Origin of the sequence: Rhizobium sp. AAP43, from assembly GCF_001296045.1 — a bacterium.
Taxonomy (GTDB): domain Bacteria; phylum Pseudomonadota; class Alphaproteobacteria; order Rhizobiales; family Rhizobiaceae; genus Allorhizobium.
This window is the reverse complement of record NZ_LJHS01000002.1, coordinates 115344-228033: the sequence shown is the minus strand read 5'-3', so window position 1 is coordinate 228033 and position 112690 is coordinate 115344. Positions and strand designations below refer to the sequence as shown.

112 protein-coding genes and 1 riboswitch (2 of these 113 only partly in view) are annotated in these 112690 nt (G+C 60.3%); of the genes, 58 read left to right on the top strand and 54 right to left on the bottom strand.

Annotation, left to right across the window (positions count from 1 at the left end; all coding sequences use genetic code 11):
- Positions 1 to 42, top strand: partial view of a DUF3365 domain-containing protein gene (locus IP76_RS01185; RefSeq protein ID WP_054156334.1) — the final stretch only. It extends 855 nt beyond the left edge of the window; only the last 42 of its 897 coding nucleotides appear in the window; its start codon lies beyond the left edge, outside the window; the stop codon is at positions 40 to 42.
- On the top strand, positions 39 to 1553 hold the full coding sequence (locus IP76_RS01180) for a mechanosensitive ion channel family protein (protein ID WP_054156333.1): 1515 nt from the start codon (positions 39 to 41) through the stop codon (positions 1551 to 1553). The genes IP76_RS01185 and IP76_RS01180 overlap by 4 nt, the downstream gene beginning before the upstream one ends.
- A 67-nt stretch (positions 1554 to 1620) precedes the next feature.
- Here the strand turns inward: IP76_RS01180 and guaA are convergent, their stop codons facing one another.
- From guaA to IP76_RS01115, 13 genes are all read right to left on the bottom strand, one after another.
- On the bottom strand, positions 1621 to 3183 hold the full coding sequence (guaA, locus tag IP76_RS01175) for a glutamine-hydrolyzing GMP synthase (RefSeq protein ID WP_054156332.1): 1563 nt from the start codon (positions 3181 to 3183) through the stop codon (positions 1621 to 1623).
- A 76-nt stretch (positions 3184 to 3259) separates the two neighbouring features.
- Positions 3260 to 3898, bottom strand: a complete 639-nt coding sequence (locus tag IP76_RS01170; RefSeq protein WP_054156331.1) for a 5'-methylthioadenosine/S-adenosylhomocysteine nucleosidase — start codon at positions 3896 to 3898, stop codon at positions 3260 to 3262.
- The gene (locus IP76_RS01165) at positions 3895 to 4344 is read right to left on the bottom strand and encodes a PaaI family thioesterase (protein WP_054156330.1); all 450 of its coding nucleotides are present in this window, start codon (positions 4342 to 4344) and stop codon (positions 3895 to 3897) included. The genes IP76_RS01170 and IP76_RS01165 overlap by 4 nt, the downstream gene beginning before the upstream one ends.
- Positions 4345 to 4413: 69 nt before the next feature.
- Positions 4414 to 4866: a TspO/MBR family protein gene (locus tag IP76_RS01160; protein WP_054156329.1), complete on the bottom strand. Its 453-nt coding sequence runs from the start codon at positions 4864 to 4866 to the stop codon at positions 4414 to 4416.
- 64 nt (positions 4867 to 4930) lie between these two features.
- On the bottom strand, positions 4931 to 6007 hold the full coding sequence (locus IP76_RS01155; RefSeq protein ID WP_054156328.1) for a DUF1513 domain-containing protein: 1077 nt from the start codon (positions 6005 to 6007) through the stop codon (positions 4931 to 4933).
- A gap of 1 nt (position 6008) precedes the next feature.
- Complete coding sequence (locus tag IP76_RS01150) at positions 6009 to 7118, bottom strand: imelysin family protein (protein WP_054156327.1); 1110 nt, start codon at positions 7116 to 7118, stop codon at positions 6009 to 6011.
- Entirely contained in the window at positions 7118 to 8602 is a 1485-nt protein-coding gene (locus IP76_RS01145) for a di-heme oxidoredictase family protein (protein WP_245281356.1), read from the bottom strand. Before IP76_RS01145 ends, IP76_RS01150 begins: the two co-directional genes overlap by 1 nt.
- A gap of 90 nt (positions 8603 to 8692) precedes the next feature.
- Entirely contained in the window at positions 8693 to 9973 is a 1281-nt protein-coding gene (locus tag IP76_RS01140; RefSeq protein WP_054156325.1) for an imelysin family protein, read from the bottom strand.
- 115 nt (positions 9974 to 10088) lie between these two features.
- Complete coding sequence (locus IP76_RS01135; RefSeq protein WP_054156324.1) at positions 10089 to 11375, bottom strand: RsmB/NOP family class I SAM-dependent RNA methyltransferase; 1287 nt, start codon at positions 11373 to 11375, stop codon at positions 10089 to 10091.
- A gap of 101 nt (positions 11376 to 11476) precedes the next feature.
- The gene (locus IP76_RS01130) at positions 11477 to 11839 is read right to left on the bottom strand and encodes a septal ring lytic transglycosylase RlpA family protein (protein WP_054156323.1); all 363 of its coding nucleotides are present in this window, start codon (positions 11837 to 11839) and stop codon (positions 11477 to 11479) included.
- Positions 11840 to 12200: 361 nt separating this feature from the next.
- The gene (locus IP76_RS01125; protein WP_054156322.1) at positions 12201 to 13085 is read right to left on the bottom strand and encodes an SDR family oxidoreductase; all 885 of its coding nucleotides are present in this window, start codon (positions 13083 to 13085) and stop codon (positions 12201 to 12203) included.
- On the bottom strand, positions 13076 to 14242 hold the full coding sequence (gene queG, locus IP76_RS01120) for a tRNA epoxyqueuosine(34) reductase QueG (protein WP_054156321.1): 1167 nt from the start codon (positions 14240 to 14242) through the stop codon (positions 13076 to 13078). Before queG ends, IP76_RS01125 begins: the two co-directional genes overlap by 10 nt.
- A gap of 10 nt (positions 14243 to 14252) precedes the next feature.
- On the bottom strand, positions 14253 to 14945 hold the full coding sequence (locus IP76_RS01115) for a glutathione S-transferase family protein (RefSeq protein WP_054156320.1): 693 nt from the start codon (positions 14943 to 14945) through the stop codon (positions 14253 to 14255).
- A 145-nt stretch (positions 14946 to 15090) separates the two neighbouring features.
- Here IP76_RS01115 and IP76_RS01110 point away from each other — a divergent pair, with 145 nt between their 5' ends.
- Positions 15091 to 15897 carry an undecaprenyl-diphosphate phosphatase gene (locus IP76_RS01110; protein ID WP_054156319.1) on the top strand — a complete coding sequence of 269 codons (807 nt, stop codon included), beginning with the start codon at positions 15091 to 15093 and terminating at the stop codon, positions 15895 to 15897.
- A 74-nt stretch (positions 15898 to 15971) separates the two neighbouring features.
- Here IP76_RS01110 and IP76_RS23225 read toward each other — a convergent pair whose 3' ends face one another.
- From IP76_RS23225 to dnaN, 6 genes are all read right to left on the bottom strand, one after another.
- Positions 15972 to 16130: a hypothetical protein gene (locus IP76_RS23225; RefSeq protein ID WP_197278290.1), complete on the bottom strand. Its 159-nt coding sequence runs from the start codon at positions 16128 to 16130 to the stop codon at positions 15972 to 15974.
- A gap of 211 nt (positions 16131 to 16341) precedes the next feature.
- Entirely contained in the window at positions 16342 to 17322 is a 981-nt protein-coding gene (locus tag IP76_RS01105) for a complex I NDUFA9 subunit family protein (RefSeq protein WP_054156318.1), read from the bottom strand.
- A gap of 131 nt (positions 17323 to 17453) precedes the next feature.
- A complete protein-coding gene (locus tag IP76_RS01100; RefSeq protein ID WP_054156317.1) occupies positions 17454 to 17741 on the bottom strand; it encodes a DUF1330 domain-containing protein in 288 nt (95 codons plus the stop codon).
- A 25-nt stretch (positions 17742 to 17766) separates the two neighbouring features.
- On the bottom strand, positions 17767 to 18471 hold the full coding sequence (gene pyrF, locus IP76_RS01095; protein ID WP_054156436.1) for an orotidine-5'-phosphate decarboxylase: 705 nt from the start codon (positions 18469 to 18471) through the stop codon (positions 17767 to 17769).
- A 153-nt stretch (positions 18472 to 18624) separates the two neighbouring features.
- Positions 18625 to 19212, bottom strand: coding sequence for a phospholipid N-methyltransferase PmtA (gene pmtA / locus IP76_RS01090; protein WP_054156316.1), 588 nt, complete (start codon positions 19210 to 19212; stop codon positions 18625 to 18627).
- Positions 19213 to 19330: 118 nt separating this feature from the next.
- A complete protein-coding gene (gene dnaN / locus IP76_RS01085) occupies positions 19331 to 20449 on the bottom strand; it encodes a DNA polymerase III subunit beta (protein WP_054156315.1) in 1119 nt (372 codons plus the stop codon).
- A gap of 218 nt (positions 20450 to 20667) precedes the next feature.
- On the opposite strand from dnaN, the gene rsmI reads away from it, so the two are divergent.
- From rsmI to IP76_RS01040, 9 genes are all read left to right on the top strand, one after another.
- Positions 20668 to 21585, top strand: a complete 918-nt coding sequence (rsmI, locus tag IP76_RS01080; RefSeq protein WP_054156435.1) for a 16S rRNA (cytidine(1402)-2'-O)-methyltransferase — start codon at positions 20668 to 20670, stop codon at positions 21583 to 21585.
- Positions 21582 to 21950, top strand: a complete 369-nt coding sequence (locus IP76_RS01075; protein ID WP_054156314.1) for a YraN family protein — start codon at positions 21582 to 21584, stop codon at positions 21948 to 21950. The genes rsmI and IP76_RS01075 overlap by 4 nt, the downstream gene beginning before the upstream one ends.
- Positions 21951 to 22085: 135 nt before the next feature.
- Positions 22086 to 23384 (top strand): extracellular solute-binding protein, encoded by a 1299-nt coding sequence (locus tag IP76_RS01070; RefSeq protein ID WP_054156313.1) that lies wholly within the window; start codon positions 22086 to 22088, stop codon positions 23382 to 23384.
- Between the two features lie 71 nt (positions 23385 to 23455).
- On the top strand, positions 23456 to 24337 hold the full coding sequence (locus IP76_RS01065; RefSeq protein WP_054156312.1) for an ABC transporter permease subunit: 882 nt from the start codon (positions 23456 to 23458) through the stop codon (positions 24335 to 24337).
- A 10-nt stretch (positions 24338 to 24347) separates the two neighbouring features.
- The gene (ugpE, locus tag IP76_RS01060; RefSeq protein ID WP_054156311.1) at positions 24348 to 25190 is read left to right on the top strand and encodes a sn-glycerol-3-phosphate ABC transporter permease UgpE; all 843 of its coding nucleotides are present in this window, start codon (positions 24348 to 24350) and stop codon (positions 25188 to 25190) included.
- Between the two features lie 14 nt (positions 25191 to 25204).
- Positions 25205 to 26323: a sn-glycerol-3-phosphate import ATP-binding protein UgpC gene (locus tag IP76_RS01055; protein ID WP_054156310.1), complete on the top strand. Its 1119-nt coding sequence runs from the start codon at positions 25205 to 25207 to the stop codon at positions 26321 to 26323.
- Between the two features lie 181 nt (positions 26324 to 26504).
- The gene (locus IP76_RS01050; RefSeq protein ID WP_245281355.1) at positions 26505 to 26915 is read left to right on the top strand and encodes a cupin domain-containing protein; all 411 of its coding nucleotides are present in this window, start codon (positions 26505 to 26507) and stop codon (positions 26913 to 26915) included.
- Positions 26916 to 27010: 95 nt separating this feature from the next.
- On the top strand, positions 27011 to 27970 hold the full coding sequence (gshB, locus tag IP76_RS01045; RefSeq protein ID WP_054156308.1) for a glutathione synthase: 960 nt from the start codon (positions 27011 to 27013) through the stop codon (positions 27968 to 27970).
- A 188-nt stretch (positions 27971 to 28158) separates the two neighbouring features.
- Positions 28159 to 29688, top strand: a complete 1530-nt coding sequence (locus IP76_RS01040) for a YifB family Mg chelatase-like AAA ATPase (protein WP_054156434.1) — start codon at positions 28159 to 28161, stop codon at positions 29686 to 29688.
- Between the two features lie 94 nt (positions 29689 to 29782).
- Here the strand turns inward: IP76_RS01040 and IP76_RS01035 are convergent, their stop codons facing one another.
- From IP76_RS01035 to IP76_RS01025, 3 genes are all read right to left on the bottom strand, one after another.
- Complete coding sequence (locus IP76_RS01035; RefSeq protein ID WP_054156307.1) at positions 29783 to 30838, bottom strand: HWE histidine kinase domain-containing protein; 1056 nt, start codon at positions 30836 to 30838, stop codon at positions 29783 to 29785.
- 125 nt (positions 30839 to 30963) lie between these two features.
- Positions 30964 to 31929 carry a cysteine synthase A gene (cysK, locus tag IP76_RS01030; RefSeq protein WP_054156306.1) on the bottom strand — a complete coding sequence of 322 codons (966 nt, stop codon included), beginning with the start codon at positions 31927 to 31929 and terminating at the stop codon, positions 30964 to 30966.
- A 161-nt stretch (positions 31930 to 32090) separates the two neighbouring features.
- Positions 32091 to 32708 (bottom strand): LysE family translocator, encoded by a 618-nt coding sequence (locus IP76_RS01025; protein ID WP_054156305.1) that lies wholly within the window; start codon positions 32706 to 32708, stop codon positions 32091 to 32093.
- A 174-nt stretch (positions 32709 to 32882) separates the two neighbouring features.
- Here IP76_RS01025 and IP76_RS01020 point away from each other — a divergent pair, with 174 nt between their 5' ends.
- Positions 32883 to 33467 carry a LysE family translocator gene (locus tag IP76_RS01020; protein ID WP_054156433.1) on the top strand — a complete coding sequence of 195 codons (585 nt, stop codon included), beginning with the start codon at positions 32883 to 32885 and terminating at the stop codon, positions 33465 to 33467.
- Between the two features lie 42 nt (positions 33468 to 33509).
- On the opposite strand, the gene dut is transcribed toward IP76_RS01020, so the two are convergent.
- Entirely contained in the window at positions 33510 to 33986 is a 477-nt protein-coding gene (gene dut / locus IP76_RS01015) for a dUTP diphosphatase (protein WP_054156304.1), read from the bottom strand.
- An 85-nt stretch (positions 33987 to 34071) separates the two neighbouring features.
- Here dut and IP76_RS01010 point away from each other — a divergent pair, with 85 nt between their 5' ends.
- The gene (locus IP76_RS01010; RefSeq protein WP_054156303.1) at positions 34072 to 35655 is read left to right on the top strand and encodes a peptide chain release factor 3; all 1584 of its coding nucleotides are present in this window, start codon (positions 34072 to 34074) and stop codon (positions 35653 to 35655) included.
- Between the two features lie 78 nt (positions 35656 to 35733).
- On the opposite strand, the gene IP76_RS01005 is transcribed toward IP76_RS01010, so the two are convergent.
- Positions 35734 to 36408 carry an HAD-IA family hydrolase gene (locus IP76_RS01005; protein WP_054156302.1) on the bottom strand — a complete coding sequence of 225 codons (675 nt, stop codon included), beginning with the start codon at positions 36406 to 36408 and terminating at the stop codon, positions 35734 to 35736.
- Positions 36409 to 36554: 146 nt separating this feature from the next.
- Positions 36555 to 36651: riboswitch (TPP riboswitch) on the top strand.
- Between the two features lie 55 nt (positions 36652 to 36706).
- Between IP76_RS01005 and thiD the strand changes: the two genes are divergently transcribed.
- Positions 36707 to 37537: a bifunctional hydroxymethylpyrimidine kinase/phosphomethylpyrimidine kinase gene (gene thiD, locus IP76_RS01000; RefSeq protein WP_054156432.1), complete on the top strand. Its 831-nt coding sequence runs from the start codon at positions 36707 to 36709 to the stop codon at positions 37535 to 37537.
- Positions 37538 to 37543: 6 nt separating this feature from the next.
- On the opposite strand, the gene IP76_RS00995 is transcribed toward thiD, so the two are convergent.
- A complete protein-coding gene (locus IP76_RS00995) occupies positions 37544 to 37939 on the bottom strand; it encodes a GFA family protein (protein ID WP_054156301.1) in 396 nt (131 codons plus the stop codon).
- Between the two features lie 71 nt (positions 37940 to 38010).
- Complete coding sequence (locus tag IP76_RS00990) at positions 38011 to 38922, bottom strand: pirin family protein (RefSeq protein WP_054156300.1); 912 nt, start codon at positions 38920 to 38922, stop codon at positions 38011 to 38013.
- A 244-nt stretch (positions 38923 to 39166) separates the two neighbouring features.
- Here IP76_RS00990 and IP76_RS00985 point away from each other — a divergent pair, with 244 nt between their 5' ends.
- Positions 39167 to 39991, top strand: a complete 825-nt coding sequence (locus IP76_RS00985) for a class II glutamine amidotransferase (protein ID WP_054156299.1) — start codon at positions 39167 to 39169, stop codon at positions 39989 to 39991.
- Positions 39992 to 40009: 18 nt separating this feature from the next.
- On the opposite strand, the gene IP76_RS00980 is transcribed toward IP76_RS00985, so the two are convergent.
- The 7 genes from IP76_RS00980 to ubiE all read right to left on the bottom strand — a co-directional run bounded on the left by IP76_RS00980 (position 40010) and on the right by ubiE (position 47144).
- Positions 40010 to 40360, bottom strand: a complete 351-nt coding sequence (locus tag IP76_RS00980) for an MmcQ/YjbR family DNA-binding protein (protein ID WP_054156298.1) — start codon at positions 40358 to 40360, stop codon at positions 40010 to 40012.
- Entirely contained in the window at positions 40357 to 41571 is a 1215-nt protein-coding gene (gene coaBC / locus IP76_RS00975) for a bifunctional phosphopantothenoylcysteine decarboxylase/phosphopantothenate--cysteine ligase CoaBC (protein WP_054156297.1), read from the bottom strand. The genes IP76_RS00980 and coaBC overlap by 4 nt, the downstream gene beginning before the upstream one ends.
- 132 nt (positions 41572 to 41703) lie before the next feature.
- Positions 41704 to 42747: a histidine kinase dimerization/phosphoacceptor domain -containing protein gene (locus IP76_RS00970; protein WP_054156296.1), complete on the bottom strand. Its 1044-nt coding sequence runs from the start codon at positions 42745 to 42747 to the stop codon at positions 41704 to 41706.
- Between the two features lie 13 nt (positions 42748 to 42760).
- Complete coding sequence (locus tag IP76_RS00965; RefSeq protein WP_054156295.1) at positions 42761 to 43198, bottom strand: response regulator; 438 nt, start codon at positions 43196 to 43198, stop codon at positions 42761 to 42763.
- Between the two features lie 2 nt (positions 43199 to 43200).
- Complete coding sequence (locus tag IP76_RS00960) at positions 43201 to 44688, bottom strand: CHASE3 domain-containing protein (protein WP_054156294.1); 1488 nt, start codon at positions 44686 to 44688, stop codon at positions 43201 to 43203.
- Between the two features lie 99 nt (positions 44689 to 44787).
- The gene (gene ubiB, locus IP76_RS00955) at positions 44788 to 46362 is read right to left on the bottom strand and encodes a 2-polyprenylphenol 6-hydroxylase (protein WP_054156293.1); all 1575 of its coding nucleotides are present in this window, start codon (positions 46360 to 46362) and stop codon (positions 44788 to 44790) included.
- 5 nt (positions 46363 to 46367) lie between these two features.
- The gene (gene ubiE, locus IP76_RS00950) at positions 46368 to 47144 is read right to left on the bottom strand and encodes a bifunctional demethylmenaquinone methyltransferase/2-methoxy-6-polyprenyl-1,4-benzoquinol methylase UbiE (RefSeq protein WP_054156292.1); all 777 of its coding nucleotides are present in this window, start codon (positions 47142 to 47144) and stop codon (positions 46368 to 46370) included.
- A gap of 140 nt (positions 47145 to 47284) precedes the next feature.
- On the opposite strand from ubiE, the gene mutM reads away from it, so the two are divergent.
- The 4 genes from mutM to dnaA all read left to right on the top strand — a co-directional run bounded on the left by mutM (position 47285) and on the right by dnaA (position 51785).
- A complete protein-coding gene (mutM, locus tag IP76_RS00945) occupies positions 47285 to 48175 on the top strand; it encodes a bifunctional DNA-formamidopyrimidine glycosylase/DNA-(apurinic or apyrimidinic site) lyase (RefSeq protein WP_054156291.1) in 891 nt (296 codons plus the stop codon).
- A gap of 29 nt (positions 48176 to 48204) precedes the next feature.
- Entirely contained in the window at positions 48205 to 48978 is a 774-nt protein-coding gene (locus IP76_RS00940; protein ID WP_054156290.1) for an enoyl-CoA hydratase, read from the top strand.
- A gap of 191 nt (positions 48979 to 49169) precedes the next feature.
- Positions 49170 to 49436, top strand: a complete 267-nt coding sequence (rpsT, locus tag IP76_RS00935; RefSeq protein WP_054156289.1) for a 30S ribosomal protein S20 — start codon at positions 49170 to 49172, stop codon at positions 49434 to 49436.
- Positions 49437 to 50234: 798 nt separating this feature from the next.
- Positions 50235 to 51785: a chromosomal replication initiator protein DnaA gene (gene dnaA / locus IP76_RS00930; RefSeq protein ID WP_054156288.1), complete on the top strand. Its 1551-nt coding sequence runs from the start codon at positions 50235 to 50237 to the stop codon at positions 51783 to 51785.
- A gap of 110 nt (positions 51786 to 51895) precedes the next feature.
- On the opposite strand, the gene hemW is transcribed toward dnaA, so the two are convergent.
- The 3 genes from hemW to rph form a co-directional block, all read right to left on the bottom strand.
- A complete protein-coding gene (hemW, locus tag IP76_RS00925; protein ID WP_054156287.1) occupies positions 51896 to 53068 on the bottom strand; it encodes a radical SAM family heme chaperone HemW in 1173 nt (390 codons plus the stop codon).
- Between the two features lie 12 nt (positions 53069 to 53080).
- Positions 53081 to 53725, bottom strand: coding sequence for an RdgB/HAM1 family non-canonical purine NTP pyrophosphatase (rdgB, locus tag IP76_RS00920; protein ID WP_054156286.1), 645 nt, complete (start codon positions 53723 to 53725; stop codon positions 53081 to 53083).
- Between the two features lie 88 nt (positions 53726 to 53813).
- Positions 53814 to 54530, bottom strand: a complete 717-nt coding sequence (gene rph, locus IP76_RS00915) for a ribonuclease PH (protein ID WP_054156431.1) — start codon at positions 54528 to 54530, stop codon at positions 53814 to 53816.
- Positions 54531 to 54713: 183 nt separating this feature from the next.
- Here rph and hrcA point away from each other — a divergent pair, with 183 nt between their 5' ends.
- Both hrcA and grpE read left to right on the top strand, forming a co-directional pair.
- Entirely contained in the window at positions 54714 to 55787 is a 1074-nt protein-coding gene (gene hrcA, locus IP76_RS00910) for a heat-inducible transcriptional repressor HrcA (RefSeq protein ID WP_054156285.1), read from the top strand.
- 104 nt (positions 55788 to 55891) lie between these two features.
- The gene (gene grpE, locus IP76_RS00905; protein ID WP_054156284.1) at positions 55892 to 56518 is read left to right on the top strand and encodes a nucleotide exchange factor GrpE; all 627 of its coding nucleotides are present in this window, start codon (positions 55892 to 55894) and stop codon (positions 56516 to 56518) included.
- Positions 56519 to 56586: 68 nt separating this feature from the next.
- Here the strand turns inward: grpE and ptsN are convergent, their stop codons facing one another.
- The 6 genes from ptsN to lptC form a co-directional block, all read right to left on the bottom strand.
- Entirely contained in the window at positions 56587 to 57051 is a 465-nt protein-coding gene (gene ptsN / locus IP76_RS00900) for a PTS IIA-like nitrogen regulatory protein PtsN (protein WP_054156430.1), read from the bottom strand.
- A 71-nt stretch (positions 57052 to 57122) separates the two neighbouring features.
- Positions 57123 to 57698, bottom strand: coding sequence for a ribosome-associated translation inhibitor RaiA (gene raiA / locus IP76_RS00895; protein WP_054156283.1), 576 nt, complete (start codon positions 57696 to 57698; stop codon positions 57123 to 57125).
- A gap of 222 nt (positions 57699 to 57920) precedes the next feature.
- A complete protein-coding gene (gene rpoN / locus IP76_RS00890; RefSeq protein WP_054156282.1) occupies positions 57921 to 59483 on the bottom strand; it encodes an RNA polymerase factor sigma-54 in 1563 nt (520 codons plus the stop codon).
- A gap of 140 nt (positions 59484 to 59623) precedes the next feature.
- Complete coding sequence (gene lptB, locus IP76_RS00885; protein WP_054156429.1) at positions 59624 to 60421, bottom strand: LPS export ABC transporter ATP-binding protein; 798 nt, start codon at positions 60419 to 60421, stop codon at positions 59624 to 59626.
- Between the two features lie 15 nt (positions 60422 to 60436).
- Positions 60437 to 60991, bottom strand: a complete 555-nt coding sequence (locus IP76_RS00880; protein ID WP_054156281.1) for an LptA/OstA family protein — start codon at positions 60989 to 60991, stop codon at positions 60437 to 60439.
- Positions 60988 to 61671, bottom strand: a complete 684-nt coding sequence (lptC, locus tag IP76_RS00875) for an LPS export ABC transporter periplasmic protein LptC (RefSeq protein ID WP_054156428.1) — start codon at positions 61669 to 61671, stop codon at positions 60988 to 60990. Before lptC ends, IP76_RS00880 begins: the two co-directional genes overlap by 4 nt.
- Positions 61672 to 61987: 316 nt before the next feature.
- Here lptC and IP76_RS00870 point away from each other — a divergent pair, with 316 nt between their 5' ends.
- The 7 genes from IP76_RS00870 to IP76_RS00835 all read left to right on the top strand — a co-directional run bounded on the left by IP76_RS00870 (position 61988) and on the right by IP76_RS00835 (position 67551).
- A complete protein-coding gene (locus tag IP76_RS00870) occupies positions 61988 to 62293 on the top strand; it encodes an integration host factor subunit beta (RefSeq protein ID WP_054156280.1) in 306 nt (101 codons plus the stop codon).
- A 92-nt stretch (positions 62294 to 62385) separates the two neighbouring features.
- A complete protein-coding gene (locus IP76_RS00865) occupies positions 62386 to 62730 on the top strand; it encodes a LapA family protein (protein WP_054156279.1) in 345 nt (114 codons plus the stop codon).
- 82 nt (positions 62731 to 62812) lie between these two features.
- Positions 62813 to 63946 (top strand): class I SAM-dependent methyltransferase, encoded by a 1134-nt coding sequence (locus tag IP76_RS00860; RefSeq protein WP_054156278.1) that lies wholly within the window; start codon positions 62813 to 62815, stop codon positions 63944 to 63946.
- Positions 63943 to 64803: an RNA methyltransferase gene (locus tag IP76_RS00855; RefSeq protein WP_054156277.1), complete on the top strand. Its 861-nt coding sequence runs from the start codon at positions 63943 to 63945 to the stop codon at positions 64801 to 64803. Before IP76_RS00860 ends, IP76_RS00855 begins: the two co-directional genes overlap by 4 nt.
- A gap of 3 nt (positions 64804 to 64806) precedes the next feature.
- Entirely contained in the window at positions 64807 to 65298 is a 492-nt protein-coding gene (lspA, locus tag IP76_RS00850) for a signal peptidase II (RefSeq protein WP_054156276.1), read from the top strand.
- 77 nt (positions 65299 to 65375) lie between these two features.
- Positions 65376 to 66257: a GNAT family N-acetyltransferase gene (locus IP76_RS00845; protein WP_054156275.1), complete on the top strand. Its 882-nt coding sequence runs from the start codon at positions 65376 to 65378 to the stop codon at positions 66255 to 66257.
- A gap of 376 nt (positions 66258 to 66633) precedes the next feature.
- Positions 66634 to 67551: a LysR substrate-binding domain-containing protein gene (locus IP76_RS00835; protein WP_054156273.1), complete on the top strand. Its 918-nt coding sequence runs from the start codon at positions 66634 to 66636 to the stop codon at positions 67549 to 67551.
- A gap of 26 nt (positions 67552 to 67577) precedes the next feature.
- Here the strand turns inward: IP76_RS00835 and IP76_RS00830 are convergent, their stop codons facing one another.
- The gene (locus tag IP76_RS00830; protein WP_054156272.1) at positions 67578 to 69863 is read right to left on the bottom strand and encodes an NADP-dependent malic enzyme; all 2286 of its coding nucleotides are present in this window, start codon (positions 69861 to 69863) and stop codon (positions 67578 to 67580) included.
- Positions 69864 to 70061: 198 nt separating this feature from the next.
- Here IP76_RS00830 and mutS point away from each other — a divergent pair, with 198 nt between their 5' ends.
- The 3 genes from mutS to murJ all read left to right on the top strand — a co-directional run bounded on the left by mutS (position 70062) and on the right by murJ (position 77225).
- The gene (mutS, locus tag IP76_RS00825; RefSeq protein ID WP_245281354.1) at positions 70062 to 72713 is read left to right on the top strand and encodes a DNA mismatch repair protein MutS; all 2652 of its coding nucleotides are present in this window, start codon (positions 70062 to 70064) and stop codon (positions 72711 to 72713) included.
- Positions 72714 to 72804: 91 nt separating this feature from the next.
- A complete protein-coding gene (locus IP76_RS00820) occupies positions 72805 to 75630 on the top strand; it encodes a [protein-PII] uridylyltransferase (protein WP_054156270.1) in 2826 nt (941 codons plus the stop codon).
- Between the two features lie 2 nt (positions 75631 to 75632).
- Positions 75633 to 77225, top strand: a complete 1593-nt coding sequence (gene murJ, locus IP76_RS00815) for a murein biosynthesis integral membrane protein MurJ (RefSeq protein ID WP_054156269.1) — start codon at positions 75633 to 75635, stop codon at positions 77223 to 77225.
- Here the strand turns inward: murJ and IP76_RS00810 are convergent.
- Entirely contained in the window at positions 77216 to 77638 is a 423-nt protein-coding gene (locus tag IP76_RS00810; RefSeq protein WP_054156268.1) for a DUF882 domain-containing protein, read from the bottom strand. The genes murJ and IP76_RS00810 overlap by 10 nt on opposite strands.
- A gap of 393 nt (positions 77639 to 78031) precedes the next feature.
- Between IP76_RS00810 and trpS the strand changes: the two genes are divergently transcribed.
- The 15 genes from trpS to trmB all read left to right on the top strand — a co-directional run bounded on the left by trpS (position 78032) and on the right by trmB (position 91613).
- The gene (gene trpS / locus IP76_RS00805) at positions 78032 to 79096 is read left to right on the top strand and encodes a tryptophan--tRNA ligase (protein ID WP_054156267.1); all 1065 of its coding nucleotides are present in this window, start codon (positions 78032 to 78034) and stop codon (positions 79094 to 79096) included.
- A gap of 72 nt (positions 79097 to 79168) precedes the next feature.
- Positions 79169 to 79660 (top strand): universal stress protein, encoded by a 492-nt coding sequence (locus tag IP76_RS00800; RefSeq protein WP_054156266.1) that lies wholly within the window; start codon positions 79169 to 79171, stop codon positions 79658 to 79660.
- A 98-nt stretch (positions 79661 to 79758) separates the two neighbouring features.
- Complete coding sequence (locus tag IP76_RS00795) at positions 79759 to 80322, top strand: NifU family protein (RefSeq protein ID WP_054156265.1); 564 nt, start codon at positions 79759 to 79761, stop codon at positions 80320 to 80322.
- A gap of 45 nt (positions 80323 to 80367) precedes the next feature.
- Positions 80368 to 81015: a tRNA (adenosine(37)-N6)-threonylcarbamoyltransferase complex dimerization subunit type 1 TsaB gene (tsaB, locus tag IP76_RS00790; protein ID WP_054156264.1), complete on the top strand. Its 648-nt coding sequence runs from the start codon at positions 80368 to 80370 to the stop codon at positions 81013 to 81015.
- A 1-nt stretch (position 81016) separates the two neighbouring features.
- Entirely contained in the window at positions 81017 to 81514 is a 498-nt protein-coding gene (locus tag IP76_RS00785) for a GNAT family N-acetyltransferase (protein WP_054156263.1), read from the top strand.
- Between the two features lie 44 nt (positions 81515 to 81558).
- Positions 81559 to 81987: a Fur family transcriptional regulator gene (locus IP76_RS00780; RefSeq protein WP_054156262.1), complete on the top strand. Its 429-nt coding sequence runs from the start codon at positions 81559 to 81561 to the stop codon at positions 81985 to 81987.
- A gap of 30 nt (positions 81988 to 82017) precedes the next feature.
- A complete protein-coding gene (locus IP76_RS00775; protein WP_054156261.1) occupies positions 82018 to 82818 on the top strand; it encodes a 1-acyl-sn-glycerol-3-phosphate acyltransferase in 801 nt (266 codons plus the stop codon).
- 67 nt (positions 82819 to 82885) lie between these two features.
- Positions 82886 to 84280: a tRNA (N6-isopentenyl adenosine(37)-C2)-methylthiotransferase MiaB gene (miaB, locus tag IP76_RS00770; protein WP_054156260.1), complete on the top strand. Its 1395-nt coding sequence runs from the start codon at positions 82886 to 82888 to the stop codon at positions 84278 to 84280.
- A gap of 39 nt (positions 84281 to 84319) precedes the next feature.
- Positions 84320 to 85375, top strand: coding sequence for a PhoH family protein (locus tag IP76_RS00765; protein WP_054156259.1), 1056 nt, complete (start codon positions 84320 to 84322; stop codon positions 85373 to 85375).
- Between the two features lie 18 nt (positions 85376 to 85393).
- Positions 85394 to 85900, top strand: coding sequence for an rRNA maturation RNase YbeY (ybeY, locus tag IP76_RS00760; protein WP_054156258.1), 507 nt, complete (start codon positions 85394 to 85396; stop codon positions 85898 to 85900).
- A gap of 12 nt (positions 85901 to 85912) precedes the next feature.
- Positions 85913 to 87256 carry a hemolysin family protein gene (locus tag IP76_RS00755; RefSeq protein ID WP_082352358.1) on the top strand — a complete coding sequence of 448 codons (1344 nt, stop codon included), beginning with the start codon at positions 85913 to 85915 and terminating at the stop codon, positions 87254 to 87256.
- 82 nt (positions 87257 to 87338) lie between these two features.
- The gene (gene lnt, locus IP76_RS00750; protein WP_054156257.1) at positions 87339 to 88934 is read left to right on the top strand and encodes an apolipoprotein N-acyltransferase; all 1596 of its coding nucleotides are present in this window, start codon (positions 87339 to 87341) and stop codon (positions 88932 to 88934) included.
- A gap of 146 nt (positions 88935 to 89080) precedes the next feature.
- Positions 89081 to 89500, top strand: coding sequence for a helix-turn-helix domain-containing protein (locus IP76_RS00745; RefSeq protein WP_054156256.1), 420 nt, complete (start codon positions 89081 to 89083; stop codon positions 89498 to 89500).
- Between the two features lie 165 nt (positions 89501 to 89665).
- Positions 89666 to 90904 (top strand): methionine adenosyltransferase, encoded by a 1239-nt coding sequence (gene metK / locus IP76_RS00740; protein ID WP_054156255.1) that lies wholly within the window; start codon positions 89666 to 89668, stop codon positions 90902 to 90904.
- A gap of 7 nt (positions 90905 to 90911) precedes the next feature.
- Positions 90912 to 91613 (top strand): tRNA (guanosine(46)-N7)-methyltransferase TrmB, encoded by a 702-nt coding sequence (gene trmB, locus IP76_RS00735; RefSeq protein WP_054156254.1) that lies wholly within the window; start codon positions 90912 to 90914, stop codon positions 91611 to 91613.
- A gap of 84 nt (positions 91614 to 91697) precedes the next feature.
- Here the strand turns inward: trmB and IP76_RS00730 are convergent, their stop codons facing one another.
- Positions 91698 to 91955, bottom strand: coding sequence for a DUF1150 family protein (locus IP76_RS00730; RefSeq protein ID WP_054156253.1), 258 nt, complete (start codon positions 91953 to 91955; stop codon positions 91698 to 91700).
- 200 nt (positions 91956 to 92155) lie between these two features.
- On the opposite strand from IP76_RS00730, the gene IP76_RS00725 reads away from it, so the two are divergent.
- Positions 92156 to 93100, top strand: coding sequence for a nucleoside hydrolase (locus tag IP76_RS00725; protein WP_054156252.1), 945 nt, complete (start codon positions 92156 to 92158; stop codon positions 93098 to 93100).
- A 62-nt stretch (positions 93101 to 93162) separates the two neighbouring features.
- Here IP76_RS00725 and IP76_RS00720 read toward each other — a convergent pair whose 3' ends face one another.
- The 3 genes from IP76_RS00720 to IP76_RS00710 all read right to left on the bottom strand — a co-directional run bounded on the left by IP76_RS00720 (position 93163) and on the right by IP76_RS00710 (position 97818).
- Entirely contained in the window at positions 93163 to 95538 is a 2376-nt protein-coding gene (locus IP76_RS00720) for a methyl-accepting chemotaxis protein (protein ID WP_245281353.1), read from the bottom strand.
- A 111-nt stretch (positions 95539 to 95649) separates the two neighbouring features.
- Positions 95650 to 96549 carry a ribokinase gene (locus IP76_RS00715; protein ID WP_054156250.1) on the bottom strand — a complete coding sequence of 300 codons (900 nt, stop codon included), beginning with the start codon at positions 96547 to 96549 and terminating at the stop codon, positions 95650 to 95652.
- Positions 96550 to 96594: 45 nt separating this feature from the next.
- The gene (locus IP76_RS00710) at positions 96595 to 97818 is read right to left on the bottom strand and encodes a DNA recombination protein RmuC (protein ID WP_054156249.1); all 1224 of its coding nucleotides are present in this window, start codon (positions 97816 to 97818) and stop codon (positions 96595 to 96597) included.
- A gap of 199 nt (positions 97819 to 98017) precedes the next feature.
- On the opposite strand from IP76_RS00710, the gene IP76_RS00705 reads away from it, so the two are divergent.
- From IP76_RS00705 to truA, 4 genes are all read left to right on the top strand, one after another.
- Positions 98018 to 99526: a globin-coupled sensor protein gene (locus IP76_RS00705; protein WP_054156248.1), complete on the top strand. Its 1509-nt coding sequence runs from the start codon at positions 98018 to 98020 to the stop codon at positions 99524 to 99526.
- A gap of 71 nt (positions 99527 to 99597) precedes the next feature.
- Positions 99598 to 100110 carry a peptide deformylase gene (gene def / locus IP76_RS00700; RefSeq protein WP_054156247.1) on the top strand — a complete coding sequence of 171 codons (513 nt, stop codon included), beginning with the start codon at positions 99598 to 99600 and terminating at the stop codon, positions 100108 to 100110.
- Positions 100111 to 100170: 60 nt separating this feature from the next.
- Positions 100171 to 101115, top strand: coding sequence for a methionyl-tRNA formyltransferase (gene fmt, locus IP76_RS00695; protein WP_054156246.1), 945 nt, complete (start codon positions 100171 to 100173; stop codon positions 101113 to 101115).
- On the top strand, positions 101115 to 101870 hold the full coding sequence (gene truA, locus IP76_RS00690) for a tRNA pseudouridine(38-40) synthase TruA (protein WP_054156245.1): 756 nt from the start codon (positions 101115 to 101117) through the stop codon (positions 101868 to 101870). The genes fmt and truA overlap by 1 nt, the downstream gene beginning before the upstream one ends.
- Positions 101871 to 101880: 10 nt before the next feature.
- Here the strand turns inward: truA and IP76_RS00685 are convergent, their stop codons facing one another.
- The 3 genes from IP76_RS00685 to dapD all read right to left on the bottom strand — a co-directional run bounded on the left by IP76_RS00685 (position 101881) and on the right by dapD (position 104668).
- Positions 101881 to 102477, bottom strand: a complete 597-nt coding sequence (locus tag IP76_RS00685; protein WP_054156244.1) for a hypothetical protein — start codon at positions 102475 to 102477, stop codon at positions 101881 to 101883.
- A complete protein-coding gene (gene dapE, locus IP76_RS00680; RefSeq protein ID WP_054156427.1) occupies positions 102461 to 103657 on the bottom strand; it encodes a succinyl-diaminopimelate desuccinylase in 1197 nt (398 codons plus the stop codon). Before dapE ends, IP76_RS00685 begins: the two co-directional genes overlap by 17 nt.
- A gap of 150 nt (positions 103658 to 103807) precedes the next feature.
- A complete protein-coding gene (gene dapD / locus IP76_RS00675) occupies positions 103808 to 104668 on the bottom strand; it encodes a 2,3,4,5-tetrahydropyridine-2,6-dicarboxylate N-succinyltransferase (RefSeq protein ID WP_054156243.1) in 861 nt (286 codons plus the stop codon).
- 136 nt (positions 104669 to 104804) lie between these two features.
- Between dapD and IP76_RS00670 the strand changes: the two genes are divergently transcribed.
- On the top strand, positions 104805 to 105683 hold the full coding sequence (locus IP76_RS00670; protein WP_054156242.1) for an LOG family protein: 879 nt from the start codon (positions 104805 to 104807) through the stop codon (positions 105681 to 105683).
- Between the two features lie 40 nt (positions 105684 to 105723).
- Here the strand turns inward: IP76_RS00670 and IP76_RS00665 are convergent, their stop codons facing one another.
- Together IP76_RS00665 and IP76_RS00660 are read right to left on the bottom strand one after the other, a co-directional pair.
- A complete protein-coding gene (locus IP76_RS00665; protein WP_054156241.1) occupies positions 105724 to 106404 on the bottom strand; it encodes a calcium-binding protein in 681 nt (226 codons plus the stop codon).
- Positions 106405 to 106515: 111 nt separating this feature from the next.
- A complete protein-coding gene (locus tag IP76_RS00660) occupies positions 106516 to 107235 on the bottom strand; it encodes a pyrimidine 5'-nucleotidase (RefSeq protein WP_054156426.1) in 720 nt (239 codons plus the stop codon).
- 318 nt (positions 107236 to 107553) lie between these two features.
- On the opposite strand from IP76_RS00660, the gene IP76_RS00655 reads away from it, so the two are divergent.
- Both IP76_RS00655 and IP76_RS00650 read left to right on the top strand, forming a co-directional pair.
- A complete protein-coding gene (locus IP76_RS00655) occupies positions 107554 to 108468 on the top strand; it encodes an EamA family transporter (protein ID WP_054156240.1) in 915 nt (304 codons plus the stop codon).
- Between the two features lie 97 nt (positions 108469 to 108565).
- A complete protein-coding gene (locus IP76_RS00650; protein ID WP_082352357.1) occupies positions 108566 to 110089 on the top strand; it encodes an MFS transporter in 1524 nt (507 codons plus the stop codon).
- Positions 110090 to 110116: 27 nt separating this feature from the next.
- On the opposite strand, the gene argB is transcribed toward IP76_RS00650, so the two are convergent.
- Positions 110117 to 111004 (bottom strand): acetylglutamate kinase, encoded by an 888-nt coding sequence (gene argB, locus IP76_RS00645; RefSeq protein ID WP_054156239.1) that lies wholly within the window; start codon positions 111002 to 111004, stop codon positions 110117 to 110119.
- A gap of 159 nt (positions 111005 to 111163) precedes the next feature.
- On the opposite strand from argB, the gene IP76_RS00640 reads away from it, so the two are divergent.
- From IP76_RS00640 to IP76_RS00630, 3 genes are all read left to right on the top strand, one after another.
- Positions 111164 to 111724, top strand: coding sequence for a sigma-70 family RNA polymerase sigma factor (locus tag IP76_RS00640; RefSeq protein WP_054156238.1), 561 nt, complete (start codon positions 111164 to 111166; stop codon positions 111722 to 111724).
- A complete protein-coding gene (locus IP76_RS00635) occupies positions 111696 to 112412 on the top strand; it encodes an anti-sigma factor (protein ID WP_054156237.1) in 717 nt (238 codons plus the stop codon). Before IP76_RS00640 ends, IP76_RS00635 begins: the two co-directional genes overlap by 29 nt.
- Before the next feature lie 187 nt (positions 112413 to 112599).
- Positions 112600 to 112690: the start of a fasciclin domain-containing protein gene (locus IP76_RS00630; RefSeq protein WP_054156236.1), read on the top strand. It continues 467 nt past the right edge of the window; the window shows 91 of its 558 coding nt (coding positions 1–91); it begins with the start codon at positions 112600 to 112602; the stop codon falls past the right edge of the window.

The following is a 112690-nucleotide window of genomic DNA, read 5'->3' as shown; positions in this document are numbered from 1 at the left end:
CGTCTGTTCCCAGACCTGGGCGGTAGAAAGAGGGAGCCATGAGTTATCTGCTTTCGGCCCTCTTGGTGGCATCGACCGCGCTCACCTGGTTGCTCTTTGTTACGCTGGCGCCTGACAGTGCCGCCTGGGGCCCCGTTCTGCGTGATAGCGCCTGCTTTCTCACGGCGCTCAGCGTGGCGCGCCTCGTCGAACTCTTGATCGCAGGTCTTGTCGACGACAGCGACGGAAACAGTCGTACAACGGATCTCGTCAAGGTCATAAGCTCGATCGTGATCTATGCCTCGGCCATGCTGTTCTGGCTGCATTACGGCATGCACTTTGATATCACCAATCTCCTTGCAACCTCGGCCATTGTTTCGCTCGTTCTCGGCTTTGCGTTGCAGAACACGCTGGGCAATCTGTTCTCGGGTCTATCCCTGGAGCTGGAGCGGCCCTTGCGGGTCGGTGATTTTATCCGCAAGGGGCCTGTGGAGGGCGAGGTCGTGGCGCTGAAATGGCGTTCGATTTTCCTGCGCACACCCGATGGAAGCTCGGTGGTCTTGCCCAACAGCACGCTGGCGACCGACGCCGTTGAAGTGGTGCGGCGCGGGGACCCTGTACGCACGACCCTGACTTTCCTCGTGCCCGATCATGTTCCACCCATGCGCGTCTTCAAGGTCGCAGAAGCCATTTTCGATCGCGGAATTCCGGGCCTCCTTGCCGACCCTTTGCCTTCCATCGTCCTGCTCGGCCCGCTCGCGGAAACCGGTGTGATGCGCTACGCCTTGCGCGCGCATACTACGAAGCCGATTGATGCGACATCGCTCGGTTCGAGGCTCCTTACCACCTTGTGGTATGCATTCGACCGGGAAGGCATCGCCATGACCGGCGATGGGCACGACACAAGGGCGCCGGTCCGCCTTGCCGTCCCGTCATTCCCCGAGGAGATTGTCCGATCCGGACGCCTGCTCAGGTTTGGTCCGGGAGAGACCGTTGCACCAGATCTGGCCGGCTTTGTCGTCGATGGTGGGCTGCATGAAGAGGTGCTGCCGCACGAGATTGACCTCGACGCGGAACTCGCGCCGATCCTTGGTGCGCTCCTGGATTCCTCCCGCTCACCCCAGATGCCGGTCGCGATTATCCGTGATGTTGCCCGTCAGGCGGCGCTCTTTCTGGGGCCGGTCGCCTTCACCCTCGCGGACCACTATGGAAGCCTCACGACAGATCCTTATCTGCTGTACCCTGCGCTCGCCTCCCGCATTCCTGATCCAGCTGACAGGGAGCGTTTCCTGTCGAGATCCCCGGACCGTCCGCTCCGGCATCTGGCGGAAGGTGACGCCTTCGGTTGGGCGGGTCGGCTGCAGCTGGAACCGGTCGCGACGCGCAAGCGCACCGTCGTTCACTCGGCTGATCTTCTCGTTTTTGACGCCGAAACCCAATCCATATTGGCGGAGCATCTGGCAGGGGCTGCTTTGCGGGGTCGGATATTGGCGTCAATGCCGAGCCTGAAGGCGAATATTCAGGGTGTCATGCTGGCCGACCTCCTCGCCGGAACCAAGCGTCAACGGGCATGATCGACGGTAGGCGAAATGAAAAGGGGCCACCTTTCGGCAGCCCCTTTCACACTGTCTCGTCAGAACCTTATTCCCACTCGATCGTGCCCGGTGGCTTCGACGTCACGTCGTAGACGACGCGGTTGATGCCGCGGACTTCGTTGATGATGCGGGTGGCAGCCCGTCCGAGGAATTCCATGTCGTAGTGGTAGAAGTCGGCGGTCATGCCGTCGACCGAGGTTACGGCACGCAGCGCGCAGACGAATTCATAGGTGCGGCCATCGCCCATGACGCCGACGGTCTGGACGGGCAGGAGCACGGCAAAGGCCTGCCAGATCGCGTCATAGAGGCCGGCCTTGCGGATCTCGTCGAGATAGATTGCATCGGCTTCGCGCAGGATATCCAGCTTCTCGCGGGTGATGCCGCCCGGGCAGCGGATGGCAAGGCCCGGACCGGGGAAGGGGTGGCGGCCAATGAATGAGTCCGGCAGGCCAAGTTCGCGGCCGAGCACGCGGACTTCATCCTTGAAAAGTTCGCGCAAGGGTTCGACGAGCTGCATCTTCATGCGCTCGGGCAGGCCGCCGACATTGTGGTGGCTCTTGATTGTCACCGAGGGGCCGCCGGTGAAGGAGACGCTTTCGATGACGTCGGGATACAGCGTGCCCTGACCAAGGAAATCGGCGCCACCGAGCTTCTTGGCTTCTTCCTCGAAGGTCTCGATGAACAGGCGGCCGATGATCTTGCGCTTGGTTTCCGGGTCCGACACGCCCTCCAGTTCGCCGACGAACTTGTCGACGGCGTCTACATGGATGAGGTGCAGGTTGTAGTGTTCCTTGAACATGGCAACGACATCGGCTGCCTCGTTCTTGCGCATCAGACCGTGGTCAACCAGGATGCAGGTCAGCTGATCGCCGACGGCCTCGTGGATCAGGAGCGCTGCGACCGAAGAGTCGACGCCGCCAGACAGCGCGCAGATGACGCGCTTGTCGCCAACCTGAGCACGGATCTGCTCGACCGCCTTCTGGCGATAGGCATGCATGGTCCAGTCGCCCTTCAGGCCTGCGACATTGTGCACGAAGTTCTGGATCAGCTTCGCACCATCAGGCGTGTGAACCACTTCCGGGTGGAACTGAACGGCATAATACTTGCGCGCTTCGTCTGCGATGAAGGCGAAAGGCGCGTTAGACGATGTGGCCAGAACGCGGAAGCCTGGGGGAATTGCTGTGACGCGGTCGCCATGGCTCATCCAGACCTGATGGCGAGAGCCGACAGACCAGAGGCCTTCGAAGAGGGAGCAATCCTGCTCGACCTCAAGGAAGGCGCGACCGAATTCGCGGTGATGGCCACCCTCTACCTTGCCGCCAAGCTGGGCGCACATGGTCTGCTGGCCGTAGCAGATGCCGAAGATCGGCAGGCCGCTGTCAAAAAGCACCTGCGGTGCGCGGGGGCTGCCTTCATCCAGCGTGGAAGCTGGGCTTCCCGACAGGATGATGGCCTTCGGCTTCAGGCTATTGAAGCCGTCTTCAGCTGATTGGAAGGGGACGATTTCGCAATAGACGCCGGATTCACGAACGCGGCGGGCGATCAGCTGCGTTACCTGGCTGCCGAAATCGACGATGAGAACACTGTCGGGATGTGCTGTCTGGGTCATGGCGAGCCTTTAAAGAAAAAGGGGCCATCTTTCAATGGCCGAATGCCGGCAGATCCTGGATTTTTTGTGCAGCCGCTCAGAACCAGAATACGCCATCTTCCAAAGCGGTCTGCAGGCTGTCGACTGCAAGCGCGAGCTTCTTGTCGATCACATGCAGATACTGCGTCCAGTCGTCGATATGGTTGACGTCGTGTCGGCCATCGGAAATGCCGCGCAAGCCGATCAGCGGTATCTCGAAGGTCTGGCACGCACGAAGGATCGCAAAGGTTTCCATGTCGACCATGTCCTCGGCAATGCCCTCGTAGGCGACGCCGGACACGACATTGGCGCCCGTCGAAAGACTGGCTGTCGGAAGTCCGGGGATCCGGAGCGGCAGTTCGACGGCAACCGGCAGATCAAGGAAGGGCGTCTTGCCTTTCTCAAAGCCGAAAGCGGAGGCATCCATGTCGCGATAGGACACGGCCGAGGCCTGGTAGATCTCAGCCTGTTCGAGCTTTGCCGAACCGGCAGATCCCAGCGATACGACGAGATCCGGCAGGTCTCCGTGGTGTGCCAGCCGGGCGAGTTCCCGTGTCAGCACGACGGCTGCCTCGACCGGCCCGACGCCCGTCATCAGCGGCGAGATGCGCGTGCGCAGGAAGACGCCATATTCGGCATCGGCGGCCATGACGAACAGGACGTTCTTGCCGGCGATCGACTTCATCTCGTAGATCATCCGGAAATTCCCTCTCGTCCGCGGATCACCATCATCGTGCTGGTCATGGATGCAATCAGTTTGGCCGGTCCGTCGGTCAGCGCATAACCGCGTCCGTCGGCAACGATGATGTTCGTACCCGGCTTGGTGATTTCGCCGCGAAACAGGAACCTCTCACCGCGTCCGGGCGACATCAGATTGACCTTGAATTCAATCGTCAGAAGCGATGCATCGGGTTCGATCACCGTATGGGCGGCATAGCTACAGGCGGTGTCGAGGGCCGCGGAAATCACGCCGGCATGCAGGAAACCGTGCTGCTGCGTCAGTTTTTCGTCAAAGGAGAGCTCGATCTCGACCACGCCGGGGCTCACGCTGGACAGGGTGGCGCCAAGCGTCTTCATTGCTCCCTGGCGCGCAAAACTCTCGCGAATGCGCGTCTCTGCCGCGTCTTGATCGATATCCACCATTCACCCCGTCCTTTTGGCGGGGAAGGTGGCACGACCTTCGATATCAGGCAAGCTTGCGGTCAGACGAAATCAGTTGAGGAACGCGATGCTGAGGTTCAGCAGGCTCGCGAAACCGACCCAGGCCAGATAGGGCGCGAAAAGGAGGGGCGAAACCCGATCAACTGGCTTCGCCGTGATCATGAAGGCAATGATCGTCGCCAACATGCCGGTGATCACGACAAGGCCCAGTTCCGGGTTCTGCAGGCCGAAGAAGGCGGGTGACCAAAGCAGGTTGAAGGCCATCTGGGCAAACCAGAGCTGCATCGCAGCCGATTTCGGCGCACGCTGCCAGATGCGGGCACCGGCTATGCCGATCAATACATAGAGGATCGTCCAGACAGGACCGAAGAGCCAGGCTGGCGGGTTGAAGAATGGCTTCTCCAGCGCCTGATACCAGTCGCCAGGGCCATTCGAGAGCCCTGAGAGGATCCCGGCAGTGACTACGATAACGATGAAGACAGCATAGGTGATGATGGTGCGCATAAGCACGATCTAGGGCGGTCCGGACTGCTTGGCCAGCCCCCTTCAGTCCAAGACCAGGATCTGCTCAGAGGCGGACAATATGCTGGTCCCAGGCAACGGCCGCCGTTTGGCCGAGGAAGTCGCCGCGATAGGACGAGACGGCAAAGCTGTTTGGCGAGGCGGCGATGCCGGCCGCATCTGGAAGCACGGTCTCGGACAGAAGCCGACCATCGCGCCCGTCCAGGACGGCCCAGAGGCCGTTCTTTGGCGAAGCGATGCCGACAAGGCCCTCTCTCTTGTTGACCGCAATCGCACCAACATAATTGCCGAGCCGATCGGTTGTCGCATCGGGCAGATGGACGAAAGATAGCGCCTGCCCCTTGGCGAAATGGCCGACGAGTGGCGGCCGGTCGGTGCGGGGGCCCTCGTACTGGCAGGCGAACCAGACCTTGCCATCGGCTGCGATATCGAGGTGCCGGGTGGAGAGCCGGCTGAGTTCGGCCGGAAGGATGTGCTTTTCGATCAGTGTCCCGGTTCTGGCATCGGCGAGCACCAGGGACGGTTCCATATGGTCGAGGTTCAGCTTGGTGCGGCCGAAATCGGGATGGGTTTCGATCCCGCCATTGGCAATCACCAGCAAGCCATCCGGGGTGACTGTGATGTCATGGGTGCCGATGCCATGCGCTGGAACTTCGCCCACCCGCTCGAAGCCGGCGATGCAATCATAGAGGCCGATTACGCCGGCATTGGCGTCAAAATCGTTTTCGCTGGCGTAGAAAAGCCGGCCATCCGGCGAAAATGCGCCATGGCCGAAATAGTGTCGCCCCTCGGGCGCGCTGATGATGCGTGGTTGAACACGTTTTTCAGAATCGAAGACCACGGCAAATGTACCCGGGCGTCGGGCAAAGGCGACGGAAAGTCCGTTGACCGGGCTGTGGCAGAGACCATGGATGCGACCGGGAAGGCTGATCTCATCAATCAGAGCGCCGGCTTCGCTGACGAGCCCAATGGCGAAGCTGCCATCCGGCCGCTTCAATCCCGATGCATAGACAGCGTCGGCCTGCGAAAGCGCGAATGCACCGCGGGGTGCAAGGCTCGCAAGGAAGGCAAGTCCGGCCGAGCGGATAAAGGCGCGACGATCGATAAGCGGGCTGCCAATCATCTCAGTCGCCGTCAGAGAAGGAGAAGCCGGCAGCAAGCCCGATCCCGCCGCCGAGATCGTTGTTGAGGCGCAGGATGAGGTCGCGGCTGTTCAGCAGCAGGAAGTCGAGCTTGGCGATCTGGGCCGGGTCCTCGAAGACGTGTGCGACATCAGGCTTGATATCGCCGGAGACCCGCGACAGGGACCGCGCCACGAAATCGGTCGAGGAAACGACCGAGCGATTGCCTTCGGGCAGAAGCTCGGCCATGCCCGAACGGTCGAGAAGGTCGCGCAGGCCTTCGATATTGGCGGTGATCGAACGGAAGGTATTGCCCGAACGCCAATAGATCGCCTGACGCGGCAGCGCCTTCTTTGGCTCCCCCTTGTAGAAGTTTTCAATTCGCTGGTCGCGGATTGTTTCGGCCGCATGCACCAGGACGCCCAGCAGCTCCTTGGCTGCCTCCGCCTCATCGCGGTAGAGCGGATTGCTTGGTCCAGGCATCTTCCAGGCAGCCGCCACACCATCGGGCGCATCCCAGGAGGCGGAAAGCTCTGCACCAAGGCGCTGTAGATTGGCCGCGATCGCCGTACCATACTGGCAGCGATAGCGGCCCTCGGTGGTCGAGAGCGTCTCGGCATCGGTGCCGAACAGCACGAATTCCAGCGCGCCGAGCCCCTGCATGGCGACGCTCTTGTCCTTCAGCGTGTCGACAGAGGTCACGCTCGGATCGGGCTTGGCGAGCGCCGCCTGCACCTGCTTGAGGCCGGTGCCCTTGCGGTCGGGAAAGAAAAGAATGCGTTCGAAGCGGTTGCCTTCAATCACAGGACCGACACGGACGATCTCGATCCGAGACCAGGCCTCGACGAGATCGCCGAAGGTCGATTGCGCATTCATCAGGCTTTCCGCCGATGGCGCATCGCAGAGCAAAGCCATGGATTCCTCCATGGTATCGGCCTCTTCAGTGAAATGGCGGTAGCCAGGGCGGATGAAGTCATCGACGGCGCGCGCCATGACTGCCGGCACCTTTGCCGCATCGAGGACGCCCACACTCGTCTCCGTCTCCTGGGCGGGTGCCGGGAGCGGCAGAAGGGCGATGGAAGCGAGAAGGGCAAATTGTGTAAAGAACCGCATCAAAGTGACTCCAGAAACGTGATCAGGGCCTTGCGGTCCTCAATATTGGCGGCGGCAAAGGCATTGCGGGCGGCTTCTGCTTCGCCGCCATGCCAGAGAATGGCCTCGGTCAGATTGCGCGCCCTGCCGTCATGCAGGAAGAAGGTGTGCCCGCTGACGACCTCAGTGAGACCGATACCCCAGAGCGGAGGGGTGCGCCACTCCCGGCCGGTGGCATCGCCGACCGCCTGGCCATCGGCGAGACCTTCGCCCATGTCATGCAGAAGGAAGTCCGAATACGGCCAGACCAGCTGGAAAGCCTGTGCTTTGTTTTCGGCACGGCGGCTGGTGACGAATTTCGGTCGGTGACAGGCGATGCAGCCGCTCTCGTAAAACAATTGCTTGCCGCGAAGCACAGCGCCGCTGTCGACGTCGCGGCGCTTCGGCGCGGCAAGGTTCTTTGCATAGAAGGTGACGAGGTCAAGCACCGGATCGGGCGCCTCCGTATCGCCAAGGCGTGGCTGAACGCCGGTCGCGGCGGCAAGACAGTTCTGCTGACGTGACGTACAGTCACCGAAATGACGCGGATCATCAGGAGTCGATAGGCCGATATCGCCGGCAAAGGCGCTGGCGCTCTGGTCGCGCACTGAAGCATTCTGCGCCTTCCAGCCGAAGCGCCCGAGTTTGATTTCCCCGGTGCGATGGTCGCGCGCGCGAGCAACTCGGCCGGAAATCCCGTCCTTGTCCCAGTCATCGGGATCGGCCAGTGCGACAATGTCATCATCCGCAATCGCCTCGATCAACCCCAGCCCGATCATGGGATTGGCGATGCGCGGCGAAAGCACGGTGGCCGGATCGAGTGGGCCGTAACTCAGGTCGGCCACGGAATAGGTCGGCCGGCGCAACATCACCGTTTCCCCGCCGGAAAGGATGATGGGTTCTTCCTGATAGCTGATCACCATGCGACCTTCGGCGGCAAGACCAGGCACCGCCTGATCCTGCAACTGGCCGCCATAGACTGGGTCGGGAAGCGAGGCGATCTCAAGCCGCTCAAGCTTTGCCTTCTCTTCGGGCGTTGTCGGAGGGCGTGCAAGCCTGAGGAACATTGAGGTCTGGTCGCGATCCCCTTCCGGTGGATGGCCACGGCCATCCTTGAGGTGACAGCTCTGGCAGGCGCGTGCGTTGAACAGGGGGCCCAGTCCGTCGGACGCCTGGGTGGAGGAGGGGGAAGAGACCCAGAGCTTGCGGAAAAGGGCATTGCCGAGCTTGAAGTCCTGCTCTTCGGCAAAGGTGATGTTGGTGGAGAATTGCGAAAAGGAATCCGCACTGACGCGGTGTGTCGAGGTGCCCGCACCGCCCTGCATCAGCTCGAAGTTTTCAGCCTTGCTGAAATCGCTTGTGGGACGCGTGACCGCTGCCACCCGGGCGCGGTCCTTCGGCGAAAGGTCCGGGCGCAGCGAAGGCTCGCTTGCATGGGCGGGTCCAGACAGGACGCCTGCCGACATGACAAGAAGCAGGCTCGCTGCGCGGAGAATGGGTGACGTCATTGAGAGAGGGATCGGGCCGCACCTTATGGCACGGCCCGCCTTTGCTGCTTACTGGAAAACTGCACCAGGATTATCAAGGCTGTCGGAGCCTTCAAGCTCGATCGTGCCAAGCTCCAGCGACGCAATGACGCGCTGGATGCTCTGGGTCTGGTCGATCAGCCCGTCGATGGCGGCCTGCACCGTTGCATTGCCTTCGGCATTGCCCTCACCGATCATCTGGTCATAGGCTTCCTTGGTCTTCGCACGCTCGGCCATGGCGCTCATGGCGGCCAGCGTCTTGTCGAGCTTGCCCTTCAGTTCGGTATCGAGCGCAGGATCCTTGGCGGCAACCAGTTCGGAGAGCGACGGACCCGAGAGCTTGGTGCCATCGACGCGGGTGTATTCGCCCGTATAGGCCGAAGCGATACCGATCGCGTCGTTCTGGTGCGAGGCATGGGTATTGTCGGAGAAGCAGTCGTGCTCCTCTTCCGGATCGTGCAACAGCACGCCGAGCTTCATGCGTTCGCCAGCCAGTTCGCCGTAGGACAGCGAGCCCATGCCGGTCAGGATGGCCGAAATGCCCTTCTTCTCATCGGCAAGCACGCTCTTCGTGGCTTCCCCTTCGGGTGCCCAGGCAGCGACCATTTCTTCAAGATCGGTGACGAGCAGCGTCGATGCGGCCTTCAGATAGGCCGCGCGGCGGTCGCAATTGCCATTGGTGCAGGCCTTGGTGTCATAGTCGGTAAAGGGGCGGTTGCCGGCGCCCGGACCCGTCCCATTCAGATCCTGGCCCCAGAGCAGGAATTCGATCGCGTGATAGCCGGTGGCGACATTGGCCTCGACTTCACCGGCTTCGTGCAGCGTCTCGGCCAGGAAGGCCGGGGTGATGGTGCTCGCGTCGACATCCTCGCCGTTGATCTTGATCTTCGGGTTAGCAATGACATTGGCAACATAGAGGGCATTGCCGTCGCTCTCGGTGCCATAGCCGGCGTCGACATAGTCGATCAGGCCTTCGTCGAGCGGCCATGCATTGACCTTGCCTTCCCACGCATCGACGATCGGATTGCCGAAGCGGTAGACTTCGGTCTGCTGGTACGGCACGCGGGCCGCAATCCAGGCAGCGCGTGCAGCCTTCAGCGTGTCCTCGCTCGGCGTGGCGATCAGGGCGTCGATGGCAGCATCGAGCGCCTTGGCGGTGGTCAGCGAATCTTCAAATTTGGCGTGCGCGAGCGCCGTGTAGTGCGTCAGCACCTCGGTCGCAGACGGTGCGGCGGCTGCGGGGCCGGCGATCAACGCGGCCGACGAGATCAGCAGCGCCATGGACGCGCTGATGACGGATTTCCGGATCATGGTGTCTCCCTTCGGCGCCTGCGGGCGCCCCTGTGTTTGGACGCCCTGTCTTGGCCGAAAAGAAAACTGGTGTCAAATACTCGACTATGCTGAAATGCGAATGGCTTGACCTTCGTCACATCCGCTTCATGCGACAGAAGAAGAAACCGTCGGTATCCATGCTGGCGGGGCTGAGCGTGACGGTCTTTCCATCGAGCGAGCGCGGTGCCGGGGCATCGGCGCCGAACAGCCGCTTCCAGTCTGAGAGAACGGACACGATTTCGAAACCCGGATTGGCCGCGCAGAAGGCCTGGACCTGGCGATCGTTCTCTTCCGGCAGGACCGAGCACGTCACATAGAAGAGAGAGCCGCCCGGCCGCACGAAGGCGGACGCCTCTGTCAGGGCCTCGTGCTGCTGGCCAACGCGTTCCTGCAGATTGCGGTCCGTCAGGCGCCACTTGGTGTCAGGGCGTCGCCGCCAGGTGCCGGTGCCGGTGCAGGGGGCATCAACGAGCACTCGGTCGAAGCGCTCCTTAAGATTGGTGAGCCCCTTGCTGCCGTCATGGACCTGAACATTATGCGTGCCCGCGCGCTTCAGTCGCTCGATGATCGGAGCCAGCCGCTTGCGATCGGAATCATAGGCATGCACCTGACCCTTATTATTCATGGCAGCCGCCATGGCGAGCGTCTTGCCGCCACCCCCGGCGCAGAAGTCGAGCACCTGTTCGCCTTCATGCGGATCGACGAGATCCGCAACAATCTGGGAGCCTTCGTCCTGGACCTCGAACCAGCCCTTCTGGAAGCTGATTTCGGCCGTGACGTTCGGAAGGCGCGACGGGCCTTCGCCGGCTGGCACGCGCATGCCGAAGCGGGCAATTGGGGAGGCCTGCGCGCCTGCGCGCTCCAAAGCCTTCAAGACCTTGTCACGCCGGGACTTCAGCGTGTTCACGCGCAGATCGAGCGTCGGCCGGGTGGCGAGTGCCTTGGCTTCATTCAGCCAGTCTTCCCCGAAAGCCTCTTCGAAGGACGGCTGAACCCAGTCGGGAATGTCACCCTGAACATGGAGCGGCGCATCGCCGAGATTGCGGGTGCTAAAGGCGGCGATCTGGCTCTCACCGAGCGGTGCCGGGGCAAAACTGTCGCCATCGAATTCGCTGGCCAAAGCCTCGAGGCTCATGCCCCACTGGCGCAGCAGCACCGACCAGCCGAGAGCAGCGGCACTGTCGTCATCCATCAGATAGGCATGCGACAGTTTCATGCGCAGGGCGTCGTAGACGATATTGCCGATCGCCGCACGGTCGCCGGAGCCGGCAAAGCGATGCGACAGGCCCCAGTCCTTGAGGGCATCGGCTACGGGACGGCGACGGGTCTCGATATCGTTCAAGACTTCGATCGCACCGGAGAGGCGTCCGCCCAGGCGCATGGTTCATTCTCCTCATTCAAAGAAGAATGCGTGGTAACGGCGAAAGGAGCCGAGAGCAAGTCTTGGTTCCGACCTGCGCCGTTACGCGCAAAGCTGAGATGTCAGCCGATGATCTCGTAGCAGACCTTTGCATGACCGGAACGGACCATGCCGATGTTCTGGGCCGCAGCCTTGGAAAGATCGAGGACGCGCCCGCGGATGAAGGGGCCGCGGTCATTGATCCGCACGACGACGCTTTTGCCGCTGCGTGCATTTGTGACTTTCACCTTGGTGCCGAAAGGCAGCGTCTTGTGGGCGGCCGTCATCAGGGAAGCGTTCATCCGTTCACCGGATGCAGTCTTGGAGGTGAGTGCATACCAGGATGCGCCACCGCAGGAAGATTTCATAGCAGCATTGGCCGGGGTGAAAGCACAGAGCGCAGCAATAGTTGCCGCAGCAAGCACGGTCAGTCGGTTCTTAGTCAAATTCTTGTCCTAGTCGTTGTTGCTAGTTTTCTTTTGCGTCAAGACGCCTAGAGCCGGTCAAAAATGGCAAAAACGTGCCACAATCCAATCACGTAACGTTACAATCTGTAACATTCGTGAGATGGAAAGGCGAAAATTAATGGTTAATGATATATGAAGGATTAGAGAAAATTCTTTTGATTCAGGAATCAAACGGAAACGAAAATTCCACCACAGTCGCTCAGATCCCGTTCACGTTTCGGGGTCAGAAAAATTCTTCCGATTGCCAAAAAAATGGGCGGAGAGGCCTTCACCTCTCCGCCGAGTGCTGTGGCTATTCTCCTGCGGCTGTTGCTGCAAGGTGATCAAGTATAAAATGATGTCACTGCGCTGTGATCTTGCGCGTCCGCATGTCCCACAGATCTTGCAGTGATGCGCGGTATTCGGGAAAGCGAAAGGCAAAGCCGAGCGCCTTGATCTTCGCATTCGAGACCCGCTTGTTCTCTCCGTAGAAGGAGCGCGCCATGGGTGTCAGTTCTGCCGTTTCGAACGGCTGTTCCGGCGGCGGTTCGACGCCCAGCAGGCGGGCGGCCTCGGTCACCACGTCCTGCGGCGGGCAGGGCTCGTCGTCGGTGACGTTGAAGATGCCGCCGAGGCGCGGCTCTGCGAGGAAGACCGTGGCTGTGGCGATGTCTTCCACACGGATGCGGTTGAACACCTGATCCTTCTTGACGAGCCGCCGCGCCGTGCCCTTGTCGAAGTTGACGAAGGTGTTGCGGCCGGGGCCATAAATGCCTGAAAGCCGGAGGATCGCGAGCGGCAAATCTTCCTGGGCACTTAAGGACTGCCAGGCCGCTTCGGCCTCGACGCGCTCGAGGGAGCGTTGCGAGACGGGGTTGATCGCTGTTTCCTCGTCCACCCAGGCGCCGTCATGGTCGCCATAGACGCCGACTGTGGAGAGATAGGAGACCCACTGGAGTTGCGGCATGACCTTGCGAAGGCCGGCTGGGCCAAGGAGGCGGATGAGTGGGTCGCCGCTTGCGCCGGGCGCAATCGACTGAACCAGATGTGTGACCGTCAAAAGGGTCTCCAGGAGCGCTTCGCTCAGCGTTTCCCCATCGAACAGCGCCGGGCGTATGCCCCGCTTTTCAAGCGCCTGGGCTTTCTCCGCGCTGCGTGTGGTGCCGGTCACCGTTATACCGCGGCTTGCCGCCAAGGCGCCGATTGCCTTACCGGAGTAGCCGGCGCCGAAGATCATCATATGCATCTGTCCGTTTCCCTCATCCATTCCTCCCGTACGCTCTCGTCTGTTTCATGTCCCAGAGCGGCTTGTCGCAAGGTCTCGAAGTGAGAGCCCTCCAGCAGCTGGGACAGCGCCCAGACGGCCATTCCGCGCACCTCCGCCGAGGGATCCCCGAGTAACGCCTCGCAGGCCTTTACCAGTTCGCTTGAGCCGGAATTGCCGGCGGCGATCAGCACGTTGCGGACAAAGCGGTCGCGGCCGATGCGCTTCACGGGCGAGCCACTGAAATGGGTGCGAAAGGCAGCGTCGTCCAGCGTCAGGAAAAAGGCGATATCAGGTGCCTTGAGATCTTCGCGCGCCACAAGTTTCATCTCGCGCGCAGCGGCTGCGAACTTGTTCCAGGGGCAGGCGGAAAGACAGTCGTCGCAGCCGTAGATCCGGTTGCCGAAGGCAGGCCGAAGCGCAACGTCGATCGCTCCCTTGTGCTCAATGGTGAGGTAGGAAATGCAGCGTCGGGCATCGATCTGATAGGGCGCAGGGAAGGCATCCGTCGGACAGGCGTCGAGGCAGGCTCGGCAGGAGCCGCAGTGATCGCGCTCGGCGGCGTCGATCTCCAGATCGGCCGTGGTGAACAGGCTCCCGAGAAACAGCCAGGACCCGAAATCGCGGCTGACCAGATTGGTGTGTTTGCCCTGCCAACCGAGACCGGCCGCCGCCGCCAGCGGCTTTTCCATCACGGGTGCGGTGTCGACGAAGACTTTCACGTCCGCGCCGGCCCGCGCAGCAAAGCGGGTGGCGATTTCCTTGAGTTTACCCTTCATCACGTCGTGATAGTCGCGATTGCGTGCATAGACGGAAATGGCAGCCTTGTCGGGCAGGGCCTGGAGATGCCGGGGATCCTCATCGGGACCATAATTCATCCCGAACATCACGACAGACCGCACATCCGACCACAGCACGCGCGGATCGGCCCGCCTCTCCTTCGTCTCTTCCATCCAGGACATTGTGCCGTGACGGCCAGCGTCCAGGAAGGCCTGAAGCCGATGCGGCGCGTCCGGTATCGCATCCGGCAAGGTCACTCGACAGAGGTCGAAGCCTTGCGCTGCCGCTTCCTGGCGCAGGAAGCGCGTCAGGACTTCCCGCCGCTTCCTGATCTTCGGATCGGTCTGCGGCTCGATCATCGGAAACCCGTCAGAAATCGAGATCGGCGTAGTGCGAGACGGGGGTAATGCCGCGCACCCGCTCCATCAGGAACGGCCGGAAGGAGGGGCGGGATTTCAGGCGCTGATACCACTCCTTGGCGATCGGGAACTCGTTCCAGTCGATCTCACCAAGATAGTCGAGCACCGAGACAGCTGCGACTGCCGACAGATCCGCATAGCTCAGGCGTTCGCCGGCCAGCCACTGCCTGGAGCCTGCAAGCCAGCTCAGATACTTCATATGATGGCGAATATTGGTGCGCGCCGTGCGCAGAACCTTGGAATCCGGCGCGCCGCCGCCGAGCCCATTCGGGATCAGCAGCTTGTGTACCCGTTCGCGCACCAAAGGCCGCGTCACGTCCTGTTCCATCTTTTCCAGAAACCATTCGGTCAGCCGGCGGATTTCCGCCCGCTGGAAGGGATCCTCGGCAAAAAGGCGGCGATCACGCTTCAGCACGCCATGGGTCTCGTCGATGAACTCGGAAATCACCACGGCGCCACAGAGCGCGCGCATGTTGTCGTCAACATAGACGGGCAGTGTGCCGGCCGGATTGAGCGCCAGGAATTCCCGGCGCTTCTCCCAGGTCTGCTCTTCCACCAGATCCACCTGGAAGCCGTATTCGCTGAGCACGAGACGGATGAAACGTGACGCGGTGGACATCGAATGATGATACAGGGTCGGCATGGGACTCGGATTCTCGGGTGTTGGTGTGCCGCAGCTCGATATCGAGGGCTGGTCATGGTTTCGGCTTCCAAGCTATAGGTGCTCACATGCTTCAACACAAGCATGTCACGCGGCCCTCCCAAGCCTTCCTCCAGAAGGAGACCTTATGGAAGATCAATCGATTGTCAGCGCGCTTATCCTCGGCGTGATCGAAGGACTGACGGAATTCATTCCGGTATCCTCGACCGCCCATGTCCTGCTTGCTGGCCATTTCCTCGGCTTCGAATCGCCGGGAAACACATTTGCCGTGCTCATCCAGCTCGGCGCGATCCTCGCGATCCTCAGTGTCTATTTCACCAAGCTCTGGCAGATTGCGATGTCGCTGCCGTCGAGTGAAAAGAGCCGCCGCTTCGTTGGTGTTGTTCTTCTCGGCTTTCTGCCGGCAGCTGTCATCGGTGCGCTCGCGCATGACTTCATCAAGACGGTTCTATTCGAGACGCCTCTGCTTATCTGTATTGTCCTGATCCTCGGCGGTTTTGTGCTGTTGTGGATCGACCGCAAGCCGCTTACTCCCCGCTATCATGATGTCACCGAATATCCCCTGTCGCTCGCGCTAAAGATCGGTTTCTTCCAGTGCCTCGCCATGGTGCCCGGCACATCGCGATCGGGGGCAACGATTGTCGGCGCGCTGCTCCTGGGGGCTGACAAGCGGTCTGCCGCGGAGTTTTCGTTCTTTCTGGCCATGCCGACCATGGTCGGTGCCTTCGCCCTCGATCTCTACAAGAACCGCGACGCGCTGAGCGTTGACGATGGATTGATTATCGGGATCGGTTTTGTTGCAGCCTTCGTCTCGGCGCTGTTCGTCGTGCGCTCGCTGCTCAATTTCGTCTCGAAACGCGGTTACGCACCCTTTGCCTATTGGCGGATTGCCGTTGGAACGGTGGGGCTGTTGGCGCTTATCGTGCTCGGCTGAGATGCCGCTGCAAGGCTTCACGGCAGACAAACAAAAAGGCCGCCCGAAGGCGGCCTTTTTGCATCGGAAGAAAATTACTGACCGCTCGGGATCGACGCCGTGCTGCACGGATCAATGCCGTATGCCGGGGTGCAGTTACCCTTGTTCGCGGCTACCGTGGTGGGAGCCACGAAGGAGCCTGCGATGATCACCAGCGCCGCACACGCAAAAAACAGTGCGATGGGTTTGCCCATGGAATGCCTCTCGAAACTATCGTGAATATGGACTGGCGACCGTCTCGCCCGATCGTCGTGCGGGCTGTGTGTACCCGTGGGCTCGGGGAACGGCAATAGCATATCCATGCTTTACCGAGGGTTAACGGCAGTCTTGGTTAAGCTGCGGCTTTTGTGCAACGGAAGTGTCCGATGTCACAAAAGCACGCAGTCAGACCCAAAATAGACGCTTTCAGGCAGCCTTGCCGGAGCCGCTATACTGGCCATGGGGGCGATACTGGACCAGATAGGTCGGGAGGATTGAGGCCATGGTCACCGGCTCAATGCCGAGGCCTTCAAGCGTCCGGCCCTCTGCCTTGGCCTCGGCCGAGACGACATTATCCTTCTTCAGGAGCTTGACCTGGTCGCTCGTCAGCGGAGGCGTGATCAGTGGGATCGCCGAGGCGATGCTGCCGATCATCGAAGCCACGCCGAAGGGCAGGGCGAGAAGCGGGCGCTTGCGACCGACCACGTCGAGCATCATCTCGAGACACTGCTTGAAGGTGGAGACGTCGCGGCCGCCGAGTTCGTAGATCTTGCCGCGGGCAATCGAGCCATCCACAGCGCGGGCCACCACTTCGGCGACATCGCCGACATAAACAGGCTGGAACTTCGTCTTGCCGCCGCCGACAAGCGGCAGGACGGGAGCAATTCGCGCCATGGCCGCGAACTTGTTGAAGAAGCCGTCTTCCGGGCCGAAAACGATCGACGGGCGGAGAATGGTTGCGTCCGGCAGGATGGCCTTGATGCCAGCTTCCGCGCGACCCTTGCTGGCGGCATAGGCAGAATCCGACTTCGCATCAGCGCCAATGGCGGAGATATGGGTCAGGCTCGCACCAACCTTGCGGGCGGCTTCCGCAACGGCGCGCGCGCCGAACTCCTGCACGGCGTCGAAGCCATTCCGTCCGCTTTCGAACAGAATGCCGACGCAGTTGACGACATGGTCAGCGCCGTTCACAGCCGCATCCACCGAGTCACGGTAGCGCAGATTGGCCTGGACAAAGGAAATCTGCCCGACATTGCCAAGCGGCTGCAGAAAGCCGGCCAGATCCGGGCGGCGAACGGCGATGCGGATACGATAGCCGCGACGGGCGAGCGCCCGGACCACATGCCGACCGACGAAGCCCGAACCTCCGAAGACGGTGACGAGCGGCGGAAGGTTGGACAAGGTCATGGACTGGCTCCCCTGAACTGCATGGGCGCACACGATATGCGCGATCTCGGCTTCTCTTAGCCGAATCGTTGGTCTGGGGAAAGGCCCGTCAAGGCCTTAGACGCGGGACAAAGAGCCTCAGGCGCAAGTGCTCAGATACCCTCGACGACGACCATCTCGGCATCGGCCACTTCCTGACGGATCTTGGCCGCGATTTGGTATTCGGGCGAGTTGTAGCAATCCACAGCTGCCTGGTGCGACGGAAACTCGATGACCACGTTGCGTGCGCGAACCGGGCCTTCCAGCTGCGTATGAGCGCCACCGCGAGCGAGAAAGACCGCACCGTATTTTTCAAAGGCGGGTTTGGCTGCAGCGACATAGTCCTTGTAGCGTTCGGGGTCGCGAACATCCACGCGTGCGATCCAGTATCCCTTGGGCATGCCGTTCTCCCGTTTGCTTGGTGAATTATGCCTGTTTGGCCAGCGCGTCGTCCATTTCCGTCAGGATGGCGAGTGCGGCGGCCCTCGGATCGTCCGCCTTGACGATTGGGCGCGCGACGACGAGGTGGCTTGATCCGGCTGCAATGGCGTCGGCAGGCGTCATCACCCGCTTCTGGTCGCCGTGGTCGGCGCCAGCGGGGCGAATACCCGGCGTCACGATCGCCATCTTCGGCCCGACGATCTTGCGAACGGCTGAAGCCTCTTCCGCCGAGCAGACAACACCGCCCATGCCGGCGATGCGCGCCTGTTCTGCGCGCTTCAGAACCAGCGTATGCGGATCATATTCGTAGCCGGCATCGATCAGATCCTGGCTGTCCATCGAGGTGAGGACTGTCACGCCGAGCAGGCACAGGCCTGATCCTTCGGCGGCCTTGACTGCTGCTGCCATTGTTTTGGGATAGGCGTGCAGCGTCAGCATGGTCATGCCCATGCGGGCAATATTCTCGACTGCAGACGCTACCGTGTTGTCGATGTCGAGCAGCTTCATGTCGAGAAAGACCTGCTTGCCGTCGCGCGCGAGGTCGCAGGCAAATTCCAGCCCGCCGGCAAAGGCGAGCTGATAGCCGATCTTGTAGAAGGAGATGCTGCTGCCGAGCGTGTTGACGACGGCTTCCGCTTCGGCGACGGTCGGGACATCCAGTCCGACGATGAGACGGTGACGTGCACTCAAGACGATGACTCCTGCCTGATCCCCATGGGCGTCCACTCGCATGACATGCGCCAATCTGCAAGGGTTCCCCGGGCGCCTTCTCCCGTCATCCCCTTTGAAATGCGCCAATATGGAGTTCTGAGGGGCAAACGCCGAAGCTGTGCCCCTGTCGGGTCAGCCGCGGCTGTAGATCCACAGTTGGGCGGGCGGGATGTTCCGGACGATGAAATCGAAATGCTGGATATGGTAGCGATCCGGATTGGCAACGATGGGCGAGACGGGGCCATAGGTGATCTGCACGACCGGCCGGCCAGCCGGCAGGCGGTCAAGCAGCTTTTCCAGGAGGCTTATACGCGCCTGCATCGGAAAACTGAGCAATGGTACGGCCGAGATCACGCTGTCGAATGTCTGGCCCGCAAGCGCGCCAAGGGTATTGTCGATGTCGAAGGCGTCGCCATGAATGAAGTGAACGCCTGGATAGTCCTGGGTCAGTCGCTGATAGAAATCTTTGGAATACTCGATCGAAACGATCTTTTCGGCCGGCACGCCGCGCGCCAGGATCTGCTTGGTAATCACGCCCGTCCCAGGGCCGAGTTCAAGAACCGGCAGACCTGATCGTGGCTCAACCACGCTCGCCATCTTGCGGGCCGTCACGGATGACGTCGGAGCGATGGCGCCGACGGTCTTTGGTCCCTGCATCATCCCCTTGAAGAAGCGAATTTCCTCATCGAATTTCTGCTCGAACCTTTGCTTCAACCGCATGCCGTCATTCCTCTCCTGATCGCCGCCGCATCATGCGGAAGTCTTACAACAATCTCAGACCTAATTATCGCGAAAACAAGGTCAAGCGGCGCGAGCAGGAAAGAAAATGGCGTATTTTTTATACGCGCATCGGCATCAGAACATAGAGCGCATCAGCGCCGGCCGTGTCACGAATAAGGGTTGGTGATCCCGCATCAGCGAGAAGGAAGATCGCATCTTCGCCCGAAAGCTGCGCGGTGATGTCGAGGAGATATTTGGCGTTGAAGCCGATCTCCATCGCGTCACTTTCGTAGCCGACCGCCACTTCTTCGGTCGCGCTGCCCGAGTCCGGGTTGTTCACGGTGAGCAGAAGCTGGCCGTCCGAAAGGGCCAGCTTTACCGCGCGACCGCGCTCGGACGAAATGGTCGAAACACGGTCGACGGCGCGGGCAAATGTCTGGCAATCGACGCGCATTTCCTTGTCATTGGCCTGCGGAATGACGCGCTGATAGTCTGGGAAGGTACCGTCGATGAGCTTCGACGTCAGCACGATTGAGCCGATTGAAAGGCGGATTTTCGAATCGGAGATTTCGGCGCTGATGATCAGTTCGGGATTGTCGATCAGCTTCTGCAATTCGCCGACCGTCTTGCGCGGAATAATGATCCCCGGCATGCCTTCGGAGCCCGAGGGGGCGTCCACATCTGCGCGGGCAAGGCGGTGTCCGTCTGTTGCGACGGCCCGGAGCTTCAATGCACCGCCGGCTTCGATGGTGTGCAGGAAGATGCCGTTCAGATAGTAGCGCGTCTCTTCGGTCGAAATCGCGAACTGGGTGCGTTCGATCAGCATCTTGAAGTCGGATGCCTTGATCTTGAAGCTATGCGTGAAGGTTCCAGCCGTCAGGTCCGGGAAGTCCGATTCCGGCAGGCATTGGAGCGAAAACTTCGAGCGGCCTGAGGCAACCGTCATCGAGGCCCCGTCGGGCGTGGTGGCGAGCAGCACTTCCGAACCGTCCGGCAGCTTGCGGACGATTTCGTAGAGCAGATGGGCCGGGACAGTCGTCGATCCAGCCTGCTCGACCATCGCCGGCGTGCTTTCGGTGATTTCCAGATCGAGGTCCGTCGCCTTCATGTCCAGCGCCGCGCCTTCGGCCTTCAGAAGGACGTTGGAGAGGATCGGGATGGTGTTCCGGCGCTCGACCACGCGATGGACATGGTTCAGAGACTTGAGGAGATTGGACCGTTCAAGAGTAATGCGCATGGACGCTACCGCTTTCGATATGTCGTCTTCCGGGTGTCCGGATCTAAGGAGGCTGCCAGCCCTGGGCCGGACAATGTGGACGGGCAAAATGGCAGCAAAAGAACCAGAAATGCAAGAGGCCACATGGTTTTCCACCTTGGTCCACCGAAGAGCTTGCCGGAATGGTTTATACAAGCGCCGCCCTTGCCGAAGAGACGGGGGTGGACGATAAAGACGCCATGATCGAACAGCAGAATTCCCAGGCAAGTCCAGTCCCCGCAAAGCGTTACCGCATCAATGATACATTGGTGGCGGCCCGGCCCATGGAGCCGGCGCTTTATCTCGTTGCGACGCCAATCGGCAATCTTGGCGACATCACGCTGAGGGCGCTCGAAACGCTGGCTGGTGCCGATGTGCTCGCCTGCGAGGACACGCGGGTGACGCGGGTGCTGCTTGACCGCTACGGTATAGAGAACCGCCCTTACGCCTATCACGAGCATAATGCCGATGAGGCAGGGGCCCGGCTGCTCGCCGCCCTCGAAGCCGGGAAGTCCGTGGCACTGGTCTCGGATGCTGGGACGCCACTCGTCTCCGATCCGGGTTACCGGCTCGGCCAGCTTGCGATCGAGGCCGGCCATCGGGTCGTGCCGATCCCCGGGGCCTCGGCACCGCTTGCCGCCCTTGTCGGATCAGGTCTGCCGAACGAGGCCTTTCTCTTTGCCGGCTTCCTGCCCACCAAGGACAAGGCGAAGCGGGACCGCCTGCGCGAACTCGCCAAAGTCCCGGCGACGCTGATCTTCTTTGAATCGCCACATCGGATTGGCGATACGCTGGTCGCCGCCTCTGACGAACTGGGTGCAGAACGCCGCGCATCGGTCTGCCGGGAATTGACAAAGACCTTCGAAGAATTCCGTCGCGGTCCGCTTGGTGATCTGGCCGCGGACTATGCGGACAAGACGGTCAAGGGCGAGGTGGTGCTGGTGATCGGCCCGCCGTCGCCCGAAGCCGCTCCGGATGCCGCTGATGTCGACAGCCTGCTCGCTGAGCTGGCTCTGACCATGCCCACGGCGAAGGCGGCTACCGAGGCAGCGAGGTTGACCGGCCTGCCGCGCAAGGAGCTTTATCAGAGGCTTCTGGCGCTCAAGGGTGCTGCATGAAGCGAGACGGCGCGGATCTCAGACGTATCCGTGCCGAACGACTGGGCCGCTGGTCCGAGTATCGGGCGGCTGCTTCACTGCTGCTCAAGGGATACCGTATCCTTGCCTTCCGCTACCGGACGAAGGCCGGCGAGGTGGATATCATTGCGCGCCGTGGCGATCTCGTCGCCTTCATCGAAGTGAAAGCCCGAAAGAGCGTACTCGCAGGCGTCGATGCCGTCAGCTCTGGTTCGAAACGGCGGATCGCCAACGCCGCCGATCACTGGCTACGCAGGCAATCGGATGCCGCGAAACTGTCACTTCGCCATGATATCGTCGTCGTGCGGCCGTGGCGCTGGCCCGTTCATCTGGAAGATGCATTTTAGCTTCGTTTTACTTTCGATCCTGAAGTTGTGAAACCCTCGTTTTGTGACGGCACTGTCACAAAACAGTAAACGCGCTGTCATGGAGCGCGCCTAATGGAGCCCTCACCGCAACAACCGGTGGAGAGGATCTGTCCCATGATCAAGAAGATTTCCCTGGCCGCTCTGGCCCTGACCATGACCGCATCAACGACGCTTGCCGCGACCAACATCACCTGGTGGCACGGCATGGGCGGCCGCAACGGCGAAGTCATCAACGAGATCGCCCAGAAGTTCAACGCTGCCCAGGCCGAGTGCGTTCTGACCCCTGTTTCCAAGGGTACCTATGAAGAGGCTCTGTCGGCCGGCATCGCCGCATTCCGTTCGGGCGAGCAGCCCAACATCCTGCAGGTCTTTGATGCCGGTGCTGCCACCATCATCAATGCAAAGGGCGCGACCATCGCTGCCGAAGACCTCCTCAAGGATAACGGCTTCGAATTCAATCGCGAAGCCTTCATCGAGGGCGTGCGCTATTTCTACGCGGACTCTGATGGCAAGTTCGTCGGCATGCCGTTCAACTCCTCGGCGCCGATCATGTACATCAATGACGAAGCCCTGAAAAAGGCTGGCGTTGAAGCTCCGAAGACCTGGGAAGAGTTTGAGGCCATCGCGCCGAAGCTGAAGGAAGCAGGTTACCTACCGCTCGCACAGGCGCAGCTCACCTGGCAGTTCACCGAGAACTTCTTCGCGCGCAACAACATCCAGTTCGCCTCCAACAACAACGGTTATGACAGCATTGCCGACACCACGATCAACGTGACCGACGAGCGTCACGTCATGATGTACGACAAGCTGAAGTCTTGGTACGATCAGGGCCTGTTTGGCTACTACGGTGCTGCCTGGAACGACAACCAGAAGGTCTTCGAAGAAGGCAAGGCCGCCCTCTGGATCGGTTCGTCGGGTTCCTTCGGTGGCCTGCAGAAGACGGCGAAAATGCCCTTCTCGGCAACCTTCCTGCCTTACTGGGACTCGATCGAAGGCGCTGGCGTCCACTCCTTCATCGGTGGCGCTGCCCTCTTCGCAATGGCTGGCAAGTCGGCTGAAGAAAACAAGTGCTCGGCCTCCTTCTTCAACTTCCTGACCTCGACCGACGTCCAGAAGTTCTACCACCAGGCCACTGGCTACGTTGCCATCACCAACGCTGCTTACGAACTGTCGAAGTCGGAAGGCTACTACAACGAGAAGCCTGCTGCCGAAGTTGGCATCCAGCAGCTGCAGCTGCCGTCTGCCGAGTGGAACAAGGGCTATCGCCTTGGCTTCTACCCGCAGATCCGCGTGATCATGGAGCGCGAGTATAACCGCCTCTTCGCTGGCGAAACCACGGCCAAGGAAGCCATGGAAACGATCAAGAAGGAAGCCGACGAGCTTCTCGCTCGCTTCGCCAAGACGGCTGGCTGATCGACCACACCCTGACCTGACTGAGAAACCCGGGGGCGAAAAGCCCCCGGGACTTGCATTGAGAGGGCACCATGAAGCGCGTCCAATTTAACTCGCGATACCTGCCATATCTGTTCCTGCTGCCGCAGTTCGCGATCATCTCCATCTTCTTCTACTGGCCCTCGATGCAGGCGATCACATCGTCCTTTTACATCGAAGATGCCTTCGGCTTCGGCTCGACCTTCGTTGGTGTCGAGAACTACACCGATGCGCTGACCTCGTCGGAATACCAGAAGGTCGCTCGTTTCACGATTGGCTACAGCCTGATCGTCACTTTCCTTGCGCTGTCCATCGGCATGCTGCTCGCCGTAAAGGCTGACGCAGTGATCCGTGGGAAATCCGCCTACAAAACCCTTCTGATCATAGTCTACGGCATAGCCCCGCCGGTTGCCGGCCTTGTCGGTATGATGCTGTTCGACCAGCATATCGGGCCCTTCGTCAGATTTGCCGCCTTGTTCGGCTGGGAAATGAAGGTCGGTCTCAACTACTTCGACACCGCCCTTGCCATGGTGATGGTCGCTGTCTGGAACCAGATCCCCTACAATTTCATCTTCTTCCTTTCCGGCCTGCAGGGCATCCCGGCTTCCATCCGCGAGGCCGCCGCCATCGATTGCAAATCGGGCTTCCGCCGATTCTGGACGGTGATCCTGCCGCTGCTGACGCCGACCGCTTTCTTTCTGCTCATTGTCAACATGACCTATTCGCTCTTCGATACTTTTGCGCTGATCGACGTCATCGTGAAGGAGAAGCCGGCCAACAATCCAATGACGCTGGTCTACAAGGTCTATCTCGACGGCTTCCGCGGCAATGACCTCGGCTCGTCCTCGGCCCAGTCGGTCATCCTGATGCTGGTCGTTCTGGTGCTGACCATGATCCAGTTCCGCTTCATCGAACGCCGCGTTCATTACGGCTGAGGAGAGCGCTATGTACCGCACCAAATTCTTCGACCACCTGATCCTGATCGCTGGCGTCATCTTCATGCTGGGGCCATTGGTCGTCGCCTTCACCACCTCGACGCATTCCGCGGCCGAGATCCATTCGAACGGCCTGATGCTGTCGGTCGGCGACGATTTCACCGAGACCTACGAGAAGGTCTTGTTCAAGTCCGGCGGTTTTACCGGCCAGGTGACGGGTCTGACCATGGCGATGAATTCGCTGATCCTCGGCCTCGGCTTTGCCATCGGCAAGATCGTGCTCTCGATGCTGGCCGCCTATGCCATCGTCTATTTCCGCTTCCGCTTTGCAACCCTTGCCTTCTGGCTGATCTTCACCACGCTGCTGCTGCCGCTCGAAGTGCGCATCATGCCCACCTACAAGGTTATGAGTGAGCTGCACCTGCTGAACAGCTATCAGGGCCTGATCCTGCCGCTTCTGGCATCGGCCACCGGCACGTTCTTCTTCCGTCAGTTCTTCAAGTCGGTCCCAGACGAACTCCTTGAGGCGGCCCGCATCGATGGCGCCGGTCCCTTCAAGTTCTTCATCGATATCCTGCTGCCGCTTTCACGCACCATGATCGCGGCCGTCTTCATCATCATGTTCGTCTATGGCTGGAACCAGTATCTCTGGCCCATGCTGATGACCACGGATGAGGGCTTCTACACCCTGATGCGCGGCATCAAGCAGATCCTGCAGGTCTGGGTCGGCTCGCAGATCCCCGATTACAACGAAGCCTTTGCCATGGCCGTGCTCGCACTCCTGCCCCCCGTCATCGTTGTGGTGGTGTTCCAGAGCTGGTTCATCAAGGGCCTGACAGAAACCGACAAGTGAGAGGAGGGGCTGCTATGGCGTCCATCGACATCAACGAGGTCTGCAAGATCTACGACAAGGGCGGCGCCAAGGCCGTCGATACGGTCGATATCCAGATCGCGGACGGCGAGTTTATCGTGCTCGTCGGTCCTTCCGGCTGCGGCAAGTCCACGCTTTTGCGCATGGTGGCAGGGCTGGAGGAGATCTCGCAAGGCACGATCTCGATCGGTGACCGCGTGGTGAACGAGGTTGAGCCTGCCGACCGCGATATCGCCATGGTCTTCCAGAACTATGCGCTTTACCCGCACATGTCGGTCTACGACAATCTCGCTTACGGGCTGAAGAACCGCGGCACGCCGAAGGCGGAGATCGCTGCCCGTGTGGCGGAAGCGGCCAAGATGCTGGAGATCGAGAAATATCTTGACCGCAAACCGCGTGCGCTCTCTGGCGGCCAGCGTCAGCGCGTCGCTATGGGGCGCGCGATCGTGCGCAAGCCGGCCGTGTTCCTCTTCGATGAGCCGCTGTCGAACCTCGACGCCAAGCTGCGTGTCACCATGCGCGGCGAAATCCGCAAGCTGCAAAAGCGACTGAAGACGACGGCGATCTACGTCACCCATGACCAGCTGGAAGCCATGACGCTGGCCGACCGCCTCGTCGTCTTGAACGGTGGCCGGATCGAGCAGATCGGCACACCGTTGGAGGTCTACAACCGTCCGGCCTCGACTTTCGTCGCGAGCTTCATCGGTTCCCCCGCGATGAACTTGATCGATGGCGAGATCGTTGGCGACCGCCTGATCATCGGTGACAGCGAGATACCCCTTGCCGGTATCTGGCCGGAAGGACCCGTCCGCGTCGGGATGCGGGCAGAAGATTTGGTCATGGGCACTGCAGATGAGGGAAGCCTGGAGCTCGTGATCGATTATGTCGAGGAACTGGGCGCTCAGCGGCTGGTTCACGGGCTGGTTGGTGACCAGCCCCTGACTGCCGTCGTCTCCTCTTCTGCCAGCTTGGGTGATCGCCTCATCCTGTCGATCGCGCCGGAGCGGCTGCACTTCTTCTCGACGCGCGATGGGAAACGCCTGGTGCCTCAGACGCTTGCTTTAGCGGCAGAGCCCCAGGCGCAGGGCATGTCTTCTGAGCCTGCTCTTGCCTGAATATCGGAGCGGCGGATTGTTTCAATTTTAACAATCCGCCAAACGCCGTTTTAGGGGGCCGCTGCTAGCTTCCCTCCGTGGTTTGCCGAGGGGATATCTTATGCCGTTCAAACTTCTGATGGCCGGTATGGCCGCTGTGCTGTTGGCTCAGCCGAAACGCCAGGCCCAAGCCGATGCGCCGATGATTGCTGCCAATGGCAACAATCTTGCCTTTCGTGCAGCGCCCATCAATCCGGATTGGATCATCCGCGGTACGCCGCTCGCCCGGGTCGGCGAGCATTCGACCAGCGGTGACGAGGCAAGCTCCACGGCTGTGTGGGACTGTACTGCGGGTGAGTTCCGCTGGTATTTCGGTTGGGACGAGACAGTGGTCATTCAGGACGGCGAGGTAAATGTTACCGACGCAGACGGCAATCAGCGCCTGCTGCGCGCCGGCGATATCGCCTACTTCCGCGCCGGCACCTGGTCCACCTGGCGCATCGAGACCTATGTGCGCAAGGTTGCATTCCTGCGCAAGCCGTTCCCAGGTCCCCTCGCAAGCCTCTATCGCCTGCGCAATGCTATGCGCGGCGGAGGACAAAAGACACTCTAAGGCGCGATCTTCCTTCAGCAAAATTAAAGGGCCGTGCCGTTGCGTTCGGCACAGCCAGCGCCTAAATCTGCCATGCTTTCAACGGGGATGAAGACATGGCTGAGATCAGGAACGTCGCGGTCCAGATGGACCACGTATCGACGATCAATATTGGGGGCGACAGCACCTTTGCCATGAGTCTGGAGGCTGAGGCCCGTGGCTACAAGCTCTTCCACTACACGCCGGATCGGCTCTCGATGCGCGATGGCAGGGTCTTCGCGACAGTCGAGCCGATGCAGTTGCGCGACGTCAAGGGCGATCATTTCACGCTTGGAGAGCCAGAGCGCGTCGATCTCTCGACGATGGATGTCATCCTGTTGCGCCAGGATCCGCCCTTCGACATGGCCTATATCACGGCAACGCATCTTCTCGAGCGCATCCATCCGAAGACGCTGGTCGTCAACGATCCGGCCTGGGTGCGCAACTCGCCGGAAAAGATCTTCGTCACCGAATTCGCCGATTTGATGCCGCCGACACTGATCACGAGAGACGCAGCGGAGATCGCGCGCTTCCGGGAAGAGCAGGGCGATATCATCCTGAAGCCGCTTTACGGCAATGGCGGCGCCGGCGTCTTCCACTCCACCCGTGATGACCGCAACTTCTCCTCGCTGATGGAGATGTTCAACCAGATGTTCCGCGAGCCCTTTATCGCTCAAGGCTACCTTCCGGCCGTGCGCAAGGGTGACAAACGCATCATCCTGGTCGATGGCGAGCCTGTTGGCGCGATCAATCGCGTTCCGGCTGAACACGATGCGCGCTCGAACATGCATGCCGGCGGTCGGCCAGAGCCGACGGAACTGACGGCGCGCGAGCGCGAGATCTGCGCACGGATCGGACCCGCCCTCCGCGAACGCGGCTTCCTGCTCGTCGGCATCGATGTTATCGGTGACTACATGACCGAGATCAACGTCACGTCGCCGACCGGCATTCGCGAGGTCAAGAAGTTCGGTGGCGCTGATATTGCGGCCCTCCTCTGGGATGCCATCGAACGCAAGCGCCAGACAACTGCGTCCTAAGCAGGGCGGATACATAGTTCTCGGGACGTTCCGTCTCTGCAACCGCGCGCAACTCGATGCATCCTCATAGGTGTATGTGTTCCGCAAATGTTCTTGCCAATCGCCTCGCGTCATGCAAGATTGTGTCCGTCGATACACGCAATATGAAGTTGTGCTGGTCGATGGGTATCCAGTCGGTGGGGCGGGCAATGGTGGCGCGTGTCAGTACGGTAGCATTCCAGGGCATTGAGGGCGTGCCCGTAGAAGTTCAGGTTATGGTGGCGCCGGGAAAGACCGGCATGCAGATCGTCGGCCTGCCGGATAAGGCGGTGGCCGAAAGCCGTGAACGGGTGCAGGCAGCGCTTCATGCCTCCGGCCTCGCCCTGCCGCCGAAGAGGGTGACAGTCAACCTGGCGCCTGCCGATCTGCCGAAGGAAGGCTCCCACTTCGATCTGCCGATTGCGCTTGGGTTGATGGCGGCCCTCGGGGCAATTCCCGGCGATGCACTCGCGGGCTACCTGGTCATCGGCGAACTCAATCTGGATGGAACCATTGCGGCTATTACCGGCGCACTTCCGGCCGCAATTACCGCCAATGCGCTGGGCAAGGGACTGATTTGCCCTGGCGATAGTGGCTCGGAGGCGGCCTGGGCAGGTCCGGACGTCGATATTCTCGCTCCGCGCAGCCTGATTGCGCTCGCCAATCATTTTCGTGGTCACCAGGTTCTGACGCGGCCGGAGCCGTCTGTTCGAGCGCTTGCCGCTAATCTTCCGGATTTGGCCGACATCAAGGGGCAGGAGAGCGCGAAGCGGGCGCTGGAGGTTGCCGCCGCCGGTGGCCACAATCTGCTGATGGTGGGACCACCTGGCTCGGGAAAGTCGATGCTCGCTGCGCGGCTACCCTCGATCCTGCCGCCTCTATCGGCCGCCGAACTGCTGGAAGTCTCCATGGTGCATTCGATCGCCGGACAGTTATCCGGTGGCAAGCTTTCGGACCGCAGGCCTTTTCGCACGCCGCATCACTCCGCCACCATGGCGGCGCTTGTTGGTGGAGGCCTGAGAGCCCGGCCGGGTGAGGCCTCACTTGCCCATCACGGCATTCTTTTCCTGGATGAACTACCGGAATTTATGCCGCCTGTGCTCGATGCCTTGCGCCAGCCGCTGGAGACTGGCGAGTGCATCATCGCACGCGCCAATCATCGTGTGTCCTACCCATCCAATTTCCAGCTGATCGCCGCGATGAACCCATGCCGTTGCGGCATGGCGGGCGAACCCGGACATGTCTGTGCTCGCGGTCTGCGCTGCCAGACAGAATATCAGGGTCGTATTTCCGGGCCACTGATGGACCGCATCGATATCCGCATCGACGTGCCGGCTGTGACGGCCACGGACCTGATCCGCCCGAGCGTGGCGGAATCGAGCGCGTCCGTGGCAAAGAGAGTAGCAGAGGCTCGCGACCGGCAGAGAGACCGCTTCGCCCGTCTCGGGCTTCCATTTTCCACCAATGCCCGCTGCTCGACATCCTTGATCGAGACGCTCGCCGAGCCCGATGCCGCAGGGCTTCAACTGTTACGCGATGCGGCGGAGAAATTCCGCTTTTCGGCACGGGGATATCATCGCGTGTTAAAAGTGGCGCGCACGCTTGCGGACCTGGACGGGAGTGAAACGCTCGGCCGCATTCATCTCGCTGAGGCAATTTCCTATCGGATCGCTTCGGAGCGCCTTGCAGCCGCCGCCTGAGAATGCCCCAGCTCGGGTCATAAAAACTGGGATAGGGGGCTCTTCAGGGTTTCATAACTGATACGCCGGTCTCGCAATGTCAGCGTAGCGGAGCTCACATGCGATCGCCGGAGATTTCTGCCGGGCGCAGAGCGTCAAGAGGCAGTGACAGTTTAACCAGCGCACCGCTCGGCGGAAGCGCGACCTCTGCCTTTCCTTTTACGCCGCTAATGACGCGTTGCATGAGGATCGACCCAAAGCCGCCGCCGCCCGGTTTGGGAGTTTGCGGCTCCGGTCCGCCGGTTTCCCGCCATTCGATCACAAGCGCCGCAGGTTCTTCCTCTGACGCCTCCGTCAGATGCCACGCGAGACGGATATGTCCGCTATTGACACTGAGCGCACCATACTTTGCTGCATTGGTTCCAAGCTCATGCAGGATGAGGCTTAAGACGACCACCGTCTGGCCACCGATTGGAATGCGTGGGCCAGAGGCAGTAAGGCGTGAGGTACCGACAACGGCGAACGGTTCGAGCGCCTGGAAGATGACACTTTGCAGCGAGGCGTCCTCGCCGTCGCGCAAGCCGCGCAAAAGGAGATTGGAGCGGCCGAGCGCATTGAGCCGTTCGCGAAGGCGGGCGGCCAGTTCGTCGGCGCTAGACGCATTTTTGAGCGATAGACTGATGATCGCATTGATCGTCGCGAAAATGTTCTTGAGGCGATGGTCGAGTTCCTGCGCCATAACGTCTTGCCGGTCGGCCAGTCTCTGGATTTCTTGGCGTGTGGTGAATTCCGAGCGGTAGGCCTGCATGACGAGATGGATCAACGTCAGGTCGGTGATGACGACAAACAGGTAAAGACCCATGGCGAGCAGCGTGCCGCCAGAGAAATCAAATTCGCCCGGACTTATGAAAAAATACCAGGATGCAAGCCCGGAGAGAGTAGCAACAAGCAGGCCCTGCCGGACACCAAAGACGAAGCCGCACAGGATGACCGCTGGAAAAAATGTCAGAAAGGGAAAACCGGCAGGCAAGACCGGATCGAACCATGCCCGGACTGCAAGTGCGATGACAAACACAGTCACACTTGCAACATAGGTCGCAACTTGGGCGCGCAGTGACAAGCGATCTTCAATGGAGGTGAATGCCGGCAAGGCTTGGAGAAGTGCGCGCATCGATCCTAGAGCAACTGAGCAAATTTTCGTGATCTGACCCAGCCTTACCTTACTGCTCTGGCCCCCGCAATCGTAGGGATTAAAGCGGATACCAGATGCTAGATCTGATACCCGCTCGCTATCGATTACTCGCCGAGGCCCGCAAACAGTGCCGTCGAGAGATATCGCTCCGCGAAAGAGGGGATGATCACGACGATGGTCTTGCCGGCATTTTCCGCCCGCTGGCCGACCTTGATCGCTGCGGCGAGTGCAGCGCCTGAGGAAATGCCAACGGGTACGCCTTCGAGGCGCGCGACGAGACGGGCGGTCTCGAAGGCCTCGTCATTGGTAATGGCAACAACCTCGTCATAGACGCCGGTATCGAGGATTGCCGGTGCAAAACCGGCACCGATGCCCTGGATCTTGTGCGGGCCCGGAGCGCCGCCGGAAAGGACTGGACTGTCGGCTGGCTCGACTGCGACGATTTGCAGACCGGGCTTGCGGCTCTTCAGCACCTGGCCTGTGCCGGTGATGGTGCCGCCGGTGCCGATGCCGGAGACCAGAATATCGATCCCGCCGTCGGTGTCGTTCCAGATTTCCTCAGCGGTGGTCTTGCGGTGAATCTCGGGATTGGCCGGGTTCTCGAATTGCTGCGGAATGACGGAATCCGGCGTTGTCTCGGCCAGTTCCTGGGCCTTGGCGATGGCGCCCTTCATGCCCTTGGCGCCTTCGGTCAGAACCAGTTCCGCGCCAAGAAGTGCCAGCATCTTGCGGCGCTCGATCGACATGGTTTCCGGCATGGTGAGGATGAGGCGATAGCCCTTGGCGGCAGCGGCAAAGGCAAGTGCGATGCCGGTATTGCCGGAGGTTGGCTCGATCAGCGTGGTCTTGCCGGGCACAATCTTGCCTTGCGCTTCCAGGCTCTCGATCATTGCCACGCCGATGCGGTCCTTCACCGAAGCAATCGGATTGAAGAATTCGAGCTTGCCGAGGAGATGGGCCTTGACGCCCTTTTCCTTGGCCAGCTTGTCGAGCCGCACGATCGGCGTGTCGCCGATTGTCTCAGTGATTGAACCATAGATCCGGCCACGGCCTGGTTTCTTCTCGGTCATAGGTATCTCTCCCTTGCTCATGTCTTTGCCGTCTAACTTAGGCGCGCGCCCAACACCCCGCCAGCACAACCACTCCAAGCGACCGCCCGGCAGTGGAAAAAACGCCCCGGATCGGTCCTAGATTTGTATATTCCTGCCAAGGCTTTGGCGGGTGGTGGCGATCAGGCCGCGCGTGTTGCAATATAAGCAGCAGTGCCGGCCAGAATGCCGGCGGCAGAGCGGTTCAGGGCTTTCAGTGCCGTCGGACGCTTCAACAGACCGCGCGCCTGGGCCGCCAGCAGAATGTAAGGCAGGAGTACCGCCATCAGCACCAGGAATGTCGCCACGACAAGAACCACGTAGTCGGCGAGGCGGATTTCGGCGAGTGGGATCAGCGTCGGCACCAGCGCCACGTAAAACAGCATGGTCTTCGGATTGCCGAGCGTGACAAGCAGCCCGGATAGGAAGGACAGGCCAGGCTTCATCGCGCGTTCGGCCCTGATATCCTGGGGCAGAAGTCCCGCAGTCCACAGCTTCCAGGCGATATAGATGAGATAAGCGGCTCCGAGGAATTTCAGGGCAAGGAAGGCGGTGGCAAATGTCTTGGCAAGCACCGCGAGGCCGAGAATAACGGCCGTCAGATAAACGAGATCGCCAAGGATCAGGCCGAGCCCCATGAAGAAGGTTGGCCGGAAGCCGGAGCCGAGCGCCCGCGCCACGATTGCTGTCATGCCGGGGCCGGGAATGGCCGCTGCAATAAACAGCGCGCCGCAATAGGCGATGATCGTCGTCAGTGTCATGGGGCGCCCTCCAACCTCCCTCATGTCTAATCTTCGCGTGAAAGACTTGCAACGGTGACACGATCGCAATTGCAGCCGGTCGCCCAATGCGCTTAGCAATGTTCATCTTTGCGCGGAGAGAGTGTTGTGCTGAGCCTGCCCGTTTTTTCCGCCTTTGCCTTGATCTGCCTCGGCATGGTGCTGACGCCCGGCCCCAACATGATCTATCTGGTCTCGCGGTCGATCTGCCAGGGCCCGGTGGCAGGGCTCGTTTCGCTCTGCGGTGTGGCGCTCGGTTTCGTCATCTACATGGTGCTGACCGCACTCGGCATCACCGTGCTGCTTCTCGCCGTACCCATCGCCTATGAGGCGCTGAAGCTTGCAGGCGCGCTCTATCTCGGCTGGTTGGCCTGGCAAGCTTTGAGGCCCGGCGGTCGCTCGCCCTTTCAGGTGCGAGATCTGCCGATCGACAGTCCGAAGAAACTCTTCAGCATGGGCCTGCTGACCAGCCTTCTCAACCCGAAGGTCGCGATCCTCTATGTGTCACTGCTGCCGCAATTCGTCGATCCGGCACGCGGCAGTGTCTTTTTGCAGTCGCTGAGCCTCGGCATCACGCAGATCGTCATCAGCGTCACGGTCAATGCGATGATTGCAGTCACGGCGGGCTCAATCGCCCTGTTTCTCGCCGGACGCCCCTTCTGGATGCTCGTCCAGCGCTGGCTGATGGGCACGGTGCTGGCGGCGCTGGCGATCCGGATGGTGACGGAGGCACAGCGCTAGGCTGTGCTGACCAAGCGGATAACGTGGCTGCCCGGCCGCCTTTCAAACGCCAGTTGAACCGAACCCACCAGCGCCCCGCGCCGTGTCGGTCGTCTCGGTGACCTCTGCGACCCGCGCTTGCGTTACGGGCGCAATCACAATCTGTGCTATCCGCATCCCTCGATCGATGACGAAATCCTCGTCGCCGAGATTGACCAGGAGGACTTTCACCTCGCCGCGATAATCGCTGTCGATGGTGCCGGGTGTGTTGAGGCAGGTCACGCCGTTCTTGAAGGCGAGGCCGGAGCGAGGGCGGATCTGCGCCTCGAAACCTTGGGGTATTTCCATGATCAGACCGGTCGGCACCAGCGCGCGTTTGCCGGGCGAAAGGGTCATCGGCGCGCCATCTTCAACGGCGGCTCTGAGGTCCATGCCGGCGGCTCCTGGTGTCTCGTAGCTCGGAAGGGCAAGGCCCTCGCCATGCGGCAGGCGCTTCAGCTTGAGAACCGGGCCCAGGATGTCGGCTTGGATCGAAGACATGGCGGATTCCTTTGTTTCTCGCGCTCAATTGCATATTGGCCGTCGAAACGCTAGATAACCGCCGACCAAAAGGAATTCCAAAACCATGGCTGAAACGCTCGCAGAGGCGGTCTCCCGCCGCCGCACCTTCGCTATTATCGCCCACCCGGACGCGGGTAAGACGACGCTCACCGAAAAGCTGCTGCTGTTCGGTGGCGCTATCCAGCTTGCCGGCGAAGTGAAGGCGAAAAAGGATCGCATCCAGACCCGCTCGGACTGGATGAAGATCGAGCGCGAGCGCGGCATTTCGGTCGTTACCTCGGTGATGACCTTCGAATATGAAGGCAATGTCTTCAATATTCTCGATACGCCCGGCCACGAAGACTTCGCTGACGACACCTATCGTACGCTGACGGCGGTTGACGCGGCCGTCATGGTCATCGACGCCGCCAAAGGTATCGAGCCGCGGACCTTGAAGCTGTTTGAAGTCTGCCGCATGCGCGACATCCCGATCATCACCTTCGTCAACAAGATGGACCGCGAAAGCCGGGATATCTTCGAGATCCTCGACGAGGTCGAGGAGAAGCTGGCGCTGGATACCGCCCCGATCACCTGGCCGGTCGGCCGCTCGAAGAGCTTCTGCGGCTCTTACAATCTGGTCGAAAACACCTTCCGGGGGTCTGACAAGCAGGTCGAGGCGCTCGCGGTCAACAGCCCCCGCAACGTCGCTGAAAATCTGCCGGAAAACGAGCGGGAAACATTTGTCGAGGAGTTGGAGCTGGCGCAGGAAGCTTGCCGCCCCTTCGACCACAAGGCCTTCCTCGAAGGCCATATGACTCCGGTCTTCTTTGGCTCGGCGCTCCGCAATTTTGGCGTTCGCGACCTGATCAATGCGCTTGGCGAATTCGCGCCCCCGCCGCGCGACCAGGTGGCCGATATCCGCACGGTCCATGCCTCGGAAGAAAAGATGACCGCCTTCGTCTTCAAGATCCAGGCCAATATGGATCCGAACCACCGCGACCGCATCGCCTTTGCCCGCATCTGCTCCGGCAAGCTCGAACGCGGCATGAAGGCCAAGCTTGCCCGCACCGGCAAGCAGATGGGCCTCACGGCACCGCAGTTCTTCTTTGCCTCGCAGCGCCAGCTGGCAGATACGGCTTACGCGGGCGATGTGGTTGGCATCCCCAACCACGGCACGCTGCGCATCGGCGATACGCTGACCGAGGGCGAAGCTCTGGTGTTCCAGGGTGTGCCGAACTTCTCGCCGGAAATCCTGCGCCGCGTGCGGCTGGAAGATGCGATGAAGGCGAAGAAGCTGAAGGAAGCCCTACAGCAGATGGCCGAAGAAGGCGTCGTGCAGCTCTTCTCGCCGGAAGACGGTTTACCGGCCATCGTCGGCGTCGTCGGCGCGCTGCAGCTCGATGTCTTGAAGGAACGCCTGCAGGGTGAATATACCCTGCCAGTCTCGTTCGAAATGTCGCGTTTCTCGGTCTGCCGCTGGATTTCGGCCGAAAACAAAGACGATCTGGAAAAGTTCATGACCCAGCGTCGCGGCGATATCTGCCGGGATCTCGATGGTGATCCGGTGTTCATGGCGCAGGACCAGTTCTCGCTGCGTTACGAGAGCGAGCGCTATCCGGCGATCAAGATGGTTGCCATCAAGGAATATCACGTCGCCAAGGCGGCGTGATCTGGGATTGGCAAATGTGGCAGGGTGGCTCGATGTCAGCCTGCCACCCGCGCTCAGGCCATCTAGGACTTGCGGCGATCAGCCGACGCGCATGATCCGCATGCCGCGGTGAGGATCGGTCTCGATCCGCAGGTCCTCATAGTCCGAAATCGTCGGATAGCGCGTCTCAAGCGCATGCTGATGGGTGGCCGTGACCACAACCACATCGGCGCCGGCACCTTCGCCCGCCTGAACGCCAGCCAGCACATCCTCGAACACCAGGCATTGCGCCGCGTCGAAACCGATGCGCTCCGCACCTAGGCGGTAGCCCGCTGGATCCGGCTTGCCGATTTTCACATCTTCAGCCGTTACGATCTGGCGTGGCTGCGGCAGGCCGGCCGCCCCAATGCGGGCCCGCGCCAAGGCGGAGGGCGCGGAGGTGACGATTGCCCAGCGTTCCGGCGGCAGCGACTGCAGAAAGGCGATGGCACCCGGCAGGGCAACCACGCCGTCCAGATCCTCGATCTCGCCGCGCTCGACCTCCAGCGCTTCCTTCCCCACGTCGATACCCGGCAGATTGAGTGCTGCAATCGTATCGATCCCGCGCTTGCCATGCATGGTCGGCAGAAAGGTCTCGACGTCGAGGCCGTGGCGGAGCGCCCAGCGGCTCCACACGCGCTCGGCAGCGGCAATCGAGTTCAACAGCGTGCCGTCCATGTCGAAAAGGAAACCTTGATAATGTGTGTCGAACAGCCGAGGGGAGGAAGAGGTCAAGTGTGTCGTCCTGCATGAACGTGGAGAAGGGACCTCGGACGTAGCCCAGGAAGGCGCCCGCAGCAAATGGTTTGACGCCGGACTGCGGGCCCAAGGTTTGCCCAATACGGAGGGTGACAGGGTGCCTGCGTTGATCTAGTCTTCCCCTCGAGAGACAGGGGCGTCTGGCGCAAGCCGGGCTGAGAAGCACCCTTTGAACCTGAACCAGATCATGCTGGCGGAGGGAGTCGCTCGGGGCTCAGCCGCTTCTTGCGTGCCGTTCCGTGGCATCTCCTTCGCCCCAGAGAGAGATGCCGCCATGTCGACGAATTCCGCCATACGCAACGTGCTGTCCATCGCTGGTTCCGACCCTTCAGGCGGCGCCGGAATTCAAGCCGACCTCAAGACCTTTTCCGCTTTCGGTTGTTACGGGATGGCGGCGATCACCGCACTGACCGCCCAGAATACCCGTGGTGTTTCTGCCGTGCAGGCCCTGGATCCGCAGTTCGTCGCAGAGCAGATCCGTATGGTCTTTGCCGATGTGAGGGTCGATGCGGTGAAGATCGGCATGATCGCCAATGCAGGAATTGCGCGTGCGGTGGCAGAGGTCCTGTCACTCCATCCGGGCATTCCAGTCGTCCTCGATCCGGTGATGGTCGCCAAGGGAGGCGCATCGCTGCTTGATCCTGAAGCCGTCGGCGCGGTGAAGGACTGCCTTCTGCCGCTGGCAACCCTGCTGACCCCCAATCTGCCAGAGGCCGCAGCGCTGCTGGGTGAACCGGAGGCGATCGACCGGCGGATCATGGAGGCTCAGGCGGTGCGTCTGACAACGTTCGGATCGCGTGCAGTCCTGGTCAAAGGAGGGCACTTGCCCGGACAAACGAGCCCGGATGTGTTGGTAGCAGGCGATGAGGTTTTCTGGCTGGAGGCAGAGCGCATCGAGACGCGCAATACGCATGGGACGGGATGTTCGCTATCCAGTGCCCTTGCCGCCGGATTGGCACAGGGCAAGGGAGAAGAAGAGGCGGTGCGGCAGGCCAAGACATGGCTGCAGGGCGCCGTCAGGAATGCAGATCGTCTGTCGGTCGGCAAGGGGCAGGGCCCGGTGCACCATTTCCATGCGCTTTGGCCGAAAGCAGTGCCAGGCTGAATTGCTTCAGCTGTCTTCATGACGCTCTAGGGCGCCAATATCGAAGACGAAGGGCAGGGCCGACCCCATCCACGACTGATGATGGGGTCGGAGTTCCCGTCGTTGGTCGATCGTGCCAAGCCGGATGCCGATCTTCCCGTCGGCGCTCTCGCGCCAGAGGGGAGAGCCGCAGTCGCCACAGAAGAACTGGTCGCTCGGTTGGCCGCTGTCGCCGATCTTGCGATAGCGGCGCGGCCTGCCGGACTTGAGCCGAAGCTGATCGGGAAGGCATGCGGCCGTAACCCTATAGGCGGACCCCGTGAGACGCTGGCAGTCGGTGCAATGGCAAATGCCGATAAGAGCAGGGTCTATCTCCGCGGCGTAGCGGATCGCGCCGCATTGGCAGGCGCCAGTGATGTCCATGTTGGCCTCCGGAAAAAAGAAAACCCGGCGGTTGGAGGGCCGCCGGGCAAGTTGAACTTGACTGTGCTATATTAATGATCGGCCTTGATAAAGGTTCCATTGTTAAGTTCGCGCATGGCCTGCATCAGTTCTTCGCGCGTGTTCATCACGATCGGACCATGCCAGGCGACAGGCTCTTTGATCGGCTTTCCCGTCACAAGAAGGAAGCGGATGCCCTTTTCTCCGGCCTGAACCGTGATCTCATCTCCGCTATCGAAAACCACGAGCGTGCGGTTGCCTGAGAGGTCGCGGATGTTGATTTCCTCGCCCATATATTCCTTCTCGACCTTGACGCCGAAGGGCGTGGACGCATCGCGGAATGAGCCGGAACCCGCGAAGATATAGGCAAAGGCGGACCGGTAAGTATCGACCGGAATGCGTTTGCGCTTGCCGGGCGGAATGGAAATATCGAGATAGACCGGCTCGGCAGCAATGCCGTCAACCGGGCCGTTTTTGCCCCAGAACTCACCCGAAATGACACGCACTGAGGTGCCGTCATCGTCAACAACGACGGGAATCTCGGCCGACTTGATGTCCTGATAACGCGGTGCCGTCATTTTCAAAGAGGATGGCAGGTTCGCCCAGAGCTGGAAACCATGCATGCGTCCGGCAAAATCGCCCTTCGGCATTTCCTGGTGCAGAATGCCGCTCCCGGCCGTCATCCATTGCAGGTCACCGGCACCCAGCGTGCCCTGGTTGCCGAGGCTGTCGCCATGGTCGACCGTGCCGGCAAGCACATAGGTGATCGTCTCGATGCCGCGATGCGGATGCCACGGGAATCCACGTTGATAATCGCCCGGATTGTCGTTGCGAAAGTCGTCCATCATCAGGAAGGGATCGGTCATCGATGTGTCGCCGAAGCCGAAGACGCGGTGCAGCTTGACGCCGGCGCCTTCCATGGTCGGCATGGCAAGGCTCTCATGCTTAACGGGACGAATGGACATGTGCGTGCTCCTCATCGCGGATAGTGGTCTGTTGTGTCCATCATATATGCGATTTTCGGGCGTGCCGCATGGGAGGCAAAAGGAACGCAGTGTTCACTTTTGCTCGTATTGCGCTGCAAAAAACCGTTGCGAGCACCGACAAATTTCTGTCATGAATATCGTGATGTTTAGAGATCGTTAGCCATTCGGGCGAAGACTGTCGGAAAGTCGCCGTGTTTTGCGGCACAGGAGTTGTGAAGACAAGATGTGTCGCTGGGCAGCTTATCGCGGGGAACCGATCTTTCTCGAGGAACTTGTGACCTCGCCGGCACACTCGCTGATCGAGCAATCTCACTGTGCCACCCGCGCCAAGACGGCAACAAATGCCGATGGTTTCGGCATCGCATGGTATGGTGACAGGCCCGAGCCCGGCCGCTTTCGCGATGTGCTTCCGGCCTGGTCCGACTGTAACCTGAAAAGCCTTGCTCGCCAGATCCGTTCGCCGCTCTTCCTTGCCCATGTCCGCGCCGCCACCCATGGCGCAACACGTCGCGACAACTGCCACCCCTTCGTACATGGCAGCTGGTCCTTCATGCACAACGGCCAGATCGATCATTTCGACCGCATCCGCCGGCCGATGGAAGCGATGCTCGACGACGAGCATTTTCACGCCCGCGTCGGCACCACCGACAGCGAATTGTTATTCCTGCTGGCCTTGCAGTTTGGCCTGCGCGACCGTCCGATCGCGGCCATGGCCGAGGCGGTCGGCTTTGTCGAACAGATCAGTCTTCATCTCACCGGCCATGCCCGCGTGCGCATGACGGCGGCCTTCTCGGACGGTTCCACGCTCTATGCCGTGCGCTATTCGACCGATGAGTATGCACCGACGCTTTATGCGGCACCCATGGGACCGAAAGGGAGCTACTGTCTCGTCTCCGAACCGCTCAATGACGAAACCGATACCTGGGTCGAAATCCCGGCGGGCAGTGCGGTCATTCTTAGCGACAAGGGTCTGGATGCAGCCGAGTTCCAGCCTGTCGTCGAGCGCAAGCCGGCTCCGGATACCGCTCTTCAGGTCATGGTGGGTTGATCCTGGCGCGAGCGCCTTTCAGGCGATCCCGAGTTCGGTGCGCAGTTTGCGGGTGAGCCCGGCACTGACGGCACGATAGGATCGGTCCAGATATTCCGAAAGCTCAGCCTCGGACAACGCCGTCCCCGGTTCGACGGCCACCCATTTGCGCTTAGCGAAATAGGGTGCCTGCGACACGCCGTCGAGCGAGGTCAGGATCTCGAATGTCTCCTCGCTCACCTTGAAGGCAAGGTGGCACTCCTTGTCGGTCAGGAGCGCAAAGACCTTGTCACCCACCTTGGCGATACAGCTGTCCCACTGGTCGACAAGGCTCGTGCCGGGATATTTGCTGGCAAAGGCGGAAAAGCCGTCTCGCGTAAAAATGCTCATGCGTTGCTGCCTCCAACCTGGGTTGCGATCCACAAGGCCAGCCGCTCCGCGACTTCGTCCTTGGACAAATCCGGCCAAGCCTCGATGCCGGCATGGGTGATCAACCGGACCCGATTTCGATCGCCGCCCATGATCCCGGTCTCCGGAGACACGTCGTTGGCAACGATGAGGTCGGCCCCCTTCCTCTGGAGTTTGGCCTTGCCGTTTTCCTCAACATGTTCCGTCTCAGCAGCAAAGCCGACCACCAGCCGTGGTCGCAGTTCGTGATGGCCGATGGTCTTGAGGATGTCGGGATTTTCCGCGAGCTGTAGTGGCGGCGGGGCCTCTCCCGGCTGCTTCTTGATCTTCTGGCCAGCAGACGTGATGACGCGCCAGTCGGCGACGGCGGCGACCATCACCGCGATATCGGCTGGCAGGGTGGCCAAGACGGCATCGCGCATCTCTTCGGCGCGCTCGACATGCACGACGTTCAGTCCAGCTGGATCAGGCAGCGTCACCGGACCTGAGACCAGTGTCACCTCAGCTCCAAGCCGGGCAAGGGCGGCTGCAATCGCATGGCCCTGCTTGCCGGACGAGCGATTGGCGATATAGCGCACCGGGTCGATCGGCTCGTGTGTCGGGCCTGAGGTTACGACGGCTTTAAGACCGACAAGCGGCTTCGGGCCGGCCAGCATGCCTTCAACATGCGTCGCTATATCGAGCGGCTCAGCCATGCGGCCGAGGCCACGCTCGCCGCTTTCCGCCATCTCACCTTCCATCGGGCCGATGAAATGGACCCCGTCGCGTTCCAGCGTCTGACGATTGCGCTGTGTTGCCGGCTTCTGCCACATCTTCGGGTTCATGGCTGGCGCGATGAGGATGGGCCGGTCACTGGCGAGCAACACGGTCGAGGCCAGATCATCCGCCAGTCCATGCGCCATCTTGGCCATGAGGTCGGCCGTAGCAGGCGCGACGACAATGAGGTCGCATTCCCGTGCCAGCCGGATATGGCCGACATCCTGTTCGTCCTCGCGTGAAAACAGATCGATGTAGACATGGCTTGCCGCAAGGGCGCCGACTGCAAGCGGCGTAATGAATTCCTGTGCGCCGCGGGTCATGATCGGCCGCACACTGGCGCCCCGCTCGCGTAGCCGTCGGATGAGGTCGAGGCTCTTGTAGGCGGCGATGCCACCGGCAATGATCAGCAAAATGCGCTTTCCGGCCAAGGTCATGAAAACGTAACCCCTTTCTGTCGAGCGCGACCCTATCGGAAATTGCGCGTCAGGCAAATGCAGGCAACTGAAGTGGTAAATGGCAGTAGCATCGACTGGAGGTGCCGAAGTTTGCGGATCAGGGTTCCGCCATTAGCTGCCGTTGGTGAGGCGTAAGGGCACCTCGGCCACCGCACCCTTTGTGCCCTCGAGATAGCGGAGGCCATCGCCAAGTGTCGCGGCCATGGACTTGACGATCCGGCTGCCGAGGCCAGTTCCCTTGGGCGCGCTGCTGGGATCAATGCCGATCCCATCATCTTCAACCCTGAGAAGGGCCTCGTCCTCGGAAACGGCCTTGAGGATGACGCGGATATCGCCGGCCTCTCCTGGAGCATAGGCATATTTGAAGCCGTTGGTGACGAGTTCCGTCACCACCATGCCGACCGAAACGGCCTTGTCTGCGCTGATCGAGATGGCGTCGGCCTCAAGCAGCAGACGGATTGGTCGTTCGGCACTGTGGAGAGAATTGTAGAGCTCTGCCGTCAGTCGGTTAAGATAGCGGTCGAGTTCGACGCGGCTGACATCGTCGGAGGTGTAAAGACTGCGGTGCATGCCGGCAATCGCGGTGATGCGTGCCTGGGTCTCAGCCAATTCCGCCTTGACCTCGTCGCTCTTGGCGCTCGAGATCTGCAGCCGCAGCAGGCTTGCCACGAGTGCCAAAGAATTGGCCACGCGATGATTGACCTCCGCAAGCAGGGCTTCGGCACGCTCTTTGGCGAGACGGATTTCCTCATCGGCCCGTGCCTTGGCGGCACGTAACTGTGCATTGGCGATTGATTGTTCGATCGCGCTGGTGAGCAGCGACAGGAAGTCATCGCCCACTGTCTTGATCACATAGTCGGCAGCGCCAGCCTTGATCGCCTCGATGGCGATCTGCGCCTCGTTCGACCCCGTGACATAGACCACCGGTATGTGCATTCCGGCTTCACGCATCTGCGCCAGGACTTCATGCCCTGTCGTCTGGCGCAGATAGTGGTCCAGAACGACGGCATCGAAGCTGCCACCGTTCAGATGTGTCAGCATGTCTTCCGTGCAGTCCGCATGAACGACCTCGTGCCCCAGACGGCCAAGATGCTTCTGCACGAGGCGCACGATGGCGGCGTCGTCATCCAGGTACAGGACGCGAAAGGCCGACATGGCGCTCTTCTCTTCAGGGGATCTGCATGACAGAGAAGAAAAGACCGAGCTGGCGGATCGCATTGGCGAAATTGTCGTAATCGACAGGTTTGGTGATGTAGACATTGGCCCCAAGGTCGTAGCACCGCTGAATTTCGCGTTCGTCATCCGTCGTGGTCAGGATGACGACTGGCAGTTTGCGCGTATGCGGATTGGATTTAATCTGATCGAGTATGTCAGTGCCCGACATGTCGGGAAGATTGAGATCAAGAAGGATCAGCAGATAGCGATCCTGGGAAACGAGACCCGAGCGGTCGGTTCCAAGAACATAGTCGAGTGCCGCGGTACCATTCGTGAACGGTACAATTTCATTGTGTACGCCGGCGCGGCGCACGTTCTTTTCGATGAGACGAGCATGGCCCTCGTCATCCTCGATCATCACGATCGTAACTTCTTTGCCCACTGCTTTCATTGTCAACTCCGTACCAAACGAGACAAATCTGATGGCAGTCGCAGGACGAATGTCGACCCTACTCCCAAACGGGAGCGAACCGTTATCTCACCCCCGAGGTTCCGTGCCAAGGAGCGAACATGGGCAAGGCCAATGCCTTCGCCTGCCTGGTCCTGATGTCCGGATCGACGGAATAGCTCGAAAATGCGTTCGTGATCATGGTCTGCGATGCCCCGTCCGTTGTCCTCAACCTCGATCCGCACCATATGCCGTCCTTCCGGCGTGGCGCGCACCTGCAGGGTCAGCGGGCGGTCGGGCTGCTTGTACTTGATGGCATTGTCGAAAAGGTTACCGACAATCTGTTCGAGCGAAAGACGGTCGGTCGTCAGTTGGTTGACGCCGATCGCGAGCTCGATCGTCCCGTTGCTTTCGCTGATCTGGTGGTAGACGCTGTTGCTGATGGTCTCCAGCAACGGTTTCAGCTCCACTGGTTCAGGCTTCAGCTGTCGTTTGCCGTCGCGCGATATCTTGAGAATTGCATTGATCAACCCGTCCATCTTGCGAGTCGATGAACGGATGAAGCCAATTGCTTCGGGCAGGTCTTCCGCGGCGGCGAGACGGGCCTCCTGTATGTCTTGCTCCGAAAGCGTCTTGCCGTCGTTCAGCACATAGGCTTGCAGCGCGCGCAAGGACGTGTCCAGCTCGGCCGTAAAGCCCATGATGTTGACAAGCGGCGCGCGAAGGTCATGCGTGACGATATAGGCGAAACGCTGGATTTCCTGGTTCGCCTGCATCAGGTCTTCGGTCCGTTCGGCCACACGCTCTTCGAGGCCAGCGTTCAGTTGCTCCACTTCGACCCGCGAGGCAGCAAGCGCCCGTATGTGCTGGGCGACCACGAGCAATGCGCCGCCCATCACCGCAATGATCGCGATGCCGCCCCCGATGGTGATCCACTGAAGCTGCCGCGTCGCCTCAAGCTGTTCCACGGTTCCGCTTTGAACATTCTCGTCGGACTTTGCCTTGAACATATCGAGAATGACGCGGATATCGGCCATCAAGACCCGTCCAAGGTCGGCCTCTGTGAGAGCGATCGCTTCATCGCGCTGGCCGCTCCGAACCAGGTTGACCGACTGGCCGAGTTCATTCAGCTTCGCATCGACCTTGCTGCGCAGTTCCAGAATACGCTGTGCCTTGGCGGGTCGATCCTTTACGGCCTTTTCCAGCCTCACGAGCTGCTGGCGGATATCGCCGACCGAATCTTCGTAGGGTTTGAGAAAGAGTTCATCCTCTGTGATGACGAAACCGCGCTGTCCTGTCTCTGCATCGGTCAGCTTCTGCATCAGGTCAGCAGACATGCGGCGTATGTCGCGTTCCTGGAGGATGTAGGTGAATGTCTCCTGCGTTCGCTCAACCAGTCCGAATGTCGCGACGATGATGCCAACGAGGATGCCGGTGCCGATCAGCAGGAAAAGCAGGGTCGATCGGACGAAGCCGGATTGGGTCGCAGACATGAAACTCCCGGGGAACAAGGTAGGCGGAATGTCGTTGAACGCGCAGCCTGGCCCATTGTTCCATCGGGCTCGATAATTTTTATTCGCGGGCCATGCGCCTCAGGAAACCTGTACGGCGATGACCACGGCGGCAATGGCGATGATCCAGAGTGCAACCCGGCCGAGCCGGGTATGACGGGCCTCGGCACGTCCGATGCGCTCTGCCGTTTCTTCGTCGAAACGAAGGCCGTGCTCGCTCATCCGCATGATCTCGCCATGGAGCTTTTCTGTCTTGGCGGCGATCTCCGGCAGGGCCTCAGCGAGCCTGAGCGCAGCCTTGGCCCCGTCCTTCAGATCCGTTGCGATGCGCTTTGGCCCCAGATTGTCGCGAATCCACTGCGAGACGACCGGGTCGGCTGCCTTCCACATGTTGAAGCGGGGGTTCAGGATGCGTGCCACACCTTCGACGACCACCATGGTCTTCTGCAGCATCACGAGTTCCGGCCGCGTCTCCATGTCGAAGATTTCGGTTACTTCGAACAGGAGGGTCAGCAGTTTGCCCATCGAAATGGTCTCGGCCGGCTGTCCGTGGATCGGCTCACCGATTGCCCGGATCGCCTGGGCAAACGAGGAGATATTGTGGTGTGACGGCACATAGCCGGCCTCGAAATGCACTTCAGCGACGCGCAGGTAGTCCCTCGTGATGAAGCCAAACAGGATCTCCGCGAGGAAGCGGCGCTCTTTCTTGCCGAGACGGCCAGCAATGCCCATGTCGACGGCGACGATCATGCCCGCCGGATCGACGAAGAGATTGCCCGGATGCATGTCGGCATGGAAGAAGCCGTCGCGCAGCGTATGGCGCAGGAAAGACTGGATCAGGGTATCGGCAAGCGCGTCGAGGTCGTGTCCGGCCGCTTTCAAGGCGTCGACATCCGACATCTTGATGCCGTCGATCCATTCCATCGTCACGACATCGCGACCGGTGCGCTCCCAGTCGACTTCGGGAACGCGAAAACCCGGATCATTCTTCGTATTTTCGGCAATCTCCGACAAGGCAGCGGCTTCGAGCCGAAGGTCCATTTCGACCTTTGTGGTCTGCTCAAGCGTTCTCGTTACCTCGACCGGACGCAGACGGCGGGTATGCGGCAGGAAGCGCTCCTGCAGATGCGACACCAGATACATGGCCTCAAGGTCGTCAGCGAAACGCTTGCGCACGCCCGGGCGGATGACCTTGACCGCGACCTTGCGGCGCCCTGATGAACCGGCGACCTCGGCCGGATGAACCTGGGCGATCGAGGCGGCGGCAATTGGCTCGCCGAATGCGGCGTAAAGATCCTCGACCGGTCGTCCAAGCGATTCCTGGATTGTGGTCCTGGCCGCGGACGTCGGGAAGAAGTCCATGCGGTCTTGGAGACCCGCCAGATCCTCGGCGAAATCGGCACCGACAACATCGGGTCGGGTGGCAAGGAACTGGCCGATCTTCACGTAGGATGGTCCCAGGCGCGCCACGGCGCGTGCAAGGCGGTCGGAGCGTTCCGCGGTTTTCGCGCGGCTGCGGGCAAGTGGCGCGACGGCGGCTTTGGCAAGGCTCACGATTGGAGGAAGGCCTTCTGACGGAAGCGCTGCGACAACGCCCTCCCGGACCAGCACCCAGCCGACCTGCGCCAGGCGGAAATATGCTCCAATAGTGCTCATAGGAATTAGATCTTCCAGCCGGAATGCAGGGCCGCGATACCGCCGGTATAGTTGGTGAAGCGCACGCTGGAGAAGCCAGCCCGCTCGATCATCCGGGCAAAGTCAGGCTGGTTCGGGAATTTGCGGATCGATTCCACCAGATACTGGTAGGGCTCGGCATCACCCGTGATCATCTTGCCGAAGCGCGGGATCGCGTTGAAGGACCAGGCATCATAGACCTTGTCCAGCAGCGGCATTTCCACCTCGGAGAATTCGAGCACCAGCAACCGTCCCCCGCGCTTCAAGACACGGAAAGCTTCAGATAGCGCCACGTCGATATGCGGTACGTTGCGAATGCCAAACGCGATCGTATAGGCGTCGAAGATATTGTCCTCGAAGGGCAGGCTTTCGGCATTGGCCTCAACAAAGGTGAGGTTTTGGGCGAGACCCTTCTTTTCGGCACGCTCGGCACCGACGCCCAGCATTGAGCCGTTGATATCGAGCACGGTCGCATGCGCCTTGCGCCCCGATGCCTCAACAATCCGGAAGGCGATGTCACCGGTGCCGCCAGCAACATCCAGGACCGTGTAGTTTTCGTCCTTGCGCGGATTGAGCGACGAGACCATGGCGTCCTTCCAGACGCGGTGCAGGCCGGCTGACATTACGTCGTTCATGATATCGTAGCGCTTCGCCACCTTGTGGAAGACATCGTTGACCAGGCCCTGCTTTTCCTGCTCGTCGACCTGGCGGAACCCATAGGAGGTTTCCATGCCGCCATCGGCGGAAATGCGGCTTGCAGTCATCGGTTCACTCCACAGTACGGACAAGGTTGGGCGGGACCATAGCGAAAAGGGTTCTCACGCGCTATCTGCGCAAGTGCACCCGCTTCAAGGCTGGTCTATAGACCGTAAAACAGGCGCTTCAAACAGAAAGATGGGCTGAAATGCCGGAATTGCCAGAGGTAGAGACAGTCCGTCGCGGCCTGGCGCCGACGATGGAAGGCGCGCGGCTTGAGCGGCTTGAGCTGCGCCGACCCGACTTGCGCTTCCCCCTGCCGCGCGATTTTGCCGCAAGGGTGGAGGGCCGCCGGATTGCATCCCTCTCGCGCCGCGCCAAATATCTGCTGATTGACCTGGACGATGGCGCAACCGTGATTGCCCATCTCGGCATGTCCGGTTCCTTCCGCATCGAAGAGGGGGCGGCGGCGAATATGCCGGGCGTCTTCCACCACGAGCGCAGCAAGGACGAAAAGCACGATCACGTCCTCTTTCATCTGGAGCGCGCAGAAGGCCCTGTCCGCGTCATCTATAATGACCCTCGCCGCTTCGGCTTCATGGATCTCGTCAGCCGTGCCGAACTCGACGATTACCCCGCTTTCCGCGACCTCGGCCCAGAGCCTGTCGGTAACCGGCTGTCTGCGGAATACCTGGCCACCCGCTTTGCCGATCGCAGTCAGCCCTTGAAGAGTGCGCTGCTCGATCAGAAGGTCATCGCCGGTCTCGGCAACATCTATGTCTGCGAAGCGCTCTGGCGCTCACACCTGTCGCCCACCCGCAAGGTCTCGACCTTGGTGACCAAGACCGGCAAGCCGAAGCCGGAACTGACGCTGCTTGCGGATTCCGTCCGCGAGGTTATCGCCGATGCGATCAAGGCGGGCGGCTCCTCGCTGCGGGATCATATCCAGACGGATGGCACGCTGGGCTACTTCCAGCACTTCTTCCGCGCCTATGACCGCGAAGGGAGGGAGTGCCTCACGGATGGTTGTGGCGGTACCGTCGAAAGGATAGTTCAATCCGGTCGCTCGACATTCTATTGTCGCCGCTGCCAGAAGTAGCGCCGCAAGCGCCAGCCAGGGAGAGAGAAATGTCCTTCGAAACGCTGTTGACCGAACGCCGCGACCGGGTCGCGATCATCACGCTCAACCGACCCCAGGCGCTGAACGCGCTCAATTCGACCGTGATGCGCGAACTGCGCGAATTGCTCGGCGAGCTGGAAGCCGACGCCGGCATTGGTGCTGTGGTGCTCACCGGCTCCGAAAAGGCCTTCGCCGCCGGTGCCGACATCAAGGAGATGCAGTCGCTCGATTTCGTCGACGCCTATACCGGCGGCTTCATCGGCGGCTGGGACGAGGTTGCCGGCTTCCGGAAGCCGATCATTGCAGCGGTCTCTGGCTTCGCCTTGGGTGGCGGCTGCGAGCTTGCCATGATGTGCGACTTCATCATCGCATCTAAGACCGCGAAATTCGGCCAGCCCGAGATCACGCTGGGCATCATTCCCGGCATGGGCGGATCGCAGCGTCTGACCCACGCCATAGGCAAGGCCAAGGCCATGGATCTCTGCCTCACCGGCCGGATGATGGATGCGGTCGAAGCCGAGCGCGCCGGTCTCGTCGCCCGCCTGGTCGAGCCTGAGCGTCTACTGGACGAGGCGGTGGAAGCGGCAACCAAGATTGCATCCTTCTCGCTGCCATCTGTGCTGATGGCCAAGGAAGCCGTTGGCCGCGCTTTCGAGCAGACATTGACGGAAGGCCTGCGCTCCGAGCGCCGTCTCTTCCACTCGCTGTTTGCCACCGAGGACCAGAAGGAGGGCATGGCCGCCTTCGTCGAAAAGCGGAAGCCTTCCTTCCGCAACAGATAAGCGCAAGGGAGGGCGCGATTCCTGCAGAATCCGCGTTGACGCAATCGCGCTTTCCCGCTATATGCCCGCCCACGGTTGAGAACACCCCTGCGGTTTTCTCATGAAACAGCTCCCCACGTGCTGAGACAGCAGGTCGCTCCGACCCGATGCGGCCATGGTGGGCTTTGGTTTGAATTCGAAGAGAGGCATCCATGGCCAACACAACTTCGGCGAAGAAGGCGACCCGCAAGATCGCTCGCCGCACTGCAGTCAACAAGGCTCGTCGTTCGCGGGTCCGTGGTTTCATCCGTAAGGTCGAAGAAGCAATCGCTTCTGGTGACGCAGAGGTTGCAAAGGGCGCCCTTCAGGCAGCCCAGCCAGAGATGCAGCGCGCAGTCACCAAGGGCGTGGTTCACGCCAACACGGTGTCGCGCAAGATCTCGCGTCTCGCAGCCCGCGTTAAAGCTCTGGCCGTCTAAGTTTCGACACTTTTTCGCCTGAATTCGACAAGCCCGGCTTTTTGCCGGGCTTTTTGCGTTGCTTTCGATTGATACAAAAATATCGGCGATGAACGATATGGTTCATTCTGTGACTTGTCATTTGCGTGACAGAAAAATTCTTTAATTTTCAGTAACTTAATCGAGGTACTTCGTGTGGTGGGCGCTCGGAGGGAGGCGAGACTCGGCAGTATGCGAGTCAAGCGAATTTTTATTTTTTCGCCGTTCGCCCCCACGGAAATGCCCGGAAATGTGAATCCCTTTGATTCGACAGGGATTCTTTTCCGTCTGAATGTGACGCAAAAATGAAGTACAAAGAGTCAATGGCCACGGCTTACATTTGCTTAAAAATCACAGTTGATCTTGGCTTTTGATCCTGCGTAAATGGATCTCAGCAAGGGGCGCGGGACTGGCAACTGAGCCAATCCGGAAGGTTTAAACCGACCGGGCGCGTCGACCTTGCTGAGGCGGAATGTTTCCATTCCGTGTTCTCAAAAATGTGTCGGCATTGCATCGGAAGCGTCCGCGCTTCCGCATGATGGCGGCTTTGTACTCGTGTGGTTGGAAACAATCATAAGAGGCATCTGGATCTGTATGTCGAGGATGCGATCCGCGTTTGGAAATTGACGTCGGCGGGGGCCGACGAAAGTCTCGAGAGAGCTTTTGGCTGAAGCTTGATCGAGTTGGGGACTGCCGGTTCGTGCGCGAGCCGGCGCATTATGAAGCGCTGTCGGGTGGCCCAAGAACGCCCGACGCCTGGACTGTTTGGAAGGCGGCAATATGCATATGAAATCGATGACGGCCGGTGCATTGGCTAACGAGGACAATGCACGGACGGCGCAGGTCGCCGTGTGCTCCACAGGAGCAGAGGAAAATGCCGAAATGAACCACAATGCTCTGTTCGAGCGTTTCAGCCTTCGCCTCAAGGCGCAGGTCGGTCAGGACGTCTATCAGAGCTGGTTCGGCCGCCTGAAGCTGCACTCGGCATCGAAGAGCGTTGTACGCTTGACCGTCCCGACGGCATTCCTGAAATCCTGGATCAACAACCGTTATCTCGACCTGATCACCTCTATCTTCCAGGCGGAAGATGCGAGCATCCTGAAGGTCGAAATCCTGGTGCGCAGCGCAAGCCGTAGCACCCGTGGCCCGGCAGCAGAGGAGCGTCCGCCCGTCGGCGAGACGAACGCGACGCCAGCCGTGCGCCGCAATGGCCCGCAAAGCTTAGCCCAGATCGCAGCCGTTCCGGCAACCAACACGGCAACGACCCGGTCAAGCTCGGCCAGCCCTCTGTTCGGCTCGCCGCTGGATAGCCGCTACACCTTCGATTCCTTCGTCGAGGGCGCGTCCAACCGCGTGGCGCTTGCCGCCGCCCGCACCATCGCCGAGGCCGGTGCTGGCGCCGTCCGCTTCAATCCGCTGTTCATTCATTCGTCTGTTGGTCTGGGCAAGACCCATCTGCTGCAGGCAATCGCCAATGCCGCCGTGCACAGCCCGCGTGCTCCGCGTGTTGTCTACCTGACGGCCGAATACTTCATGTGGCGCTTTGCCACCGCTATCCGCGACAATGATGCGCTGACCCTCAAGGACTCGCTGCGCAACATCGACCTCCTGATCATCGACGATATGCAGTTCCTGCAGGGCAAGATGATCCAGCATGAATTCTGTCACCTACTCAACATGCTGCTCGACAGCGCCAAGCAGGTCGTGGTTGCCGCCGACCGCGCACCGTGGGAACTGGAATCGCTCGATCCCCGCGTTCGTTCGCGCCTGCAGGGCGGCGTCGCCATCGAAATGGAAGCGCCTGACTACGACATGCGGCTCGACATGATGAAGACCCGGCTTGCTGTGGCTCGTTCCGAAGATGCTTCGCTGGACATTCCGGTCGAGATCCTCGAGCACGTGGCGAACAATATCACCAGCAGCGGCCGAGACCTGGAAGGCGCCTTCAATCAGTTGCTCTTCCGTCGTTCCTTCGAGCCTAACCTGTCGATCGAGCGCGTCGACGAATTGCTTGCGCATCTCGTTGGCGCCGGTGATCAGAAGCGGGTGCGCATCGAGGACATCCAGCGCGTCGTGGCCCGTCACTACAATGTCTCGCGCCAGGAGCTTGTATCAAACCGCCGGACACGCGTTATCGTCAAGCCACGCCAGATCGCCATGTATCTGTCGAAGACACTGACGCCGCGCTCCTTCCCCGAGATCGGTCGCCGTTTCGGCGGTCGTGACCACACGACGGTTCTGCATGCCGTCCGCAAGATCGAAGAGCTGATTTCGGCCGACCAGAAACTGTCGCAGGAAATCGAACTGCTCCGCCGTCTGATCAACGAATAAGGCGGTGGGGCGTCAGCCCCGCAGCAATCCCGTCCCGTCGATCGACAGATCGGCGGGATTTTTGTTTGCTCTATGGTTTCTGTAGATGTGTCGCCGCGGCCCGCGGCAGATCAGCTGGCGAGATCTGCGACCACGGCGTTGAGGATCAGCATGCCTTTCGGTGTGCAGCGTAGTCGTGAATTGCCGAGCCGCTCGACAAAGCCCTGATCGATCAGGAACTGTTCGCGGTCCGGGTCGGGATCGCGGCCGGCCAGCTGCTGCCAGCGGGCGAGATCCAGGCCCTCACGCAGCCGCAAGCCCATCAGCAGGAGTTCGTCTGCCTGTGCCTCGTCATCAAGGTCTTCGCGGTCGATGATGCCATCACCATTCGCTTCCACGGCGGAAAGCCAGGTCTCCGGATGTCGTTCGGTGGCTGTCGCGATCTTTCCGCCGCGCTGTGTCAGCCGTCCATGCGCGCCCGGCCCGATCCCGGCATAGTCGCCATAGCGCCAATAGGTGAGGTTATGGCGGCTTTCCGCGCCCGGCCGCGCGTGGTTGGAAACCTCATAGGCCGGCATGCCGAAACCTTGGGTAATCTCCTGTGTCGCCTCGTAGAGGGTGGCGGCATGCTCTTCGTCGGGCACGATCAGTTTGCCGGCCTTGTGCAATCCATAGAAGGCGGTGCCTTCCTCGATCGTCAGCTGGTAGAGTGAGAGATGATCAACCGCATAGGAGAAGGCTTCCTTCAGTTCCTGCGCCCAAGCGTCGACGGACTGGTTTGGCCGCGCGTAGATCAGGTCGAAACTCATGCGCGGGAAGATATCGCGGGCGAGTCGGATGGCTTTGAGCGCGTCTGCCACGTCATGCAGTCGGCCGAGGAATTTGAGGTCGGGATCGTTGAGCGCCTGAACACCGAGCGAGACGCGGTTGACGCCGGCTGCGCGATAGCCGCGGAAACGCGTCGCCTCAACACTCGAGGGATTGGCCTCCATCGTCACCTCGATGCCAGCAGGCACGTGCCAACGCGCTGCGATGCCATCGAGGATCGCCTCGACCGTCCGGGGATCCATCAACGATGGTGTGCCGCCGCCCATGAAGATGCTGGTGACGGTCTTGGGGCCGCTTAACGACCGAACCGCATCCATCTCCCGCAGAAAAGCTGCTGTGAAACGCTCCTGGTCGATCGCCTGGTGCCGCACATGGCTGTTGAAGTCGCAATACGGGCATTTGGCCGCGCAGAAGGGCCAGTGCACATAGATGCCGAAACCCGGTTCACCGGTGTCGGGGAGAAGGGGGGCATCCATAAGCACGGCGGTTTACGCCTCCAGGCAGGTTTCGACGAAGAGCTTGAAGGCGCGGGCCCGATGCGAGAGTGCCTCTGCATCGCCGGGCTTCCAGCCATGTTTCTCGTCAGAGGTCATCTCGCCGAAGGTCCGCTCGTGGCCGAGGGGCTGGAAGATTGGGTCATAGCCGAAGCCCGCCGTCCCGCGTGGAGCGGAGGCGACAAAACCCTCGACCTCACCACGGAAGAACTCCGTGTGCCCGTCCGGCCAGGCAAGGCACAGGACGCTGACGAAACGGGCAGTCCGCTGGGCAGCTTGCGTGGCACCGCGCTCCTGCAGGGCCGCCTCTACCTTGTCCATCGCCATGGCAAAGTCACGGCTGCCATCCTCGCGCTCGGCCCAGTTGGCAGTGTAAACGCCCGGTGCGCCGTCGAGTGCGTCGATGACAAGGCCGCTGTCATCGGACAGCGCCGGCAGGCCTGAAGCTCTGGCAGATGCCAGAGCCTTGATTGCCGCATTCTCTTCGAAGGTCGTGCCCGTTTCATCCGGCTCGACGAAGGCGAGGTCCTTCGCCGACTTCGCCGAGAAACCGAAGGGGCCAATCAGATCAGCGATCTCGCCGATCTTGCCAGCATTGTGGCTGGCAACAACGATGGTGCGGGTGTCAAGTTTGCGCATGCTGTCCTCAGAGGTTCCGGGGCAGGCCGTCTGCCCGACGCTTGGCAAAAAATGCCCCGCGCTGAAAATCGCGGGGCAATCCGTGCTGTCAGCCGATGGCCTGCTTCTGCAAGCCGACCAGTTCGTCGATACCGTTGCGGGCGAGGGAGAGCAGCGTCAGGAACTCCTCCTGGCTGAAGGGTTTGCCTTCGGCCGTTCCCTGGATCTCGACGATCCCGCCTGATCCGGTCATGACGAAGTTGGCGTCCGTTTCCGCAGCCGAATCCTCGAGGTAGTCGAGGTCGATTACCGGTTGGTTGGCGAAGATACCACAGGAGATAGCGGCGATATGGTCCTTCAGGACCTTCTCGACCTTCACCATGTTGCGGGCCTCCATCCACCTCAGGCAATCATGCAGGGCGATCCACGCACCGGTGATTGCGGCGGTACGGGTGCCGCCGTCGGCCTGGATAACATCGCAGTCGATGGAGATCTGGCGCTCGCCCAGCGCTTCGAGGCTGACAACGGCGCGCAGTGAGCGACCGATCAACCGCTGGATTTCCTGCGTTCGGCCGCTTTGCTTGCCGGATGCGGCCTCGCGCTTCATCCGCTCACCCGTGGCACGCGGCAGCATGCCGTATTCTGCCGTCACCCAGCCTTTGCCGGAATTGCGCAGCCATGGCGGCGTCTTGTCTTCCAGGCTTGCCGTGCACAGGACATGCGTATCGCCAAACTTCACCAGGCAGGAGCCTTCGGCATGTTTGGAAATGTTGCGCTCGAATGAAACCTTGCGCATTTGGTCTGTTTTTCTGCCGGATGGCCGCATCATCATCTCCTCGTGTATCCGTTGCCTTCTAAGGTTGGCAGGCGTCATTTGCAAAGGAAAACCACGAAACAAGCAGATGCGCTGCCGGCAACGAAAGTGCTTTTTCATTGCTCGCGGAGGCCCTATAGTCTCTGTCATGATAGTAGCCACGCCCGCCCGAACGCGATGAAGCCATCATCCGAGATGACACCTGCCGACGTCTTTGCGTCTCTGGACGATCGCTCTAGGGAAGTGTTCCGGCGCATCGTTGAGACCTACCTGGAATCGGGAGATCCCCTGGGGTCGCGCAATCTGTCGCGCTTGCTGTCGATGTCGCTTTCGCCGGCGTCGGTCCGCAATGTCATGAGCGACCTTGAAGATCTCGGCTTGATCTATGCGCCGCATGTGAGTGCCGGCCGACTGCCGACGCAAGCCGGACTGCGCTTCTTCGTTGATGGCTTCATGCAGGTCGGGGACCTCTCGGAGGAGGACCGTGGCAGTATAGAGCGCCAATTGCGGCCCGTAACGCCCGATCACTCCATAGAGGCGATGCTTTCGGAGGCGAGCCGCCTTCTGTCCGGCCTTTCGCGCGGGGCAGGGCTGGTGATCTCGGCGAAGAACGACCCTGTACTCAAGCATGTCGAATTCATCCGCCTTGAGCCAACCAAGGCGCTTGCCGTGTTGGTCGGCGAACAGAACCAGGTCGAGAATCGTATCATCGAGTTGCCCGCCGGCGTGACGGCATCGCAACTGACAGAGGCGGCCAATTTTCTCAATGCCAACCTGACGGGCCAGACATTGCCCGAATTGCGCGGGCAGTTGGAAAAGCTGAAAGTGCAGGTCTCGACGGAACTAGACGCGCTGTCCCAGGATCTGGTTGAGCGGGGGCTTGCCGTCTGGTCCGGAAGTGCTGCGGAAGACATGGCCACCCGCCTCATCGTCCGCGGTCACGCCAATCTGCTGGAAGGTGTGGCAGGTGCTGACGATCTCGATCGGCTGCGGTTGCTATTCGATGATCTCGAGCGCAAGGAGAGCCTGATCGAGATCCTCAATCTTGCTGAAACGGGACCGGGTGTCAGGATCTTCATAGGTTCGGAAAACAAGCTGTTTTCGCTCTCCGGTTCGTCGCTGATCGTCGCCCCCTACCGGGACGGAGACAATCGCATCGTTGGTGCAGTCGGCGTCATCGGTCCAACCAGGCTCAACTATTCGCGTGTCGTCCCCATGGTCGACTACACCGCGCAGCTGATGGCACGGCTGTCGCGCGCTGGCCGTTAGCCGGGCATTCGCGGCAAAGCCTTGATTTTTTCAAGTGAAACCCTGATATCGGGCTCAAATTCGAAACCTCCCGGTTCGAATAGGCAATCTATCCGGAGAACGTCATGACCGAAGATACAACGAAGAACGGACCTGACGCGGCAGCCGCAGAGGCGCACGCAACCGAGGCGCTCGCGGACCAGCTGGCGCCTGAAACTGAAACGGTTAACGAGACCGAAGCGGATCCGACCGAAGCGCTGCGGGCCGAAAACGCAGACCTTCGCGACCGTTTCCTGCGGCTTGCAGCCGATATGGACAATCTGCGTCGCCGGACCGAGCGCGAGATCAAGGACGCCAAGTCCTATGCAGTGACCGGTTTTGCCCGTGACATGTTGTCGGTATCCGACAATCTGCGCCGTGCAATCGAAACCTTCCCTGAAGAGGCCCGCGCTGCAGCCGATGCAGGCGTCACTGCGCTGATTGAAGGCGTCGAGATGACCGAGCGCGGCATGCTGGCGACGCTTGAGCGCCATGGCGTGCGAAAGATCGAGGCTGAAGGTCAGAAATTCGATCCGAATTTCCACCAGGCTATGTTCGAAGTGCCGAACCCGAACGTTCCCAACAACACCGTCGTCCAGGTTGTCCAGGCCGGATATGCGATTGGCGAGCGGGTTCTGCGACCGGCCATGGTCGGCGTTGCCAAGGGTGGCCCCAAGGGTGATGCCACCGGCGACGACGCCGCAAAGGCTTGAAAGCGGATTTCAGACAAAGAAAAAAGCGCCCACTGGGCGCTTTTTTTAATCGCATGACAGTTTGTCCGTCAGGCTGCGTTCGAGGTCTGCTCTTCGTTCAGGAAGGTATAGATAGCCGACGCGGAATCAGTGGCGCGCAGTTTGTTGACCAAATCCTGATCTCGCAGCACGCGTGCGATGCGCGATAGGGCCTTCAGATGATCTGCGCCAGCACCTTCCGGTGCGAGAAGTAGGAAAACCAGATCAACCGGCTGGTCGTCGAGCGCCTCGAAATCGATTGGTGTCTCGATCCGTGCAAAGACGCCGGTGATCTTGCTGATCTTGTTCAGTTTGCCGTGTGGGATGGCAATGCCATTGCCGACGCCGGTCGAGCCGAGCCGCTCGCGCTGCAGGATGACGTCGAAGATTTCCCGTTCGGGAATATCCGTCAGCTTCGAGGCCCTGGCCGCAAGTTCCTGAAGAAGCTGCTTCTTAGAATTCACGCGTAGGCTGGGTATCACAGCATCCTGGTGCAGCAAATCTGCCAAGGCCATATCAATTTCCTTCATGCTTCAAAGCCGAGGCGGGCGCAGGGCTTAACACCCTTCGCCCGCCGGCCGACTCGTCAGCCTTTGATGTTGGCGGAATCGATCCACCCGATATTACCGTCATTGCGACGATAAACGATATTCAATTGTTCATTTCCCGGGCTTCTGAACAGAAGAACGGGCTCATCCGTCATATCAAGAGCCATGACCGCGGTCGCGACCGACATCGTCCGAAGCTTTTTCGTGCTCTCCGCAACAATGGCCGGCGCATAATCCTCGGGCACCTCGTCGTGTTCCTCGGCAAGGGAGTCCATGACCGTGTAAGCCACTTCGATCGAAGAATTCGCCACGCCATTGGCGTGATGATCCTTCAGTCGACGCTTGTAACGACGCAGACGCTTCTCGACACGCTCAAAAGCGGTATCGAATGCTACCTGCGGATCGTTCGCTTCGCCTGCAGCATGCAGGTTGGCGCCGGTATCGAGATGCACCAGGCAATCGGCTGCGAAGCGAGAATTCGACTTCGACACCACGACTTGCCCGGAATACCCTCCGTCGAAGTACTTCGTAACGGCGTCCTGGATCCGCTCCTCGATCCGCTGGCGGAACGATTCACCGATTTCCATCTGTTTGCCGGATACACGCACACTCATGGAGTTTCCCTTCTTATGTTTGGTTTGCCCGGCTATTTTACGCCATGCGCGGTCCGCGTCCAAGCTTTTCGAACGATCGGTGCGTGTGAAGTATGTTCCTGGGCGTTTCCTTGGGAATTTTCCGCAGTCAGTAGTGTGCGCTGTTGATTGCGGCGCGCTTCTACCCACCGCTGCCCAAAATGTCAACGACCCGTTAATAACAGGCACTTTGAGGGTTAACGCCTAAACGGCCCCGGCCTTGACGGCGGCTCGCTTTTCGCGCCGTCTCTGGACGGAGGAGGGGATATTCATCGCCTCCCGATATTTGGCCACCGTCCGGCGGGCGAGGTCCACGCCGGTTGACTTGAGCGACACCACGATGTCGTCGTCCGAAAGTACGGCTTCCGGGCTTTCCTGTGCGATCAGCGTCCGTATCCTGTGTCGAACGGCCTCCGCGGAATGACTGTCCCCGCCTTCCGCGGAGGCGATCGAAACGCTGAAGAAATACTTCAATTCGAACAGTCCACGCGGCGTCATCATGAACTTGTTGGTCGTCACGCGACTGACGGTGGATTCGTGCATCTTGATCGCATCGGCCACGGTCTTCAGATTGAGCGGCCGCAGATGCCCGACGCCATGGGTGAGAAAACCCTCCTGCTGGCGCACGATCTCGCTCGCGACCTTCAGAATGGTCTTGGCCCTCTGGTCAAGGCTGCGTGTAAGCCAGTTGGCAGTCTGGAGGCAGTCCGAGATGAAGCCTGCATCTTCATTGCCTCTTGTGGCCGTGGCCGACACTTGAGTCATGTAAGCGTGATTGACGAGCACGCGTGGCAAGGCATCCGGATTGAGCTCGACCCTCCAGCCTGACGCTCCATCCGCACGCACGACAATGTCCGGGGTCACGGACTCCGTCACGCTGTGCTCGAAGCCGCTGCCCGGCTTGGGGTTAAGCTTGCGGATTTCACTCAGCATATCGAGGAGATCCTCCTCGTCGACGCCGCAGATCTTCTTCAGTGTGGCGAAATCGCGTTTTGCCAGCAGTTCGAGATTGTCAACAAGCCCGGCCATGGCGGGGTCGAAGCGGTCACGCTGCTTGAGTTGCAAAGAAAGGCATTCGCCGAGCGATCGCGCAAAAACACCAGTCGGCTCGACACCATGCAGCTGGGTCAGGACCGCCTCTATCTCGGAGACAGGTTTGCCGAGGCGACCGGCGATTTCGTCGAGATCCGCGCGCAGATAGCCAGCTTCGTCGAGATGGTCGAGCAAGATGGAGGCGATCAGGCGTTCGGCTGCTGTGCTGACGAGAAAGGGAATCTGGAGTTCAAGGTGGTCGCGCAGGCTTACCTGTCCGGCAACGAACTCGTCCAGATCGTAATCGTCGCCATGAGGGGAGGAGGCCCCGGGCATCGATTTCCATTGCCCGAGCAATTCCGGCGCATCGAGCCGCTGGCTGCTGCCTTCGTCGGCAAAGGCCATATCGTAGTTTGTGTCGAGGCGGTCGTTCAGGTTGTCGCTGGCTCCAGGCTCGTACCAGTCACTTGCAAGAGCCGGTGCCTGGGCGACCTCGTCCCGTTCGGACGTGACATCGCTGCCTGTTGTGTGCCTGTCGCTAAATTCGGCAATATCGATGCCTGCATCACCATCATCTGCCGCCATTTCGAGCAGCGGATTGCGTTCCACTTCTTGAGCAATGAACTGCATCAACTCAAGATGCGTCATCTGGAGCAGTTGGATCGACTGCACCAGCTGCGGTGTCATCACCAAAGACTGGTTTTGTCGCAGGAAAAGATTGGCGGATAAGGCCATGCCGGACGCTAAACTCCCCTACAATCCTCCGAGGCGCCCGTCGATCAAGACAGGCGAAATCCACTTGGCCCAAAAATTGCTTTTTATTACAGCTTGGTCAAGTCACTCGGAGGCTGGAGGCGGATAATTCGTGGCAGCCGTCAAAGACTGAATTTGTCGCCGAGATAAAGACGGCGGACATCCGCATTGTTGACGATGTCATTGGCGCGGCCATGGGTGAGAACCTCACCGGCATGGATGATATAGGCCCGATCAATCAGGCCGAGTGTCTCGCGGACATTATGGTCGGTGATCAGGACGCCGATGCCACGAGCCGTCAGGTGTCGCACAAGGTTCTGGATGTCGGACACGGAGATCGGATCGACGCCGGCAAACGGTTCGTCAAGCAGCATGAATGTCGGATCGGTCGCAAGCGCGCGGGCGATTTCCAGGCGGCGGCGCTCACCGCCGGACAAGGCGACAGCCGGTGACTTCCGAAGACGCTGAATATGGAATTCATCGAGAAGCTCGTTCAGCTTCGCTTCGCGCTTCCGCTTGTCCGAAATATGGACCTCAAGCACGGCCTTGATATTGTCTTCTACGGACAGACCGCGAAAGATGGATGCTTCCTGGGGCAGGTAACCAACGCCAAGACGGGCGCGACGATACATTGGCATCGATGTCACGTCGTAGCCGTTGAGCGAGATCGTCCCGGCATCGACCGGGACGAGGCCGGTGATCATGTAAAAACAGGTTGTTTTGCCGGCGCCGTTCGGGCCCAGCAGGCCAACCGCTTCGCCACGACGAACGACGAGCGACGCGCCGTTGACCACGCGCCGGCCGTTATAGGTCTTGGTCAGGCCATGCGCGATCAGCGTGCCTTCGTAGCGCGCGCGATCGGCCGACTGGCCGTCCGGGACGGCGGCGGCTTTGGACCGGGAGAAGAATGGAAGCTGCACGTTCACGCCGGTCCGTTATTTCTTCTGGGATTTGGGGTCGAGCTGGATCTGGACGCGACGGCCGCAGCTGTCGAGTTTTGCCTGGCCGGACGTCATCTGGACGGTCAGTTTGCAGCCGACAAAGACGTTCTGTCCTTCGGAAAGCACGACACGGTCGCCTTCCAGAACAAAGACCTGGGCGACGAGATCGAAGCGCCCCTTGTCGGCCGTCGCCTGCTGGGTTCCGGAAGACAGGAACACCTTGCCGTCGACGTCGATCTTGTCGATGTCGGCATTGCCCTGGGTCACGGACGTGCCTTCGCCCTGGTAAAGGACCGTCATCGTTCCGGCCTGCAGCGTGGTTGCGCCCTGGACGACCTTCACATTGCCTGTGAAGAAGGCCTTGCGCTCGGCTTCGCGGATCTCAAGCTGGTCGCTTTCGATCTGGATCGGTTGATCGTTCGAAAGTTTCAGACCGTTCATCTGGCGGTCGGTAGATTGAGCCATCGCAAGGGCCGGCAGACAGGCTGCAAGAAGGGAGCCCATCACGATGCTGGCTTGAAGACGCTGTTTGGTTGAGCGGTATGTCATTGCTGGACGGCTTCCATAGACCGGTTGGAACGGAGGGATGCGGGATCCAGATTCAGTCTGACATCCCCGGAGAAAATCATTGTTTTTCCCTTATCCTTCATATTGAGGGAGTTCGCAACAATCGCTGCGCCCTTGGTCTGGATCGCCACCGGATCGTCGGTCTCCATCGAGCCACCTGCAATGTCGAGCCGGGCAGAATTGAACTGCGCATCGATGCCGCTGCTGAGGTTCAAGGTGAAGGGCTTGTCCAGTGTCAGGAAATTGGCGGCGCGGTCGAAGGTCCCGCTCTGGGCTTCGACCCGCGCGATAACCTTGTCGCTGACCGGCACGGCAGCCGAAATCGTATCAAGTGTGATCAGGTTCGGATTCTTCATGTCCTGAAGCGCCCGCTCGGCCCGCATCGAATAGCGCACACCTTCGGAATTCCGCCCGGCAATCGCCGGTTTCGCCATGACCACTTTGCCGTCTTCAATCTTGGCGGATTCGATCTGGATTTCCTCCGGCATCAGGCTTCGGACGAAAGAGACGCCAGCGAAAACAACAGAGACCACGAGCGCCGCCAAGGGCAATACGATACGCAACCGTCTCACCCGGGCCGAATGGTGGACCGCCTGACGATAGGCTCGGTCACCGGCCGAGACGCCGCTTCCCTGGCTTTTCTCCGATGTCGTCTGCAGCATGTTCCGGATACCTGTTGGTCGCGCGATTCGCGGGACGGGCGTTTCAAAGCCGTCGCCGACCTTTCGCATTTAAATCGTGGCTTGCCAATAGAAAGGAGGTCAAGTGGGCCTCTTCAAGGGCGAGTTGCCCTATGCCGTGATGATGCGGAGAAATTGAGACCGGCCACCAATCGTCGGTGGCGCTGTCGAGGGACTGGAAAACTTGGCCCGGCACTGTTAAGTAGTTCCTTGACTGTGCTTTTTCGCTTTGGCACCTTGGCGCCAGGCAATTCACAACAGGCGAGCATGTCACAACAGGTATGGGCAGGGGGTCCGCGTGATTAAGTCGGAATTGGTGCAGATCGTCGCGGCCCGCAATCCGCATCTATATCATCGTGACGTTGAGAATATCGTCAATGCCGTGCTGGACGAGATCACCGATGCGCTGGCCGGCGGAAATCGCGTCGAGCTGCGTGGGTTCGGTGCCTTTTCGGTGAAGAATCGTCCGTCGCGCTCCGGACGCAATCCACGGACCGGCGAAACGGTATTCGTTGAAGAAAAGTGGGTGCCTTTCTTCAAGACGGGCAAGGAACTGCGCGAACGGCTCAATCCGGGCATGGGCGATGACGACGACGAGGCGTGACGCCTTTTCGCATTGAAAATTTCCTCCCCGACTTTACCTTGGGGCAAACGAGGGCTCGGATCGGGCCCTCGAGCCGTTCTGGGAGACTTTAGATGATACGCAGATTGCTGACCCTTCTGGTTGTCCTGCCGCTCGGCCTGGTGCTGATCGTGCTCTCTGTGGCCAATCGGCAATCCGTGCGCCTGGCCCTCAATCCCTTCGATCCGGCAGACCCCGCTCTTTCCGTGGCGTCCCCACTCTTCGTGCTGCTGATCCTCGCGGTCATGCTCGGCGTGGTGATTGGTGCAGCCGTCATCTGGTTCTCGCAGGGCAAGCATCGCAAGCAAGCCCGGACGCAGTCCCGCGTGGCCGCCCAGTGGCAGGCGGAGGCCGATCGGCAGAAGAACCGTGCCGAGCAGATTGCGGGTGCCGGGCTCCCAGCCCTCGAGGCGAAGTAGCGATCGGCAAAACAGCTTTGCGCAATTTCCCCGCGATGCTATGGGCAGGCGGAATTGCAATAAAAGCCACGGATAGGATCAGGTGAAGGACAAGCAACGGCGCCCGGGCGCGAAGCCATTCGAAGCCGGAAAGGCGAAGGGACGCGGCAACGACAAGCCGTACGCCGGCAGGCCGGGTGCGAACCACACGCGTGCGCTGAAATCCGCTTCCTCAGACGCGGCATCCCGCGCGAAGGTGGCGGCGGCCCCTGATGCAGCCGCAGCCACAGAGCCGCAGCGATTGCTCACCCGTAGAACCGGCGACCTACCCGCAGAGCGCGTTCCGCTGATCCTGGAATCCACCGGAGCTGGCGATTTCCACCTGATTGACAGCGGCGACGGTCTCAAGTTCGAGCGCTACGGATCCTACAGCATCGTGCGCCCGGAAGCGCAGGCCCTGTGGCAGAAGTCGCTGCCGGCCCATGTCTGGGACAAGGCGGATGCGGTTTTCACAGGCGATACCGACGAAGATGGCATGGGTCGCTGGCGTTTCCAGCGTGAGGCTCTTGGTGAAACCTGGCCGCTGTCTTTGCTGGACATTGATTTTCACGGCCGTTTCACCGCGTTTCGCCATGTCGGCGTCTTCCCTGAGCAGATCGCTCACTGGTCGTGGATGAAGCAGCGGATCGAGGAGGCCGGGCGTCCGCTGAAGGTCCTGAACCTCTTCGGCTATACCGGCGTTGCCTCGCTCGTCGCGGCTGCTGCCGGTGCCGAGGTGACGCATGTTGATGCGTCGAAAAAGGCAATCGGCTGGGCACGCGAAAATCAGTCGCTGAGCCGGCTCGACAAGGCGCCGATCCGCTGGATCTGCGAGGATGCGATGAAGTTCATCCTGCGGGAGGAGCGCCGCGGCAACCACTATGACATCATCCTGACCGATCCGCCGAAATTCGGCCGTGGCCCGAATGGCGAGGTCTGGCACCTCTTCGATCACCTGCCGCTAATGCTCGATGTTTGCCGCGAATTGCTGGCCCCGAAGGCCGTTGGCCTCGTCCTGACCGCCTATTCGATCCGCGCCAGCTTCTATTCGATCCACGAACTGATGCGCGAGACGATGCGCGGCAAGGGCGGCCTGGTCGAGTCCGGGGAGCTTGTGATCCGCGAGGCAGGCCTTGACGGCAAGACGCCGGGCCGCGCCCTTTCGACCTCTCTTTACAGCCGCTGGGTGCCGAAATGACTGACGACTACCGCCACGATGGACCGCGCCGGGTTGGGCAGGTGAAGGAGGTCACCAGCCTCGCCAATCCGATCATCAAGGACATAAAGGCCCTCTCGTTGAAGAAGGCGCGCGACGAGAGCCGAACCTTCCTGGCGGAGGGGCTCAAGCTTGTGATCGATGCGCTCGATCGCGGCTGGACAATCCGCACCCTCGTCTATGCGAAGGCTGGCAAGGGCAAGCCGCTGGTCGAGAAGGTTGCCGCCCGCACGGTCGCGTCTGGTGGTCTGGTGCTTGAGGTCAATGACAAGGTCATGTCGTCGATCACGCGCCGCGAAAACCCGCAAATGGTCGCGGCCGTCATCGAGCAGCGCTGGACCGCGCTCAAGGATGTGAAACCCAAGGAGAACGAGACCTGGATCGCGCTCGACCGCGTACGGGATCCCGGCAATCTGGGTACTATCATCCGAACCGCAGATGCCGCCGGTGCAGCCGGCGTCATTCTGGTGGGCGACAGCACCGATCCGTTTTCACTCGAAACAGTGCGTGCGACCATGGGTTCGATGTTCGCTCTGCCGCTCGTCAAGACCACGGTTGCCGACTTCCTGAAGTGGAAGAAATCGGTCGATGCGCGCCTCGTCGCCACCCATCTCGCCGGTGCTGTTGATTATCGCACGATCGACTACCGGTCGAAGCCGGTCATCCTGATGATGGGTAATGAGCAGTCTGGCTTGCCGGATGAGCTGGCGGGAGCGGCAGACAAGCTCGCGCGCATTCCACAGGTCGGAACGGCGGATTCGCTTAATCTGGCAGTGGCCACCGGCGTGATGCTGTTCGAGGTGCGTCGGCACCTGCTGACCCTCGATGGAGCGAAGTAAAGCATGCTTGCCGTTTTCAACCGGCCGCTGCCGGTCATCCTGTTTATTGGTATAGCCCTTCTGCTCGACCAGGCGATCAAGTATGCGGTGGAGATCTATCTGCCGATGCACGAACTGGTTCCCGTGCTCCCGTTCTGGGCCCTTTATCGAACCCACAATCTCGGCGTTGCCTTCTCCATGTTGTCGCATCTCGACGGCTGGTTCATCGTCGGCATGCGCCTCACCATCGTTGCCTTCGTGCTCTGGCTCTGGCGGAAGACGGCTGCGGATCAGCATTTCGCCCATCTCGGCTTTGCCATGATTATCGCGGGGGCGCTTGGCAACCTGATCGACCGGTTCACTTACGGCTACGTGGTCGACTATATCCTGTTCTACACGGATACTTGGTCCTTCGCGGTCTTCAATCTGGCCGACATTTTTATTACACTCGGCGCCGGCTGCATTGTTATTGACGAAATCATCCAGCATCGTCGGCCCAAGACGCCCAAGGCATGATCCGGGCCGGCGTCTCTGTCACTTTCCTGTAGCAGTTGCGTGTTTAAAGGCGGCTGACGACAACGCGGATGGGTTGAATGAGCATGGACCTGATCGACCGAAACATGGTTCTCGAAGCCAGTGCGGCAGCGCCGCTCGTCCGCCCCGACACGCGTGAGGTTCTGGGAAGGATCGGCAGCCTGGAAACGCGGCTTGCCCGGTCTGAGCGCGAGATCGATGCGGCTCAGGCCGTTCGCTACCGTGTTTTCGTCGAGGAGATGAAGGCGCAGGTCGATCCTGATTGCGCGCGCCGTCAGCGGGATGTCGATAGCTGGGACGGTCTCTGCGACCACCTGCTGGTCCTTGATCGCTCGATTGAGGGCGATGCGGAAGATCAGGTCGTCGGCACCTATCGTCTGCTACGCCATGAAGTGGCCAAGGCCAATGGCGGCTTCTATTCTGGCTCCGAATTCAACGTTGATCCGCTTGTCGCACGCCATCCCGGCAAGCGTTTCATGGAACTGGGTCGCTCCTGCGTTCTGCCGCAATATCGCACCAAACGCACCGTCGAGCTGCTCTGGCAGGGCTGCTGGGCCTATGCGCTGCAGCACCGTATCGATGCGATGTTCGGCTGCGGCTCCTTCCCCGGTGTGCGTCCGGAAGAGCACGCGCTCGCCCTCTCGTTCCTCTACCACAATGCTGTCGCCAAGGGTGATTGGGCGGTCGATGCTCTGCCGCATCTTCACCGTGAAATGGACCTTATGCCCGAGGAAGCGATCAATGCGCGCCGGGCGCTCTTTGCCATGCCGCCCTTGATCAAGGGTTATCTGCGCCTTGGTGCCATGATTGGTAATGGCGCAGTCGTTGATCAGGCCTTCAATACGACCGACGTTTTGATTATTCTGCCGATCGCCAGCATTTCTGGCCGCTACGTCAATTATTACGGTGCCGACGCCGGTCGTTTCGCAAGCGCCAGCTAAGTGTTCTGCTCACCCCGCGCAGATGCGGGGATCTTGCCGTGCGTTAAGCGAGGCAGGTATTTTGGGTGGGCTCTGTGCAGCCGCGTGTAGCCTGGCTGGAACGTCATTCATCCGCACCGGCAACTCCGGTACCATCGGCATGTCAGCGAGTTCCCTCGGGCTCATCTGCAGAAGGGCGGGGTGCCCTGACGGGTTGTGCCGCCAGTCCTGCTTGTAACAGGTCAAAAAAGCTGACTGCTTTGTCCAGAAAAACTTGAACATGATCTTGCCTCCTGCGCGCGGCTTCTGGCGAAGTCGGTTTCAATGAGGTCTTATTTCTGCTTCTATCGCTGACAATTCAATTGAGTTTTGTCTGGGTCGACTATAGCTTTTCTATATGAAAGCGCTCAATCACGTCCATCTCAACGGTCTGCGCGCGGTCGAGGCCGTGGCACGCCTCGGTTCGCTGCAAGCCGCCGCTGACGAGCTTGGCGTTTCGATCGGCGCCATCAGTCAGCAGGTGATCAAGACCGAGAAACAACTGGGCCGAACTCTGTTCGAGCGCACCAGCCGGGGCATGGTCCCGGCCGAAACTGCCACCGATATCCTGGCCCGGCTCTCCGATGGTTTTCGTCACCTGTCCGCCTCCGTCGCTCTGGCGCGCCGGAACGACGACAGCATGCTGACCATTTCCGTCGCCCCGGTCTTTGCCGCGCGCTGGCTTGTCCATCGCATCTCCGATTTCTCCGAGGCGTTTCCGGAGATCAGCCTGCGTATCGATGCGAACGACCGGCTCACGGATGCCGCGCAGACGGATGTCGATCTGCGTATCCGGGTGGGGCGTGGGCATTGGTCCGGGTTCAAGGCGGAACTGATCCTGCAGCAGCGCGTGGTGCCGGTCTGTACGCCCGCCATGGCGGCTTCACTCCGCCGGCCCGCCGATATCCTAGACCTGCCAAAGGTTATTGATGGCCGCGCCATGTTTGCCTGGGATGTCTGGCTTTCGGCCGTTGGCCTGGCCGGGGCCGAGATCAAGGCGCGCCATAGCTTCAGCGAGGCTTCGCTTTGCCTCGATGCCGCCATTGCCGGGCAGGGCGTGATGCTGGCCTGGCAGACGCTGGCGTCACATCAGTTGCAGTATGGCCAATTGGTCGCCCCGTTTGGCCCGGCGGTCAAAACCGGCTTTGGCCACTACTTCGTCACTGCGGAGAATGCCCGTCGCAGCAACCAGGTCGAGAAGTTCAAGCGCTGGCTGCGCCAGGAGATCGAAGTTGACATGGAGCGGCTCGCAAAAGCCGCTCCGGTGTTCGCCTGAGGCATTTCCAGCAAAATGCGCCTTAATCAGACGGCCGCATTATAGGCCGCAATCGCCGCCATGTTGACGATGTCGCTGTCCTTGGCCCCCATCTGGGCGATCTGGACTGATTTTTCCAGCCCGATCAAGAGCGGTCCCATGACGGTCAGCCCGCCCAGTTCCTGCAGCATCTTGGTTGAGATCGCTGCCGAATGGATTGCCGGCATGACGAGAACATTCGCCGTGCCCGAGAGGCGGCAGAACGGATACTGCTCCATTCGGTGGCTGTTGAGCGCCACGTCAGCCCCCATCTCGCCGTCATATTCGAAGGAGACGCCCCGCCGGTCGAGGATCTTGACCGCTTCCCGAACCCGTTCGGAGCGCTCACCGGTTGGATGGCCGAAGGTGGAATAGGCAAGCAACGCCACCCGCGGCTCGAGCCCGAGCCGATGCGCGACACCGGCCGCTTCTTCGGCAATATCAGCCAGTTCATCGGCTGTCGGCATGTCGTGAACGGCGGTATCCGCCACCACGATCGTCCGTCCGCGCGCCAGCGCCAGCGATACGCCGATCACCCGGTGCCCGGCGGCTGTATCGATGCAGCGGCGCACGTCTTCGAGCGCTGTCGAGTAGTTGCGCGTCGTGCCCGTCACCATTGCATCGGCATCGCCGAGCGCCACCATGCAGGCGGCAAAGTGATTGCGGTCTGTGTTGATCAGCCGCTGTGCGTCGCGATGCAGGTAGCCCTTCCGCTGCAGGCGGGCATAGAGATATTCGGTATAGGCTTCGACCCGCGTCGAGACACGAGCATTGACCACCTCGATACCCGGTCGGTCGAGATCGATGCCGGCCCGTTCCGCCGTTGCCTTCAATGGCTCGTCGCGGCCGAGCAGGATGGCAGTGCCGAGCCCCTGATTGGCGAAGGCAATCGCTGCACGCATCACCTGTTCCTCTTCGCCTTCGGCAAAGACGACGCGCTTCGGATGGCTGCGGACATGTTCGTAGATCCGTTGCGTGGCAGCCGCGATCGGATCGCGTCTCGCGGAGAGTTCATGCGCATAGGCACCGAGATCGTCGATCGCTTTGCGCGCTACGCCGCTTTCCATAGCGGCGCGGGCCACTGCAACCGGGATGGCCGATATCAGACGCGGATCGAAGGGGACAGGAATGATGTACTGCGCCCCGAAGCGCGGACGCTGGCCCTGATAGGCTGCTGCCACATCGTCAGGCACGTCTTCGCGGGCCAGATCGGCCAGGGCCCGGACGGCCGCGATCTTCATCGCGTCGTTGATCTGGCTTGCCCGCACGTCGAGTGCGCCGCGGAAGATATAGGGAAAGCCGAGAACGTTGTTGACCTGGTTCGGATAGTCCGAGCGCCCCGTCGCCATGATCGCGTCGGAACGGATCTCGGCCACTTCCTCCGGTGTGATTTCCGGGTCCGGATTGGCCATCGCGAAGATGATCGGGTTCGGCGCCATCGAGGCGATCATGTCGGCAGACAGTGCGCCCTTCTGCGAAAGGCCGAATACCACGTCGGCACCCACCATGGCCTCGCGCAGTGTCCGTCGGTCGGTCTTCACCGCATGTGCCGACTTCCACTGGTTCATGCCTTCGGTGCGGCCCTGGAAGATGACGCCCTTGGTGTCGCAGAGAATGATGTTTTCGCCATTGAAGCCCATGGCCTTGATCAGCTCAATGCAGGCAATCGCGGCAGCACCCGCGCCGTTGCAGACCAGCTTTGTCGTCTTGAAGTCGCGCCCGGTCAGTTTGAGTGCGTTGATCAGGCCAGCTGCCGCAATGATCGCCGTACCATGCTGGTCGTCATGGAAGACTGGGATGTCCATCAGTTCGCGCAGTCGGCTCTCGATGATGAAGCAGTCAGGCGCCTTGATGTCTTCGAGATTGATGCCGCCGAAGGAGGGTCCGAGATAGCGCACGCAGTTGATGAACTCGTCGACGTTCTCCGTATCGACCTCAAGGTCGATCGAATCGACATCGGCAAAGCGCTTGAAGAGAACCGACTTGCCTTCCATGACCGGCTTTGAGGCAAGGGCCCCGAGATTGCCGAGGCCGAGAATGGCCGTGCCGTTCGAAATGACGGCGACCATGTTTCCGCGGGTCGTGTAGTCATAGGCCGTGGCGGGATTGGCTGCGATGGCTTTCACGGGAACCGCGACGCCGGGGGAATAGGCCAGAGACAGGTCGCGCTGGGTAGCCATGGGTTTGGTCGGGGTGATTTCCAGCTTGCCTGGTCGGCCCTGGGAGTGAAAGTCCAGGGCTTCCTGTTCCGTCACCGAGACTTTCGTCCGACCGGTTTTCGTCTCGCTCGTCATTCGTTCTCTCACCTAGCTGTGGGCAGCGGGCGTTCGCCGGCCCATCATGGTTGTTTTTCCGCGCCTTGAGCCGTTAGTGTTGCACGACTTTATCTCCAAGAAAACATTGAGCCCGTGACGCTATATCAAGCCGCCCACAGCGAGGTGCTGAACGTTGCAGAGCTGACCTCCGAGGAAAGCCGCGCATCTGCCACTCCGATGATGGAGCAATACATCGAGATCAAGGCCGCCAACCCCGGCAGCCTTCTCTTCTATCGCATGGGCGATTTTTACGAGCTCTTCTTCGAAGATGCCGTTGATGCCTCCCGCGCGCTCGGCATCACGCTCACCAAGCGGGGCCAGCATCTTGGCCAAGAGATCCCGATGTGTGGCGTGCCGGTTCATGCCGCCGATGACTATCTGCAAAAGTTGATCAGTCTCGGCTTCCGGGTTGCCGTCTGCGAACAGATCGAAGATCCGGCAGAGGCGAAGAAGCGCGGTTCGAAATCTGTCGTCAAGCGTGATGTTGTCCGGCTCGTGACACCGGGCACGATCACCGAGGACAAGCTCCTTTCGCCTTTCGAATCCAATTATCTAATGGCGCTGGTGCGTATTCGCGGCGGATCTGCTCCGCAGCTGGCGCTCGCCTGGATCGACATCTCGACCGGCATTTTCCGCCTCGCCGAAACCACGGAGACTCGGCTTCTCGCCGACATCTTGCGCATCGAACCGCGCGAACTGATCGTGCCCGACACGTTGTTTTACGATGAAGAGTTGAAGCCAGCCTTCGACGTGCTGGGCCGCGTGGTCGTGCCGCAGCCAGCCGTGCTCTTCGATAGCGCCAGCGCCGAGGGGCGCATTGCCCGCTATTTTGGTGTCAGCACTCTGGAAGGTTTCGGCAGTTTCTCCCGCGCTGAGATTGCAGCGGCCGCCGCCGCCGTGGCCTATGTCGAAAAAACGCAGATTGCCGAGCGTCCGCCGCTTGGCTTGCCCGAGCGCCAGAATGCCGCCTCGACGCTGTTCATCGACCCCGCGACCCGCGCCAATCTCGAATTGGTGAAGACGCTGTCGGGCGAGCGCAATGGCTCGCTGTTGAAAGCGATCGACCGCACGGTCACCGGCGGCGGAGCGCGTTTGCTGGCCGAGCGGCTGATGTCGCCGCTTACCGATCCGGAGGCGATTGCCGAACGCCAGGATTCAATCGCCTGCCTGCTCGCCGACAGCCTTCTGGTTGACCGGTTGCGCGATGCGCTGAAGCGCGTGCCCGATATGCCCCGTGCATTGTCGCGTCTGGCGCTCGACCGTGGTGGCCCACGCGATCTGGGCGCGATTGTCGCTGGCCTGGCCGCTGCTGCCGATGTCGCCCGTCTTGTTGATCCTGCAAATGTTCCGAAAGAACTGGCCGATGCGTTGGCAGATCTGCTTGGTCTGCCGGTCGATCTCGCGCCCAATCTTTCGGCAACACTGGCGGACGAACTGCCGCTGCTAAAGCGCGATGGCGGCTTCCTGCGTGATGGTGCCCTCGCTGAACTCGATGAGTTGCGCGCGCTTCGTGACCAGTCGCGCCGGGTGATTGCCGGCCTGCAGCTGCAATATGCCGAGGAAACCGGGATCAAATCGCTGAAGATCAAGCACAACAATGTGCTCGGCTACTTCATCGAAGTCACTGCCGGCAATGCCGGTCCGATGACGGATAGCGACGAAGCCAAGGGGCGCTTCATCCATCGGCAGACCATGGCGAATGCCATGCGGTTTACCACCACTGAACTCGCCGATCTCGAAAGCCGCATCGCCAATGCTGCCGGTCAGGCGCTCGCGCTAGAGCTTGCGGCCTTTGACCAGATGGTCGCGCAGGTGATCGCCGCCGCCGAACCGATCAAGGCGGCAGCCCGCGCTCTTGCCACCATCGATGTCGCAGCTGGTCTTGCGGCTTTGGCGGAGGAGCAGGGCTATTGCCGTCCCTTGGTCGACGATTCGAGAATGTTCGCCATCACAGCCGGCCGTCATCCGGTGGTCGAGCAGGCTTTGCGCCGCCAAGCAGCAAGCCCGTTTATCGCCAATGATTGCGACCTTTCACCCTCTGATACCAAAGGCCCCGGTGCCATCTGGCTGCTGACTGGCCCCAACATGGGCGGTAAATCGACCTTCCTGCGTCAGAACGCACTGATCGCCATCCTCGCCCAGATGGGGGCCTTCGTGCCCGCCGGCGCCGCCCATATCGGCGTGGTCGATCGGCTCTTTTCCCGCGTAGGCGCTTCCGACGATCTGGCCCGTGGCCGCTCCACCTTCATGGTCGAGATGGTCGAAACAGCCGCAATTCTCAACCAGGCAACGGATCGCTCGCTGGTCATCCTCGACGAAATCGGCCGCGGTACCGCCACCTTTGATGGCTTGTCCATCGCTTGGGCAGCGGTCGAGCACTTGCACGAGGCAAACCGCTGCCGTTCGCTTTTCGCCACCCACTTCCACGAGCTGACGGCGCTGTCGGAAAAGCTCGCCCGGATGTCCAACGTTACCATGCGGGTCAAGGAATGGGACGGCGATGTGATCTTCCTGCACGAGGTCGGACCCGGTGCCGCTGATCGCTCCTATGGCATCCAGGTCGCGCGCCTTGCCGGCTTGCCGGCGGCTGTTGTCGCCAGGGCGAGGGAGGTTTTGACACGCCTTGAAGACAGCGATCGCAAGAACCCGGCTGCGCAATTGATCGACGATCTGCCACTGTTCCAGGTCGCGGTGCGCCGCGAGGAGATCGCAAAGGCGGGGCCGTCGAAGATCGAAGAAGCGCTACGTTCGCTTGATCTGGACGACCTGACGCCGCGTCAGGCGTTGGACGCGCTCTATGATCTGAAGAAACAACTTGGCAAGCCTTGATCTCTAGAGTGGCTGTCAAAGGCGCTCAAAAAGCGCTATAGCGCCACCAAATCCGGGCTGATTCCCGGGCAGCAGAGAGCATGCCGCGCCAATGGCCAAAGCAGACCTTTCCTTCGACGAGCTTCTCGATGTCCAGGCCTTGAAGGCGTCCTGCCAGGCGGTGGTCGGCGCCGGTTCCGGAAACCTGCTCGACACGCGAGCCAGATTGCTACCCGTGCTGAAGAAGGCGAGTGCCGATGCGCGTGAGCGAGCCCGTCTTCAGCTCCTTGAAGATGGAAGCGGCCTGCTCTGCGCCAACCGGATTTCCTGGATCCAGGATCAATTGATCACACTGATCTTCGATTTTGCCCGCAAGCATGTCTATTCGGACGGCATGGACGGTCTCGCAGTCGCAGCCGTCGGTGGTTACGGCCGCGGCACGCTGGCGCCGGGCTCCGATATTGACCTGCTATTCCTGTTGCCGCCAAAGGCCTCGCCGACCAAGCACAAGGCGGTGGAATTTGTCCTCTATCTCCTCTGGGATGTGGGCTTCAAGGTTGGCCATGCAACGCGCACGGTCGAGGAATGCATCCGTCTTTCCAAGTCCGACATGACCATCCGCACAGCGGTGCTCGAGACCCGCTTCGTCTGCGGCAATGAGGCGATCGTCGATGAGCTGACCGGGCGCTTTGACCAGGAAGTTACGACCGGCACGGCCCCCGAATTCATCGCAGCCAAGCTTGCCGAGCGCGATGAGCGCCATCGCAAGGCCGGTGACAGCCGCTATCTCGTCGAGCCAAACGTCAAGGAAGGCAAAGGCGGACTGCGGGATCTCCAGACCCTGTTCTGGATTGCCAAGTACAATTACCACGTCCGCGAAACCAGCGATCTGGTGCGTCTGGGTGTTCTCTCGCGCCAGGAATTGCGGCTGTTCCACAAGGCTGACGATTTCCTCTGGGCCGTGCGCTGCCATATGCACTATCTGACGGGCAAGCCGGAGGAGCGCCTCTACTTCGACATCCAGCCCGAGATCGCCAAAAGCCTCGGCTATCAGGCGCGCCCCGGCCTGTCCGCCGTCGAGCGCTTTATGAAGCATTACTTCCTCGTGGCCAAGGACGTGGGCGATCTGACGCGCATCTTCTCGGCAGCGCTCGAGGACCAGCAGGCCAAAGCCGTGCCCGGCATTGGCGGAATGATTGGCCGCTTTGCCAACCGGCCGCGCAAGATTGCAGGTGCCAGCGAGTTCATCGATGATCGGGGCCGTATTGCGCTCGCCGATCCGGGTGTCTTCAAGAAGGACCCGATGTCGATCATGCGGCTCTTCCATGTGGCCGATCTCAACGGTCTTGAATTCCATCCGGATGCGCTGAAGGCCGTCACCCGGTCGCTGTCGCTGATCGACAATGATTTCCGTGAAAGCGAGGAGGCCAACCGCCTCTTCCTGTCTATCCTGACTTCGCGCAAGGACCCCGGCTTTATCCTTCGCCGGATGAACGAAGCCGGCGTTCTCGGCCGCTTCATTCCCGAGTTCGGCAAGATCGTGTCGATGATGCAGTTCAACATGTATCATCACTACACTGTCGACGAGCACCTCATCCGCACGCTGGAAGTCTTATCCGAGATCGATAAGGGCAAGGCGGAAGAGGCGCATCCGCTCGCCAACAAGCTGATGCCGGAGATCGAGGATCGCCAAACGCTCTATGTGGCGGTTCTGTTGCATGACATCGCCAAGGGCCGTCAGGAAGATCATTCGGTTGCCGGAGCCAAGGTCGCTCGCAAGCTTTGCCCGCGTCTCGGCCTTTCGCCCAAGCAGACCGAGATGGTCGCATGGCTGATTGACCAGCACCTGCTGATGTCGATGGTCGCCCAAACACGAGACCTGCACGACCGCAAGACGATCACCGATTTTGCCGAAAAAGTGCAATCGCTCGACCGCTTGAAGATGCTGTTGGTGCTGACGATCTGCGACATCCGGGCCGTCGGCCCGGGGGTCTGGAATGGCTGGAAAGGCCAGTTGCTCCGCACGCTTTATTACGAGACAGAATTGCTCCTGTCCGGCGGCTTCAGCCAGGTCTCCCGCAAGGAACGCGCCAAGCATGCTGCCGAAAGGCTTTCGACGGCGCTGGAAGGCTGGAGCCAGAAGGACCAGCGCACCTATACCAAGCTGCATTATGAGCCTTATCTGCTCTCGGTCGACTTCGAGGATCAGGTTCGTCACGCCAATTTCATCCGGGAATCGGACAAGGCGGGCAAGGCCTTGGCGACCATGGTGCGCACGCACCAATTCCACGCAATCACCGAAATCACGGTTCTGTCGCCCGACCATCCGCGCCTGTTGTCGATCATCGCCGGCGCCTGTGCCGCAGCCGGGGCCAATATCGCCGATGCCCAGATCTTCACGACGTCAGACGGCCGCGCTCTGGATACGATCCTGATCAACCGTGAATTCCCGATCGATGATGACGAAATGCGCCGTGCCGCGTCGATCAGCAAGATGATCGAGGACGTGCTCTCCGGCCGCAAGCGTCTGCCGGAGATGATCGCGACGCGCTCCAAGGGCAAGAAGAAGAACAAGACATTCCCCGTCCAGCCCGATGTACGGATTTCGAATGCCCTGTCGAACAAATTCACCGTCATTGAGGTCGAATGCCTCGACCGTATCGGCCTCCTGGCCGAGATCACGGCGGTCCTGTCCGATCTGTCGCTCGATATTCATTCCGCCCGCATCACCACCTTCGGCGAAAAGGTCATCGACACATTCTACGTCACAGATCTCGTTGGCCAGAAGGTGACGAATGAAAACCGGCAGGCGAATATCGGCAACCGGTTGAAGTCCGTCATGGTCGATCAGCCAGACGAACTCAGGGATAATATGCCCTCCGGCATCATCGCACAGCCACCCAGGGCGGCACCCTTACCGAAGAAGGCGCGAGCCTGAGAATGAGCCTTGTCAAGAAATTCATGACCGTCGGTGGCGCGACGCTCGGCAGCCGGGTCTTCGGTTTCGCCCGCGAAACCCTCATGGCCGCCGCCTTGGGCACGGGGCCCATCGCCGACGTCTTCTATGCTGCCTTCCGCTTTCCGAACCTCTTCCGTCGCCTCTTCGCTGAAGGGGCTTTCAATGCGGCCTTCGTGCCGCTCTTTGCGAAAGAGATTGAAGCGAACGGCATCGATGGCGCAAAGCGCTTCTCCGAGGAAGTCTTCGGGGTTCTCTTTTCGGTCCTGATGATCCTGACCATCGGCATGCAGTTGTCCATGCCGCTGCTGGTCGAGTGGATCATTGCGCCTGGTTTTGCCGATGATGCCGTGAAATTCGACCTGACGGTGCGCCTTGCGATCGTCATGTTCCCCTATCTTATGTGCATGTCGCTGACGGCCATGCTGAGCGGCATGCTGAATTCGCTGCATCACTTCTTCGCCGCGGCGATTGCGCCTGTCTTTCTCAATGTCCTGATGATTGCGGCCCTTGGCTGGTCGCTGTGGACTGGCTCTGACCCGGCAGCGACTGCCTGGGCCCTGTCGTGGTCGGTGCTGGCCGCAGGCCTTATGCAGCTTGCCGTCGTCTATCTCGGTGTGCGCCATGCCGGCATTCGCATCGGCTTCAAGCGGCCGCGATTCACGCCGAACGTCAAGCGTCTGCTGATCCTTGCTGTGCCCGCTGCGATCACTGGCGGCATCACCCAGATCAACCAGTTGATTGGCCAGGCCATCGCGTCGGGCAAGGAAGGCGCGATCTCGGCCCTTCAATATGCCGACCGCATCTATCAGCTTCCACTCGGCGTCGTCGGTGTTGCGGTTGCGGTCGTGCTCCTGCCGGAGTTGGCACGGGCACTCAAGGGCGGCCACATGAAGGAAGCGGCAAACCTTCAGAACCGATCGATCGAATTCGTCCTCTTCCTGACGTTGCCGGCAGCCGTGGGTATTTGGGTCCTGTCCGATGAGATCATTCGCGTGCTCTACGAGCGTGGCGCTTTCAGCGAACAGAACACCGCTGTCGTCGCGTCGATCCTCGCCATATACGGTCTCGGACTGCCGGGCTTCGTGCTGATCAAGGCGCTGCAGCCGGGCTACTATGCCCGCGAAGACACGAAAACGCCGATGCGCTTCACTATGGTCTCGGTGGCACTCAACACGGGCTTGGCACTTACCCTGTTCCCAATCTTCGAGGAAAGCGGCATCGCCATAGCAGAAGCCGCAGCCGGCTGGACCAATACGATCCTTCTGTTCTCGGTCCTCGTCTGGCGCAAGCATCTGATGTTCGAGTGGAGCCTTGTGACGCGCACTCTTCGCCTGCTCGTGGCGGCAGGCGTCATGGCTGCCATGCTCGTCTATGCCTCCGGAGAATTGAGTGCCTGGCTCACGCCACAGAGCCCGCTACTGCACCAGCTTCTGGCGCTGGGTGCCCTGATTGCCTTGGCAATGCCAGTCTATTTCGGCATCGCCTTTGCAATCGGCGGCGCCGATCTCGGCATGATCCGCCGGAACCTCAAGCGCAAGGCAAAGGCGCCAGCAGAACCCACCGATCAGCAGTAATTCCAGCGGCGCTGCGGTCCGATATCGACATGCACAATGCCATTGCAATAGCGGCCGATACCGCCGATGCCGGGCGCTCTGGCTGCTACGGCCACAATGGTCTTCTCGGAGACGCCCGGCACCCTGATATCGGCCGCGAGACAGTTGGAATGTTGCGACTTTCCAGCCCTTGGCCTGTGTCCGGAGGTCACGATTGGCTTCTTGCCAGTCTCCTTGGCAATGTGTGCCAGGATCGCCTTCAAGCGGTCGGGGAAGCAGGTTGCACGAACACTGACGCGCTGGAGCGTATAGGCGGCAGTGTAGTCGTGTTTCATGAAGAAGTGCTTCTTCTTCCGTATGTCTGTGGCTTGTGCGGGAACCGAAAGACTGGCCGCGAGGAAACAGCAGAGCGCTACGCGATACAATGTGCGCATTGAGAACCTTCTGGAATGGTTTTGTCGGAGCGAGCGAGCCAAGTCGCCGGCGGAAGGCTTTTATTCCGGAGAATGTGGCAAATTTGAAGTGTTTTGCTCAAGGCGTGCGCGGTTGCATCATTTATAGGCGCTCTGATGCATCTTGGAGGGGCTTGGCGGGGTTTCTCTAAGTGGCCGGATTGTTGAACGAAATTCGGTTCGAATTGTCACTTTCTGTGGCGGATGTCACACCGCGTGTGACCATTGTCATTTTTGCACTGCCAACCCCCTGAAATCGCGCTGGAACGAGATGCTTGCGGGGTTGGACGCTTGATCGCGGCCCCGGCTGCGTGCATAAGCCCTGACCGACACGATCTGTAGATCGGGCCCTCCACCAGCCTGTTGAGGACAACCATGACTGAGTTCAAGCCGCTGGTATTCTCCGGCGTTCAGCCCACCGGCAATCTCCATCTCGGCAATTACCTCGGTGCGATCCGCAAGTTTGTCGCGCTCCAGGAAAACAACGACTGCATCTATTGCGTCGTCGACCTGCATGCGCTGACGGCCCAACTCGTCCACGAGGACATGACGACCCAGATCCGTTCGATCACTGCGGCCTTCTTGGCTGCTGGCATCGATCCGAAGAAGCACATCGTCTTCAACCAGTCTCAGGTGCCGCAGCATGCGGAACTGGCTTGGATCTTCAATTGCGTCGCCCGCATCGGTTGGATGAACCGTATGACGCAGTTCAAGGATAAGGCCGGCAAGGACCGCGAACAGGCCTCGCTCGGCCTTTACGCCTATCCGAGCCTGATGGCAGCCGACATCCTGGTTTACCGTGCGACACATGTGCCGGTGGGAGAGGATCAGAAGCAGCATCTCGAACTCGCCCGCGACATCGCCATGAAGTTCAATCTGGACTTCAGGGAAAAGATCATGCCGACCGGCCTCGGTGTCGATATCACCGTGGGTGAAGAACCGGTGCATGCCTATTTTCCGATGGTCGAGCCCCTGATCGATGGTCCGGCGCCGCGCGTGATGAGCCTCAAGGACGGCACAAAGAAGATGTCGAAGTCCGATCCGTCGGATCTCTCGCGCATCAATTTGATGGATGATCAGGAGGCGATCTCGAAGAAGATCCGCAAGGCAAAGACCGATCCGGATGCGCTGCCGAGCGAGGCGGAAGGCCTGAAAGGCCGTCCCGAAGCTGACAATCTCGTTGGCATCTTTGCCGCGCTTGCCGACAGGTCCAAGGCGGACGTGCTTGCCGAATTCGGCGGACAGCAGTTCTCCGTCTTCAAGCCGGCGCTGATCGATCTTGCCGTCGAGGTTCTGGCGCCAATCAACGCTGAGATGCGCCGCCTTATGGAAGACCCTGCCCACATCGATGCCGTCCTGCGCGATGGTGGCGAGCGGGCAAGGGCACGGGCTGAAAAGACCATGAACGAAGTCCGCGACATCATCGGATTCGTGCGATAAGGTCTCGGCGCATGTGGGTCCGTCCGGAACCTGCATGCGTCATTCGATCTCAGTCCGGCTGCGGAGCTATGCATGGTTTCAACGCGTCTGTCACGTCTTGAAGGTCATCGCCGCAAGTTCATGGCGGTGATCGACAACACCCCGGAATGCTCCCGCGCCGTGCACTATGCCGGGCGACGCGCCAAGAATTCGAATGGTGGCCTGGTCCTGATCTACGTGATCCCGGAAGGCGATTTCCAGCAATGGCTCGGCGTTGAGGAGATCATGCGGGCGGAAGCGCGCGAAGAGGCCGAAGCGATCATGGCCAAGGCCGCACAGACGGTCCGCGAGACCATAGGCGTCGAGCCGGAAATCGTGATCCGTGAGGGCAGTGCCTTCAGCGAGATCAACACGCTGATCGAGGACGATCGCGATATTGCGATCCTCGTTCTGGCCGCCGGCTCGACCAAGGAAGGTCCCGGCCCGCTGGTCTCGATGATCGCCGGGCGGGGGGCAGCCTTCCCGATCCCGGTCACGGTCCTGCCGGACACGCTGACAAATGAAGAAATCGACGCCCTGTGCTAAGTCGACTGCCTGAGGCTCCTTGTCTTGAATAGTGACGAGGAAGCGACTATTTTGGAAATATTCTAAATTTGAGCGGCGTTTCACCCGCGGAGGCCACCATGTTCATCCAGACCGAAGCCACCCCCAATCCGGCGACCCTGAAATTCCTGCCCGGCAAGGTCGTCATGGACACCGGCACGGCAGAATTCCGCGACGTCGAAAGCGCCGGCGCCTCGCCACTGGCTTCGCGCATTTTTGCAATCCCCGGCGTCACCGGCGTCTTCTTCGGGTATGATTTCGTTACCGTCACCAAAGACGGTCCTGAATGGCAGCACCTCAAGCCCGCCATTCTCGGCACCATCATGGAGCATTTCATGAGCGGCGCGCCGGTCATGGGCTCTGCATCTTCGTCTGCCCAAACTGATAGCGATGAAGAGTTCTTTGACGCCGGTGATGAAACCATCGTCGCGACGATCAAGGAACTGCTTGAAACGCGGGTTCGCCCGGCCGTTGCCCAGGACGGTGGCGACATCACCTTCCGCGGCTTCAAGGACGGCAAGGTGTTCCTCAACATGAAGGGCTCCTGTGCCGGTTGCCCGTCGTCGACGGCAACGCTGAAGCACGGCGTGCAGAACCTTCTGCGTCATTTTGTGCCGGAAGTTCAGGAAGTCGAAGCCGTCTGAGACCCAAAAGGGAGCAGATGCGACGGGCCAAGAGCAGGGGATAGCATGATCGTTCTGGCGATCGACACAGCGGGTGTGGATTGCGCGGCAGCCGTTTATGACACGGACGCATGCACACTTCTGGCCAGCGTCAGCGAGACAATCGGTCGGGGGCATGCCGAGCGGCTGATGGCCATGATCGATGAGGCCCTGGATGCGGCCGGCCTCGAAATGGATGCCATTGGCCGGATCGGCGTGACTGTCGGCCCAGGCTCCTTCACGGGCATAAGGGTGGGCGTAGCCGCGGCTCGTGGTCTGGCACTGGCGCTTGGCGTCGAATGTGTCGGCGTGAACACGCTTGCCGTTCTTGCACACGCGGCACCCCCAAGTGATGAAACCGTCCTCGCCGCGATCAATGCCCATCGTGACGAAGTCTATGTTCAGGCCTTCCGCCAAGGGCAGCCTTCCGACGAGCCGGCGCTCGTGACTTTGGAAGATTACCTGGTCCTGGCAAAAGCGCCGGGACTGATAACCGTCGGTTCGGCGGCCTCTCTGCTGGTTGATCCGGAGGCTGAGACCTCGCCGGATCATTATCCGATCGCGATTGTCGCGCAGCTTGCTGCAGAGGCGAAAGCTCAGGGCAAGGCCAAGCCGCTTTATCTGCGTGGACCCGATGCGAAACCGCAGACGGGCTTTGCAGTTGCGAGAGCATGAGATGCGCGAGAGCCTATTTAGCCGACAGCCCGAATTTGAAATCGTCCCCATGGTCTCCGACCATTGCCGCTCTGTCGCCGAACTTCATGGACAGCGTTTTCCGCGTGCCTGGGGCGACGGCGAATTCTTGAGCCTCCTCCTCCAGCCGAATACGTTTGGCTTTGCCGCATGGCAGACGAATACGCTGATCTTCAAAGCGCCGCTCGCCGGTTTCGTACTTTCGCGCGAAGTGGCAGGCGAGGCGGAAATCCTGACGATCGCTGTTGCCGAGAATTATGGTCGCTATGGACTTGGTTGGCGGTTGATGCAGGCTGGTATGCGGGAAGCCCGCAATCGCGGCGGCGAGGCCATGTTCCTCGAAGTTGATGACGGCAATACCGCAGCCCTTGGTCTCTATCGCAAGCTGGGCTTCGAAAAAGCCGGCGAACGTCCGGCCTATTATACCGACGAAAATGGCCGCCGGTCCTCAGCGCTTGTCATGCGACGCGATCTTCGCTAACCGGTCGGTTGGACGAAGCGACGATATGCGGATATGCTGAACGAATGAAAGACGCCTTGAAATCGCTGGAAGTGCTGTGCGCCGAACGCGGCATGCGGATGACCGAGCAGCGTCGTGTGATCGCACGCATTCTCGAAGATTCGGACGATCATCCCGATGTCGAGGAATTGTATCGCCGCTCCTCACGCGTCGACGCCAAGATCTCGATTTCGACCGTTTATCGCACGGTGAAGCTGTTCGAAGATGCCGGTATCATCGAGCGTCACGACTTCCGTGACGGCCGCTCACGCTATGAAACGGTACCGGAAGAGCACCACGACCATCTCATCGACGTCAAGAACGGTACGGTGGTGGAATTTCACTCGCCGGAAATTGAAGCCTTGCAAGAGCGTATCGCCCGCGAACATGGTTTCCGCCTCGTCGGGCACCGTTTGGAACTTTACGGGATCGCGCTCTCCAAGGATGAGCAGTGACATCATGGCCGACCTGATGGTGAGGGCGTTTTGATCAACTGGGTGCGTGTCACCGTCCTCCTGTCGCTTCTTGTATTTTTGACGGCACTGCTTGTCCCGGTCCAATTGCTTGCCTTGAAATTCGATTGGCCGCTGCGCCGCCGGCTTCCACGCCTTTGGCATCGCTTCGCGCTTTACGCGCTCGCCATTCGCGTCATTCCCCACGGAACACTTGACCGCCGCCGGCCCCTTATGGTCGCGGCCAACCATGCGTCCTGGAAAGATATCCTGGTGCTTGGTTCGCTGGCGGATGTGGCCTTTATCGCCAAGACGGAGGTTGCCGGCTGGCCGGTATTTGGCGCGCTGGCGCGCCTGCAAAAGACGATCTTCGTCGTGCGTGAGGAAAAGCGCCGCACCGGCGAACAGGTCAATGAGATTGCCGCTCGTATGGCCGATGGAGAAATCATCGTCCTGTTCCCCGAGGGAACAACATCGGACGGCAATCGCATACTAGGGCTCAAATCATCGTTGTTCGGGGCTGCGGCTGCGGCCCTCCCGAAGGAGGGCGATGGTGTTGTCCATGTCCAGCCGGTTGCCATTGCTTATACCCGCGTGCAAGGTCTGCCGCTCGGTCGATATCATCGACCAATCGCCGGCTGGCCCGGTGATGTGGGCCTTTTGCCCCACCTGATCGGCGTGTTGCGGGCCGGCGCCCTGGATGTCGACGTGACCTTCGGCGAGACCATCGATTTTCGCCGGGGTGAAAGTCGCAAGGCCCTCACACTGCAGACCGAGAGCCAGTTGCGAGGCATGCTGCTCGCCCATCTGCGAGGCCGCTTCAAGCGCCGCTAGACCTTTGCTACGAGAGTCCTGATTTTTTCGGTTTAACCGCAAGGCGAAAAGCACTAAATAGCGCCGCATGACCCAGGACACCGTGAGCATTCCAGAAGCCCAGACGCCGGGCGCCAACACGCGCAAGGTCTTCATCAAGACCTATGGCTGCCAGATGAACGTCTATGACAGCGGCCGGATGGCCGATGCCTTGGCAGCGGACGGCTACGCCCCGACCGAGGTCATGGAAGAGGCTGATCTCGTCCTGCTCAACACCTGTCATATCCGCGAAAAGGCCGCAGAGAAGGTCTATTCCGCCCTTGGCCGTTTGCGCGAGCACAAGAAAGCGCGTGCGGCAGAAGGCAAGGAATTCATGATCGGCGTCGCTGGCTGCGTCGCCCAGGCAGAGGGCGAGGAAATCTCCCGCCGCGAACCCGCCGTCGACGTGGTCATCGGCCCGCAGACCTACCACCGCCTGCCGCAGGCCCTGCATAAGGCCCGCGGTGGTGAACGCGTGGTCGATACCGAATATGCACTCGAAGACAAGTTCGAGCACCTGCCGGATCCGACCAAGGTCACCGGCAAGCCGCGTTCGGTTACCGCCTTCCTGACGGTTCAGGAAGGTTGCGACAAGTTTTGCACCTTCTGTGTCGTGCCCTATACCCGCGGCTCTGAAGTTTCCCGTCCGCTTTCTCAGCTGCTGACGGAAGCCCGGCGTTTGGTCGATAGCGGCGTGCGCGAACTGACCCTGCTCGGCCAGAACGTCAATGCCTGGCATGGTGAAGACGAGAAGGGCAGGGCGATCGGCCTTGGCGACCTCCTCTACAAGCTCGCGGAAGTTCCGGGCCTCGCCCGCCTACGCTACACCACCAGCCACCCGCGCGACATGGATGACCGCCTGATCGAGGCGCATCGCGACCTGCGAATGCTGATGCCCTATCTGCATCTGCCCGTGCAATCGGGCTCGGACCGGATCCTGAAAGCAATGAACCGCCGCCACAAGGCCTCCGAATACGTCGCCCTGATCGAGCGTATCCGTTCGGTGCGGCCGGATATCGCGCTGTCAGGCGATTTCATTGTCGGTTTCCCCGGCGAGACGGAAGAGGATTTCGAGGACACGATGAAGCTCGTGCGCGAGGTGAACTATGCGCAAGCCTATTCGTTCAAGTATTCGACACGTCCCGGAACGCCCGGCGCCGATCTACCGGATCATGTGGCCGAAGACGTGAAGACTGAACGACTGGCAAGGCTTCAGGCGCTGCTGCTCGAACAGCAACAGGCCTTCATGCAGTCGATGATCGGCCGCACCATTGATCTCCTTCTGGAGAAGCCTGGGCGGATGCCGGGACAGTTGATCGGACGGTCGCCTTGGCTGCAATCTGTGAATGTTGATGCAATGTCATCGCAAATCGGTGACATTATACAGGTACGAATCACCGCAGCCGGCCCAAACAGCTTGTTTGCCGAGGTGGCAGAGGGTTAGAGTGAGGGCCTGAACCTGATCCAACAGGAGCCTGATCGCTTGAACGCAACAGAAGTGGTTTCCTCACCTTCGCGCAATGTCCGGACAGCTGCGACCGACGCCAATCACTTCATCTTGACGTTCGAGAACAATCGGCTTGCCAGCGAACTCTTTGGCCAGTTCGACCAGAACTTGAAGCTGCTTGAGCAGCGTCTGCAGGTCGAGGCGCACGCCCGCGGCAATTCTGTCGCCATTTCCGGTGAGCTCCTGGCCACCAATCAGGCTCGCCGCGCGCTCGATTTCCTGTATGCACGCCTGCAGAGCGGCGGCTCGGTTGAAGCCTCGGATGTCGAAGGGGCTATCCGCATGGCGGTTGCCGCTGACGATCAGCTGTCCTTGCCGACCATGGAGCGCAAGGCCAAGCTGACCATGGCCCAGATTTCAACCCGGAAGAAAACCATCGCGGCGCGCACGCCGACGCAAGACGCCTATATGCGGGCGCTCGAGCGGTCAGAGCTTGTCTTCGGTGTTGGCCCCGCCGGTACCGGCAAGACTTATCTCGCCGTCGCCCAGGCCGCGCAGCTTCTTGAGCGTGGTGTGGTCGATCGTATCGTGCTCACCCGTCCGGCCGTTGAGGCCGGAGAACGCCTTGGCTTCCTGCCCGGCGATATGAAGGACAAGGTCGATCCTTATCTGCGCCCCCTCTATGACGCGCTCTATGACATGATGCCGGGCGACAAGGTCGAGCGGGCAATCACCGCCGGCGTGATCGAAATTGCGCCTCTGGCCTTCATGCGTGGCCGAACGCTCGCCAATGCGGCGATCATTCTCGATGAGGCGCAGAACACCACGTCCATGCAGATGAAGATGTTCCTCACTCGTCTTGGCGAAAACGGCCGGATGATCATTACCGGGGATCCGAGCCAGGTTGACCTGCCGCGTGGCGTGACCTCGGGCCTTGTCGAGGCATTGCAGATCCTGAGGGAGGTCGAGGGCATCTCTGTGGTCCGCTTCAAGGACACCGATGTCGTGCGCCATCCGCTGGTGGGCCGCATCGTTCGCGCCTATGACGCGAAATACAAGGTTCCGGACGAAAGCGAGCAGCCTGCGACCTGACCGGTCGCCGAAACGAACATGACCAAACTGGATATACAAATCGCCGTCGAGGTTGACGGCTGGCCTGACGAGGACGCGCTTCACCAGATGGCCAATCGCGTCCTCGGTGCAGCGGAAGATGTGCTTCGTTCCGAAGAACAGCAGCCCTTTCCGGCACAGCCAACGGAAGTATCTCTTGTCTTTGCTGACGATGAAACCATTCGTGGCATCAACGCCGAATGGCGGGGCAAGGACAAGCCGACCAATGTTCTCTCTTTTCCAGCTTTCCCGATCGCACCCGGCGACATGCCGGGGCCAATGCTCGGCGACATCATCATCGCGCGCGAGACGGTCGAGCGGGAGGCGGTCGATCTCGAAAAGAGCTTTGACGACCATTTGAACCATTTGCTGGTTCACGGATTTCTGCATCTGTTCGGCTACGATCACATCGAAACCGACGATGCGGAAGAAATGGAAGGGCTGGAGACTCGCATTTTGGCGACACTTGGCCTATCTGACCCCTATGCGGGCCAAGACCCGATCTGATAGTTTGGAACCATGAGCGACTTTGCGACGAAATCGGCCCCCGAGGCCAAAGACGGGTCAGACGGCTCGTCCTCCGAAGAGGGCAGTAGTCCTTCGCGAGCGGAAAGCTCGACCCGAAGCACCAATTCATTCTGGGCAAGACTTGCCCGCATGCTGAGGCCGTCATCTGGCACCAGCCTCCGCGAGGATCTCGCGGTTGCCCTGAATGCCGATGCGCATCTGGGCGATGCCTTTACGCCGGATGAGCGGGCGATGTTGCACAACATCCTCCGTTTCCGCGAGGTCCGTGTCGAGGATATCATGGTCCCGCGCGTCGACATCGAAGCTGTCGATCAAAGCGTGACGATCGGTGAACTGATGACGATCTTCGAGGTTTCGGGCCGTTCGCGCATGCCTGTCTATGCGGAAACACTCGATGACCCGCGCGGCATGGTTCATATCCGCGACCTCCTGTCCTTCCTCACCAAGCAGGCTCGCAGCCGTCGGCGTCCCAAGGCCGGCGTCGGTGCGGGCGTGGAAGTCGAGAAGCCAGCCGACAAGTCGGCAAAGCCGAAGATGAATTTCGACCTCGACCGGATCGATCTCAACAAGACGGTGGCAGAGGCTGGCATTATTCGCTCGATCCTCTTTGTCCCGCCGTCAATGCTCGCTTCAGATCTGCTGGGGCGCATGCAGGCAGCCCGTACCCAGATGGCGCTGGTGATTGATGAATATGGCGGCACGGACGGCCTGGTCAGTCATGAGGATATCGTCGAAATGGTCATCGGCGACATCGATGACGAGCATGACGACGAAGAAGTCATGTTCAGCCGGATCTCGGACGATGTGTTCGTCGCTGATGCCCGCGTTGAGCTTGAGGAAATAGCCGAGGCGATTGGACCTGATTTCGACGTCACGGATCGTGTCGAGGATGTCGATACTCTGGGCGGCTTGATCTTCTCGGCCCTTGGCCGCATTCCAGCCCGCGGCGAGGTTGTACAGGCCCTGCCGGGCTTCGAATTCCACATTCTCGATGCCGATCCACGCCGCATCAAGCGCGTCCGCGTTGCGCGCAAACGTGCAGCGGCACGTCGGCGCACCGTCAAGGGCGATCCCGACCATCGGCCCGAGGTCGAAATGGAAACCAAGAATTCGGCCGTTCCTGAGGCGAAAGTCAGGACGAAAGCCGAGGTCGCCCCCAAGCCAGTCGAACAGAAGGCAAAGCCGGACCAGAAGTCGAGGTCTGAGCCGAAGCCTCGCGGTAAGGCGAAACAGGGCCCCGTTCCGCCAGTGGTCGAGCCGGCAGGCGGCGATGTTGTTTCGCCGGCATCGGCCACGCTGGCTGTGCCCGCCGAAAGGCCCGACGGCGACGCCTGATCTGACCCGCCCTGCCAGGGCGGGACTTTCCCGTTAAATTTTGAAAGACTGCGCCCATTGATTCGCATTGCGGGGGAATGGCATGGAAACGCTTGCCGGCAGGATCGTGCTGCTGTGGGGATGGCGGCGAGCGGTACTGGCGATGATCGCCGGGGCAATCGGCGCCTTGGCACTTGCGCCATTCAGCGTGTTCGTGGCGATGTTCGTCTCGTTCACGCTGCTGGTCTGGTTGCTGGATGGCGCAACCGGTGACCCTGAGCGGGGCGCTTCTCTTGGTCTGCGCTCGGCCTTCGCCACTGGGTGGTGGTTTGGTTTCGGCTATTTCGTTGCCGGTCTGTGGTGGTTGGGCGGCGCCCTGCTGATTGAGGCTGACGAATTCGCCTGGGCCCTGCCATTGGCGGTCCTCGGTCTTCCGGCGTGTCTGGCGGTGTTTTACGGTCTGGCCACCGCCATTGCTCGCTTGCTGTGGTCAGATGGCATGGGGCGGATTGCGGCACTCGCCTTTGGCTTTGGTTTGATGGAATGGCTACGAAGTTTTGTCGCCACGGGCTTCCCATGGAATGTCATCGGTTATGCAGCCATGCCTGTGCCGCTGATGATGCAATCGGACTGGGTCCTCGGCCTGTTCGCTATCACGACCCTTTCAGTCTTCGTCTTCGCGGCGCCCGCATTGCTGGGGACGCGGCGCGGCGCTCTTCCGGGTCTGGCACTTGCCTCCCTCTTGCTGGTCGCGCATTTCGGCTATGGCGCTTATCGTCTTTACCTGGCGCCGCCGCTCGGCTCTGATGGCAAAGAGGTCACGATCCGGCTGGTCCAGCCAGCCATCGATCAGGCAGACAAGGTCGAAAATACAGATCGCGTCGAAATCTTTGAGAAACACCTTGCGCTCACTGCTGCACCACCAGTGGACGGTAAGCCGCGCCCTGACATTATCGTGTGGCCGGAGACCTCGGTCCCGTTCATCCTGACCGATAATCCCGATGCACTCGTGCGCATCGGTGAAGTGTTGCAGGACGGCCAGATCCTTTTGGCCGGTGCCGTTCGAGCGGAAGCCCAGGCAGCGGGATCTGAGCCGCGCTACTTTAATTCTGTCTACATGATTGACGACAAAGGGCAGATCCTCGGTGCTGCGGACAAGGTCCACCTCACGCCCTTCGGTGAGTATGTGCCGTTTGAATCAATCCTGCGCCAGTTCGGAGTGGAAGAGGTCATCAGCCTGCCGGGTGGCTTCTCCGCCGCGGCCTCCCGCAATGTTCTAACCCTACCTTCGGGTCTCAGTCTTTATCCGCTGATCTGTTACGAGGTCATTTTCCCGAACGAAATCGCGGCCGATATCGGCGGGGCAAGTGCGATCCTCAACGTCACCAACGACGCCTGGTTCGGCGACACGCCAGGGCCGTATCAGCACTTCCTGCAGGCGCGTTTGCGCGCGGTCGAAAACGGAACTTACCTTATTCGTAACGCCAATAACGGGATTTCGGCAGTCATTGACCCCCTGGGGCGTGTATTGACTGGACTAAATTTGGGTAGTCAAGGAGCTGCTGATGCAAGCATTGGTAGTAAAATTGTACCGGTTCGATACAAATTTGATCACAACCTAAACTTTTGGTTGGTCCAGCTTGGATTTGCTGTGACGGCGCTCATTTCTCGCATGGGTTTTATTAGAAGGATCAATTGACCAAAAACCCCTAAAATTGCATAGTGGCTTAAGCCATGGTTCTGCAAGTATGCTAACGGTTCTGCGACGGCGGGTACAACGTGTCGTTATGTTCTGAGGCGGGGGATTGTGGTTGCAACGCCAACTCATTGGTCAGGACAATGTTAATGATAGAGAACAAGAAGAAGCCGAACCCGATTGACATCCATGTCGGCAGTAGAATTCGGCTTCGTCGCACCATGCTTGGCATGAGCCAGGAGAAGCTCGGCGAAAGCCTTGGCATTACTTTCCAGCAGATCCAGAAGTATGAAAAGGGCACCAATCGCGTTGGCGCCAGCCGGCTTCAGAACATCTCGAGCATCCTGAATGTCCCGGTTTCCTTCTTCTTCGAAGATGCACCAGGTGACCAGGCGAATGCGTCGGGTGGTATGGCCGAAGCTTCGAGCTCGAACTACGTTGTAGACTTCCTTTCCTCCTCGGAAGGTCTTCAGCTGAACCGTGCATTCGTGAAGATCGGTGACCCGAAGGTTCGCCGTAAGATCATTGATCTCGTAAAGACCCTCGCTGCGGACGCTGACGTCGAGTGAGCCGGTTTTAGATACGGGAAAAGAGAGCGGTCTTGATGGCCGCTTTTTTTTTGGCCTCCGCGAAAAAGTTTACTCACATAAAGATATATTTATGTGGTTGTGTGCTTGTCATTGAAACTTGAACTGAGTAACCATGCGGCCATCCATACTTTGAGGGGAATCCCGATGCGCGCCAATTATCTCTTCACCAGCGAATCCGTTTCCGAAGGTCACCCGGACAAGGTTTGTGACCGCATCTCCGACGAAATCGTCGATCTCGTTTATCGTGAAGCGGCCAAGACCGGGGTGGATCCCTGGACCGTGCGCATCGCCTGCGAAACCCTTGCCACCACCAATCGCGTCGTCATCGCCGGGGAAGTTCGCCTCCCACCGAGCCTGATGAAGACCGACAAGAATGGCAACGAGGTCATCAATCCGGCCAAGTTCAAGTCGGTCGCCCGCAAGGCGATCCGCGACATCGGCTATGAGCAGGATGGGTTTCACTGGAAGACGGCGAAGATTGACGTGCTTTTGCATTCGCAATCCGCGCATATCGCCCAGGGCGTCGACAAGGCGGCCGACAGCTCGAACAGCGAAGGCGCCGGTGACCAGGGCATCATGTTCGGGTACGCGTGCACGGAAACGCCGGATCTGATGCCGGCGCCGATCTACTATTCCCACAAGATCCTCCAGACGCTTTCCACGGCGCGCAAGAAGGGTGAGGGCGATGTCGGCAAGCTCGGTCCCGACGCCAAGAGCCAGGTGACCGTCCGTTACGTCGACGGCAAGCCGGCAGAAGCCACGTCGATCGTGCTTTCAACCCAGCACCTCGATGAGAGCTGGGACTCCAAGAAGGTCCGTCAGGTCGTTGAGCCCTTCATCCGCGAAGCCCTCGGCGAGCTGAAGATCGCCGATGATTGCAACTGGTACATCAATCCGACCGGCAAGTTCGTCATCGGCGGCCCGGATGGTGATGCCGGCCTCACCGGCCGCAAGATCATCGTCGACACTTACGGCGGTGCGGCCCCCCATGGTGGCGGCGCCTTCTCCGGCAAGGACACGACGAAGGTTGACCGTTCGGCGGCCTATGCCGCGCGTTATCTGGCCAAGAATGTTGTTGCAGCCGGCCTTGCCGAGCGCTGCACGATCCAGATTTCCTACGCGATCGGCATCGCCCAGCCGCTCTCGATCTATGTCGACCTGCACGGAACCGGCAAGGTTACCGAGGACGAAGTCGAAGCAGCGATCCGCAAGGTCATGGATTTGTCCCCATCGGGCATCCGTCGCCATCTTGACCTGAACAAGCCGATCTATGCTAAGACGTCGGCTTATGGCCATTTCGGCCGCAAGGCTGGCCGCGACGGTTCTTTCTCCTGGGAGAAGCTCGATCTGGTCAAGCCTCTCAAGGACGCTCTCAAGGCTTGAAGGCATTATGACGGACGCGGAACGCAAGACGAGGTCGACCGAAGCCTTCTTCGGTCGACGCAAGGGCAAGCCGTTGCGCGAGCAGCAGGTTGGGCGCATGGAAACCATCCTGCCCGAACTCAAGGTTGACTTGGCATCTGCCGTCCCGGCAGACCTGAAATCGCTCTTCCCCATATCCGTCGAGAAGGTCCGTCTGGAAATTGGCTTCGGCGGCGGCGAACATCTGGTTCATCGCGCCCGCACCAATCCCTCGACCGGCTTCATCGGCGTAGAGCCCTTCGTCAACTCGATGGCGAAACTCTTGGCGGTCGTCGAGGCCGAGGGGCTGAAGAACATCCGGGTCTATGACGATGATGCGACGCAGCTTCTCGATTGGTTGCCGGAAGGCCAGATCGATCAGATCGATCTTCTCTATGCCGATCCCTGGCCGAAGAAGAAGCACTGGAAGCGGCGTTTCGTCTCCGAGGTCAATCTGCAGCGCTTTCATAAGGTGCTGAAGCCGGGCGGAACCTTCTGTTTCGCCTCCGACATCGACACCTATGTAAACTGGACGCTTCAGCATTGCCGAAACCATGGTGGTTTCGAATGGACTGCCCGCAATGCTGCTGATTGGCTCACACCCTATGAGGGCTGGCCAGGCACACGCTATGAGGCAAAGGCGCGCCGCGAAGGACGCTCATCCGCCTATCTCACCTTCTTGAAGCGCTGAGAGCCCTCAACACCCAGGTTCCATGGCCGCCGGGAAGAGCCGGGCATCGCCGCAGATGCCCGATCATCTTGACCAGCCTGGTGTTCAGTGCAACGAGACGGTCTTCAGGTCGTCTTCGGCCGCCTTGAAGAACGTGCTGGAGCGATTGTCGGTCAGCAGGATCGGTGTACCGTCTGCTGCGAAGAGGGCCCAAAGGTCGAGCTCGGGATCGATCTCCGGTGCTTCAGGGAAGCAGCGGGAAACGTCGTCAAACTTCATCTTGCGGATATACCCCACCTCGCCGGCACCAAGATGGGCCAATTCGGATTGCGTCAGGCGGGCGGTAACTTCTCGTAGTAACATTCCGATCCTCCACGAATGAGGGAGAGACGGCAGGCATGCCGTGACCTTCATACTGCGATGGAAGTGTTAATTTTTAGCGCAAGAATCGCCGCTATGGCGGGTCGGCCGTGGACATAAGTGATGCGCGCGCTACGTGCGCCTTCGCTTGACAAAATGTGCGCCGCTCTGCATCGCTCGCTGCTCAACATCAGGATTACCCCATGACAGAGCCTCGCAAGATCATCATCGACACCGATCCCGGCCAGGACGATGCCGCTGCCCTCATGCTCGCCTTTGCAAGTCCAGACGAATTGGACCTGCTCGGCATCACGGCGGTGGCCGGCAACGTGCCCTTGAGCCTGACAAGCCGCAATGCCCGCATCGTCTGCGAACTCTGCGGCCAGGATGCACGCCGCGTATTCGAGGGTGCGTCGCATCCCCTGAAGCGCAGTCTGGTGACGGCAGAGCATGTGCATGGCAAGACAGGGCTTGATGGGGCGGTCCTGCCCGAGCCGACGATGCCGGTAGAAGCGCAGCATGCGGTTGACTTCATCGTTGAGACGATCCGCAGGGAGCCAGCAGGTTCCGTCACGCTCTGCACGCTCGGGCCGCAGACGAATGTCGCGCTGGCCCTGCAAAAGGCGCCCGACATTGCTCCACGCATTCGCGAGATCGTCATGATGGGTGGCGGCTTCTTCGAAGGCGGAAACATTACGCCCGCTGCCGAATTCAACATCTATGTCGATCCGGACGCCGCGGCCGTCGTTTTGAAGTCGGGCGTACCGGTTACCATCATGCCGCTTGATGTGACCCATCAGCTCCTGACAACCAAGGCCCGCGTTGCGAAAATCGCTGAGATTGGCACCCGGCCGGCAAAGGCCATGGTCGAGTGGCTGCAGTTCTTCGAGCGCTTCGACGAGGAGAAGTACGGCTCCGACGGCGGCCCGCTGCACGATCCGACGGTTGTCGCCTATCTGCTGAAGCCGGAGCTTTTCAGCGGCCGCCACTGCAATGTCGAGATCGAGCTGGAGTCACCCCTGACCGTCGGTATGACAGTTGTTGATTGGTGGCGTGTGTCCGGTCGTGAGCCCAATGCCACGGTCATGCGCCACGTTGATGCCGACGGTTTCTTTGCGCTCCTGACAGAACGCTTCGCCCGTCTTTGATTGCAATAGAGAAGGGGCGCCAGTTGGCGCCCCTGATTGTCTTGCTGCTACGAACGCTCGTCTCAGAACTCTTCCCAGCTTCCTCCACTCGCAGCCCCGCCACCGGCCGCCACCTTCCGTGGAGCGGTCTGATAGCCAGTCGGCGCGGCGGCAGTGCGAAGCGTTTGCGCCGTTGCCGTCAGTGCGGCGACATGAGATGCGCGGCCGCCAGCCTGTGAACCTGAAACCTGGAACCGGGCAACGAGGTTTTTCAGCGTATCCGACTCGTTGCGCAGCGTCATGCTGGCCGCTGTCGTTTCCTCGACCATGGCCGCATTCTGCTGGGTAACCTGGTCCATCTGGTTGACGGCCTGGTTGATCTCCTTCAGCCCGACGGCCTGTTCGCTGGCTGAACCGGAAATCTGGCGGATCAGCCCATTGATCTGCATGACCTGCAGCGAGATCTTCTCAAGCGTCAGACCGGCTTCGCCGACCAATTCGACCCCGTCCTTGACCTGGGCGGCCGAAGTGTTGATCAGCGTCTTGATCTCCTTCGCAGCATTGGCCGAACGCTGTGCAAGCTCGCGTACTTCCTGGGCAACGACGGCAAAACCCTTGCCCGCTTCCCCAGCCCGCGCCGCCTCAACGCCGGCATTGAGCGCCAGCAGGTTGGTCTGGAAGGCGATTTCGTCGATCACGCTGATGATGCGGGAAATCTCCTGCGATGATTGCTCGATGCCATGCATCGAGGTCACGGCCTTCTGGACCACCTCGCCGGACTTTTCGGCATCCTTCACTGCCAGGCTCACGGTCGTGGCGGCTGTCTTTGCGTTATCGGCGCTGGAGTTGACCTGTTCGGTGAGCTCGTTGAGCGCCGCCGCCGTTTCCTCAAGGCTTGCCGCCTGCTGTTCGGTGCGTCGAGACAAGTCGGCCGCGCTTTCGGAAATCTCTGAGGTGCCAGCGGAGATGTTGACTACGCTGCCATTGACCGAGGCGATCGCCTGCTCAAGGCTTGCGACTGCGCTGTTGAAGTCGCGTTTCAGTGTCGCGTACTCGCCGGGGAATTCCTCCGCAATCCGATGTGTAAGATTGCCACTGGAGAGTTCTGCAAGACCCTTGCCGAGCGCTGCGACGACCTGCTGCTGTTCGGTAGCAGCGCTGTCGCGTGCCTGCTCGTGCCGACGCCGCTCACCTTCCGCCGATGTCCTCTGGTTCTCGGCCTCGGCCGCAAGCATATGGCTTTCAGCCAGGCGATGACGGAAACCGTCAAGCGCTTTGGCAACGAGACCGATTTCGTCTTCACGCCCCTGGTTGGAAACATCCGTGTCGTAATTGCCTTTCGACATCCGCTCGACATCGTCGACGAGGCCGTGCAGTGGACGCTGCGCGAGAGAGCGGACGGCGAGGAACAATGTCAGCATGACTGCGCCGAGCACGATGATACCCCCGATGATCATCATCGTCGTCTGAGCTTCTACAGGCGCGCTGATGGCTGCATGGGGAATGTCGACAATGACGGCCCAGGTCGCGTTAACGCCGGGGACTGCAAAGGGATAGAGCAGACGGTCGAAACCCTCTCCGCCTTCATTGTCGAGATCTGCCAGCAGACTGCCCTTGCCACTCGACAGGGCAGTCTTAAGAGCGTCTACCCCTTGTGCCTCATAGGGCTTCATCAGCAGACCATCTTCAGGGGCGACCAGCCATTCGGCGCCTTGGGCAACCAGCAAGACACGGCCGGTTTCAAATGGCTTCAATGCCTTCAGTTTTTCCGAAAGTGACAGCAGCGAGATGTCGACCCCGCTGACGCCGATCATCTTCCCGCCGGACATGACCGGATAAGCAATCGAACTCATTGTCGTCGGGACATCGGTGCCTTCTGCGAGATAGGGTGCAGTAATCGCCCCTTTTCCGCTTTTGGCAGCCAATGAGTACCACTCTGCTTCATACTTCGCGGGGAAGGTGGAGAATTGGATGGCGTTGTTACGATCCTTGGACCAGTAGGGTGTGAAAATGCCTTGATCGTTGGCCGAAAGTTCCGCCTTGCCCTTGATCGCATCTTGCTGGCCGTCGATCGCCAGCGGTTCCTCTGCCATCCAGCTTCCAAAAGCGAAAGGGTTTTGCTCCAGATTGGCTTTCAGGACGTTGGTAATTCCGGCTCTGTCCAGCGACTTGCCGTCATGTCCGCGCCCAATGACGCCGGCCATCGTGCGTGCAGCACTGGCCAGTTCCCCAATGTCGCCGGCAATTTCTTCGGCTATCGATTTCGCCTCGGCATTCGCCTGTTGCATGATCAGGGAGTGAACGCGGTCGCGGGTCTGCGAGATCAGAATAAAATTAGAAAGGAAAAGAACCAGTGCGATGGCAACACCGGTGACAACAAGCAGTTTTGCGGCAATGGATCGCGACAGGAAGGCGAGCATGGGAGCCTCGGTGGCAGGAGCATCGGAACACAGACGCATCGGCATCGCGCCGTCATGGCACAGCCAGGCGCGCAGTGACGCACCCTCGCACGGCAAAGCTATGTGCGATTGTTTAATGCTAGACTAAGACAGATCCAGATGTGACCGATATTAAGTCAACGCATCGACGTCCGCAGCGAGCGGAATGGACGGCTGTGCGCCAGCCGTGAGACATGCCAGCGAGCCCGCAACCGCGGCGCGCCGCAGGGCCATGTCGAAAGAAACCCCTGAATCGAGACTGGCCGCGAGATAGCCGCAGAACGTGTCGCCAGCGCCGACGGTATCGACCGGCTCGATCTTCAGCCCCTTCGTCCTGTGAAGTGTGCCACCCTGTGCAGCAATAACCCCATCCGCACCAAGCGTGACGATCAGGATTTGACCCGTCTTGCCATGCATCTCCATCAGCAACGCCTCACGGGCGGAAGGTTCAAGAGTTTCGCGGCCGGTCAGCAATTCAAATTCGGTCTCATTGGCGATGACGATATCCGCCAGCGCGGCCAGTTCTGCGGCATCTGCCGTCAGCGGAGCAGTATTCAAAACACTGCGAACGCCCTTCGCCTTGGCGGCAACGAGCGCCGCCTTGACAGCATCAGCGGGCACTTCCAGCTGGAGCATGAGGAAGTCGCCAGGTTGTAGTGAGGATACAGCCGCTTCGGCCTGGGACGAATTGACCGTGCCATTCGCGCCGGGAACAACAGCGATCATGTTCTCACCGTCACCGCCCACAAGGATCAGTGCCGTGCCGGTCGGGCCCTCGACATGGGCGACGCCGGAAAGATCGGTGCCGGCTCGTTCGAGGAGGTCGAGCGCAGGGCTCGCAAATTCATCCTGTCCAACGGCCCCCACCATGTTCACTGTCGCGCCAGCCCGCCGGGCCGCCAGCGCCTGATTGGCACCCTTGCCCCCGGCTGCGGTGGCAAATCCGGTGCCCGGTACGGTTTCACCGGGGCTGGGAAGCCGGGGTGTGGTGGCAACTAGGTCCATGTTGATAGAGCCGAAGACGGTGATCATGGGCGTTGATCCTGTTTGCTGTCTGCGCTCTTTTGGACCAGCCCCTCAGTCTTCGTCAACAACCCTCAGCTTGAGCAGGCCGCTCCGGCTCTCGACGGCCTGCGCTTGAGGCTCCTCTCCCGGCGGCAAGGCACCTGCGGTCTGGAACTCCATCGCTTCGATTTTTGCACCCCTTTTGGCGATCTTGTCGGACGAGGTGATGATTTGCTCGACATCTTTTTGAGCGGCGAGGAAATGGCTTTGCAGTTTGCGTGTCCGGTCGTCCAGACGTCCAAGATCTTCCATCAGGCGCACCACCTCGCCCTGGATCAGGTGCGCCTGTTCACGCATCCGCTGATCCTTGAGAACGGCCTGGATGACCTGGATAGACAGCATCAGGAGGGACGGGGAAACGATCACTACGCGCTGCCTGTGGGCTTTTTGCACGATACCCTCGAAGTTCTCGTGGATTTCGGCAAAGATCGATTCCGATGGCACGAAGAGAAACGCCATCTCCTGGGTCTCGCCGGCGAGCAGGTATTTTTCGGAAATGTCCCGGATATGGACTTCCATGTCGCGGCGGAATTGCTGGGCTGCGGCTTTCTTCTGGTCCGGATTCTCGGTTTCGCGGATCGTATTCCATGCCTCCAGAGGAAACTTGGCATCGACGACCAGTGGCGGCGAGTTGTTTGGCATGCGGATTGTGCAGTCTGGCCGTGAACCGTTCGAAAGGGTCGACTGGAACTCGTACGCTCCCATCGGCAGACCGTCGGCCACGATTGTCTCCATGCGCGACTGGCCAAAGGCGCCCCGGGTCTGCTTGTTGGAGAGGATCGCCTGCAAACCGACAACATCCTTGGCGAGAGATTGGATGTTGTTCTGAGCAGCGTCGATCACCGCGAGCCGTTCTTGCAACGTCCGAAGGTTGTCATGCGTCGATTTTGTCTGCTCGGTGATCGTCGTACCGAGCCGATGCGTCATGCCGTCGAGCCTCTGGCTGATCGACTGGTTCAGCTCCGCCTGCCGGCTGCCGAACACTTCGGCCATGGTCGCCAGGCGCCCCTGCATCTCGGCCTGGGCTTTCAGAAGTTCGGCCAACCGCATCTCCGCAGCCTCGTCACGCCGCAGGGCCTGCTCCATCATGTCTGCCCGCTGCCGCGATGCGCGGTGTGCGCTAATCAACGCGAGAAGGATTGGGATCAGTACCACGGCTGCCGCAAGCGACATGAGCAGCACGGGTGAAAGGGTGACTGAGCCGATGGTCACCGCCGGAATGTCTTGGATGTTCATGCGCCGATAATAGCTGATTCGGCCGCCGCCTACAGATCAAAGAGTGAACATCCCCGATCGAAAAAACAGCTCCTCGGATCTGACGGTGAGCGGACAGCCGTCACGAAGTTGGTCAACGAGGCATTCCGTTTAGTTCCTGTTCAGAAATAAGTGAGAGATTTGTTTAACCTTAACTTTGTGAACGAATCGCGTTGTGTCCATGACCCCGAAGCCAAACCAAGATCTTGCCGAACGCCTGGACTTCCTGGAGATTGATCAGTCTACGCGCAATACGCTGAGTGAATTGCGGCCCACCATTCGGGATGTGATCGGCGGCGCGCTTGACAAGTTGTATGCCAAGATCTCAAGAACCCCACGCATTGTCGGACACTTCCGCGACAAGGGGCACATGAACGGTGCGAAATCGGCGCAGGTCGGCCACTGGGACAATGTTGCGAGCGGCAATTTCGACGAGAACTACGTGCGTGGCGTGACCGCAGTCGGCAAGGCCCATGCACGGATTGGCCTGGAACCACGCTGGTATATCGGCGGCTATTCCATGCTGGTCAGTGAACTTCTGGCTGGCGTTCTCGTCAAACACTGGCCATTCCCATTCGGCAAGCAACATGCGGCAAACCTTGCAGATAAGCAGCGGGCTATCGTAAAGGCCGCAATGCTCGACATGGACTATGCGATTTCCGTTTATCTCGACGAGCTCGAGCAGCGCCGCAGGACGCTGGAAGAAGAACGCGCGCGCGTCGAGGCCGATCAGGCGATCGCAATGGAGCATCTGCGTAAGGGCCTGGAAGCTTTGGCCCAAGGCGACTTTGAGGCGAGAATGACAACGGATCTGCCGGAAAACTTCCGCCAGATGGCTGACTTCTACAACGAGACCGTGGATCGTCTGAACGTGTCGTTCGCGGCGGTTCGCCGTGCGTCGGAAGGCATTCTTACTGGCACCGATACGATCGCCCGCGTCTCGGGCGAGCTGGCTGGACGCACTGCACGTCAGTCCAGCGGTGTGCAGGAAAGCTCAACGGCCTTGCAGCAGCTTTCGGTCAGTGTTGGCCAGACAGCCTCGAATGCCGAGCGGGCCTCGCTTGCCGTCCGCGAGACACAACAGCAAGCCAAATCTTCCGGTGACGTGGTGTCCCGTGCCGTATCCGCCATGGGGGCAATCGAAAAGTCGTCGACCGAGGTCTTCAAGATCATTGGCGTCATCGACGAGATCGCCTTCCAGACCAATCTGCTGGCGCTCAACGCAGGTGTCGAAGCCGCCCGTGCTGGTGATGCCGGCAAGGGATTTGCTGTCGTTGCACAAGAGGTTCGCCAGCTTGCCCAACGCAGCGCTGACGCTGCGAAGGAAATCAAGCAACTCATCTCGCAGAGTTCTGACCAGGTGAAGGAAGGCGTCGGCCTTGTCACTGGTACCGGTGAAGCCCTGACCGACATCATCGCCCGCATCGATGCGATTGATACCTTCGTGTCGGATATAGCGACCGCTGCCCGGGACCAGGCGCTCGGCCTGAGTGAGGTCAACAAAGCAACCCGCGATATCGACGTTCTTACCCATGAAAACAGTGATATGGTTGACCGGACATCCGAAGAGACACGCCACTTGCGCTCCGAAGTCGCAGGGCTTGTCGAACTGCTCAGCCACATCAAGACACGCGTGGATGGAGACGTTGCAGGCACACCGACGCATGGCGGGCGACGCAGGGCCGCCTGATCGACGTTTGCGGACGGAAATCGGCGCGTTTTTCGATTTCCTCCGTATCGAACATGCGCTAAGGGAGCGGCATGACCATCAAGCCTCTCATCATTTTGCCCGATCCGCTTCTGCGACAGGTCTCTGCGCCGATCGAGCGTGTCGATTCCGAACTCAACCAGCTCGTCGATGACATGCTGGAGACGATGTATGACGCACCCGGCATCGGCCTTGCGGCCATCCAGGTCGGTGTGCCGCGTCGTCTTCTGGTGATCGATGTTGCCAAGGAGGGCGAGGAGCGGCAGCCCCTCGTCTTCATCAACCCCGAAATCGTTACCAGCTCTGAGGAGCGTTCGGTCTATGAAGAGGGTTGCCTGTCGATCCCGGACTATTATGCCGAAGTCGAGCGCCCGGCAGCTGTCACGGTGAAGTCCATCGACAGAAGCGGCAAGGAGCAGACGGTTGAAGCCGACGGTTTGCTGGCAACCTGCCTGCAGCACGAGATCGACCATCTCAACGGTGTCCTCTTTATCGATCATATCTCCCGTCTCAAACGCGAGATGGTGATCAAGCGGTTCACCAAGGCCGCTCGCTCGAAGATCTGAGCGGTTTGAACATGTCGGGTCCGCCAATGCGTTCCCACAAGGCTTGAAGGCGAGACGAGAATGGCACTCCGCATCATCTTCATGGGCACGCCGGATTTCTCCGTAGCCACGCTCAAGGCGCTGCATGCAGCCGGCCATCAGATCGTCATGGCCTATACCCAGCCGCCCCGTCCGGGTGGCCGACGTGGGCTGGACCTGCAGAAATCACCCGTGCATCAGGCGGCGGAAAGCCTCGGCGTCGAGGTCCGTCACCCCGTTAATTTTCGCGATAAGGCCGACGTGGACGCCTTCGTGGCGCTTGAGGCTGATGTGGCCGTCGTCGTCGCCTATGGCTTGCTCCTGCCCCAGTCAATCCTCGATGGCACACGTCTCGGCGCCTATAACGGTCACGCCTCGCTCCTGCCGCGCTGGCGCGGTGCCGCCCCCATACAACGGGCAATCATGGCCGGAGATGCAGAGACCGGCATGATGGTCATGAAGATGGACAAGGGGCTGGATACAGGCCCCGTCGCCTTGACCCGCAAATTGACAATCGCGCCGGACATGACCGCTGGCGAACTGCATGACGCGCTGAGCCTTATCGGCGCCGAGGCTATGGTCGAGGCGATCGGGCTCTTGGAGGAGGGCAGGTTGGATACGGTTTCGCAGCCGGATGACGGCGTGCTCTACGCTGCCAAGATCGACAAGGCGGAGACCCGCGTCGATTTCAGCCGGCCGGCGACAGACGTCCACAATCACATCCGCGGGCTTTCGCCGTTCCCGGGTGCCTGGACCGAAATCGAAGTCAATGGCAAGCCGGAACGGGTAAAGCTTCTTGGCTCCCATCTGGAGCAGGCCGTCGGCGCCTTAGGTGCACCCGGTACGGTAGTGGACGACCGCTTGACGATCGCTTGCGGAACCGGATCTGTCAGTCTTGTGCGCCTGCAGAAGGCGGGCGGCAAGCCGCTGCCGGGTGAAGACTTCCTGCGCGGAACGCCCGTGGCCAAGGGGACGGTGATCGCCTGATGCCCCGTTTCCGGATGACCGTGGAATATGACGGCTCCGCCTATGTCGGCTGGCAGAGGCAGGAAAACGGCCATTCGATTCAGGCGGCTCTCGAAAAGGCAATCCTCGCACTGACGGCCGAAACCGTGATCGTTAGGGGGGCTGGACGAACCGATTCAGGCGTTCATGCCAGGGGCCAGGTGGTTCACACCGATCTCTCCCGTGACTGGGTTCCGGTCAAGCTGCGCAATGCCTTGAACGCCCATCTGGCTATGGCCGACGAACAGGTGGCCGTGGTCGACGTTCAGGCCGTTGCCGATGACTTCGATGCCCGCTTCTCGGCGCTACGCCGTCATTACCTCTATCGGATTATCACCCGACCGGCGCGGCTGGCACTGGAGGCGAACCGCGCCTGGTGGGTGCCGAAACTGCTCGATCACGAAGCCATGCATGAGGCGGCACAGCAGCTCGTCGGCCATCATGACTTCACCACCTTCCGCTCAGTTCATTGTCAGGCCGCCAGTCCCGTCCGAACGCTGGATCGGCTTGATGTGACGCGGGATGGCGACCTGATCGAAATCCGGGCCACGGCCCAGAGCTTCCTGCACAATCAGATCCGATCTTTCGCTGGCACGTTGAAGCTGGCGGGCGAGGGCAAGATGACCCCCGCCGATGTACGCGCAGCTCTTGAGGCCCGCAGCCGGGCGGCCTGCGGCCCGGTCGCTCCGCCGACAGGCCTGTACTTCATGCGGGTGGATTATCCGGGCGATCCGTGATGGGCACTTATCAGGCGGGCAGGATGCCGAGATAGCCTTGCAGGATTTCTGAGAGGATCATGGAGGGCACGAGCAGGACCAGAATAATGGTCGCAACCGTCAGCACGTGATCGCCGACAATCATGCGCAAAATCCGGAACAGGGCCGAGATCAGGGCAATGGTCAGGACGAACCAGAGCAAGGTGACGATGCCGCCAAGGGTCGGAACCAGCATCATTAGCAGAACCAGCACGCCGTATCCGTAAGAAACCGGCAGCGCCAGCCAGTTGGTGACGACCACGATCGACGCGAACTTCTCACCAATGCCGATGACCCAGCAGACTATACCGACCATGACAAGCGGTACGATCCAGTTTGTCGCTTCGATCAGCGTCAGACGAAAAAAGAACAGTCCGCCGACGGATTGGCCGGGTGGCAGGTCCTGCAGATAGAGAATGCGCCACCAGGCGAAAGAGATCAGGATCGCGGGGGCTGCCCAGAGTATCGCCCAGAAGGAACGCAGGGCGCCGCGGTCAGAGAAATCCAAATGGGCAAGGCCTGAGCCATCCTGCCGGAACAGAAGCCAGAGGCCCCTGAGATAGATTTCGACCTCACGCAGCGTCGGCATTGGCGAACCATTGCTCGATGAAGGTCTGATAGATCACGGTCAGGGTTTCGAGGTCGTCGACGGCCACCCGTTCGTCGACCATATGCATCGTCTGGCCAACAAGGCCAAACTCCACCACCGGGCAGTAATCCTTGATGAAGCGTGCATCCGACGTGCCGCCGGTCGTCGACAGCTTCGGCACACGACCGGTGACTGTTTCGACAGCGCGAGTGAGCGATGCAATGAGGGCGTTGTCGCGAGTGAGGAACACATGGCTCGGCCGTTCCGACCAGACGATGTCATAGCCGATGGGGTCGCGTCCGGGACGAAGATCTGCATCAGCTGCTGCGGCATCAAGGCGGCGCAGGATTTCGGCCTTCACCGTGTCTGCATCCCAAAGGTCGTTGAAGCGGATGTTGAACTTGAAGCTGGCGCTCGAGGGAATGACATTGGTCGCCGGATTGCCGACGTCTATCGTCGTCACTTCCAGATTGGATGGCTGGAAGTTGTCGGAGCCTGCATCAAAGGCCGGAACCATCAGGCTCTTTGCCATGGACAGCGCACCCCGCACCGGGTTGTCCGCCAAATGCGGATAGGCCGCATGGCCCTGCACCCCGCGCACCGTGACCGTTCCGGAAACAGATCCCCGGCGGCCGATCTTGATCATGTCGCCGATCGCATCGGGATTGGTCGGCTCACCGACGAGGCAGGCATCCCAGCGCTCGCCGCGCTCGGCAGCCCACTGCAGAAGTTTGGTCGTTCCGTTGACGGCAGGACCTTCCTCATCGCCAGTAATCAGCAGCGAGACCGAGCCAACAGGCACACGGCCGGCTTCGACCAGCCGGGCATAGGCGGCGATAAAGCACGCAATCCCGCCCTTCATATCGACGGCACCGCGGCCATACATCATGCCGTCCTTCACCTCGCCGGAAAATGGCCCGAGGCTCCAGGCCTTTTCGTCCCCGACGGGTACCACGTCGCTATGACCCGCGAACATTAAATGTCGTCCGCCGTTCCCGGCGCGCGCATAGAGGTTCTCGATGTCGGGCGTGTTTTCATCCTGCGCGATCATCCGCTCGACGGCGAAACCCAGCGGCGAAAGAAGAGACTGAAGCACATCAAGTGCGCCACCCTCTGCAGGCGTGACTGAAGGGCAGCGGATAAGGGCCTGAAGGACGGCGAGAGGATTAGTCGCGTTCATGTCGAGCTTTACGGGATTGGCCTGCCACCGGTTCATACGGCTGTGCGGCACGGAATGATACGAGCGAGAAGTAGTCGATCCCTCAGATACTGTCATCTGCCGAGGGGGCAGAGGGGCGCCGCGGCAAGGGCATTGCCGCGGCAGGGGCGCTTAGTCGCGCAGCAGTTCGTTGATGCCTGTCTTCGAACGGGTCTTCTCGTCGACCCGCTTGACGATGACGGCGCAGTAGAGATGCGGCGCGGGCAGGCCATTTGCCATGATGGTATTGGCCGAGGGCATCGAACCGGCAACGACGACGGAGTAGGGCGGCACTTCGCCATACATCACATCGCCGGTGGCGCGGTCGACGATCTTGGTCGACTTGCCGATGTAAACGCCCATGCCCAGCACCGAGCCTTCGCGGATGATGCAGCCTTCAACGACTTCCGAACGCGCGCCGATGAAGCAGTTGTCCTCGATGATGGTTGGGCCAGCCTGCAGCGGTTCCAGCACGCCACCGATGCCGACGCCGCCGGACAGATGCACGTTCGCACCGATCTGGGCGCAGGAGCCGACGGTTGCCCAGGTGTCCACCATGGTGTTTTCACCGACATAGGCACCAAGATTGACGAAGGACGGCATCAGAACCACGCCCTTGGAAACATAAGCCGAGCGGCGAACGACAGCGTTCGGCACGGCGCGGAAGCCGGCAGAGCGAAACTCGCTTTCGCCCCAGCCTTCGAATTTCGACGGTACCTTGTCCCACCAGGTGGAAGCACCGGGGCCGCCCTTGACCACTTCCATGTCGTTGAGGCGGAACGACAAAAGCACGGCCTTCTTCAGCCACTGATGCACGGTCCAGGTGCCGTCTTCACCCCGGGTGGCAACGCGGGCTTTGCCGCTGTCGAGCAGGCTGAGGGATTCTTCGACGGCATCGCGAATTTCGCCCTTGGTTGCCGTCGAGACCGTGTCGCGGTTCTCGAAGGCCGCCTCGATGACGTGTTCGAGCTGGGAGAGATCGGAGGCGCTCATCTGAATTCCTTAAACTTCGTTGTCTACCTTGGGGATGAAGCGATCAGCATCTGATCGAAAATTCGCGCAAAGCTCTAGCGCATTAGAAGCTGTCTGAAAACAGCTGTGCGGACCTGTGCGTACGAAAGGAAGAGGCATGGCGAAATTGAAGAACGGCAAGCACCGGCGCAAGGATGGCTCCTGGGATCCGCTGAAGGACAGTTCCACCGATCGGCAGACGGCAGAGGTCATCCCGAAGACCCCGCAATCGGCTTCGCCCTCCTATCGCCTTGCCTATGCCGACGATGAATTCCTCTGCCGGGAAGAGCTGAGGCCGGTGCGCCTGCAGCTCGAACTCTTGAAGACGGAGATGATCCTCACCGAGCGCAACATCAAGTCCACCGTGGTGATGTTCGGCGGCGCCCGCATTCCAGCCCCCGGTCAGGCAGCCTGGGCGGCCAAGAACGACATTCAGAAGAAGAACCTGGAGAACGCCTCGATCTACTACGAGGAAGCGCGCAAGTTCGCCCAGCAATGCTCGAAGCAATCTCTGCGCAGCGACTATCACGAATATGTCGTCGTCACCGGTGGCGGGCCGGGGGTTATGGAGGCCGGCAATCGCGGTGCCGCCGATGTTGGTGCGCCGTCAGTCGGTCTCAACATCGTGCTGCCGCATGAGCAGGCACCGAACCCCTATGTCACGCCGGAGCTGAGCTTTAATTTTCACTACTTCGCCATCCGGAAGATGCATTTCCTGATGCGCGCCAAGGCGATCACCATCTTCCCCGGTGGCTTCGGAACACTCGACGAATTCTTCGAGGCGGTCACGTTGATCCAGACCAAGCGTATGGCGCCGATCCCGTTGATCCTGTTTTCCAAGGCCTTCTGGCACGACATCATCAATTTCGAGGCGCTGGCCGCCTTCGGCACCATTGCGCCGGAGGATCTCGATCTCCTGCACTTCGCCGAGACGGCGGAAGAAGCCTGGCAGATCATTGCCGATTTCTATGATCTCAACGAAGAAACGGCCCCATAAGGGGCCGCACTGCTTCATCAGGAATGGGTGAAGCCCGCCCTTAGCGGAACATCATCGGCCGCTTCGGCATGTCGTCGGCGCTGATAGACCCGTCCTTGTTTGTGTCCATACGGTCGAACATCTTGTCCGCCATGGCGGTTGCTTCCGCCTTGCTGATCTGGCCGTTTTCGTTTGTGTCAGCAACGCGGATCATCCGGCCAGGACCACCCATGCCGCCAAGGCCACGATCGCGACCTTCGCCGCGCTCACCCCGGTCTGCACGCTCTCCGTGCCAGCCGTGACGTTTGCCCTCATGATGCTTTCCATCATGGCGGCCGCCGCCTGGGCCTTCTGCCATGTCGCCAGGACCAGGGCCGTCCTCGCCAGGGCCGACGGCTGTTTCATCGTCCGGAGCATTCGCCTTCGCAGCTGCCCGAGCGGCCTGCATTTCGGCCCGCATTTTTTCGTGATGCTGGCGCATTTCGCCTGGTGTCAGCGTACCATCCTTGTCAGCGTCGATCGAGACAAAGAGCGCCTCGCCTGCCGTCTTGGCTTCGTCCTTGGCGATCTTGCCGTCCTTGTTCGTGTCGGCCATCTGCAACATCTGCACGAAGCGCACTTCCGGGCCGCCGCGACCGGGACCACGACGGTCGCCATGTCCCTGGGCGTAGGCGCCAGAAGCCGCCGTGCCAAGCAGGAGAGAGGCCGCCACGGCCGTAAGGGTAAGGGTCTTGCCGTTCATCTGGGATCCTTTCGGTGACCTGTTTCGATGTCCCGAAACTAACCCGGCGCTCGCAATCAACCTACTTAACGATCGGTAAGCTGGATGAAACTTTGGTAAGCTTGGCCAGACCTATGCAGCGTCTTCCAGGATGTGACCGAGAAAACCGGTCAGATCGTCGGTAACAAAATCGACACTGCCTTCGTCGATATGCTCGACCCGTTCCCAGGTTTCGAGGATTGCTGTCCCTAGGTTGCGGGGGACCAGGAGAACGGTTTTCATCCCCAGTGCCTTGGGTACCATCAGATTCCGTGGCAGGTCTTCGAACATTGCGGCGTTCTTCGTATTGACGCGATTGAGCGCGGCGAACTTGTCATAGGTCGCGCCTGCTGGCTTTGGAACGTAGTCGGCCGCGACAATGTCGAAGATGTCATCGAAATGGTCGAGGATGCCGAGCGCGCGCGCTGCTGCTTCGGCATGAGCGACCGTACCGTTTGTGAAGATGAATTTACGCCCCGGCAGTCGCTTGATCGCAGCGCCCAACCCTTCATCCGGCTTCAGCAGCGAATAGTCGATCGCATGCGCCCGCTCCAGAAAGGCGTTGGGATCGACCTTATGATGCAGCATCAGGCCTGCCAGCGTCGTGCCGTGTTCGTGGTAATAGCGTTTCTGCAATGCCCGCGCCTCGTCCGGCGCCATTTGCAGGAGTTCGGCCACGAATCCCGTCATGTTGCGATCGATTTGCGCGAAAAGGTTGATGTGATGCGGATAGAGCGTGTTGTCGAGATCGAAGACCCAATCTTGAACATGGGCGAAATCGGCAGGCGCTGGGAGCTTCTGAGGTAGGGTCATGATCATCTTATGACAGAGGCCGGCAGCATGGAAATGCATCGGCTATGGACGGGATGGCATTGGGCGCCCGAGCAAAATAGGATTTGTCGGCGTTCCGGGAAGTGCTATTCGATGGGAATGGGAAAGAAAATGCCGACATGCAGTTTTGAAGTGTTCGTGGTCCTTCAGGACCGCAAGCGCCTGCCGTCGCGCTTCCATCCGGTCTTCTCGACGATGGTGCATGAAGGCTGATCCGGCCGTCATAGAACTGCGTCACTCTTCCTGTCTCGCAAGCCGCCCTCACTGGAGATTGCGGCAGCATATTCCGGATTACCACCCATGGAACTTTGGGCCATCATAACGATCGGCAGCGCTTTCCTTCAGAATATGCGCTCCGTACTGCAGAAACATCTGAAAGGCCATATGGGCACCACCGGCGCGACTTTCGTTCGCTTCGGCTTCGGCATGCCCTTTGCCTTCCTCTATCTCGGCATACTTCATTTCGGCCTTGACCGACCGATGCCGGTGCCCGGCTCGATTTTTGCTGGCTGGGCTGTTGTTGGCGCGCTGGCTCAGATAGCCGCCACGTTTCTCCTCGTCCACCTCTTCTCCTTTCGCAATTTTGCCGTCGGTACGGCCTATTCGCGCACAGAGCCGGCCCAGGCGGCGCTCATCGCTCTTCTGTTGTTCGGCGAGACGATCACCACGGGCACGCTGGCGGCGATCTTCGTGTCAATTCTTGGCGTCATGGCCATTTCGGTTGCCCGTACGGCACTCAGGCCAGTTGCGCTCATCACATCGGTCGGCAACCCCACGGCGCTGATTGGCCTTGCCTCCGGCTTCTTCTTCGGCTTGTCTGGAATTGCATACCGCGCAGCCTCCCTTTCGCTTGCGCCAAGTCTGCCGAAGCCGGATGCCATCGTACAGGCCGGCTATACGCTCTGCGTGGTCATTGTCGTGCAGACGGTTGTTATGCTGGCATGGATGCTCTGGCGTGAGCGTGAGGAGATTACCCGCATCCGGGCGGCATGGAAGATAAGCGGCTTGGTCGGCTTCGTTGGGGCCACAGCATCCTTCGGCTGGTTTATCGCGATGACGCTGCAGCAGGTGGCTGTGGTCAAGGCACTGGCCCAGGTGGAAATGCTCTTCACCTTCGCCTCGGCACTCTTCATCTTCAAGGAGAAAATCAATCGCCTGGAGATCGCGGGCTGTCTGTTGATCGTCCTCGGAGTGTTGTTGCTGGTTCTGGTTTGATACCCGCGCTGTCGGGTCGGGAACGGGCGGTTGCAGAGGCTGGGAGCTCACGATACACCGGAGGCAGTAAACGCGCCTGTCGGCCGGGGAGAGAGCAATGCAGACCGATCAACCCGCCGCCGCCCCTCTTGCCCGCGCAAAACCCATAAGCGCCGAGGCCGCCGCAGCACAGCATCCCTATCCGAAACGGTGGACAGCGCTGGCGGTGATGATGCTGGCAAACTTCATGAACCTGCTGGACGTAACCATCGTCAATGTCGCTTTGCCCAGCCTGCAGTCGGAACTGGGCGCGACCTCAAGCCAGATAGAATGGGTCGTTGCAGGTTATGTGCTGGTCTTTGCCTTGGGGCTTCTCCCATTCGGCAGGCTGGGGGATGTCAGGGGCAAGAAGCAGGTCTTCATTGCTGGCGTAGCGGCCTTCACCTTTGCGTCCCTGCTATGCGGCATGGCGCCCGGAATCGGCTCGCTCGTGGCTGCACGCCTCCTCCAGGGGGCCGGGGCAGCCGTCATGACGCCGCAGGTGCTGGCGATCGCCCAGATGATGTTTCCGCCGAAGGAGCGGGCGGCGGCCTTTTCGCTCTTTGGTCTCAGCGCCGGCCTCGCTTCGGTCTCAGGCCCCATTCTCGGCGGCTGGCTGATCAGCCTTGATGTCCTGGGCCTCGGTTGGCGGCCGATCTTTTTGATCAATATTCCGGTCGGTATCGTGACTATCCTACTCGGATGGCAGCTCATCCCGTCGCTGCCGCCAAAGCCGGGCATCAAGAACGATTTCGGCGGCATCGTGCTAGCCGCAGCAACGATCTTCTGCGTGATTTTCCCACTGATCGAAGGCCGGAGCTTCGGCTGGCCGCTTTGGTGTTTCGTCATGCTTGCGATTGCCCTGCCTGTCGGTCTGGCTTTCGCGCTCTGGGAACGGCGTCAACACCGGATGGGTGGTCCCGAACTGCTGCCGGTGCCGCTGATGAAAAACCGCAACTACGTCATCGGCTCGCTGATGACGGCGACCTTTTTCTCCACCTTGCCCGGCTTTTTTCTGATCTTCGCGATGTTCCTCCAGCAGGGCTATGGCCTCACGCCACTGCAATCCGGCGTGACCACTGTTCCCTTTTCGGTCGGGATCTTTGTAGCATCCCTGATTTCCGGTCGTCTCGGCAATGTAACGCCACGCATTCGGGTCATCGTGGGCGTGGTGATGGTCATCGTCGGCATGGGATTGTTGCGCGCCGAGATCCAGACGGTCGGCGAGACCATTGATCGTATGGCGCTCTTGCCCTGGTTCCTGCTGAGCGGCCTTGGCATGGGCATCGCAATCGCACCGATGTTTCAACTGGTTCTGGCGGGCGTGCCGCCGCAAGATGCCGGTGCCGGATCCGGGGCCTTGCAGGCGATCCAGCAGATGGGTAGCGTGCTGGGCATTGCGATTGTCAGCGAGATTTTCTTCTCGGACCTCGTTCGCAATGCCGCCGAGGGTCTAACCGGAAAGGCGGTCTATGCCGAGGGCTTGGCGCTCGGGCTGATCTACAATTTCGTAGCTTATGCCATCGTGCTCGTGGCTGTGTTGTCGATGCAAACGACGACGCCTGCCAGTAAGAGACTGGAGCAACCTCTGCCGATCGAGTGATCGACAGAGGTTCAAGCCATCATTCGCTCAGGGAACGAGCAGTGTGCCCGCGCCGGTTTCGGTGAAGAGTTCGAGCAACACGGAATGGGCAGTCTTGCCGTTCAGGATGACGACGCCCTGCACGCCGGCCTTGATAGCCTCGATACAGGTCTCGACCTTCGGGATCATGCCGCCGGAAATCGTGCCGTCGGCAATCAGCGCATGGGCTTCGGCGACCGAGAGTTCCTTGATCAGCTTGCCGTTTTTGTCGAGCACGCCGGGAACGTCGGTGAGGAAGAGCAGGCGCGAGGCATTGAGCGCGCCGGCGATGGCACCGGCAAAGGTATCGGCATTGATATTGTAGGTCGCGCCATCGCGGCCGGGCGCGACCGGGGCGATGACCGGAATCATCTCGGAGCGGGCGAGCAGGTCGAGCAGGGTGCGGTCGACCTCGACCACCTCGCCGACAAAGCCGAGATCGAGCACGCGCTCGATATTGCTGTCGGGATCGCGAACCTTCTTCTGCGCCTTTTCGGCAAAGACCATGTTGCCGTCCTTGCCGCAGAGCCCGATCGCCCATTCGCCGGTCTGGTTGATGAGCGCGACGATCTCCTTGTTGATCGAGCCTGCCAGAACCATTTCGACGATTTCGACCGTCTTCTGGTCGGTGACGCGAAGGCCGTTCTCAAAGCGCGATTCGATTCCCATCTTGGCGAGCATGGCGCCAATCTGCGGCCCGCCGCCATGCACGACGATCGGGTTGACGCCGGATTGCTTCAGGAGCGCGATATCGGCGGCAAAGGCCTTGCCGAGTTCGGGATTGCCCATGGCGTGGCCGCCATATTTGACCACAATGGTCTTGTTCTCGTAACGCTGCATGAAGGGCAGGGCCTGAACAAGAAGGCGGGCCTGGATTTCGCTTTCGGACGCTGACATGGGAAACCTCGCATTGAATGGCGGCCTTTTAGCGCAACTGTTGCCGCGATGGAATAATCGTCCTGCAATATAAGCGCGGGATGACATGCATCTTCGTGCTGTCGCATTGTCGAACGACAATATTGCGCTACATTGCATCGGGCTGGAGACGGGGGATACATGGAACGCGATGACATCGGCGAGCTGCTGGCCCGTGTGGCCCTGCGCGACCGTGCGGCGTTTTCGGCGATCTATCAGAAAGTTTCGCCGAAACTTTTTGCCATCTGCCTTCGTATGATGAAGGACAGGGGCGATGCCGAAGAGGCGTTGCAGGACGTTTTCGTCAAGATCTGGAACAAGGCCGGCAGCTATACGGGTGATGGCCTTAACGCCTATGGATGGCTATGCGCCATCACGCGCTACCGCTGCATCGACCGCTTGCGGGCGAGGCGGCCGCAGGGTGAGGACCTGGACGAAGCGGAAGATCTGGCCGATCTCGGCCCGGACCCTGAACAGTCGGCGATGCTGCGTTCTGAGGGCGCACGCATTGACACATGCATGGAGGCGTTGGATCCTGATCGGGCGCTGGCCGTCCGACAGGCCTATGTCGAGGGGCTATCGTACCAGGAACTGGCCGATAAGTTCGCCGTTCCGCTGAACACGATGCGCACATGGCTGCGACGCAGCCTGTTGAAACTGAGAGAATGCATGGATGAGCACGCCCGACCAGAGCAAGGGTGACAGATCGCGGGACGAGGTCCTGGCCGGAGAATATGTTCTCGGCGTTCTCGGCATGCCTGAAAGAGCCGAGGTCGAGGCACGTCTGCTCCACGACCGGCAGTTCGCCGCTGTTGTGCGCCGTTGGGAAGACAATCTCACCCAGTTCAACGACGATTTTGCCGAAACGTTACCGCCGGACCCGCTGTTTGCGAAGATCGAGCAGCGGCTCTTTCCGGCTGTTGCTGAAGTGAGGGCGGCGCGCGGGCTGTGGAATGCCCTCTGGCTATGGCGCGGTATCTCCTTTGCTGCGATTGGTGGGCTTGCCCTCGTCGTGGGCCTGCAATGGGCGCCGCAGCTACGGCCGCAGAAAGAAGTTGCACCACTCACCGCGGAGCTTGCGGGCGACAATAGCGCCATTGCGCTCCTCGCAAGTTACGATTCACGCACCGGCCAGTTGGCAGTTACCCCGGTCGCGGCCGGAGGCAATGAGCAGAAATCGCTGGAGCTCTGGCTGGTTGAAGGCGAGCAGTCGCCGATATCGCTTGGCGTATTGCCGCAGACCGGGCAGGGCGAGATTGCAGTGCCTGAAGACCTGCGGGCGCGCCTGATCGATGGCGTGGTCCTCGCTGTCAGCCTTGAGCCATTTGGCGGATCTCCGACCGGAAAAGCCACCGGTCCGGTCTTGGCACTTGGCGCAATTCGCCCCTGAATTTATAATTTCACAAGAATTATCAAAGACATGAAAAGGCGACGAGAAAAAATCTCGTCGCCTTTGAAACTTCTATTCGAAGCCGTCCGTCCTTAGTGGTGTCCCCAGTAGAGGGATCCCACTCAGGCGTCCGGCGGCCGAAATCGCAAGGACGCTTTCAAGAACACCAAGGACAGAGGAAACCGTAATGTTCAAGATCGCCCTTCGCCCGCTCGCAATCACCGCCGCCCTTCTCGCTGGCACCGTATCCGCCTTCGCCGCCAATCCGATGGTCGGCG

Coding starts and splice junctions, on each gene's coding strand:
- IP76_RS01065 (WP_054156312.1), top strand. CDS start 23,456: ATGAAGCGCGTCCAATTTAACTCGCGATACCTGCCATATCTGTTCCTG.
- lnt (WP_054156257.1), top strand. CDS start 87,339: ATGGAAACGCTTGCCGGCAGGATCGTGCTGCTGTGGGGATGGCGGCGA.
- IP76_RS01160 (WP_054156329.1), bottom strand. CDS start 4,866: ATGCGCACCATCATCACCTATGCTGTCTTCATCGTTATCGTAGTCACT.
- IP76_RS00665 (WP_054156241.1), bottom strand. CDS start 106,404: ATGAACGGCAAGACCCTTACCCTTACGGCCGTGGCGGCCTCTCTCCTG.
- dnaN (WP_054156315.1), bottom strand. CDS start 20,449: ATGCGCATTACTCTTGAACGGTCCAATCTCCTCAAGTCTCTGAACCAT.
- argB (WP_054156239.1), bottom strand. CDS start 111,004: ATGTCAGCGTCCGAAAGCGAAATCCAGGCCCGCCTTCTTGTTCAGGCC.
- IP76_RS23225 (WP_197278290.1), bottom strand. CDS start 16,130: ATGGGCAAACCCATCGCACTGTTTTTTGCGTGTGCGGCGCTGGTGATC.
- IP76_RS00780 (WP_054156262.1), top strand. CDS start 81,559: ATGAAAGACGCCTTGAAATCGCTGGAAGTGCTGTGCGCCGAACGCGGC.
- IP76_RS01110 (WP_054156319.1), top strand. CDS start 15,091: ATGGAAGATCAATCGATTGTCAGCGCGCTTATCCTCGGCGTGATCGAA.
- IP76_RS01125 (WP_054156322.1), bottom strand. CDS start 13,085: ATGCATATGATGATCTTCGGCGCCGGCTACTCCGGTAAGGCAATCGGC.
- IP76_RS01075 (WP_054156314.1), top strand. CDS start 21,582: ATGAAGCGAGACGGCGCGGATCTCAGACGTATCCGTGCCGAACGACTG.
- IP76_RS00640 (WP_054156238.1), top strand. CDS start 111,164: ATGGAACGCGATGACATCGGCGAGCTGCTGGCCCGTGTGGCCCTGCGC.
- IP76_RS00855 (WP_054156277.1), top strand. CDS start 63,943: ATGACTGACGACTACCGCCACGATGGACCGCGCCGGGTTGGGCAGGTG.
- IP76_RS00785 (WP_054156263.1), top strand. CDS start 81,017: ATGCGCGAGAGCCTATTTAGCCGACAGCCCGAATTTGAAATCGTCCCC.
- lspA (WP_054156276.1), top strand. CDS start 64,807: ATGCTTGCCGTTTTCAACCGGCCGCTGCCGGTCATCCTGTTTATTGGT.
- IP76_RS01055 (WP_054156310.1), top strand. CDS start 25,205: ATGGCGTCCATCGACATCAACGAGGTCTGCAAGATCTACGACAAGGGC.
- IP76_RS00730 (WP_054156253.1), bottom strand. CDS start 91,955: ATGTTACTACGAGAAGTTACCGCCCGCCTGACGCAATCCGAATTGGCC.
- rpoN (WP_054156282.1), bottom strand. CDS start 59,483: ATGGCCTTATCCGCCAATCTTTTCCTGCGACAAAACCAGTCTTTGGTG.
- IP76_RS01070 (WP_054156313.1), top strand. CDS start 22,086: ATGATCAAGAAGATTTCCCTGGCCGCTCTGGCCCTGACCATGACCGCA.
- IP76_RS01100 (WP_054156317.1), bottom strand. CDS start 17,741: ATGCCCAAGGGATACTGGATCGCACGCGTGGATGTTCGCGACCCCGAA.
- pmtA (WP_054156316.1), bottom strand. CDS start 19,212: ATGCGGTTGAAGCAAAGGTTCGAGCAGAAATTCGATGAGGAAATTCGC.
- IP76_RS01150 (WP_054156327.1), bottom strand. CDS start 7,118: ATGCGGTTCTTTACACAATTTGCCCTTCTCGCTTCCATCGCCCTTCTG.
- IP76_RS00660 (WP_054156426.1), bottom strand. CDS start 107,235: ATGACCCTACCTCAGAAGCTCCCAGCGCCTGCCGATTTCGCCCATGTT.
- IP76_RS01050 (WP_245281355.1), top strand. CDS start 26,505: ATGATTGCTGCCAATGGCAACAATCTTGCCTTTCGTGCAGCGCCCATC.
- IP76_RS00980 (WP_054156298.1), bottom strand. CDS start 40,360: ATGAGCATTTTTACGCGAGACGGCTTTTCCGCCTTTGCCAGCAAATAT.
- rsmI (WP_054156435.1), top strand. CDS start 20,668: ATGATCGAACAGCAGAATTCCCAGGCAAGTCCAGTCCCCGCAAAGCGT.
- IP76_RS01140 (WP_054156325.1), bottom strand. CDS start 9,973: ATGATCCGGAAATCCGTCATCAGCGCGTCCATGGCGCTGCTGATCTCG.
- def (WP_054156247.1), top strand. CDS start 99,598: ATGACCATCAAGCCTCTCATCATTTTGCCCGATCCGCTTCTGCGACAG.
- dut (WP_054156304.1), bottom strand. CDS start 33,986: ATGTCTTCGATCCAAGCCGACATCCTGGGCCCGGTTCTCAAGCTGAAG.
- dapE (WP_054156427.1), bottom strand. CDS start 103,657: ATGAACGCGACTAATCCTCTCGCCGTCCTTCAGGCCCTTATCCGCTGC.
- IP76_RS00990 (WP_054156300.1), bottom strand. CDS start 38,922: ATGTCCATTCGTCCCGTTAAGCATGAGAGCCTTGCCATGCCGACCATG.
- IP76_RS00795 (WP_054156265.1), top strand. CDS start 79,759: ATGTTCATCCAGACCGAAGCCACCCCCAATCCGGCGACCCTGAAATTC.
- IP76_RS00725 (WP_054156252.1), top strand. CDS start 92,156: ATGACAGAGCCTCGCAAGATCATCATCGACACCGATCCCGGCCAGGAC.
- ybeY (WP_054156258.1), top strand. CDS start 85,394: ATGACCAAACTGGATATACAAATCGCCGTCGAGGTTGACGGCTGGCCT.
- trmB (WP_054156254.1), top strand. CDS start 90,912: ATGACGGACGCGGAACGCAAGACGAGGTCGACCGAAGCCTTCTTCGGT.
- IP76_RS00865 (WP_054156279.1), top strand. CDS start 62,386: ATGATACGCAGATTGCTGACCCTTCTGGTTGTCCTGCCGCTCGGCCTG.
- grpE (WP_054156284.1), top strand. CDS start 55,892: ATGACCGAAGATACAACGAAGAACGGACCTGACGCGGCAGCCGCAGAG.
- IP76_RS00710 (WP_054156249.1), bottom strand. CDS start 97,818: ATGAACATCCAAGACATTCCGGCGGTGACCATCGGCTCAGTCACCCTT.
- IP76_RS00745 (WP_054156256.1), top strand. CDS start 89,081: ATGATAGAGAACAAGAAGAAGCCGAACCCGATTGACATCCATGTCGGC.
- IP76_RS00960 (WP_054156294.1), bottom strand. CDS start 44,688: ATGTCTGCGACCCAATCCGGCTTCGTCCGATCGACCCTGCTTTTCCTG.
- dapD (WP_054156243.1), bottom strand. CDS start 104,668: ATGAGCGCCTCCGATCTCTCCCAGCTCGAACACGTCATCGAGGCGGCC.
- IP76_RS00940 (WP_054156290.1), top strand. CDS start 48,205: ATGTCCTTCGAAACGCTGTTGACCGAACGCCGCGACCGGGTCGCGATC.
- thiD (WP_054156432.1), top strand. CDS start 36,707: ATGTCGACGAATTCCGCCATACGCAACGTGCTGTCCATCGCTGGTTCC.
- guaA (WP_054156332.1), bottom strand. CDS start 3,183: ATGACCCAGACAGCACATCCCGACAGTGTTCTCATCGTCGATTTCGGC.
- IP76_RS00830 (WP_054156272.1), bottom strand. CDS start 69,863: ATGACGAGCGAGACGAAAACCGGTCGGACGAAAGTCTCGGTGACGGAA.
- coaBC (WP_054156297.1), bottom strand. CDS start 41,571: ATGACCTTGGCCGGAAAGCGCATTTTGCTGATCATTGCCGGTGGCATC.
- lptC (WP_054156428.1), bottom strand. CDS start 61,671: ATGCTGCAGACGACATCGGAGAAAAGCCAGGGAAGCGGCGTCTCGGCC.
- rph (WP_054156431.1), bottom strand. CDS start 54,530: ATGCGGCCATCCGGCAGAAAAACAGACCAAATGCGCAAGGTTTCATTC.
- raiA (WP_054156283.1), bottom strand. CDS start 57,698: ATGAGTGTGCGTGTATCCGGCAAACAGATGGAAATCGGTGAATCGTTC.
- gshB (WP_054156308.1), top strand. CDS start 27,011: ATGGCTGAGATCAGGAACGTCGCGGTCCAGATGGACCACGTATCGACG.
- ubiB (WP_054156293.1), bottom strand. CDS start 46,362: ATGAGCACTATTGGAGCATATTTCCGCCTGGCGCAGGTCGGCTGGGTG.
- IP76_RS00685 (WP_054156244.1), bottom strand. CDS start 102,477: ATGCCGACGCTGCGTGAGGTCGAAATCTATCTCAGGGGCCTCTGGCTT.
- truA (WP_054156245.1), top strand. CDS start 101,115: ATGCCCCGTTTCCGGATGACCGTGGAATATGACGGCTCCGCCTATGTC.
- IP76_RS01165 (WP_054156330.1), bottom strand. CDS start 4,344: ATGGTGGATATCGATCAAGACGCGGCAGAGACGCGCATTCGCGAGAGT.
- IP76_RS00705 (WP_054156248.1), top strand. CDS start 98,018: ATGACCCCGAAGCCAAACCAAGATCTTGCCGAACGCCTGGACTTCCTG.
- IP76_RS01145 (WP_245281356.1), bottom strand. CDS start 8,602: ATGTCGGCAGGCGTCCTGTCTGGACCCGCCCATGCAAGCGAGCCTTCG.
- IP76_RS01180 (WP_054156333.1), top strand. CDS start 39: ATGAGTTATCTGCTTTCGGCCCTCTTGGTGGCATCGACCGCGCTCACC.
- fmt (WP_054156246.1), top strand. CDS start 100,171: ATGGCACTCCGCATCATCTTCATGGGCACGCCGGATTTCTCCGTAGCC.
- rpsT (WP_054156289.1), top strand. CDS start 49,170: ATGGCCAACACAACTTCGGCGAAGAAGGCGACCCGCAAGATCGCTCGC.
- IP76_RS01170 (WP_054156331.1), bottom strand. CDS start 3,898: ATGATCTACGAGATGAAGTCGATCGCCGGCAAGAACGTCCTGTTCGTC.
- mutS (WP_245281354.1), top strand. CDS start 70,062: ATGATGGAGCAATACATCGAGATCAAGGCCGCCAACCCCGGCAGCCTT.
- IP76_RS00800 (WP_054156266.1), top strand. CDS start 79,169: ATGGTTTCAACGCGTCTGTCACGTCTTGAAGGTCATCGCCGCAAGTTC.
- IP76_RS01135 (WP_054156324.1), bottom strand. CDS start 11,375: ATGCGCCTGGGCGGACGCCTCTCCGGTGCGATCGAAGTCTTGAACGAT.
- dnaA (WP_054156288.1), top strand. CDS start 50,235: ATGCATATGAAATCGATGACGGCCGGTGCATTGGCTAACGAGGACAAT.
- miaB (WP_054156260.1), top strand. CDS start 82,886: ATGACCCAGGACACCGTGAGCATTCCAGAAGCCCAGACGCCGGGCGCC.
- metK (WP_054156255.1), top strand. CDS start 89,666: ATGCGCGCCAATTATCTCTTCACCAGCGAATCCGTTTCCGAAGGTCAC.
- IP76_RS00670 (WP_054156242.1), top strand. CDS start 104,805: ATGGCGAAATTGAAGAACGGCAAGCACCGGCGCAAGGATGGCTCCTGG.
- IP76_RS00965 (WP_054156295.1), bottom strand. CDS start 43,198: ATGAAAGCAGTGGGCAAAGAAGTTACGATCGTGATGATCGAGGATGAC.
- IP76_RS00655 (WP_054156240.1), top strand. CDS start 107,554: ATGGAACTTTGGGCCATCATAACGATCGGCAGCGCTTTCCTTCAGAAT.
- IP76_RS00985 (WP_054156299.1), top strand. CDS start 39,167: ATGTGTCGCTGGGCAGCTTATCGCGGGGAACCGATCTTTCTCGAGGAA.
- IP76_RS01115 (WP_054156320.1), bottom strand. CDS start 14,945: ATGCCGACCCTGTATCATCATTCGATGTCCACCGCGTCACGTTTCATC.
- IP76_RS00835 (WP_054156273.1), top strand. CDS start 66,634: ATGAAAGCGCTCAATCACGTCCATCTCAACGGTCTGCGCGCGGTCGAG.
- IP76_RS00995 (WP_054156301.1), bottom strand. CDS start 37,939: ATGGACATCACTGGCGCCTGCCAATGCGGCGCGATCCGCTACGCCGCG.
- IP76_RS01040 (WP_054156434.1), top strand. CDS start 28,159: ATGGTGGCGCGTGTCAGTACGGTAGCATTCCAGGGCATTGAGGGCGTG.
- IP76_RS01155 (WP_054156328.1), bottom strand. CDS start 6,007: ATGATTGGCAGCCCGCTTATCGATCGTCGCGCCTTTATCCGCTCGGCC.
- IP76_RS00720 (WP_245281353.1), bottom strand. CDS start 95,538: ATGCGTCTGTGTTCCGATGCTCCTGCCACCGAGGCTCCCATGCTCGCC.
- cysK (WP_054156306.1), bottom strand. CDS start 31,929: ATGACCGAGAAGAAACCAGGCCGTGGCCGGATCTATGGTTCAATCACT.
- IP76_RS00755 (WP_082352358.1), top strand. CDS start 85,913: ATGAGCGACTTTGCGACGAAATCGGCCCCCGAGGCCAAAGACGGGTCA.
- hrcA (WP_054156285.1), top strand. CDS start 54,714: ATGACACCTGCCGACGTCTTTGCGTCTCTGGACGATCGCTCTAGGGAA.
- ubiE (WP_054156292.1), bottom strand. CDS start 47,144: ATGACTGCAAGCCGCATTTCCGCCGATGGCGGCATGGAAACCTCCTAT.
- rdgB (WP_054156286.1), bottom strand. CDS start 53,725: ATGCGCAAACTTGACACCCGCACCATCGTTGTTGCCAGCCACAATGCT.
- IP76_RS00820 (WP_054156270.1), top strand. CDS start 72,805: ATGGCCAAAGCAGACCTTTCCTTCGACGAGCTTCTCGATGTCCAGGCC.
- IP76_RS00880 (WP_054156281.1), bottom strand. CDS start 60,991: ATGACATACCGCTCAACCAAACAGCGTCTTCAAGCCAGCATCGTGATG.
- IP76_RS00845 (WP_054156275.1), top strand. CDS start 65,376: ATGAGCATGGACCTGATCGACCGAAACATGGTTCTCGAAGCCAGTGCG.
- queG (WP_054156321.1), bottom strand. CDS start 14,242: ATGATCGAGCCGCAGACCGATCCGAAGATCAGGAAGCGGCGGGAAGTC.
- IP76_RS01010 (WP_054156303.1), top strand. CDS start 34,072: ATGGCTGAAACGCTCGCAGAGGCGGTCTCCCGCCGCCGCACCTTCGCT.
- IP76_RS01035 (WP_054156307.1), bottom strand. CDS start 30,838: ATGCGCGCACTTCTCCAAGCCTTGCCGGCATTCACCTCCATTGAAGAT.
- IP76_RS00810 (WP_054156268.1), bottom strand. CDS start 77,638: ATGCGCACATTGTATCGCGTAGCGCTCTGCTGTTTCCTCGCGGCCAGT.
- ugpE (WP_054156311.1), top strand. CDS start 24,348: ATGTACCGCACCAAATTCTTCGACCACCTGATCCTGATCGCTGGCGTC.
- IP76_RS00650 (WP_082352357.1), top strand. CDS start 108,566: ATGCAGACCGATCAACCCGCCGCCGCCCCTCTTGCCCGCGCAAAACCC.
- IP76_RS00715 (WP_054156250.1), bottom strand. CDS start 96,549: ATGATCACCGTCTTCGGCTCTATCAACATGGACCTAGTTGCCACCACA.
- mutM (WP_054156291.1), top strand. CDS start 47,285: ATGCCGGAATTGCCAGAGGTAGAGACAGTCCGTCGCGGCCTGGCGCCG.
- tsaB (WP_054156264.1), top strand. CDS start 80,368: ATGATCGTTCTGGCGATCGACACAGCGGGTGTGGATTGCGCGGCAGCC.
- hemW (WP_054156287.1), bottom strand. CDS start 53,068: ATGGATGCCCCCCTTCTCCCCGACACCGGTGAACCGGGTTTCGGCATC.
- trpS (WP_054156267.1), top strand. CDS start 78,032: ATGACTGAGTTCAAGCCGCTGGTATTCTCCGGCGTTCAGCCCACCGGC.
- IP76_RS00970 (WP_054156296.1), bottom strand. CDS start 42,747: ATGTCGGCCTTTCGCGTCCTGTACCTGGATGACGACGCCGCCATCGTG.
- IP76_RS00635 (WP_054156237.1), top strand. CDS start 111,696: ATGAGCACGCCCGACCAGAGCAAGGGTGACAGATCGCGGGACGAGGTC.
- murJ (WP_054156269.1), top strand. CDS start 75,633: ATGAGCCTTGTCAAGAAATTCATGACCGTCGGTGGCGCGACGCTCGGC.
- IP76_RS01020 (WP_054156433.1), top strand. CDS start 32,883: ATGGTGCTGACGCCCGGCCCCAACATGATCTATCTGGTCTCGCGGTCG.
- ptsN (WP_054156430.1), bottom strand. CDS start 57,051: ATGGCCTTGGCAGATTTGCTGCACCAGGATGCTGTGATACCCAGCCTA.
- IP76_RS01105 (WP_054156318.1), bottom strand. CDS start 17,322: ATGACCTTGTCCAACCTTCCGCCGCTCGTCACCGTCTTCGGAGGTTCG.
- IP76_RS01025 (WP_054156305.1), bottom strand. CDS start 32,708: ATGACACTGACGACGATCATCGCCTATTGCGGCGCGCTGTTTATTGCA.